General features: G+C 64.2%; 84 protein-coding genes (1 of these 84 running past the window's edge). 25 read left to right on the forward strand and 59 right to left on the reverse strand.

The window, feature by feature from the left end; genetic code table 11:
- The 3 genes from KF715_21265 to KF715_21275 all read left to right on the forward strand — a co-directional run.
- Positions 1-524: DUF695 domain-containing protein (locus tag KF715_21265; GenBank protein MBX3739231.1), on the forward strand; the 524-nt coding region annotated here is incomplete at its 5' end.
- A gap of 23 nt (positions 525-547) precedes the next feature.
- Positions 548-1036 (forward strand): DUF2314 domain-containing protein, encoded by a 489-nt coding sequence (locus tag KF715_21270; GenBank protein MBX3739232.1) that lies wholly within the window; start codon positions 548-550, stop codon positions 1034-1036.
- A gap of 70 nt (positions 1037-1106) precedes the next feature.
- Entirely contained in the window at positions 1107-1424 is a 318-nt protein-coding gene (locus KF715_21275) for a hypothetical protein (GenBank protein ID MBX3739233.1), read from the forward strand.
- A gap of 213 nt (positions 1425-1637) precedes the next feature.
- Here KF715_21275 and KF715_21280 read toward each other — a convergent pair whose 3' ends face one another.
- Positions 1638-1835, reverse strand: coding sequence for a hypothetical protein (locus KF715_21280; GenBank protein ID MBX3739234.1), 198 nt, complete (start codon positions 1833-1835; stop codon positions 1638-1640).
- Positions 1836-1884: 49 nt separating this feature from the next.
- On the opposite strand from KF715_21280, the gene KF715_21285 reads away from it, so the two are divergent.
- The 3 genes from KF715_21285 (at position 1885) to KF715_21295 (ending at position 5163) form a co-directional block, all read left to right on the forward strand.
- Complete coding sequence (locus KF715_21285; protein MBX3739235.1) at positions 1885-2325, forward strand: hypothetical protein; 441 nt, start codon at positions 1885-1887, stop codon at positions 2323-2325.
- A 576-nt stretch (positions 2326-2901) separates the two neighbouring features.
- Positions 2902-3630, forward strand: a complete 729-nt coding sequence (gene tnpB, locus KF715_21290; protein MBX3739236.1) for an IS66 family insertion sequence element accessory protein TnpB — start codon at positions 2902-2904, stop codon at positions 3628-3630.
- Between the two features lie 60 nt (positions 3631-3690).
- Positions 3691-5163: an IS66 family transposase gene (locus KF715_21295; protein MBX3739237.1), complete on the forward strand. Its 1473-nt coding sequence runs from the start codon at positions 3691-3693 to the stop codon at positions 5161-5163.
- A gap of 139 nt (positions 5164-5302) precedes the next feature.
- On the opposite strand, the gene gnpA is transcribed toward KF715_21295, so the two are convergent.
- From gnpA to KF715_21310, 3 genes are all read right to left on the reverse strand, one after another.
- A complete protein-coding gene (gene gnpA, locus KF715_21300) occupies positions 5303-7507 on the reverse strand; it encodes a 1,3-beta-galactosyl-N-acetylhexosamine phosphorylase (protein MBX3739238.1) in 2205 nt (734 codons plus the stop codon).
- A gap of 125 nt (positions 7508-7632) precedes the next feature.
- On the reverse strand, positions 7633-9726 hold the full coding sequence (locus tag KF715_21305; protein MBX3739239.1) for a beta-galactosidase: 2094 nt from the start codon (positions 9724-9726) through the stop codon (positions 7633-7635).
- Positions 9727-9802: 76 nt separating this feature from the next.
- A complete protein-coding gene (locus KF715_21310) occupies positions 9803-12574 on the reverse strand; it encodes a hypothetical protein (GenBank protein ID MBX3739240.1) in 2772 nt (923 codons plus the stop codon).
- Positions 12575-12779: 205 nt separating this feature from the next.
- On the opposite strand from KF715_21310, the gene KF715_21315 reads away from it, so the two are divergent.
- The 6 genes from KF715_21315 to KF715_21340 all read left to right on the forward strand — a co-directional run bounded on the left by KF715_21315 (position 12780) and on the right by KF715_21340 (position 25566).
- Positions 12780-15254 carry a glycoside hydrolase family 3 C-terminal domain-containing protein gene (locus KF715_21315; protein MBX3739241.1) on the forward strand — a complete coding sequence of 825 codons (2475 nt, stop codon included), beginning with the start codon at positions 12780-12782 and terminating at the stop codon, positions 15252-15254.
- The gene (locus KF715_21320) at positions 15251-17143 is read left to right on the forward strand and encodes a heparinase II/III family protein (protein MBX3739242.1); all 1893 of its coding nucleotides are present in this window, start codon (positions 15251-15253) and stop codon (positions 17141-17143) included. The genes KF715_21315 and KF715_21320 overlap by 4 nt, the downstream gene beginning before the upstream one ends.
- A gap of 99 nt (positions 17144-17242) precedes the next feature.
- Positions 17243-18790, forward strand: a complete 1548-nt coding sequence (locus KF715_21325) for an alpha-N-arabinofuranosidase (GenBank protein MBX3739243.1) — start codon at positions 17243-17245, stop codon at positions 18788-18790.
- A 4-nt stretch (positions 18791-18794) separates the two neighbouring features.
- Entirely contained in the window at positions 18795-21167 is a 2373-nt protein-coding gene (locus tag KF715_21330; GenBank protein MBX3739244.1) for a glycosyl hydrolase 115 family protein, read from the forward strand.
- An 818-nt stretch (positions 21168-21985) separates the two neighbouring features.
- Positions 21986-23254: a family 43 glycosylhydrolase gene (locus tag KF715_21335; protein MBX3739245.1), complete on the forward strand. Its 1269-nt coding sequence runs from the start codon at positions 21986-21988 to the stop codon at positions 23252-23254.
- 32 nt (positions 23255-23286) lie between these two features.
- A complete protein-coding gene (locus KF715_21340; protein ID MBX3739246.1) occupies positions 23287-25566 on the forward strand; it encodes a beta-galactosidase in 2280 nt (759 codons plus the stop codon).
- Positions 25567-25623: 57 nt separating this feature from the next.
- On the opposite strand, the gene KF715_21345 is transcribed toward KF715_21340, so the two are convergent.
- Complete coding sequence (locus KF715_21345; GenBank protein MBX3739247.1) at positions 25624-28365, reverse strand: Tat pathway signal sequence domain protein; 2742 nt, start codon at positions 28363-28365, stop codon at positions 25624-25626.
- A gap of 157 nt (positions 28366-28522) precedes the next feature.
- Here KF715_21345 and KF715_21350 point away from each other — a divergent pair, with 157 nt between their 5' ends.
- Complete coding sequence (locus KF715_21350) at positions 28523-29608, forward strand: LacI family DNA-binding transcriptional regulator (GenBank protein ID MBX3739248.1); 1086 nt, start codon at positions 28523-28525, stop codon at positions 29606-29608.
- On the opposite strand, the gene KF715_21355 is transcribed toward KF715_21350, so the two are convergent.
- Together KF715_21355 and KF715_21360 are read right to left on the reverse strand one after the other, a co-directional pair.
- Positions 29605-31227 carry a rhamnogalacturonan acetylesterase gene (locus KF715_21355; protein ID MBX3739249.1) on the reverse strand — a complete coding sequence of 541 codons (1623 nt, stop codon included), beginning with the start codon at positions 31225-31227 and terminating at the stop codon, positions 29605-29607. The genes KF715_21350 and KF715_21355 overlap by 4 nt on opposite strands.
- Positions 31224-33845, reverse strand: coding sequence for a DUF4982 domain-containing protein (locus tag KF715_21360; GenBank protein MBX3739250.1), 2622 nt, complete (start codon positions 33843-33845; stop codon positions 31224-31226). The genes KF715_21355 and KF715_21360 overlap by 4 nt, the downstream gene beginning before the upstream one ends.
- Positions 33846-33892: 47 nt before the next feature.
- Between KF715_21360 and KF715_21365 the strand changes: the two genes are divergently transcribed.
- Positions 33893-34585, forward strand: a complete 693-nt coding sequence (locus KF715_21365) for a hypothetical protein (protein ID MBX3739251.1) — start codon at positions 33893-33895, stop codon at positions 34583-34585.
- Here KF715_21365 and KF715_21370 read toward each other — a convergent pair.
- From KF715_21370 to KF715_21380, 3 genes are all read right to left on the reverse strand, one after another.
- Positions 34551-35525: a glycoside hydrolase family 43 protein gene (locus tag KF715_21370; GenBank protein ID MBX3739252.1), complete on the reverse strand. Its 975-nt coding sequence runs from the start codon at positions 35523-35525 to the stop codon at positions 34551-34553. The genes KF715_21365 and KF715_21370 overlap by 35 nt on opposite strands.
- 74 nt (positions 35526-35599) lie before the next feature.
- Complete coding sequence (locus tag KF715_21375; GenBank protein MBX3739253.1) at positions 35600-37657, reverse strand: tetratricopeptide repeat protein; 2058 nt, start codon at positions 37655-37657, stop codon at positions 35600-35602.
- Between the two features lie 121 nt (positions 37658-37778).
- Positions 37779-41600 carry a TonB-dependent receptor plug domain-containing protein gene (locus KF715_21380; GenBank protein ID MBX3739254.1) on the reverse strand — a complete coding sequence of 1274 codons (3822 nt, stop codon included), beginning with the start codon at positions 41598-41600 and terminating at the stop codon, positions 37779-37781.
- A gap of 273 nt (positions 41601-41873) precedes the next feature.
- On the opposite strand from KF715_21380, the gene KF715_21385 reads away from it, so the two are divergent.
- Positions 41874-42959, forward strand: a complete 1086-nt coding sequence (locus tag KF715_21385) for a Gfo/Idh/MocA family oxidoreductase (protein MBX3739255.1) — start codon at positions 41874-41876, stop codon at positions 42957-42959.
- Positions 42960-42978: 19 nt separating this feature from the next.
- Here the strand turns inward: KF715_21385 and KF715_21390 are convergent, their stop codons facing one another.
- The 5 genes from KF715_21390 to KF715_21410 all read right to left on the reverse strand — a co-directional run bounded on the left by KF715_21390 (position 42979) and on the right by KF715_21410 (position 47952).
- A complete protein-coding gene (locus KF715_21390) occupies positions 42979-43755 on the reverse strand; it encodes a 3-ketoacyl-ACP reductase (GenBank protein ID MBX3739256.1) in 777 nt (258 codons plus the stop codon).
- 87 nt (positions 43756-43842) lie between these two features.
- Entirely contained in the window at positions 43843-44991 is a 1149-nt protein-coding gene (locus KF715_21395) for a Gfo/Idh/MocA family oxidoreductase (protein MBX3739257.1), read from the reverse strand.
- Between the two features lie 108 nt (positions 44992-45099).
- On the reverse strand, positions 45100-45924 hold the full coding sequence (locus KF715_21400; GenBank protein MBX3739258.1) for a sugar phosphate isomerase/epimerase: 825 nt from the start codon (positions 45922-45924) through the stop codon (positions 45100-45102).
- 92 nt (positions 45925-46016) lie between these two features.
- Positions 46017-47396, reverse strand: coding sequence for a glycosyl hydrolase (locus KF715_21405; GenBank protein MBX3739259.1), 1380 nt, complete (start codon positions 47394-47396; stop codon positions 46017-46019).
- A gap of 22 nt (positions 47397-47418) precedes the next feature.
- The gene (locus tag KF715_21410; GenBank protein ID MBX3739260.1) at positions 47419-47952 is read right to left on the reverse strand and encodes a helix-turn-helix domain-containing protein; all 534 of its coding nucleotides are present in this window, start codon (positions 47950-47952) and stop codon (positions 47419-47421) included.
- Positions 47953-48098: 146 nt separating this feature from the next.
- On the opposite strand from KF715_21410, the gene asnB (KF715_21415) reads away from it, so the two are divergent.
- Both asnB (KF715_21415) and KF715_21420 read left to right on the forward strand, forming a co-directional pair.
- The gene (gene asnB / locus KF715_21415) at positions 48099-49994 is read left to right on the forward strand and encodes an asparagine synthase (glutamine-hydrolyzing) (GenBank protein ID MBX3739261.1); all 1896 of its coding nucleotides are present in this window, start codon (positions 48099-48101) and stop codon (positions 49992-49994) included.
- Positions 49991-51076 carry a glycosyltransferase family 4 protein gene (locus KF715_21420; protein ID MBX3739262.1) on the forward strand — a complete coding sequence of 362 codons (1086 nt, stop codon included), beginning with the start codon at positions 49991-49993 and terminating at the stop codon, positions 51074-51076. Before asnB (KF715_21415) ends, KF715_21420 begins: the two co-directional genes overlap by 4 nt.
- A gap of 580 nt (positions 51077-51656) precedes the next feature.
- Here the strand turns inward: KF715_21420 and KF715_21425 are convergent.
- The 6 genes from KF715_21425 to KF715_21450 all read right to left on the reverse strand — a co-directional run bounded on the left by KF715_21425 (position 51657) and on the right by KF715_21450 (position 62021).
- The gene (locus KF715_21425) at positions 51657-54119 is read right to left on the reverse strand and encodes a DUF4838 domain-containing protein (GenBank protein ID MBX3739263.1); all 2463 of its coding nucleotides are present in this window, start codon (positions 54117-54119) and stop codon (positions 51657-51659) included.
- Positions 54120-54175: 56 nt separating this feature from the next.
- Positions 54176-55624 (reverse strand): O-antigen ligase family protein, encoded by a 1449-nt coding sequence (locus tag KF715_21430; protein MBX3739264.1) that lies wholly within the window; start codon positions 55622-55624, stop codon positions 54176-54178.
- A 4-nt stretch (positions 55625-55628) separates the two neighbouring features.
- On the reverse strand, positions 55629-57533 hold the full coding sequence (locus KF715_21435) for a polysaccharide biosynthesis protein (GenBank protein MBX3739265.1): 1905 nt from the start codon (positions 57531-57533) through the stop codon (positions 55629-55631).
- Entirely contained in the window at positions 57520-58140 is a 621-nt protein-coding gene (locus KF715_21440; protein ID MBX3739266.1) for a sugar transferase, read from the reverse strand. The genes KF715_21435 and KF715_21440 overlap by 14 nt, the downstream gene beginning before the upstream one ends.
- Positions 58137-59246: a DegT/DnrJ/EryC1/StrS family aminotransferase gene (locus KF715_21445; GenBank protein ID MBX3739267.1), complete on the reverse strand. Its 1110-nt coding sequence runs from the start codon at positions 59244-59246 to the stop codon at positions 58137-58139. Before KF715_21445 ends, KF715_21440 begins: the two co-directional genes overlap by 4 nt.
- A gap of 123 nt (positions 59247-59369) precedes the next feature.
- Entirely contained in the window at positions 59370-62021 is a 2652-nt protein-coding gene (locus KF715_21450; GenBank protein MBX3739268.1) for an immunoglobulin domain-containing protein, read from the reverse strand.
- A 418-nt stretch (positions 62022-62439) separates the two neighbouring features.
- Between KF715_21450 and KF715_21455 the strand changes: the two genes are divergently transcribed.
- The gene (locus KF715_21455) at positions 62440-63135 is read left to right on the forward strand and encodes an exosortase-associated EpsI family protein (protein MBX3739269.1); all 696 of its coding nucleotides are present in this window, start codon (positions 62440-62442) and stop codon (positions 63133-63135) included.
- Here the strand turns inward: KF715_21455 and KF715_21460 are convergent, their stop codons facing one another.
- The 29 genes from KF715_21460 to KF715_21600 form a co-directional block, all read right to left on the reverse strand.
- On the reverse strand, positions 63136-63840 hold the full coding sequence (locus tag KF715_21460) for an HAD family hydrolase (GenBank protein MBX3739270.1): 705 nt from the start codon (positions 63838-63840) through the stop codon (positions 63136-63138). It lies immediately after the preceding gene.
- Positions 63806-64672: an ATP-grasp domain-containing protein gene (locus KF715_21465; protein MBX3739271.1), complete on the reverse strand. Its 867-nt coding sequence runs from the start codon at positions 64670-64672 to the stop codon at positions 63806-63808. Before KF715_21465 ends, KF715_21460 begins: the two co-directional genes overlap by 35 nt.
- 110 nt (positions 64673-64782) lie before the next feature.
- Entirely contained in the window at positions 64783-65430 is a 648-nt protein-coding gene (locus KF715_21470) for a CDP-alcohol phosphatidyltransferase family protein (GenBank protein MBX3739272.1), read from the reverse strand.
- 2 nt (positions 65431-65432) lie between these two features.
- On the reverse strand, positions 65433-66170 hold the full coding sequence (locus tag KF715_21475) for an NTP transferase domain-containing protein (GenBank protein MBX3739273.1): 738 nt from the start codon (positions 66168-66170) through the stop codon (positions 65433-65435).
- Complete coding sequence (locus KF715_21480; protein ID MBX3739274.1) at positions 66163-67143, reverse strand: iron-containing alcohol dehydrogenase; 981 nt, start codon at positions 67141-67143, stop codon at positions 66163-66165. Before KF715_21480 ends, KF715_21475 begins: the two co-directional genes overlap by 8 nt.
- Before the next feature lie 95 nt (positions 67144-67238).
- Entirely contained in the window at positions 67239-68708 is a 1470-nt protein-coding gene (locus KF715_21485; protein ID MBX3739275.1) for an FGGY-family carbohydrate kinase, read from the reverse strand.
- Positions 68709-68711: 3 nt separating this feature from the next.
- Positions 68712-69554 (reverse strand): class II fructose-bisphosphate aldolase, encoded by an 843-nt coding sequence (locus KF715_21490; protein MBX3739276.1) that lies wholly within the window; start codon positions 69552-69554, stop codon positions 68712-68714.
- A 24-nt stretch (positions 69555-69578) separates the two neighbouring features.
- On the reverse strand, positions 69579-69854 hold the full coding sequence (locus KF715_21495; GenBank protein MBX3739277.1) for a hypothetical protein: 276 nt from the start codon (positions 69852-69854) through the stop codon (positions 69579-69581).
- 15 nt (positions 69855-69869) lie between these two features.
- Complete coding sequence (locus KF715_21500) at positions 69870-70607, reverse strand: SDR family oxidoreductase (protein MBX3739278.1); 738 nt, start codon at positions 70605-70607, stop codon at positions 69870-69872.
- The gene (locus KF715_21505) at positions 70604-70828 is read right to left on the reverse strand and encodes an acyl carrier protein (protein MBX3739279.1); all 225 of its coding nucleotides are present in this window, start codon (positions 70826-70828) and stop codon (positions 70604-70606) included. The genes KF715_21500 and KF715_21505 overlap by 4 nt, the downstream gene beginning before the upstream one ends.
- Positions 70825-71919 (reverse strand): ketoacyl-ACP synthase III, encoded by a 1095-nt coding sequence (locus KF715_21510; GenBank protein MBX3739280.1) that lies wholly within the window; start codon positions 71917-71919, stop codon positions 70825-70827. The genes KF715_21505 and KF715_21510 overlap by 4 nt, the downstream gene beginning before the upstream one ends.
- Positions 71920-71926: 7 nt before the next feature.
- Positions 71927-72655 (reverse strand): SDR family oxidoreductase, encoded by a 729-nt coding sequence (locus KF715_21515; GenBank protein ID MBX3739281.1) that lies wholly within the window; start codon positions 72653-72655, stop codon positions 71927-71929.
- On the reverse strand, positions 72652-73908 hold the full coding sequence (locus KF715_21520) for an AMP-binding protein (protein ID MBX3739282.1): 1257 nt from the start codon (positions 73906-73908) through the stop codon (positions 72652-72654). Before KF715_21520 ends, KF715_21515 begins: the two co-directional genes overlap by 4 nt.
- On the reverse strand, positions 73905-74141 hold the full coding sequence (locus tag KF715_21525) for an acyl carrier protein (GenBank protein ID MBX3739283.1): 237 nt from the start codon (positions 74139-74141) through the stop codon (positions 73905-73907). Before KF715_21525 ends, KF715_21520 begins: the two co-directional genes overlap by 4 nt.
- 29 nt (positions 74142-74170) lie before the next feature.
- The gene (locus KF715_21530) at positions 74171-75115 is read right to left on the reverse strand and encodes a polysaccharide deacetylase family protein (protein MBX3739284.1); all 945 of its coding nucleotides are present in this window, start codon (positions 75113-75115) and stop codon (positions 74171-74173) included.
- Positions 75112-76176 carry a hypothetical protein gene (locus tag KF715_21535; protein MBX3739285.1) on the reverse strand — a complete coding sequence of 355 codons (1065 nt, stop codon included), beginning with the start codon at positions 76174-76176 and terminating at the stop codon, positions 75112-75114. Before KF715_21535 ends, KF715_21530 begins: the two co-directional genes overlap by 4 nt.
- Complete coding sequence (gene asnB / locus KF715_21540; protein MBX3739286.1) at positions 76173-78098, reverse strand: asparagine synthase (glutamine-hydrolyzing); 1926 nt, start codon at positions 78096-78098, stop codon at positions 76173-76175. Before asnB (KF715_21540) ends, KF715_21535 begins: the two co-directional genes overlap by 4 nt.
- Before the next feature lie 22 nt (positions 78099-78120).
- Positions 78121-79290, reverse strand: a complete 1170-nt coding sequence (locus KF715_21545) for a glycosyltransferase family 4 protein (protein ID MBX3739287.1) — start codon at positions 79288-79290, stop codon at positions 78121-78123.
- On the reverse strand, positions 79287-80405 hold the full coding sequence (locus KF715_21550; protein MBX3739288.1) for a glycosyltransferase: 1119 nt from the start codon (positions 80403-80405) through the stop codon (positions 79287-79289). Before KF715_21550 ends, KF715_21545 begins: the two co-directional genes overlap by 4 nt.
- 4 nt (positions 80406-80409) lie before the next feature.
- The gene (locus tag KF715_21555) at positions 80410-81474 is read right to left on the reverse strand and encodes a glycosyltransferase (GenBank protein MBX3739289.1); all 1065 of its coding nucleotides are present in this window, start codon (positions 81472-81474) and stop codon (positions 80410-80412) included.
- Positions 81475-81539: 65 nt separating this feature from the next.
- Positions 81540-82655, reverse strand: coding sequence for an acyltransferase (locus KF715_21560; GenBank protein ID MBX3739290.1), 1116 nt, complete (start codon positions 82653-82655; stop codon positions 81540-81542).
- Entirely contained in the window at positions 82652-84631 is a 1980-nt protein-coding gene (gene asnB / locus KF715_21565) for an asparagine synthase (glutamine-hydrolyzing) (protein ID MBX3739291.1), read from the reverse strand. Before asnB (KF715_21565) ends, KF715_21560 begins: the two co-directional genes overlap by 4 nt.
- Position 84632: 1 nt before the next feature.
- Complete coding sequence (locus KF715_21570) at positions 84633-85859, reverse strand: O-antigen ligase family protein (protein ID MBX3739292.1); 1227 nt, start codon at positions 85857-85859, stop codon at positions 84633-84635.
- 99 nt (positions 85860-85958) lie between these two features.
- Entirely contained in the window at positions 85959-87095 is a 1137-nt protein-coding gene (locus KF715_21575) for a glycosyltransferase family 4 protein (protein ID MBX3739293.1), read from the reverse strand.
- 201 nt (positions 87096-87296) lie between these two features.
- A complete protein-coding gene (locus KF715_21580; GenBank protein ID MBX3739294.1) occupies positions 87297-88526 on the reverse strand; it encodes a hypothetical protein in 1230 nt (409 codons plus the stop codon).
- A gap of 705 nt (positions 88527-89231) precedes the next feature.
- Positions 89232-90563 carry a nucleotide sugar dehydrogenase gene (locus tag KF715_21585; protein MBX3739295.1) on the reverse strand — a complete coding sequence of 444 codons (1332 nt, stop codon included), beginning with the start codon at positions 90561-90563 and terminating at the stop codon, positions 89232-89234.
- Positions 90564-90591: 28 nt separating this feature from the next.
- A complete protein-coding gene (locus tag KF715_21590) occupies positions 90592-92028 on the reverse strand; it encodes a glycerophosphodiester phosphodiesterase (GenBank protein ID MBX3739296.1) in 1437 nt (478 codons plus the stop codon).
- Between the two features lie 29 nt (positions 92029-92057).
- Complete coding sequence (locus tag KF715_21595) at positions 92058-93092, reverse strand: NAD-dependent epimerase/dehydratase family protein (protein MBX3739297.1); 1035 nt, start codon at positions 93090-93092, stop codon at positions 92058-92060.
- 94 nt (positions 93093-93186) lie between these two features.
- Positions 93187-93744, reverse strand: a complete 558-nt coding sequence (locus KF715_21600; protein MBX3739298.1) for a helix-turn-helix domain-containing protein — start codon at positions 93742-93744, stop codon at positions 93187-93189.
- Positions 93745-94561: 817 nt separating this feature from the next.
- Here KF715_21600 and KF715_21605 point away from each other — a divergent pair.
- Entirely contained in the window at positions 94562-96667 is a 2106-nt protein-coding gene (locus KF715_21605; protein MBX3739299.1) for a hypothetical protein, read from the forward strand.
- Positions 96668-96827: 160 nt separating this feature from the next.
- Here KF715_21605 and KF715_21610 read toward each other — a convergent pair whose 3' ends face one another.
- Both KF715_21610 and KF715_21615 read right to left on the reverse strand, forming a co-directional pair.
- Complete coding sequence (locus KF715_21610) at positions 96828-97385, reverse strand: zeta toxin family protein (GenBank protein MBX3739300.1); 558 nt, start codon at positions 97383-97385, stop codon at positions 96828-96830.
- Positions 97386-97389: 4 nt separating this feature from the next.
- Complete coding sequence (locus KF715_21615) at positions 97390-97791, reverse strand: hypothetical protein (GenBank protein ID MBX3739301.1); 402 nt, start codon at positions 97789-97791, stop codon at positions 97390-97392.
- A 445-nt stretch (positions 97792-98236) separates the two neighbouring features.
- On the opposite strand from KF715_21615, the gene KF715_21620 reads away from it, so the two are divergent.
- Both KF715_21620 and KF715_21625 read left to right on the forward strand, forming a co-directional pair.
- A complete protein-coding gene (locus KF715_21620) occupies positions 98237-98374 on the forward strand; it encodes a hypothetical protein (GenBank protein MBX3739302.1) in 138 nt (45 codons plus the stop codon).
- Between the two features lie 135 nt (positions 98375-98509).
- Positions 98510-99151 carry a response regulator transcription factor gene (locus KF715_21625; GenBank protein ID MBX3739303.1) on the forward strand — a complete coding sequence of 214 codons (642 nt, stop codon included), beginning with the start codon at positions 98510-98512 and terminating at the stop codon, positions 99149-99151.
- Between the two features lie 546 nt (positions 99152-99697).
- On the opposite strand, the gene KF715_21630 is transcribed toward KF715_21625, so the two are convergent.
- The 7 genes from KF715_21630 to KF715_21660 form a co-directional block, all read right to left on the reverse strand.
- A complete protein-coding gene (locus tag KF715_21630; protein ID MBX3739304.1) occupies positions 99698-100402 on the reverse strand; it encodes a response regulator transcription factor in 705 nt (234 codons plus the stop codon).
- 270 nt (positions 100403-100672) lie between these two features.
- The gene (locus tag KF715_21635) at positions 100673-101983 is read right to left on the reverse strand and encodes an MFS transporter (GenBank protein ID MBX3739305.1); all 1311 of its coding nucleotides are present in this window, start codon (positions 101981-101983) and stop codon (positions 100673-100675) included.
- Positions 101976-103427: an alkaline phosphatase D family protein gene (locus tag KF715_21640; protein ID MBX3739306.1), complete on the reverse strand. Its 1452-nt coding sequence runs from the start codon at positions 103425-103427 to the stop codon at positions 101976-101978. The genes KF715_21635 and KF715_21640 overlap by 8 nt, the downstream gene beginning before the upstream one ends.
- Before the next feature lie 2 nt (positions 103428-103429).
- Positions 103430-105076 carry an arylsulfatase gene (locus KF715_21645; protein MBX3739307.1) on the reverse strand — a complete coding sequence of 549 codons (1647 nt, stop codon included), beginning with the start codon at positions 105074-105076 and terminating at the stop codon, positions 103430-103432.
- Complete coding sequence (locus KF715_21650) at positions 105073-107196, reverse strand: alpha-glucuronidase (GenBank protein MBX3739308.1); 2124 nt, start codon at positions 107194-107196, stop codon at positions 105073-105075. The genes KF715_21645 and KF715_21650 overlap by 4 nt, the downstream gene beginning before the upstream one ends.
- Position 107197: 1 nt before the next feature.
- Positions 107198-108553, reverse strand: a complete 1356-nt coding sequence (locus tag KF715_21655; GenBank protein ID MBX3739309.1) for a Gfo/Idh/MocA family oxidoreductase — start codon at positions 108551-108553, stop codon at positions 107198-107200.
- 7 nt (positions 108554-108560) lie between these two features.
- Positions 108561-111482, reverse strand: coding sequence for a TonB-dependent receptor (locus tag KF715_21660; protein MBX3739310.1), 2922 nt, complete (start codon positions 111480-111482; stop codon positions 108561-108563).
- Between the two features lie 119 nt (positions 111483-111601).
- Between KF715_21660 and KF715_21665 the strand changes: the two genes are divergently transcribed.
- The 4 genes from KF715_21665 to KF715_21680 form a co-directional block, all read left to right on the forward strand.
- Positions 111602-112765: a substrate-binding domain-containing protein gene (locus KF715_21665; protein ID MBX3739311.1), complete on the forward strand. Its 1164-nt coding sequence runs from the start codon at positions 111602-111604 to the stop codon at positions 112763-112765.
- 166 nt (positions 112766-112931) lie between these two features.
- Entirely contained in the window at positions 112932-113525 is a 594-nt protein-coding gene (locus tag KF715_21670) for a hypothetical protein (protein ID MBX3739312.1), read from the forward strand.
- Positions 113522-115234, forward strand: coding sequence for a type II/IV secretion system protein (locus tag KF715_21675; protein MBX3739313.1), 1713 nt, complete (start codon positions 113522-113524; stop codon positions 115232-115234). Before KF715_21670 ends, KF715_21675 begins: the two co-directional genes overlap by 4 nt.
- 8 nt (positions 115235-115242) lie before the next feature.
- On the forward strand, positions 115243-115343 hold the beginning of the coding sequence (locus KF715_21680; protein MBX3739314.1) for a type II secretion system F family protein. The gene runs 1138 nt beyond the window's last position; the window shows 101 of its 1239 coding nt (coding positions 1-101); it begins with the start codon at positions 115243-115245; its stop codon lies beyond the right edge, outside the window.

Genomic DNA, 115343 nt, shown 5'->3' on the forward strand with positions numbered 1-115343 from the left:
TTGGGCAAAAGACCATGAGCGAAGTGCGCGTCATCTTTCCTGAAGAAAACTGGGTTCTCGTTGATTTCCGTCAGGACGACATGCCCGGCGTGGCGATGGTCAATCGTGGGCTGAAGAAGCTCGAACCGAAGAAGGTGTTTCAGTGGCACTTCTCGATCATGATCCAGCTGTCCGACATCGTTGAGAACGGCATGCCATCGCAGGCGGAACGCGATGTTGTAGATCCGTTCGGTGACATGCTGGATGAGCGCATCAAGGGCGAAGAGAAGAAGCCGAATGCACTGTTTCTTGCGCGGATCACTTGGAACTCCACTCGAGAGTTGATTTGGCGGGTCTATGATCCGGAGCCGGTCGATGCCTTTTTGAAGGAGATTATCGCCGCGAAGTCACATCCTCGAGAATTCGACTATCGCATCGACCCAGACCCTGAATGGAAGCTCGCTGAGTGGCATCTTACAGCCGGCAAAGAAGAGGCCCAACCAAGCGGCACAGACAACTCCGGGGCTTCGCCCCTTCGTGTCTGACCTTTAACGTTCGGCAAAGACCAATGAGCGAGTCAGCTTCCACCGCCGGAAAAGAAGAGCCGACCTTTATGGCGGTCTCGCGCAAGAACCCGGATATGCGGTCTGCGCACGCTAAGGCGGCAGCGACCATCCCTCGCTTCATCGAGCATACGCGCAGCGATGTTGCAGGCTTCCGCAGTGCGAAGCTTCGGTTTCGCGACCCCGATGAGTCGGAGCGGTTGGGAGAGGATCGGTTTCTCTTCCTGTGGCTCACGGGAGTCCGCTATCACGCCGAAGAGAAGATCTTTTCAGGCACGTTCTTTGAGGTCCCGAGTGAGTTTCAGAAGTGGCACAAAGTCGGAGATAGGCTGGGTTTCGATCCGGAAGATATTTTCGATTGGATGATGCTGACCGAAGACGGCCGATTGTTCGGAGGATATACCCTCCGGGTGAGCCGTGCTTTGTTGCCCGAAGATAAGCGCTCCGATTACGATAAGCATATCGGTGTCCGCGTTTATGAAGAAGAAGCCTAACCAGGTGCCCGAGCCAACGTCCGGGCTGGCGCCCGGCCGTGGCTCATCGTAGACGATCGGCAGAAGAAAGATGAGCTCACCATCTAAAAAATACGCGACGGTCCTGTCCATCATCGCCGCTGCATTGGTGATCGTCGGATTGGTTGGATTGCTTTTTCCCCTCCGCGACGGTCCTGCATTCTGGCTATTCACCTATCTCCCCTACGCTGCGTCGGCTGCGCTGCTGCTGACGATTCCGGTGTCTTTGATTTGGATGATCTTTGCCGCCACGAAGAAGAAGTGGGGTGTTGTGGGTCATCTAGCGGTCGCTACGATAGCGCCGCTTTTGGGATTCGCCGGTGCGATTGCCGCCACGTGGCGAATCGCAAGAGAGCTGTTTCCCGCATGACGGAAGAGCCGATCCAGCCACCACAGACAACGACCGGGAGCTCCGCTCCCGATCGTGTCTGAGTTCAATCGTTGGGCATAAGAATCATGAAGCGCATGAAGCGACCTGACCCAAATCCCGTGAAGGTTACTGAGCTAGGCGTGACGCCACCCATTCCTGAGAAAGAAAAGCCGCATCGGTTCTGGATTGGTGTGATCATTGGCGTTCTTGGTGTTATCGTTGGAGTCGCTGGATGGCTTTTTCCGCGCGCCCCATCCGCTCATAAAGATGGTAGTGATGTTTCAGCATCGCAGCCCCGAGCAGAAGCAAAGCCACACCCATGAGTGTAAGCGGAAGAAAAGAAGAGCCCAACAAGCCATCACAGCCAATGCGGGCGCTCCGTCCTTTTTCTATCATGTTTTCTGAGTTCATAGTTTGTCCTCTTCCGGCCCGCATGGCTGACTGGTGACGTTCGGCAAAGATGTCCTGGCGTAAGCAAGAACTAGCTCGTTTCTCGACTTCGCTGTCGTGGCTGCCCGAGGACAAAGCGCAGCGCACGTTTGCCCGCGCGAACGCGACAACGTCACGCGGGCGTTATGGGTTGAACGAAAGCGTTTGGGACATTCGTGAGCGCTGGGATGTTGAGAAGATCGGAGCCAGTGCGACCCGCGCGAAGCTTGCGAGCTACGCGCGCGACGAAGAGTTTTTTCTGTGCTTCGGTAGCCACGATGTTTGTCGAATCTCGCGCATCGCCTTTCTTGACCATTGGCAGGACATGTTTGCGCCGAGTCGTGATGATGTCGTCGTCATGCCGGATTCAGAAGAGTGGTGTCTCTTTTATTGCCACGAAGACGAGTTCGAAGCTGGTCGAAAAAAAGCGCCGAACCAGACGTCAGAGCCAACGCGCGAGACGGGGCCGTAATTCGTATGTGCCTCCTCCGCTCACCATCACCAGTTGCTCGAAAGAGTTCACCGCACGCTCGCCCGCGCGCGGCTCACCTCTAACGTTCGGCGAAGAACACACGATGACTAGACTTCTCAGAGTTGCCCTCGCAGCCGCAACCGTGGGCGCTTGGTGTGTGTTCCTGTATCTTGATGCGCTGTGGAGTGAGTGCCTTCAAAGGGCAGCGGAAGACGGAAGGAAAGTTTATGGAGAGATGTATGGTCCCCTGTCTTTCTTCCGTCCCATTTCCATGTGGGCGGCTGTCACGCTCTCGACTGTTACAGCTGTGTGGCTCGCTTTGAAGAAGGAGCTCAACGAAGCACCCGAGATAACGCGGGCGAAGTGAACATTGCTCGCAATGGCGGGCCTCCAGACCGGCTCGCCCTTCGCTCCGTGCTGCCGCGCTCCGTGCGCGAGCCTCGCCAAGAGCGATGACGGAACGCGTGTAGCCGACGCCCTTTGGGGCGGGATAATTCAGCGATGCGCGAGCTCGCGTGTAAGCGTCCGGTCGGCGTCCTCCTAGGCGTGGATGATTGAGCGCGGTAAAGTGGCGGGATGGGAACGATTGTGGCGGAGGTGATAGATGCGGGAGATCGCGATTCGCGCGGGCGGCGTCGGATGTCGGTGGCGCAGCGCGCCGACTACGTGCGGGCGTATCGCGAGAGCGGCTTGAACCAGATGGCGTTCGCGAAGCGCGAGGGGCTGCGCTACTCGACGTTTGCGCACTGGGTGCAGAAGGCCGCGAAGGGAGAGCTGCGCGTGTCGGCAATGTCGTCACCCCGCGAGGGCGCGATGCAGTTTGCGCAGGTGCAGTTGCCGGCACCAGCAGCGCCGGCGCCGCCAGCCTCGAAGTGCGCTTATCCGACGGCGTGGTCGTGCGCGGCGACGATGTGCAGAAGCTCGCCGTGCTGGTGCGGGCGTTGCGGAGCTGACGCGATGCTCGCCTTCCCTGCGGCGGTGCGGATCTACGTGGCGGTGCAGCCGGTGGACATGCGCAAGCAGTTTAACGGTCTGTGGAGCGCAGTCGCGGAGCAACTCGGCGAGGATCCGCGCAGTGGCGCGGTCTTCTGCTTCATCAACCAGTCGCGCACTCGACTGAAGATGCTCTATTGGGACGGCACCGGCGTGTGGGTGTTGGCGAAGCGACTGGAGAAAGGACGCTTCTCGTGGCCGACGCCGAGTGAAGCGCGCCAGAAACTCTCGCTGGCACCGGAGGCGCTGGCGTTGCTGGTCGGTGGTGTGGAGTTGAAGCAGGGTTCGCTCAAGGCGTGGTATGAGCGCTGAGCGAAAATAATATACCGCGCGCGGAACTTTTGGTGCGCGCTCTGCTCTTATCGCGCCGACGTGAGTGCGGCCGCGATCAACCCCGAAGAAATCCAGTTCCTGCGCGAGGAGAACGCGGTGTTGCGGGCGCAGATCGAGTGGTTGAAGAAGCAGCTCTTCGGTGCGGGCAAGAGCGAGAAGCTCGATCGGGCGCAGCTGCTGTTGAAGTTGGCCGAGCTGGAAAAGCTCACGGCCGCGGCGGAGGCGCCGACGCAGACGATCACCTATGAGCGCGCGAGTGCGCCGCGGGAAAAGCGCCCGCTCGCCGCGGAAACCTTCGCGAAGTTGCCGGTGAAGGAGACGATCGAGATCGTGCCGGAGCCGGTGCGCGCGGAGCCCGAGCGATACGAGCGCATTGGCGAGGAGCGGACCTTCGAGGTCGATGTGGTGCCGCCGCAGCTCTTCAAACGTGAGATCGTGCGGCCGAAGTTTAAGCGCCGCGACGACCGCGAGCAGCCCCCGGTGATCGCGCCCGCTCCCGCGCGTCCCGTGCAGGGCGGCTACGCGTCGGCGGGGCTGCTCGCCTGGATCGCGCTCAGCAAATACGTCGATCACGCACCGCTGTATCGCTTGGAGCAGATGTCGGCGCGCTGGGGCGCGTCGATCTCGCGACAGACGATGGCCGATTGGATCGCGATCACCGCGCAGTGGCTGGAGCCGATTTATCGGCGGATGCAAACCGAGTTGCTCGGCGGTGGTTACGTCCAGGCCGACGAGACCCCGGTGCGATGCAACGACCCGGATGAAAAACGCGGAGGGACAACTCAAGGTTGGCTGTGGGTGATCAGCCGCCCCGGCGGTGATGTCGTCTTCGATTGGCGGCTGTCGCGCCGACACGGCGAACTCACGTCCCTGCTCGGCGACTACCGCGGACTGCTTCAGTCCGATGCGTATGCTGCGTATCCGTCGTTTGCTCGCGAGCGCGAAGGCGTCGTGTGGCTGGGTTGCTGGGCGCACGCGCGGCGTTACTGGGTCGAGGCGTTGCCGGAATCGCCGAAGGCGGTGAACTTGATGCTACGCTTGATCGGCGAACTTTACCTGCGTGAACGCGAATGGGACGCTGCGAATGTCGGCACGGCGCGGGCCGCGCTGCGCCAGGAGCACTTTGCTCGACCCCTGCGTTGGCTGCGGCGACTCGCGATCGGCCTGCGCACGCGCCATCTGCCGCGCTCGCTCATCGGCAAGGCCTGCACGTATCTGCTCGATAACTGGGAACCGCTCACCGCGCATCTGCGCCACAGCGAGAGTCGCCTCGACAATAACCTCGTCGAAAACGCCATCCGCCCCTCGGCCATCGGAAAGAAGAACTGGCTCTTCATCGGCCATCCCGACGCCGGTCAGCGCTCCGCCATCATCTACTCGATCGTCGTCTCCTGTCAGCGCCACGGAAAGGATCCGCTCGCTTACCTCCGCGACGTGCTCACGCGCCTGCCGCAGATGACCAACCAAGACGATATCGCAGCTCTCACTCCCGCTCGTTGGTCTGCCTCGTAATGGTGGCTACTACGAGAACGACTCGTAGGCAGTAGTCATCATCCTCAACAGAGTCTCTGTCAGATTAGTGGCTACTACGAGTCGTCAATGAGGACGCCCGTCGGACGCATACGCTCGCGTCGCTGACCGCACCGTCCGATCACACGTCCACGATGGCGATGCCGTGGGCTGCGAGCTTCAGGGTGCGCGTGGCGCGCGCGTTGGCGAGGGCCACGGTCGTCGACTGCGGTTCACCGGCGTTGTTGATCACGACGAGCTTCTTCACCGCCGGGAAGTAGCTGGCCTCGGTCTTCACGTTGTCCGCGTGCCAGACGCTCCACGCGGCGTCCTGCGACGCGGCCCAGTAGAGCGCGCGGTGCAGCAGTCGCGTGTTCTCAAAGTTGAACTTGAACCCGCTCAGGTAAACCGCGCGGCCGCGCCCGAAGGCGTGCGTGGCGAGACGCGGCGTGCCGTCGCGCTCGGCGAGCACGGTCGTGTCGCCGTTGAAGACGTAGATGCCGTCCACGTCCTTGCCGAGGTCGAGCGGCGTGGTGATGTCCGCCGTGATGAAGTGCGCAGCGACTGGCGCGGCGGGCGGAGCGAACTTGAACTTGCCGTTGGCGACGCGGTCGCCGGTGTCGCGGTCGAGGCCGAAGACGCGCGCGAGCTTGAAGCACTGGCCGGGACGCGGGCGCGCCGACGGCTCGCCGATGCCGATGACGCCGCCGCCCTTTTGCGCGAACTCCGTGAGGATCGTCTCGACGCGCGGGTCGTCCCAATAATGCCCGCCGCTCCATGCCGAGCCGGCGCGGCCGCAGTTGATCACGGCTTTCACGCCGCGCGGCACGCCGTTTTTCACCAAGTCGTCGAAGCTGATGAACTGCGCGTCGAGCGCGAGGCCGGCGAGGGATTCGAGCACGTCGTAGAGCGCGACGCCCGGCGTGAAGTGCCCCGAGCAGGTCCACGCGCGCAGGTCGCCCCACGCGGTGAGCACGGCGACCTTGAACGGTGCGACCCACGGGCGGCCGCCGGCGTGGAAGGATTTCAGGAGGCGGAACTCGCGCGCGAGTCCCTCGATGTAGTCCTGAAAATCCGGGAACGGCTCGACGAGCGAGAGGTAGCCGCCGAGGCCGATGCGATCGATGGGCGCGCGCACGAGACCGCGGCGCGCATCGATCCAGAAATTCTTCGCGTCGAGCGTGGGGTTGCCGCCGGCCTTGAAGGTCGGTTCGCCCTTCAAGCCCGTGGGGAACAGATACGGGTGCAGACGGAGCTCGCGGGTCTTCGCGCCGGTGGAGTGCGCACAGAGGCGCACCTCGAACGCGTTGAACACGCACTTGATCAGGCCGTCGAAGCCGAACTCCTTGAAACGCGGGCTGCTCGGCTCCACGCCAACCCAGTGGTCGTCGTAGAACACGTAGGCGAGTTTCTCGTAGCGGTGCACGAGATCGATGCACTTGCGGCCAAACTCGATCACGAAGTCGTGCACGAAATCCATGTAGTCGCGGTAGCGGCGCGACGGGGCGTTGTGCGTCGAGTTGTAGAGGCCGCCGTTGACGAAATCCTCCGACGTGAGCCGGTAGCCGAATTTCTTCTCGAAGAGCGTGAGCGCGCGCGGGCTGACGGTCATGGCGTAGTCGCCCCAATCGGAATAGATGTCCCGGAGCTTCGCGTGATCCGCGCCCCAGAACCACGAGAAGTTGTAGAACATCGACGTGAAGCGCACGACCTTGGTGTCCGCGTGGTCGCGCAGCCATTTCTCGAGAAACTCGAGCAACACCTGCTGCGTCTCGGGCTGCATCGGATCGACGGCGGCGAGATGCTCGCGGTCACCCCAGTTGTTCGTGAGGTGATTATACATCGAGATCTCCTCCCAAGTGCGGAAGGCGAGGAAGTTCACCGTGTATTGGTGGCCGGGCATGGTGCCCTCGATGGTGACGGTGCCTTTCTTCGCGTTGAAAGACCACTTGGTCTTCGCGACTTCCTTGCCGGTCGTGCGGTCGAAGACCTGCCACCAGCGCTTCGGGCTGTCGCCGAAGTTCACCACGAACTGCTCGGTGTAGTAACCCGCCAGCAGCGTGATCGTCGTGCGCGCCTTCGCGGCGACGACGGGGAAGCTCATGAGGAAATTCTGCTGGAGCTTGTCGCGATGCACGCGCGCCCAGGGCTGCACCGAGCGCACGAGGCAGACGGTCGAGTAGATCGCGTAGCCGGATTGCACGATCTCGGGCGAGAGCTGCGTGCCGTCGGAGTCGCGGATGGTGTCGGCGCCCCATTTCTTGGCGAGGCGCAGCGTGAGCTGCTCGTAACCGGCTTCGCCGGGCAGCGTGAAATCACCGTGGGAGAGATCGGGAGGATTGGTCATCGAGGAGAGATTTCAGAAGGAGAAACCACGAATGAACACAAATGGACACCAATACGGCGAGCGCCAGTGAGGGCATTCGTGTCCATTCGTGTTCATTCGTGGTTAAGAAGGATCGAGTGCTCGGCTCAGAACCGCACCGCGCGCCACTCGTAGCGGCCGAGCTTCAGCGCGCCGGCGGCGAGCGCGGCGCCGCTGACGGCGTCGGTCGCGGCGGCGGGCAACTGCACTTCGCCGCCCGCGCCATCCATGTTCACGGCGATCCACAGCGTGTGCCCGTCCGTCGTGCGGCGCGGACACACAATCGTGCCAGGCGTGGCCGTGTAGCGCTGGCGGACGTCCGCGCGCGCCGCGGCGTGCGCGACGAGGCGCGCGAGCAGCGCCTGGCCGGCGTCGCCCTGCGGCTGCGCCGCGAGCACGATGATCGCGCCCTTGCCGAGGGGACGTTCCGTGGCGAACGCGAGACCCGGCTCCACGCGATCGGTGAGCAGCGTGCCGAGGATCTTCGTCTCCGGCGCGGCGGGACGAAGGGCGTTGCACCAACCGGCAAGTGACGCGGTTACGCCTTCGCTCTCGGCCTTGGCATCGATGCCGTTCACGGGAAACGAATACACGACCTCCACCCCCGCGAGCTTTTCGAGCGCGCCGAGCGCGGCGTCGGTCGGCACGGTGTGCTCGGCGGTGCGTCCGCCGGAGAGCGGGCCGCAAATCCACACGCCGCCGTCGCGGACGAACTTCTCCGCTTTGGCCAGCAACTCGGCGCTGAGGTGCGGCACCATCGGGGTGACGAGCAGTTTCAAGCCGTCGAGCGAGGCGCCCTCGAAGCGGATGTCGCGCGGCACGCCCGCATCGAGCAGCAGTGAGTGCCATTCGCCGATCGCCTTCTGATAATCGACCGTGTGCGCGCGACTCGAACCGAGCGGCTCGGTCTGCCACATGGCGCGAGCGAGATCGGACCACGTCACCGCGGCCTCGACCGGCAGCGGCTGGCTCGCCGCGATGAGCGGCTCGAGTTGCCGGCGCGCGGCCTCGACGCGCTCCACCTGCGCGTAGCCGAGCGTGGGCTTGCCCCAGGCGCTGAGCAGCGCGCTGTGCGGGAGTTCGCACCCGGTGCGTTGCTGGCGCCAGAGCCAGTAGCAGAACGCCTCCCCGCCGAGCGCGTAGTCGGCGACCGCCTCCGCCACGAGGAAGCCCGGCGGGTGCGCCGGCTCGTGGTTGCTCAGCCAGCCATTGTGCGTGGCGCTGGTTTCCATCACCCAGAACGCCCTGCCGGGTTTCGCCGCGCGAAAGAGATCGTAGTGCACGATGAGATTCCGCCAGTCCTTGCTCGACGGATAATCATCGAACGCCGCGAAATCCAACGGCGCGTGCAGGCTCTCGAGCCCGACACTGAACCAGCGCATCGTGTTGTGCGTAATCGGGGCGGCGGAATGTTTGCGGATTTCCGCGCATTGCTCGGCGACGAAATCCGCCGTGCGCTCACGATTGAACATCCGGTAAGCCGTGCTGAGCGAGGCGTTGTGGAGGAATGGCGTGCGCAGCGGCGCGGGCACCTGATCGAAGCGCTGATAACGCTGGCTCCAAATCTCCGTGCCCCACGCGGCGTTGAGCGCGTCGATGGTGCCGTAACGTTTTTCCAGCCAGCGCTGCCAGTTCGCGATGGCGGACGGGTTGAAATCCTCGCCGACGTGGCACTTCAGCTCGTTGTCGATTTGCCACGCGATGACGGCCGGGTGCCGCCCGAGCGCCGCCGCCTCGGCCGCAACGATGCGCAGACACGCCGCGCGGACCTCGGGGTTTTCATACGACATGTGCTGCCGCGCGCCGTGGATCATCACGCGGCCCTCGCCGTCGACGAACGCGCGCTCCGGGTGGCCGTGGCTCAGCCAGACCGGCGGCGTCGCCGTGGGAGTGCAGAGCACGACATCGATGCCCGCCGCGTGCAGTTGGTCGAACACGCGCTGGAAAAAACTGAAATCCACCTTGCCCTCGTCCGGCTCCATGCGCGCCCAGGCGAATTCGCCGACGCGCACGACGTTGATGCCGAGTTTCTTCATCTCGGCGATGTCGCGCGGCACTTCCGCCTCGGGCCACAACTCCGGATAATACGCGGCGCCGTGGTAGAGTTTCGTCCCCTGCCCGACTGCCGCGCGCAAACCCAGCGGCAGCAAACCAGTCACGACCGCGGCAATGGTAACAACGAGACGAAGGCGGATTTTCATGGGGAGGGGTGAGCGAATGAGCCAATAGCACCACCGACCGCCGGCAAAGCCAGTCGCATTCGGATAGTCCGGCGCCCTATTCTGCCGCGGCCAGGAAGAGCGCCCGAACCGCCTCCGCTGTGACCTCCACCGTCGGCGCGAACGCCTCACTCGCCGCATACGCCAGCAAGCTCGCGCGCCACTGTCGCGCCACTGGGTCGCTGGCCAAGTCTGCCGTCAAATCGACGCTGCTCACCAGCAAGCGGCCCGCGCCCACGCGCGCCTCGAATGCCAGCGCCAGCCGTCGACACGTATACCAATCGTCGATCACTTCGACTAGCGGCCGCAGTTCGCGCGGCAGCGCATCCACGATCAACGCGTCGGCCCGCCGCAACAGATGCCACCATTGCCAATCGCTGTGCGCCTCGGTCGGAAACTCCGCCAGCGCCGCGTGCCGCGGGTCGCACACCAATCCGAGCGTGTGCGGCGCCTGCCGCCGCGTGCACCACGTGTTCCAGAAGATCGGCGTGAAACCCAACTCGACGCGACCGCGCACATCGCCGCGCGCGCGACCGCGGCCGCCGGACAGCACGACGCGTCCGCCGCCGCGCAACATCTCTTCGGCGTGCGCGTCGAGCGTGCGCGTCACAAGCACGCCGGGCGGCACCGGCGCGGGTTCGGTGGCTGGATAGACCCACACGTTCCAGTCGTTCTCGATCGCCGTGCCAGCGAGACCGGCCACGAGCCGCAACCGCTGCGCGCGCAGCGCCTCGCCGAGCGGCGCGCGGATTTTTCCGAGCGCGAAAGGCGCGCCGAGCGGCACGGCGCACGACACAAATTCACCCTGCGCGATCACGCGGCCCGCCGCATCTTCCATGCGCCAGCGCGCGACGGCACTGGTCAGCGAGCTCGCGCCGAAGTGCGCGACTTCGAGATCGGCTTCGAGCGTATCGCCCGCGGTGAACACCCGGCATGGCAACCGCGCCAGCAGCACCGTCGGCGCGCAAAAGCGCCGGAACTCCACCGCACTCGCATAGCCCTTCGTCCGCCAGAACGGATCGAGCACGCCGACCGGCGCGTGCCCCTGACCCGTGAAATCCTGCAGGCCGAGCAACTGAAAACCCGCGAGCCCGGGCGTGCGCAGCTGCGCCTCGATCTCCTCCTTGTAGCACGCGAGCTGCAATCGCCCCGAAGCACGTGCAAACTCCGCTGCGCGCTCCGATAATCCGCGCTCGTGCAGACGCACCGCAAGGATTTCGAGACTGCCCGGCCGCAGTGGACCGTTGTAATCCGCCGCCGCCGGATCGGGAAACGCGCACCATTGCCCAATCTCGTGACTGATGACCGGCGCATCGCGGCGCTCCACGCTCGCGCGGTAATCCGCGGTCGTCGCGGGCGGCGTGGCGTTAAGGCGACTCGCGAGTCCGTCGCCCCACTGGTGCGCGCGCGGCTCGGGCAGCACGTGAAAATCGTTTTCCGCCAGCTCCGGCCAGCCCGCCGTCCCAGTGTAGAGCCGCCGCGAGTCGAGCGCGCGCATCGCCTCGACCCAGCGCGCGAGATACTCGCGATGCTGCGGCCCGCCCGGCTCGTTGCCCGCGGCGAACAGCACGAAGCACGGATGGTTGCCGTAGACCCGGAGAATGCGCTCGCCCTCCGCGAGCGTCCACGCATCGACGGACGCGCCGTCGCCGATGCCGCGCGGCGAGTTGGCGGCGAGCACGGCGACCGCATTCGGCCAGGTGCCAGCCTCGATTTGGAAATACATTCCGAGTTCATCGCCCGCCACAAACGCGGCCTCGGGCGGACACCACGAGTGGAACCGCACGTGATTCAGCCCGTGCTCACGGATCGCGCCGAGGATGCGGCGCCACTCAGCAACGTCAGTCGACGGATACCCTGTGAGTGGAAATTGCGCGCAGTCCAACGCCCCACGTAAGAAAAGCGGTCGACCGTTGAGCAACAGCTGGCGTCCTTCGCGCCGAATCTCGCGCAACCCGAAGCGCACCGCGCGCGCCTCGCCGTTCGGCAGCCGCGCCGTGAGCGTGTGCAGGGCAGGCGTGAACTCGCCCCAGAGCGGCGCGTCGGGGCCGAGCGCGAGCGTGGCCGCGAATCCGCCATCATCCGCCACGGGCGCGGTCGCGGCGGCGGCACCGCAGTCCAGCAGAACGGTCGCCGGTAACGGCGAAGCCGCCGCCACAGCCACTCGCCCGCTCACACGCACGCTGCGCGCGGCGACATCCGGATAAACCTGCAAGTCGTCGATCCATGCCGCGGCGCTCGCGCGCAGCTCGATGGTGCCGACGACGCCGTTCCAGTTGCCCTGCGTGTGGTCGCTGACGCTGTGCGCGTTTTCACCCACGTCGACGATCATCCGGTTGTCGATCCGCAGCGTGAGCCGGTGACGGCCGGCAGCGGCGAAGACCCCGACCTCGTAGTCGTGCGGCGTGGCGAGGCTGTCGCGCGTGCCGAGCTCGCGTTCGCCGAGCCAGGCGCGCGTCTGCCAGTGTGGGCGCTCCAGCGAGAGCATGATGCGCTGCCCGACCCACTCGACCGGGATGTCGATTTCGCGCTGATACCACGCCGTGCCGACGTAGACGCGCTCCGGCGTCAGCCAGAACGGCAGGCGCACCGGCGCGGGCGGGCGGAATGCCGCATACTCCGATGCCGTGAAATAGCTGCGGTCGAAAATCGTGCCCGTCCACGGCGAGTCGGGCTCGGCCGCATCGCCGTATCCTTGCGCCGCAAGCGCACCCGGCAGCTGGACGACCGTGTCGCTCGCGAGAGGACCGGCAAACCAGCGCGCGCCCACGCCGGTGTCGGCGCGATCAAGCGCGAGTTGCCAGTCACCGTGCAGCGGGAGCGAGGACATGTGAGGGAGCCGGTCGCACCATGCCCCGCCCCGCTGGCGCGCGAAAGGCGAAACCGCCGGGAGTTTTGCAGGACTGTCCGGCACGCGTCGCGTCGCCCTGCGCCGGCGAGCCGGTTGAATTTGTCTTGCCCGCCCCCCTCATGAGAGGGATTCCGCCGCCGTTGCCATCGCGGTCGCTCCGCTCTTCGCTTGCCCTGCTTTCCCCATGATTTCCCGCTGCTGGTTCCACCTCGCCGCACTCGCGCTGGCCGTCGGCGCTTTCGCCGCGCCGACTCCCGATCAATTCATCGATCCGCGCCCGTCGGCGGCGATCTATCACGACGGCTGGATCGACCTGAACAAAAACGGCGTGAAAGACCCCTACGAGGACGGCGCCGCGCCGCTCGAGACGCGCGTCGCCGATCTGCTCGCGCGCATGACGCTCGAGGAGAAAACCGCACAGATGGTCACGCTCTACGGTTACCCGCGCGTATTGAAGGACGAGTTGCCGACGCCAGCCTGGGCGCAGGAACTGTGGAAGGATGGCATCGGCAACATCGACGAGCAGTCGAACGGCAACCTCGGTTGGAAAAGCGATCTCGCGAATCCGAAATACGATCTCCCCTGGGGCAACCACACGCGGCAGCTGAATGAGATTCAACGCTGGTTCATCGAGCAAACCCGCCTCGGCGTGCCGGTCGACTTCACCAACGAGGGCATCCGCGGCCTGCTGCACGCCAAGGCGACGAGCTTTCCCTCGCAACTCGGCGTCGCCGCGGCGTTCAACCCGGAACTCGTGCGCGAGATCGGCCGCATCACCGGCCGCGAGGCGCACGCGCTCGGCTACAGCAACATCTACTCGCCCATCCTCGACCTCGCACGCGACCCACGCTGGGGCCGCACGACCGAGACCTACGGCGAGGAGCCGTTCCTGGTCTCGACGCTCGGCGTCGAACAGGTCCGCGGCATCCAGGAGGCGTGTGTCGCGTCGACCCTGAAGCACTTCGCCGTCTACTCCATCCCGAAGGGCGGACGCGACGGCCATGTGCGCACCGATCCGGCCGCGACCTGGCGCGACGTGCAGGAGATTTATCTGGAGCCGTTCCGCCGCGCCGTGCGCGAGGGCGGCGCGATGGGCGTGATGGCTTCCTACAACGACTACGAAGGCGTGCCGGTCGAGGCATCGAAAAAATTCCTTACCGACATCCTGCGCACCGAGTGGGGCTTCAAGGGCTACGTCGTCTCCGACAGCGACGCCGTAGAGTTCATCCACACCAAACACCGCACCGCCGCCACCTACGGCGACGCCGTGCGGCAGGCCGTCGAGGCCGGCCTGAACGTGCGCACGACCTTCACGCCGCCGCAGGTGTTCGTGACGCCGCTGCGCGAGCAGATTCGCGCCGGCAAACTCGCGATGTCCGTCGTCGACGAGCGCGTGCGCGAAATCCTGCGCGTGAAGTTCCGCCTCGGGCTCTTCGACGCGCCGTATCGCGACCCGGCCGTCGCACAGCAGACCGTGCGCGCGCCCGCCCACCTCGCCGCCGCCCACCTCGCCGCCCGCCAATCGATCGTATTGCTCAAAAACGACGGCGCCGCGCTGCCGCTCGACGCGAAGAAATTGAAAAAGGTCCTCGTCGCCGGGCCGCTCGCCGACGATCCGCACGGCTGGTGGTCGCGCTACGCGCCGCAGCAACTCGACTTCGTCACGCCGCTCGCCGGCCTGCGCGCCAAGCTCGGCGCGAGCGTCGAGGTGCGTTACGTGAAGGGCGTCGCGACCAAGGACGCGGCGTTTCCCGAGAGCGATCTGTTCAAGGAACCCGCCCCGGCCGACGTGCGCGCCGGCATCGCGGAGGCGGTCGCCGCGGCCGCAGACGTCGACGTGATCGTCGCGGTGCTCGGCGAGACCGACGACATCAGTCGCGAATCGGCGAGCCGTGTCAGCCTCGACTTGCCAGGTTACCAAGAGGAGCTCCTCCGCGCGCTCCACGCCACCGGCAAGCCCGTCGTGCTCGTCCTCAGCAACGGCCGTCCGCTCAGCGTCAACTGGGCCGCGAAGCACGTGCCCGCGATCGTCGAGCTATGGTTCCCCGGCGAGGAAGCCGGTGCCGCGCTCGCCGATGTCTTGCTCGGCGACGTGAACCCGAGCGGCCATCTGCCGATCACCTTCCCGCGCAGCGCGGGCCAGGTGCCGTTCAACTTCCCCGCCCGACCCGGCGCGCAGGCCCGCGACGACGGCCAAGTCGCCGGCGCGCTGTTTCCCTTCGGCCACGGCCTGAGCTACACGACGTTCCGCTACGCCAATCTCCGCGTGACACCGGAGCGACTCGGCACCGACGACACCGTGACCGTCACGTGCGACGTCACCAACTCCGGTGCGCGCGCCGGTGACGAGATCGTGCAGCTTTATCTGCGCGACGACTACAGCTCGGTCACGACGTGGGACAAGGCGCTGCGCGGCTTCGCCCGCGTGTCGCTCGCGCCCGGCGAAACGAAGCCCGTGCGCTTCACGCTCGAGCGCCGGCACCTGCAGTTGCTCAACGCGCGCTACGAATGGGTCGTCGAGCCCGGCCGCTTCACCGTCATGGTCGGTTCGTCGTCGGAAGACGTCCGCCTGCGCGGCCAGTTCACCGTTACGGCTCCCGACGGTTCCGCGCCGGAGGAAGTGCCGCTGAAGGATCCCGCGTTGCCCCTGCAACCATGAGCCTCGCGCGCCGCCTGCTGCTGAGTCTCGCGTGCCTCGCCGGCTTCGTGCCCGCGCCGGCGGCCAGCACCGCAACAAACGACACGGCTGCGCCTGCGCCCTTGCCCGCGCACCCGCGCCTGCTCGCGCGCGAGGACGCCTGGCAAACGCTCAGGGCGCGTATCGCCGTCGAACCGGCGCTCGCGGACTTCAACGACGCGCTCATCGCGGAGGCGCGCGCCCGCGCCGCGTTGCCCACCGTGCAGCGCGTGATGATCGGACGCCGGCTGCTGCACGTCTCGCGCGAGCTGTTGCACCGCGTGCTGCTCTTCAGCTACGCCGCACGCGTGACCGGAGAAGACGCCTTCGTGCGCCGCGCCGAAAGCGAGATGCTGGCGGCGGCGCGCTTCCCTGACTGGAACCCGGAGCATTTCCTCGACGTGGGCGAAGCCACCGCCGCACTCGCCCTCGGCTACGATTGGTTGCACGCGCGTCTGGCGCCTGCGGCGCGCGATGAGATCCGCCGCGCGATCGTCGAGAAAGGGCTGCGGCCCGGACTCGATCCGCGGGACCGCCGCAATTCGTGGCAGCGGGCCGAGAACAACTGGAACCAGGTTTGCTTCGGCGGCCTCACGCTCGGCGCGCTCGCTGTCGCCGACGAGGCGCCGGACGAGGCACGACGCCTACTCGATCTCGCTCGCGCCGGCATCGTGCACGGCCTCAAGCCTTATGGGCCTGACGGCGTTTATCCCGAGGGGCCGTCCTACTGGGCTTACGGCACGAGTTATCAGGTGTTGATGCTCGCCGCGCTCGAATCCGCGCTCGGCACCGACTGGGGATTGAACGCGAGTCCGGGTTTTCTGGCCAGCGCAGCCGACTACCTGCAGCTCACGGGACCCAGCGGACATTCCTTCAACTTCTCCGACGGCGGCGAACGGCTGGACTTCGAGCCCGCGGTGTTCTGGTTCGCGCGCCGCACCGGCGACACAGGCCTGCTACACTTCGAAATGCAACGGTTGGCCGGTAAGCAGGGCCTCGCCGCCGCCGCGCGCGGCAATCGTTTTGCTCCCCTCGCCGCGCTCTGGTGGCCGGCGCTTCCCATCGCCGCACCGCACCTGCCGCTCGACTGGTCCGGGGACGGTCCGAATCCGGTGGTCGTTTTCCGCGAATCGTGGACCGCGCCGGGAGCCGCCTACCTCGCGGCCAAGGGCGGCTCCGCCGCGCTCAACCACGCACACATGGATGCGGGCTCATTCATCTACGAGGTCGACAGCGTGCGCTGGGCCATCGACCTCGGCATGCAGGATTACGAGTCGCTCGAGTCGAAGAAGATCGACCTCTGGAACCGCGCGCAAAACTCGCCGCGCTGGAGCGTCTACCGCCTCGCCAACGTCAGCCACAACACGCTCACGCTCGGCGGCGCACCGCATCGGGTCGCCGGCCGCGCGACCATCGAGCGCTTCGTCTCGGACGGCGCGCGTCGGGTCGCTGTGCTCGATCTCAGCCCGGTCTTCGCCGGGCAGGCGCAACGTGCGCGGCGCGGTTTCGCGCTGCAAGCCGACCGCGGTTTCATCGTGCGCGACGAAATCTCCGGACTCGCTCCCGCCAAGTCCGTCCGCTGGCAAATCGTCACCCGCGCCCAAGTCGAATTGCGCGGCGACACGGCGGTGCTGCGGCAAAACGGCCGCGCGCTCACGCTGCGCCTGCTCGACGCACCGGCTGGCGCGAAATTCGCCGCCGAACCCGCCCAGCCACCCGCCGACGGTTTCAATGCCCGCAATCCCGGCGTGACGCTCGTCCACCTCACATTCACGCCGCTCGGCTCGCCCGACGCTTCGGTCACCGTGCAGTTTTCGCCGGGCCCGCCCGCCGGGAATTCGCCGGCTGTCCGTCCGCTCGCGGACTGGTGAGCGCACGGGCCCTCTGCTGCGCCCGCGGCGCGCCCAGCGTCGAACGGTCAAGCTCCGGCGCGGTTGTGCCCGCTGTGTTTTCGGCCGACGCTGCCGCCCATGACACCCCGACCCCTGTTTGCGTGCGCGGCGCTCGCATTGGCGACCGCGTTTACCTCGGCGCGCGCGTCCGAAGCCACGCTTGTCCTTCGCGGCGATGAGCCTGGCCCGGCAATCAACCGGAACATCTACGGCCATTTCGCTGAGCATCTCGGCCACTGCATCTACGAAGGCATCTGGGTCGGACCCGATTCGCCGATCCCGAACACTAAAGGTTACCGCAACGACGTCCTCGCCGCGCTGCGCGAGCTGAAGGTCCCGGTGCTGCGCTGGCCGGGCGGCTGTTTCGCCGACGAGTATCACTGGAAGGACGGCATCGGCCCGCGCGAGTCGCGCCCGTCGATGTATAACTCGCATTGGGGCGGCGTGGTGGAGAACAACCATTTCGGCACGCACGAGTTTCTCGACCTTTGCGAGATGCTCGGCATCGAGCCCTACGTCTGCCTCAACGTCGGCAGCGGCACCGTGCAGGAGGCGATGGAGTGGGTCGAATACATGACCTCGCCCGCCAGTTCGCCCATGGCCAATCTCCGCCGCGCGCACGGCCGCGCGGAACCGTGGAAGGTGAAGTATCTCGCCATCGGCAACGAGAGCTGGGGCTGCGGCGGCAGCATGACGCCGGAGTTCTACGCCGACAATTTCCGCCGCTATAACACCTTCGTCAAAAACTACACCGACACGCGTCTCTACCGCGTCGCCTGCGGCCCCGATGGTTCCAATTACAACTGGACCGAAGTGCTCATGCAGAAAGCGGCGAAGAACATGAACGGCCTCGCCCTGCATCATTACACGCTGCCGACGGGCGACTGGAAAAAAAAGGGCTCCGCCACGGATTTCCCCGAAGCCGAATGGTTCTCCACCCTCCGCAACACGCTGCGCATGGACGAATTTGTCACGAAGCACACTGCGATCATGGACAAATACGACCCCGAGAAGAAAGTCGCGCTCGTCGTCGACGAATGGGGCACGTGGTATGACAAGACACCCGGCAGCAAGGACGGCTTCCTCGTCCAGCAAAACTCTCTGCGCGACGCGCTCGTCGCCGCGCTGAACTTCCACATCTTCCACCGTCACGCCGACCGCGTGACGATGGCCAACATCGCGCAAATGGTGAACGTGCTCCAAGCCGTCATCCTCACCGACGGCGCGAAGATGATCCTCACGCCGACCTACCACGCGTTCGAGATGTTCAAGGTCCACCAGGACGCCACCTCGCTGCGCGTCGACCTCGTGTCGCCCGATTACGTTTTCGGCGCGGAAAAGATCCCCGCCGTCAGTGCCTCCGCCTCGCGCGACGCCGCCGGCAAGGTCCATCTCTCGCTCGTGAACTGCGATCCGCAGAGCGCCGTCACCGTCACCTGCGCTCTTGCGGGCGTCGCGGCGAAGAGCGTCACCGGCCGCATCCTCACCGCCGACGCGATGGATGCGCATAACACGTTCGACGCGCCCGCCGTCGTGAAACCCGCCCCCTTCACCGGCGCGAAACTCGAAGGCGGCAAGCTCGTCGTCGCGCTGCCCGCGAAATCCGTCGTCGTGCTCGAACTCTGAGTCGATGCGCCGAATCCGCCACGCCGTCGCCCTCCTGTGCGCGCTCGGCTGGACCGCGCTCAGTTCGGCGGCGGATTTTCCACTCGTTGAACACGGGCGCGCGGCGTCGCTCGTGGTTTCCCCGACCGACGCCAAGGTCGTCCAACTCGCGGCCGGCGACCTGGTCCGCGACGTCGCGACGATCACCGGCATCGAGCCGACGATCGAGTCCAGCGCGACTGGTGCCGGGCCGCGCGTGTTCGTCGGCACGCTCGGTCAATCGCCCGCCATCGACACGCTCGTGGCGACCGGTGCGCTCGACGTCGGCTCGTTGCGCGGCGCGTGGGAATCGTTCCTCATCGCTACGCTCGCACCGCCGACCGTGCCCGCACCGACGCTCGTGATCGTCGGCAGCGACCGCCGTGGCACCGCCTTCGGCGTCTACGAGCTTTCCCAGCAAATCGGCGTCTCGCCCTGGCATTGGTGGGCGGACGCAACGCCGGAAAAGAAGGGCGACCTTTCCATCGCCGAAGGCACGCGACGCTTCGGTCCACCGTCGGTGCGTTATCGCGGCATTTTTCTCAACGACGAGGATTGGGGCATGCAGCCGTGGGCGGCGAAGACCTTCGAGCCGGGGAACGGTGGCATCGGCCCGAAGACCTACGCCCGCGTGTTCGAGCTCCTGCTCCGCCTGAAGGCCAACACGCTCTGGCCCGCGATGCACGCGTGCACCCGGCCGTTCAACGCCGACCCGCGCAACGCCGCGCTCGCCGACGACTACGCCATCGTCATGGGCTCCTCGCACGCCGAGCCGATGCTGCGGAACAATGTCGGCGAGTGGCCGCACGAACGCGCCGCCGACTACAACTACGTGACCAACCGCGACGGCGTGCGCGCTTATTGGGAGGAGCGCGTCCGCGCCAACGGTCGTTTCGAAAACCTCTGGACGCTCGGCATGCGCGGCATCCACGACAGCGCGATCCAAGGCGCGAAGACCGATGCCGAGCGCATCGCCGTGTTCGAGCAAGTCTTCGCCGATCAGCGCACGATGCTGGCACAGCACGTCACATCCGACTCCGCGCACGCACCGCAGATTTTCTGCGCCTACAAGGAAGTCCTCGACCTCTACCGCCGCGGCCTGCGCGTGCCCGATGACGTCACGATCGTCTGGCCCGACGACAATTTCGGCTACGTGCGCAGCTTCGCGTCGCCCGAGGAGCGCCAGCGCGCCGGCGGCTTCGGCGTCTACTACCACCTCTCCTACCTCGGCCGCCCGCTCTCGTATCTCTGGCTCTGCACTACGCCGCCGGCGCTCGTCTGGGAGGAGATGACCAAATCCTACGCGCACGGCGCCGACCGCGTCTGGATCGTCAACGTCGGCGACCTGAAACCGGCCGAGATCGGCACCGAGTTCTTCCTGCGACTCGCGTGGGACGTGAAGCAGTGGGGCACCGATGCGCAGCCCCGATTCCTCCGCGAATTCGCCGCGCGCGAGTTCGGCGCTGAGCAAGCCGACCGGATCGCCGCGATCCTCGACCGCTACTACACGCTGAATTTCGCCCGCAAACCCGAGCACCTGCAATGGTGGCTGCCCGGGCAAAGCCCGCGACCGAGCGACTGGACGCAGAGCGACTTGAATGAGCGCCGCTCCAGATTCGACGACTTGCGAACCGACGTCGACGATCTGGCCGGCAAACTGCCCGCGGCCAAGCAGGACGCTTTTTTCGAGTTGATCGGCTACCCGGTGAAAGGCGCCGCGCTGGCCAACCGCCGCTACATCCTCGGTGAGCAAGGTCGGCCCGACGCGGCCTTCGAGGCGGATGCCAAGCTCACGCGCCTGACGCGGCGCTACAACGAGGATATCGCCGGTGGCAAGTGGCGCGGCTTCATGCGCCTCGAACCGGCCGACACCGAGTGGAAATCCATGCGCATCGCGCGCTGGCAGCCGTTGAGTGCGCCCAAAGCCGCGGTTGACGAAGACGCAGAGCAGATCTCGCTTCCCGTGTTTCTCGCCGCCGAGGTGCAGGATCGCTCAGGCATCATCTTCGGGCTCGGTCGCTCGGGCGGGGCATTGGCTGTCACGGCCGGCCGTCATTTCACCTACGACCTCGATGCTCCCGCCGGCGCCTTCGACCTCACATTCGAGTTCCTCCCGACACATCCGCTCCGCGGGGACACGCTGCGCCTCGCGTTCTCGGTCGACGATGCGCCTCCGCAAACCCTCGCGCTGCCCGTGCGCGACGGCGGCGCGGAATGGGCGCAGGGCGTGCTCAACGGCTACCGCCCGCTCTCCACGCGCGTTCAACTCCCGAAACCGGGCCCGCACGTCCTGACGGTCCGAGGCATTGACGATGGCATCGTGCTCGACCGCATCGTTCTTTCTCCCGCTCGGCCATGAAACGCTTTCTGCTTCTCGCGCTCAATCTACTGGCACTGGTGCCCTCGCTTTTCGCCCGCGCGGAAAAAGAAGCCACGCCCCACCCGCTCTTCCGCGATCCGGTTTTCGACGGCGCCGCCGATCCCGTCGTCGTCTGGAATCCGCACGCCCGCGCGTGGTGGATGTTCTACACCAATCGCCGCGCCAACGTCCCCGGCCTCTCCGGCGTCGCGTGGGTGCACGGCACGCGCATCGGCATCGCCGAGTCGCGCGACGGCGGCACGACCTGGAACTACATCGGCATCGCCGACATCGACCTGCCCACCGAAGTCGCCGGCCCACCCGAAACCGCCACCCTCTGGGCCCCCGAAATCGTCACCGCCGCCCAAGCGAATTGTAACCTAATAGGTTACAAAGCACCCTCGCTGCACAGTGAGGCCGCCGGAGATTGTAACCTATTAGGTTACAAATCACCGAGGCCGGCGCGACCGGAACACCGGACGGGGGACCTGCACCACCTGTTTCTCACCGTGGTGCCGGGGGTGTTCGAGGACTGGAAGCACCCGCGCCGTATCGTCCATCTCACGAGCCCCGACCTGCGGCACTGGACCTATCGCTCCACACTCGCGCTCAGCTCCGACCGCGTGATCGACGCCGGCGTGCACCGCCTGCCCGACGGCACGTGGCGGCTCTGGTATAACAACGAACACGATCGCAAATCCATCTACTACGCCGACAGCCCCGACCTCGCGATATGGACCGACCGCGGCAAGTGCGCCGGCGTCGGCGAGCGGCCGGGCGAAGGGCCGTTCGTTTTCACATGGCGCGGGCGACATTGGATGCTCGTCGATCTGTGGCGCGGGCTGGGCGTGTATCGCTCGGAAGATTTCGAACATTGGACGGCGCAGCCCGACAACCTGCTCGCGCAACCCGGCCGCGGCGTCGATGACGGTGTGAACGGCGGACACCCCTGCGTCGTCGTGAACGGCGACCGTGCATTCCTGTTCTATTTCACGCATCCGGGACGCGCCGGCACGATCAAGCCCGAGGACAAGGACTCGCTCGAGCTGCGCCGCAGTTCGATTCAGGTCGTCGAACTGCGCGAGAAGGACGGCGTGCTCTCCTGCGATCGTGACGCCCCGACGTTCGTCGACCTGGGCGAACCCGCGTCCGCGACCTGGCCGAATCCGCTCATCGCCCAGCGCGCCGACCCGCACATCTTCCGCCACACCGACGGCTGGTATTACTTCATGGGCACGGTGCCCGAATACGACCGGCTGGAACTGCGCCGCGCGCGCACGATCGAGGCGCTCGCCACCGCCGAGCCGAAGACGATCTGGTGCCAGCACGCGACCGGTCCGATGGGCGCGCACATCTGGGCGCCCGAACTCCATTTCATCGACGGCCGGTGGTTCATCTACTTCGCCGCCGGCGCGGCGGAGAGAGTCTGGGACATCCGCATCTACGCCCTCGAAAACTCCTCCGCCGATCCGCTCGACGGCGAATGGATCGAGCGCGGCCAGATCGACACCGGTTGGGAATCCTTCGCGCTCGACGCGACGACGTTCGCGCACCGCGGTCGCCAGTATCTCGTCTGGGCGCAGAAGGACCCCGCGATCAAGGGCAACACCAACCTCTACCTCGCACCGATGGCATCGCCGACGAAGCTCGCCGGTCCCGCGGTGCTGCTCTCGCGACCCGAGTTTCCCTGGGAACAAGTCCGCTATTGGGTCAATGAAGGTCCCGCCGTCCTCGTGCGGCACGGCCGCGTATTCATCACCTACTCCGCAGCCGGCACGGGCGCGGAATATTGCCTCGGCCTGCTCAGCGCCGACGAGAATGCCGACCTGCTCGACCCGAAATCCTGGAGCAAGTCGCCGACACCCGTCTTCACGACGAGCGAAGCGAATCGCATCTACGGTCCCGGACACAACTCCTTCACCACCGCGCCCGACGGCGGCGATCTGATCGTCTTCCACGCGCGCAGTTACCGCGGCATCGTGGGCGATCCGCTCAAGGATCCGAACCGCCACACGCGCGTCCAGCGAATCGACTGGCGCCCAAACGGCATGCCCGACTTCGGGTCGCCCGCGCCCGAAACACACTGAGCCCTTCGCCTGTTCGCCAATCTCATCCGCCGGTGAAAATCCGCCTCATCACGCTCTCGCTGCTTCTCGCCGGAGTCGCCTCCGCCACGCCGCTCACGCTCACGGTCGCTGCGCCCGCGATGCTGGCGGCGCCCGAGTTCCATATGGGCGCCGCCACCGCGCCGAACGGCGATACGCTCACACTCGACCGCCGCAGCCTGCTGCTCAACGGACGCCGCTGGACGCCGGTGATGGGCGAGTTTCACTTCAGCCGCTATCCGGCCGCCGAGTGGCGCGCGGAGTTGGCGAAGATGAAAGCCGGCGGCGTGGACATCGTCGCGACCTACGTTTTCTGGATTCACCACGAGGAAGTCGAAGGCACCTGGAACTGGTCCGGCGACCGCAACCTCCGTGCGTTCATCGCCGCCGCCGCCGCCGAGCACCTGAGAGTCATCGTCCGCCTCGGCCCGTGGTGCCACGGCGAAGTCCGCAACGGCGGCCTGCCTGACTGGATTGTCGCTCGGGGCGGCTTCCGCTCCGATGCGCCCGCCTATCTCGCCGCCGCGCGAGCGCTCTACGCGCAAACCGCCGCGCAATGCCGCGACCTCCTCTGGAAGGACGGCGGGCCGGTCATCGGCGTGCAGCTGGAAAACGAATACGGCGGCCCCGCACAGCACCTCCTGACGTTGAAACAGATCGCGCGCGCGGTCGGCTTCGACGTCCCGCTCTACACGCGCACCGGTTGGCCGCAGCTCGCGACGCCGATGCCGTTTGGCGAAATCGTCCCGCTCTACGGCGTCTACGCGGAGGGTTTCTGGGACCGCGAAACGGCCGCGATGCCCGGCCGCTATTGGTCCGGCTTTCATTTTTCCGCGCTGCGCACCGACGCGAACATCGCCAACGAAGCGCTCGGCCGGCGCGACGTGCAGGACGCCCCCGACGTGGCGCTCTATCCGTATCTCACCTGCGAGATCGGCGGCGGCATGATGAGCAGCTATCACCGCCGCATCCTCGTCGACCCGCGCGACATCACCGCGCTGACCTTGGTGAAGCTCGGTTCGGGCTCCGTTTCGCCGGGTTACTACATGTATCACGGCGGCACCAATCCCGTCGGTCGCACGCCACTCATGGAAGCGCAGGACACGGCCATCACCAACTGGAACGACATGCCGGTGAAAAACTACGACTTCCAGGCTCCGCTCGGCCAATACGGCCAAGTCCGACCGCACTACGCCGAGCTCCGCCGCCTGCATTCGTTCCTCCACGACTTCGGCACGCGCCTCGCCCCGCTCGACACGTCGCTGCCCGACGCGCGCCCAACCGGGAAGGATGACCTCGCCACGCTGCGCTGGTCCGTTCGCGCCGACGACGCGCGCGGCTTTCTCTTCGTCAACAATCACGAGCGCGGTCGCACCTTGCCGCCGAAGCCCGGCGTGCAGTTCACGATCAACTTCCCCGCGACCGGCGCGCTTACGCTACCCACCGCGCCCGTCACGATTCCCGCGTCCGCCCACTTCATCTGGCCCTTGAATCTCGACCTCGACGGCGCCGGCACACTCGCCTGGGCCACCGCCCAGCCGCTCGCCGTCGTCCGTAACGGCGCGGAGGAAACCTGGTATTTCGCCGCCACGCCGGGCGTGCCGACCGAGTTCGTGTTCCGCGGCACGCGCGTCGTCGCCCACCGCGGCCGCATCGAGCTTCCCGGCGACGGCTCCACGCGCGTGCTCGATCTCACGCCCGGACGCGAAGCCGCGATGATTCTCAACTCCACCGTGCGTCTCGTGGTGATGGACGAAGCCGACTCGCTCGCCTTCGAACGCGATCCACGCGACGGGTCCGTGCGCTTCGCCCCGCCACCGCGCGAAACGGCGACGCCGCTGGACACAGAGCTCGTGCATGCCGCCGGTGCGGCCCGAGCGGTTCCGCTCGGCCGCGCGCCCAAGCCGGTCGCCGCCATGCCGACCGACGCCGATTTCGCCGCCGCCGCAGTCTGGCGCATCAAATTGCCGACTGGTCTGCGGACCGAGACGCGTCCGCGGTTGCGGCTCCACTACACCGGCGACGTGGCGCGCGTGTTTGTCGACGGCGAATTCGTGAACGACGACTACTATAACGGCGCGCCCCTCGAAATCGGGCTGTGGCGTCATCCCGCGGCGCTGCGCGGCGGCGAGGTCACCGTGGCGATTCTTCCGCTCGCCCGCGAAAGTGTCAGCGGTCCCGCGCCCAAAATCTACTTTTCGTCGTCGGCCGCTCTCCCCGATTTCGGCGACCGCGATGCGGTGGCCGAGTTGCTCGCGGCCGAGCTAATCACGACCGGCGGCGAGCAGAAATAGCTGAGAGGCGGTCGCCGCTCGGATGGCGGCGACAGCGCCCACGCCAGCCACCCTTGCTCAGTCGCGCGGCAGCTGATCGCCGACCAGCGCGAGGCACTGCATCGCGGCCAAACCCCATTGCGCCGTGTCGTTGGTCGACACGCCGAACGCCTCGTCAACTGGCCGCAGAACCGCAGGGCCCTCGATGTGTTTCGTCTCGTTGCGTGGACGGTTGCGACTCGGGCGTCCACCCGGACCAGGCGGATGGAGAAACTCATTCCAGGCGCGCGCGGCGAGCGCCGTGTCGCCCGTCTGCCGCGCCGCGAAAGCGGTGAGGCGCGAGTGACCTTGCTCGAGATTCGTGCCCGTGAGCGGTGCGCCGAAACGCGCTGCCTGCTCCGCCTTCGGCGCATTATAGAGTCGGCAGTAGTCGAGCCACGCGGTCTTGAATTCCGGCACCTCGGGCAGCAACTGCACGAGTTCGGCGCAGACCTCGACGAGGCCGAACACCGCCGAGAGATGCGACACCACCGGTTTATCGAAGGTCGAGTGCGCGAACGCGCCGGTCGCCAACTCGAGCCGCGCGCCGCCGGTGAAAAAGCCGAGCGGCTGCGAGGCGATCGTCCGCATGCTCGCGAGGAGCCGGTCGCGCATTTTCGGATCCGCCGTGCGTTCCCATTCCGTGAGCCACGCGCCCGCCAGCGAGCCCCAGTCGGTGCCGAAGCCGGCGTAGACTTCGCGCGCGTTCGGATCGGGCGCGGTCACGCGATCCTTCGCGACCTTGCGGTTCGCCTGGGTCGTCGCGAGCGCGCGCGCCGCCTCGATCTGTTCGCGCATGAGATCGCCGACGCGCTCGTCACCGGTCAGGTAGTAATAGAATCGCCGGTTCAGCGCCGTGCTGATGCGCAGCTGCTTCGCGCTGCAGCCCCAGTGCAGAACGTTGTGCCGCGAGCCGAGCGGCGCAAAGCGTCCGAGGTGGTGCACGTCGACTTCGCCGGTATGACGAGTCATCGCCTCGGCAAAACGGAACACGTCGGCGCGTCCGGTGCGGAGAAAGTAGAACCACAACCAGAGATCGGTAGAGAGCTCCGAGTTGTCCCAGGCAAAACCGCCGACATCGTAACGCCACTCGTGACGGTCCGCGTCGTAGGTGTGCATGACGTCGCCGTAGTTCCAGAAACCATACCAACGGCGACTCTCGCGTTCCTGTTGGTAGAAGCCGAAGAGCCAGCTCAACCGGTCCTCAATGGCCATCTTGCCCGGAGCGCTGCGATCGACCGGCGCCCAGAGATCGCCGAACACCGCGCAGCGGTGCAGGTGCTCCGGCGTCGTCACGAGCACGGGCGGCGTGCGCACGACCTCGGCAAATTCGACCAGACGCTCGCGCGTCGGCGTCGCGGCGACCGGGAAAAGGAACAGCTCGCTCGTCCGCGCCACGCCTTCGGGTTTGTCGAAGCCCGGCTCGTAGTCCTCGTAGGTGATGTCGAGACCCTCGAGCTGTTTCTCGTAGGTGTCCTGACCCATCCCATCATGATAGCCGCGCAAGTCCATCGCCGCGGCATCCGGCGCCCAGAGCCACGCGGTCAACTCGGCCGTCTCGCCCGTCGCCCCTCGCACGTCGAGTTGAGCCGGGTAACTTTGCCAGAAATTGCGAATGCCCATCGCGAGCCCACCCGACGGCGTGCCGATGTAGGCGAGTCCACCCGCGCGCTGACCACGTGACGGCGTAAGCCAGGTGCGTCCTTCTTTCGTGCGTTTGCGAATCTCGAACCCGTCACAGCTCGACTGAAAGAGCGTCCAATCCGCGTAGGCGGGCACATATTTCAGCAGCTGCGGCACGGGCGCACGCCACTCGGCCAACGGCGGCGTGGCCGCACCGGCGAGTTGCGCTTCACGGATCTCCTTGCCCGGATCGCGGCGCAGGCCGGTGATGCCCCGCACGGCCTCGGCGAACAAACCCGCTTCCTGCCCGGAAAAACGCACATGCCGGTCGTGCAGCTCGCCGCGCATCGGCACCTCGAACCGCACACCGAGTCCGCGAATGAAATCCCGGTTCTCGTCGCCGTCGTGCACGATCGTGTGCAGCACGCGGATCGCCTCGCCGCCCGCATGGAAGTAGAAGCGCACCACAAAAGGCAGCCAAGCGCGGCCCGCGCGCGCGTGTTTTCCCTCCACTTTCACGACCGCGCGAATCGGGCCGGACTGCTCGAGCGTGACGCGCTCGATGGCGCCGCTGAATTCCTCGATCACGGGCGCACCGCTGCGATCCTCACGCAGGCAAACGAGCCGCCCGGCGCGCGCGACCTCCGCGCCGCCGCGCACAAGCGACGCGACGAGACGGTCGCCGGACCTGTTGAGGCGGCAAGTCACCACACCGGTGTCCACCGTGATGCTCGCCGCGTCTTCGGCGACATGCAGCGGCGTGGCGGGCGCGGCCGGCTGGCCGGCGGAAATCTCGATTTCGTGCGGCACGACGCCCGCGGGCAGCGCGTGCGCAGTCCATTTCAGCGAGCCATCGGGCCACGTGGCGAGCGGCCAGCTTTGGGTGGGGAAATTGGCACCGTCGGTGCCGCGCAGCGCGAAGCTCGTGCCAGCGGCCTGCGTGCCGCGCGGCCACGCTACGCCCCACGTCGCACCGGGGAAATACCTCGGCGGCGCCACATCGAGCCAGCGCACGGGAGCGATTCCCGGTTTCAGAGGGGCTGACGTCCGTGCGGCGGCCGATGGCGGCGAGTCGGCCTGGAGTTGCGAGACGAGGTTGAGCGCGGCGGCACCGAGCACGGTGCTGCGCACGAATTCCCTGCGAGTGAAGTGTGCCATGGGGTTGGGGATGGTCCGCGTGGGGACGGCGCGGGAAGAGGGAGACGGCGGAACTATGGACAAGGTCACGTCATTTGCCGGAGCTTAAAATTCGGACCGTCCGAGGAATTTCGTTGAATCGGCCGGTCGGTGTGGCTCCCTGAAACGAGCCTATCCCATGGCCACCCCGACCCTGCGCACCCTGGCCCGCGAACTGGGCCTCTCCCGCACCACGGTATCCGACGCGCTGCGCGGCTCGCCGCGCGTGAAACCCGAGACCGTCGAGCGCGTCCGCGCCGCCGCCAAAGCCGCGGGTTACGACCGCAATCCACTCGCCGGCGCGGTCATGTCGTTCCTGCGCCGTTCCTGCGGGCAGCAATTCCGCGGCGTGCTGGCCGTCATCGAAATCGTCGCCGACAACCAGTCGGAGAATGCCCAGCGCTACAATGACGCGGTGTTCCGCGGCGTATCCGACAAGGCGGCGCAACTCGGCTTCAAGGTCGATCGTTTCCAGATCGGCGCGGCGGGACTCAAGCTCAGCCGGCTCGACTCCATTCTTCAGACCCGCGGCATCAACGGCCTGATCGTGCTGCCCGCCGCCGGATTTCCCGACCTCACCGGACTCAGCTGGTCGCGCTACACGGCGGTCTACGTCGACTACTTCGTCGACAGCCCGCCGATGCACTGCGTGTGCTCGGACCACTATCGCTCGATGATCGGCCTGCTGCGCGACCTGCATGCGCGCGGCTTCCGTCGGCCCGGGATGTTCATCGAGACCTCGCTCGACGAGCGCCTGCACTTTCGCTGGGAAGGCGCGTTCCTCGCCCTCCAGCACTACCTGCCGGAAATCTCCAAAGTGCCGATCCTCCGCGCGGAGGGCGTGAATTTCGACGTGTTCCGTCCGTGGTTCGAGCAATACAAGCCCGACGTCGTGCTCGGCCATTTTCCGGACGCGCTGGCCTGGATGAAGCGCTGCGGCGCAAAGGTCCCGCGCACCCACAGCTTCGTCTGCCTGAACTCGCTGCGCACCGACGGCAGCTGCGCCGCGATGGATTTCCAGGCGCCCCAACTCGGCGCCCGCGCGACGGAGCTCGTCACCGGTCACCTGATGCACAGCGAATTCGGCATCCCGTCGCAGCCGTCGCTCACGACCATCCCCGCCCGCCTCATCGAAGGCCCGACGCTGCGCCCGCGCGAGGCGTCGGCCGAGCAAGACGCTCCTCCGCGTCGCCGCCGCGCGGCAACGAGAGCAACCGTCAGTTAATTTTCCGACCGAAAGGCCGCGAGGCTGGCGTCGCTCGCAACGAAACCTGCCAGCGCGTGCGCGACGATTGAGGCGTTCAGTTCGGCGCCGGCGCGGCTGGTGTGGGTGTGCTCGTCCGCGAAGAGGGCGTCGACGGCCGCTTGACCGAGCTCGTCGTAGCGGGTGGCGACGAGTTCGTTGAGATCGATGCAGCGGACGCCTTCATGCCGGGCGACTTCGCGCGCCCACGCGGCATAGCTGTCGTTGCTCCGGACAATCTTGCCGTCCTTCCACGTCTTGCGGGGCACAAGGGTGCAGATGATCGGCGTGGCACCCGCCGCCTTCGCGTCGCGGATGTAGCGGCGCAAATAGGAGCCGTAGGTGCCGACGGTTTCCCGCGTGTGCGTAAATTGGTTGTCGATCGTCTCCGTCTCCTCGCCGACACCCTTGATCGTGCCGCGCGCCCGCGTGGTGTCGTTGAGCGGCCCGTTGTCGTTATGGCCGAATTGCATCAACACCACGTCGCCGCGCTTCAGTAAGGTCAGCGCGCGTTCCCAGTGGCCTTGCGTCAAAAATGTGCGGCTGCTCAGGCCGCCGATGGCCCGATTGACGACGTTGATCTTGCTCGGATCGAAATGCGTCGCGAGCGGCTCGCCCCACCCCCATTGCCCGCCAGCACCGTCGCCGCGACCGTTGCGCACGGTGGAATCGCCGATGAGGAGCAGCGTGGGGAGCTTCGGATCGCGAGGCTCCGGGAGGTTCAGCCAGCCGATCGGGTCCGGCTGGATCGCGGCACCGGCGGGCGCGAGCCAGCGCGCGAAGTTCGCTTCCTTTGCCTTCAAGCCGAGGAGTCCTGCGACGACTTGCTGTGCGACGGCATCGGCACCGGTGACGTTCGTGTGGGTGTGATCGGCGGGGAAGAAGGTTTTCACTTTCTCCTCTCCGAGTTTTTGAAACGCGTCGGCAACGAGCCGGCTCACGTCGACGAACCACACGCCCTCCGCCTGGGCCAGTTCGCGCGTCCAATCGCGATGCGGCGCGCCGCGTTCGATTTTGCCGTCCGGCCACTGGCAGCGGATGGTGCGCGAGAGGAGAATCGGCGTGGCGCCCTTCGCGCGGACATCGCGGATCATCTCGCGCAGGTAGCTGCCGAAGGTGCGCACGGTTTCCGGTTTTCCCGTCAGGACGTTCACGATGTCTTGCGTCTCCTCGCCGAGTCCGGGCAACGAGCCGCGCGAACGCATCTTCTCGCGGGGCGTCGCGGCATCTTCGTTCACCGGACTGCTGTCGTTGTGCCCGAACTGAATCAGCACCCAATCGCCCGGCTTCACGTCGGCGAGCAGCTTCGCCCACCACCCTTGCGTGATGAAAGTCCGCGAGCTGCGGCCGCCGAGCGCGCGATTGGAGACGTTCACCTTGGAGAGATCGAGGTATTTGGCGAACTCGACCGCCCAACCCTGCTGCGGCGCCTTCGCGCGCGCGGCAGTCGAATCGCCAGCGACGAAGATCGTCGGCAACGCGGGGTCGATCTTGCCGGGATTTTCGGGCGGGGCGTCGGGCAGGCCGGCCGGAGGTGGCGTCTGCGCCGAGGCGAGAACAAGGGAACTCATGGCGAGGAGGGCGAGCGCGGGGAGTTTCATTGGGCGGTGACTTCGATTTGTCCGGTGGTGAGACCTGCGGAAGTGGCGAGAATCCTGATGCCGCCACCCGCTCCGGCGCGAGGACGGACAACAATGAGCGCAAGACCGTTGAAGACCGCGCGCTCCGGGCTTTGGAACGACACATGGCTGGTCGCGTCGCCGTTGTCGGTCGCCACCAAATCGGCGGGCCCTTCCACGGAAACTTTCAGCAACGACTTCGCGCGCGGCACGACATCGCCGCGCGCGTCGACGATTTCAGCAGTGACGAAAACCAAGTCCTGTCCATCGGCGCGCAGCGCAGTGCGGTCCGCCTTCAGGCGCACGGCTGCGGCTGGACCGGTGGTGCGCACGACGGCGTCGGCCCACGGCTGACCGTGCTTGTAGGTCACGACCTTCAATTCGCCGGGCTGATACTTCACGTCGTCCCAGCGGAAGCGGTATTCGAAGGCGCCGCGTTTCCTGCGACCGAGCGACTGGCCGTTGAGGAAAAGCTCGGCTTCGTCGCCCGAGCTGTAGACGTGCACCGGCGTCACCTGCCCGATGCGTTCCGGCCAGTTCCAGTGCGGGAGAATGTGCGCCATGCGGAGGTCCGGGCGCCAGCGGGATTGGTAGAGGTAGAAGCGGTCCTTCGGAAACCCGGCGAGGTCCACGATGCCGAAGTAACTGCTGCGCGACGGCACGCGAATGCGGCCAAGGTCGGCGAGCTCCTTCGCGGCTTTCTCGCGCGCAGCCTGATCGGCGAAGTTGAGGAGGTTCGTGGCGTCGGCGTTGAAAGGCGTCGGCTCGCCGAGATAGTCGAAACCGGTCCAAACGAACTCGCCGAGCACACTCGGATTCGCATCGAGCCCTTTCCATTCCGCATCCGGCGGGAAGGCCCACCGCGGCGCGGCGAGATCGTAGCTGCTCACCTGAAAGTCCGAACGTCCCTCCGCCTTGTCGTCCGACACCGGGAAGAAATACTCGCCGCGCGAGCTGATCGTCGACGCGGTTTCAGAGCCCATGAGCACGATGTGCGGGTAGTGCGCGCGGACCTTCGCGTAGTCTTCCGGCTTGTAGTTGTAGCCGACGACGTCGAGGACGTCAGCAAAACCCATGTAGGGCGCGTTCACGTTGTGCAGGCCCATCACGACGGAACGCGTGCGGTCCTCCTCGCGCACGATCGCGGCGAGGTGCGCGGCCAGCTTCCAACCGTCGGCTTCGAAGATCTCGCGCACTTCGTTGCCGATGCTCCATTGCACGATGCAGGGGTGGTTGCGGTCGCGGCGCACCATGGCGCGCAGATCCTTCTCGTGCCAGTCGTCGAAGACACGGCTGTAGTCGTCGCGCTTCTTGCCCAATCGCCAGGCATCGAACGCCTCGACCATGACGACGAAGCCCATGCGATCGCACAATTCGAGGAGCTCGGGTGCCGGCGGATTGTGGCTCGTGCGGAGCGCATTGCAGCCCACGGCCTGAAGAATCTCCAATTGCCGCTCCAAAGCGCGCACGTTGATCGCCGTGCCGAGCGCGCCGAGATCGTGGTGATTGCACACGCCGTTGAGGACGACGCGCTCGCCGTTGAGCAAAAAACCCTTCGTGGACGAGACGACGAGCGAGCGAATGCCGAAGGGCGTGCGCACTTCGTCGATCACGCGGCCGTCGCGCACTATCCGCGTCTCGGCGACGTAGCGGTTCCGCTCGTGTAAGCTCCAGAGCCGCGGTGCGGGCACCACGAGCGAGTGCGCGGCGTTGGCTTGGCGGCCGGCCGGGATGCGCGCCGCTTGCCCGCCGCTCTCAGCCACCGGTGCGCCGATGGCGCGACCCTCGGCGTCCGCCGCAAAAATCCGCACGCTGGCTTCCACCTCGGCCGGCTCGGCCGAGAGATTGTCGAGCGTGATTGCGACGTGAACCAGCGCGGACTGCGCGCTCACTTGCGGCGTGGTCACCGCGACGCCCCAATGCGCAACCGAGACGTCGGCAGTCTTTGTCAGCCAGACATTGCGGTAGATCCCCGCACCGGGATACCAACGCGAGGATTCGCGCGGATTATCGAGTCGCACTGCGAGCGTGTTCTCCGCGCCGGGCTTGAGGAAGCGCGTGAGGTCGACGCGCCACGAGGTGTAGCCGTAGGGCCAGCCGCCGACGAACTCGCCGTTGCACCAGACGAGCGCGTAGGACATCGCGCCGTCGAACTCGAGGTGGATGCGTCGGCCGGCGTCGCTCGCGGGCAGCATGAATTTTTTCCGATACCAACCGACGCCGGCGTAGGGCAGCTTGCCCGTGTCGCCGGAAAGCTCCTGCTGGAACGGCCCCTCGATCGCCCAGTCGTGCGGCAATGTCACGGCACGCCACGCGTCGTCCTTGAATTCGGGGCGCGAATATTGAATCGGGCGTCCGCCCGGCATCCCTTCGCTCCGCGCACGCGGTGCCGGCAGGTAGTTGAGCAGCTCGTCGCCCGTCGGCAGCACCCACGCGCGCACGCGTTCGTAGTCCAATGCGCCGCCCGTGTCGGGCTGATCGCCGCGCGTGAATTTCCATCCGTCGTTGAGGGGCAGGCGCTCGCGCGGCGAATCGGTGACGGCGGCGAACACGCCAGTCGACAATGTGGCCGCAAGGAGAAGACAGCGGGAGAGATTCATGGGAAAAACCGTTCGCGTCGGCGGCGAAGCACGCTTTCGCTGGAGGGGTGAGAATTCGCTGGCTGATTTCGTTGCTCTCGCTGTCCGTCACCCTCGCATCCGGCACCGAGCGCGTGGTGCATGCGGATGACTTCACGCACGGTCTGTCGCGCTGGAGCGTCGAGCAGATGCCCGGCGGACGCGTGTTCAGCGAAGCGGGGCGACTCGTGATCGAGGACACCGCCGGTTGCACGGTGTGGTTTCGCGAAAAACTCCGCGCACCGGTGACAATCCGCTATCGTGCGACGGTCAGTGCGCGCAGCCGCGTGTCGGATTTGAACTGCTTCTGGATGGCCAGCGATCCGGCGCATCCGGGGCCGCTGTGGGAAAACGCCGCGCGGCGCACCGGGAAGTTCGAAGACTACGATCGCCTCGCCACTTACTATGTCGGCTGCGGGGGCAACGAGAACACGACCACGCGGTTCCGGCGCTACGACGGCCAAGGCGCAAAACCGTTGTTGCCCGAACATGACCGACGCGACCGTGGCTCGCTGCTGGAAGCGGACCGCACCTATTTGATCGAGATCAGCGTCACGGCCGACGGCCGCGTGCGCTGGAGCCGCGACGGAGTGGTCGTGTTCGAGTTCAATGATCCGCAGCCGCTGCGCGAAGGCTGGTTTGGGCTGCGGACGGTGCATAGCCGGATCGAGATCGCGGATTTCGCGGTTACGGCGCCAACTTCAGCTGTTGCAACGCCGTGACGATCTCGCGCGGCACCGCAATCACGGTGCCGTGGCGCGGACGCTGAGGAGTGCCTTCGTCGGGCAGGCGCAGCTGGCGCGTCGCGTCTTCCCAGTGCGCAAGGTCGCGGGAGCGCAGAACACCGTAGTGTTTTTCGATGTAAGCGTCGAAATAGAGCAGGTATTCGTCACCGACGCAGACCACCGACGGCCCCTCGACCCAGAGTTTCGCCGGCGAGAACGGCGGCGAAACATGCGTGAACGGACCGCGCGGATTCGCACCGATGGCGTGCAGGAGATTCTTCGCCGGCTGCGGGTAGCGTGTCTCGTCCTTGAAGAACAGATGCCAGTCCCGTCCGACTTTGAGCAGCGTGGCGTCGATGGCACTGAAGCCGAAATCGAACAAGACACGAGCGGGCGTGAAGGTCGCGAAATCCTTCGTCGCGGTATAGTAAATGCGATGGTTGAGTCCGTTTTCCGAGCTCTCGGCTCCGGCGGAAAAACATCCCGGTATCGTGGTCGCCCAGAGGATGAGAAACTCCGCCGCGTCCGGATCCCAGACGATCTCGGGCGCCCAGCAATTCCGCGCCGCCGACTCGCGCGCCATCACGGAAATCTCCCGCGGCGTGCTCCAATGGACGAAATCCCGGGTCGACGCGTAGCCGATGCCGTGTTCCCACCAGCCCGACGTCCACACGACGTGAAAAACGCCGTCCGGGCCGCGTGCGACCGAGGGGTCGCGGATGAGTTTCTCCTTCGCGCCGATCGTCGGCCGCAGCACGCTCGCGCCGCCCACGAGTTTCTCCCACCGGAAACCATCGTCGCTCCAGGCGAGATGCAGGCCATCGGCGCCGTTCTGTGTGAAGTAGGCGAAAAGCAGCGCTTCCGAGTCGGCACTGCGCGCCGCGACCCACGCGGAAAACGCGAGGCAGCAAACCAGGGCGAGACGGCGCGGGATCATCGGCAACAGCGATGCAAGGGAGCAGGTGGGCTTGCGGCGCGACAATCGCCGCGACGGCGGACAGTTCAATGCGGTCAAGGTGAAGCAAGCATCGCGCGCGCGATGCCGAGATTGGCGCGCACGGCGGTGTCGTTCGGCCGGGCTTGCAGGATGAGTTCGTATTCGGCGACCGCCTCGGGGAAGCGGCGCAGCGCGAGGTAGCAATTGGCGAGATTGTTGCGCGCCTGATAATGCTCCGGCTCGGCGGCGAGCGCGGCGCGGAAGGAGTCGATGGCTTCGGCGAATCGGCCTTGCCGCGCGACGAGATTACCCAACGCGACTGCGGCCGCGGCATAGGCGGGCCGCATGCGCAAGGCGCTGCGCAGCTCACGCTCGGCAGTCGCGGCATCGCCGGCGCGTTCGCGCAGACGCGCCAAATAGAAATGCGCTTCGGGCAACTCGGGAGGTTCGGCGAGCGCTTGCTCGAGCAGCGGCGCCGCTTCGCCGACACGTCCGAGCGGGAGCAACAGCCCGGCGAGGCTCACGCGGATGTCGTTCGCCGGCTGCAATGCGAGCGCAGCGCGCAGTTGCATGACCGCCTCCTCCGCCCTGCCCTGCCGCTCGAGCGCTTGCGCGAGGTTCACATGCGCGTCGACGTAGCCGGGGTCGGCCTGCAATGCGGCCTGAAAACGATCCTGCGCCTCGGACCAATGTCCGGCGAGCAGCGCCATCTTGCCGAGCTCGAAGTGCGCGAACGCGTGATTGGGCTGCAAGAGCAGCGTCCGCTGGAATTGCTCCCGCGCTTCGTCGAGCCGGCCCGCTTGGGCCAGCGCGACGCCGAGGTTATGGTGCGCACGCGGATTGTTCGGCCGCTTTTGGACCGTGTCGCCCCAAAGCGCGATGGCCGAAGCGTAATCGCTGTTGCGCTGGAAAGTAGCGACCCCGAGCGCGACGACGATCGCCGCCGCCGCGAGCGTTCCCACGAGCGGCGGCGCGGCCAGACGGTGCACACCCCAACGAATGGCCGCCGCTCCGGCCACGATGACGGCGGCGAGCGGCAAATACAGACGATGCTCGACGATCATCTGGTCGACGCCCGGCAGAAGGCTGCTCGGCGCGAGCAGAGCGAAAAACCAGAGTCCCAGGAATCCCCAGCCCGGCCAGCGCCACAGTGCGATCGCCGCCAGCACGACCAAAGGCAGCACGAGCAGCGCGAACGGAAGCACCTCAGTCACATTGCCCACTCGATACGCCTCGTATTCGAAAACCAAAGGTGTCGGCCAGACGGCGAGCTGGAGATACGTCGCGATGGCTCTGAACTGGGTCAACCAGCGCGCGGTCCACGCCGCCGGATCGCTCAACACGAAGGTGCCGCCGCGATCGCCACCGGTCATGGCCAGGCAACCGGCGACCACCAGCCACGAGGACGCAAGCGCGAGGTAGTAACCGCGGCGCGTCCGCCAAGCGGTGGCCAAGTCCCCCGCGAAAAACGCGCGATCGAAAAACAACACCAGCACGGGCACGACGACCATCACCTCCTTCGTGCCGGCACCGAGTAGGCAGCAGACGACGGAGAGTGCAGACCAAGTGCGAGCGCCGAAGCGCGCCGGTGCCACATCGGCGGCCGCAGGCGCGGCGGCGCGCGCAAAACAATACAGAGTCAGCAGGCAAAACAGCCCCATGAGCGATTCGGCCCGCTGCACGATGTAGGTCACCGACTCGGTTTGGAGCGGGTGCAGCATCCACGCGAACGCGACGGCGACGGCCAAACCGCTGCTGCGCCGTCCGGCGATCGGGACTCGGCGCACGACGCCGAAAAGCGCCAGCGCTCCCGCCCAATGCATGAGGAGATTCGTCAGGTGATAGCCGCGCACGTCGAGTCCGCCGAGAGCGTGATTGAGGGCGAACGTGAAGTTGAGCACTGGCCGGCCGCTCACGGTTTCCCCGCCTTGGTGCGGCGGAGTCAGCCAGGCGAACGAGCCCAGATCGCGCAGGCTGCGATTTTCCAGAATCGAAGCGTGGTCGTCGAAAACGAAGGGGGCGCGCCATGTGTTCGCCCACGCGAGCGCCGCCGCCGCGAGGAGCAGGACGGCGACGAGCAGAGGACGTTCGTGCCACTCGGGGCGCGAAGCCGGGGCGTCGGATTTTTTCATGGGCGCGCGAACGGGCCGTGTTGGCGCGACAGTTTTCGTGGGGCGGCGCGAGGGAACAACATGAAAAGCCCTCCGGGGACACCGGAGGGCTGAAGGGCGCGAAGTTGTTCGCTCGTTTCGATCAGAAGTCGAACGTCGTCGTCAGCGTGAACTGGCGCGGGTCGATGATGCGGAACGAATACGGCGAGCCGTCGTAGTTGACCGCGACGGGGCGGAGGCCGCCGTTCTCGAAGACGTTGGAGACGTTGAGCTGGACCTTGGCGCGGACCTTGTTGCTCCAAGTCGTGAAGCGGTAGCTGATCCAGAGATCGGTGTAATAGTGCTCCTTGTCGTAGTAGGGCTTGGTCACGTCGGCGTAGTCGAGGACGGGCACGCCGTTGTAGAGATTCACGCCGCTGGACTTGCCGGCGTAGCCGATGACGGCCTTGTCTTCCCAGCGCAGGCTGCCGCCGACGCTGACACCCTTGAGCTTGCCGGTGCTGAAGGTGTAGTTGCTGAGCATCGACCAGCGGTATTTGCGCTGCCCCTGGACCGACTGGCCTTGGAGGTCGCGGTCGAGCGTGAGTTGCGGGACGACGACGCCGTTCCAGTTGGCTTCGGGATTGGCGAACGCGTTGGCCTGTTCGGGGAACAGGGCGCTGTTGTAGCCGAAGGAGCTCCAGAAGTTCGTCAGGTTCACCTGGCGGCCCGTGCCGTCGCTCTTGGTCTGATAGGTCGCCATGCTCTGGTATTGCGGGAGCAGGTAGTCGCTCGCCTTGGCGGCCTTCCACACGGCCATGCGCTCGGCGGCCCAGGGATCGAATTCCTTGAGCACGCTGGAGTATTTCGTGTCCTGCTTGCCGAAGGTGAACTTCAGGGTCCAGTTGCGGGTCGGGTTGTAGCTGATTTCCGCTTCCAAGCCCTTGGCTTGGGCATTGCGCGTGGCGCCGGTGGTGTAAGGCAGCGTGCTGTAGTAGTCGTAAGGCAGCTTCCAGATCTTCGCGGCGGCGGCCTGGACCTCGGCTTCTTCCGCCGTGCTCAGGTTGGCGCCGAAGTTCGTGGAATCGACCGGATTGTAGCGCGTGTCGCCCGGGTGCGTGGCCTGGAGGTTGATCAGCGAGATGGTGCGCGCCCAGTTGCGGAACAGGGTTTGGTCGATGTTGTTCGAGAGACGGCCGAAGACGACCGGGGCGGAGATGTTCTCGTTGAGATTCGAGGCGTCGAACCAAGTGACGCGGGCGAAGAGCTTGTTGTCGAAGAGCGAGAACTGGACGCCGATGTCCTTGCCTTCGCCGACGGGCTTTGCGAGCTGCTTGCCGTAGAAGTCGCCGAGGGCGGAGGACGGCGGGTTGAAGTTGTCGGACTTGTTGAAGCTCACGCCGAAGTCGCGAACGAACTGCCAGAGCAGCGAGCCGTTATCGGCGCGGCGATCAATGTTGGCCCAGCCTTGGAACGGGCGCAGAACGCCGCCGATCGTCTTGGTGCGGCCCGTGAGTTCGGCGTAGGGGCCCCAGCGGTTGAAGAGGAAGTCGCGTTGGAACACGCCGTTGACCCACTTCTGCGGGGCGGTGATGGCGTCGGCGACGATGTTGCCGTTGGAGTCCTTGACGGCGGGCAGACCGGTGTTGGTGACGCGCGCCTTGTATTTGTCCTCGCGGAAACCGAAGGTCGCGATGAGGCGGTTGCCCCAGAGGTAGCTGGTCATGCCGCCGCTCTTGGAGTCGACGATGCGCTGATTGCGGCCGGTGCCGGCATCGAAGTCGTCGAAGGCGGTGGTGACGCCGATCGGGATGAACTGGCTTTGATCGTAGTCGTAGGCGCGGATGGTGCCGCTGTAGTCGAGGTAATCCCAGTAGCCGGCCGAGCGAGTGACGACGCCGTTCGGGTCGGTGGGCGAGGCGAGGTAATACGTGCGGCGGAGCGAGGTGGTCTGGCGGTTCCAGCCGGAGGGGGTGCCGTCGGCGAGGTTGTTCGGATTGCGCAGATAGCGATAGGCACCCGTGGCGCTGGTGCTCGACATGTATTCGAGGCGCTGGCGGATGGTCGTGGCGAGGTATTCGTCGCGCGACCACAGGCCGAGGATCTGGTGTTTGCCGAGCCATTTGGTCCAGCCGCTGTTGCGGGTGAAGTCAGGCGTCCACGCGAGCATCGCGCGATAGTGGTCGTCGAGTTCGGCGTTGTAGTAGGCGTCGGGGTCCTGGTCTTCGACGTAGGGCTTGCCGAAGTAGGGATTCGCGGAGCCGTCGGGCAGGGTCTTGTTGGTGTCGACGAAGAGCGTGGCGACGTTGAGCTGAGCGACGGTGTAGTTGGTGCGCTGGCTCCAATCCTGGCGGAACCAGCCGGCGTTGACGTAGAGGTTCCAGGGGAGTTCCTGCTCGAGCTCGACGTTGTAGTTCTTGTTCTTCGCAACGCCGAAGTTCATCGAGTTGATGTTCACGCTGGTCCAATCGTAGATCGATTTGTCGGTGACGCTCGGGTAGCGATAGCTCGAAGCGAGGATGCCGTTGCCGGCGGCGGTCCACCCGGCGGACGAGGTGTAGGTGCGCGTGTAGATGTCAGATTGCGCGGGGTTGGCCCAGATCGTGGCTTCGGCGGGGCCGACGCTCGGGTTGCCCGCGGGATTGCCGGCGACGCCGTAGTTCGGCAGGTAGCGGTAATTGTAGGTGGGCTGGAACCAGTTCACGAGCTGGCCGCCGGCGATCTGCATGATGCTGCGGGCCTGGTTGACCTCGCCGATGCCGGGAACGAACAGGATGTTGGCGGACGTGGTGCCGGCTTTCCAATTGGCGGGGATGCCCCAGTTGGTGTTACCGAAAATGCTGAGACCATTGTAGAACGTGAAGTTCGTGTCGGTGCCGTTGAAGTTCGTGGCGGAGGTGCCGCGTTTGGTCGGGTCGTAGCCCGGTTGCGCGCGCACGAAGTCGCGGAGTGCCTGGGCGTAGGTGGTGTTCGCCGAATTGTTCACCATCATCGAGAGCACCTGACCGGTCTTCAGGCTGTAGATCTTGTGTGACGGAGCGTCGTAGTAGGGCTGGCCGGCGAGATTCCACTGCGTGACGTAGTCGCGCGGCGTGAGGCTGTTCGGGCGATGGTTGTCGTTGTCGTAGCTCTCGAAGTTCGCCCGGATGGTCGTCTTGCTGAACGGCTTGAACGTGAACGCGGCGTAGTAGCGCTCGGTCTTGTCGTAGGACGGCTTGCGCTGGAAGCGGCGGTCGTCGTAGAGCGCGGCGCCGTAGATGGCCAGCTTGTCGTGGATGAGGCCCTGATTGAAATTCAACGAACTGCGGAACGAACCGTATTGATCCGTGCGGAACGAGAGGCTCGTCGTGTCGCGGTTGAGCAGCGCCGAGGCCGTGCTTTGGTTCGCGATGCCGGCGGGACTGCCGAGACCGAAGAGCATCGAGTTCGGGCCGCGGCTGATTTCGATCGACTGCGTATTGTAGGAATCGAACGGCACCGACGAGATCGCGGGATAGTAGTTGATCGCCGCGCTCGGGGAACCGAGGCCGCGGACGCGATTCGCGCCGGCGTTGGTGTAGGACGCGACGGCGTTGCCTTGCGTGCCGCCGGCGATGGTGTCGAGCACACCGTCGTTGCGGAAGCTCTGCGTGCCTGGCGTGTAGGTAAGCGAGCCCTCCGTGTTTACCTCGTAGCGGAAGATGTCATTGATGTCCGTCGAAGCGGTATCGTCCATCTGCTGCTTCGTGATGACTGAGATCGACGCACCGAGGTCGGCGAGATTCGTGTTGAGGCGGCTGCCGGCCAGCGTGTTCGCGGCGAAGTAGCCCTTGTCGTTGTTGGTCGTCACGGTGAACGGCGACAGCACGACGGGCTCTTCCTCCTTGCGCGCGTTTTCCTTCACCGTCTCCACCGGGACGGGTTTGCGGTTTTCGGGCTGCCGATCGGCAGCCGCAGGCGCCGCTTGCTGCGCCATGCCCGACGGAGCGAGCAGGACGGCAATCACCGGCGCGAGGTAACGAACTCCGTGAAGGAGCCTCGAGGGTAGGTTCAGCATAAGGGTGCGGGGTCGATTCGCTGGGGAAGCGAAGTGCTTGTATCGGATCGCGCGTGAGGAGGGGTGCGCGAGGTGCGGAGCTTTCCTGCACCCGCCGCATATGAACGACAAATCAGGCGCACCTCAGACAGTTCGAAATCTCCGGACTCGCGCGCGAAATCCGCGCGGCGAAGATCACGTCGCAGTTGCCGCCGCGCGCCGACGCGCTTCTGCTAACACGTCATGCCCCACCGCCCCGCCCCATCCGATTTGCTCCCCGGAGAAAAACCGCGCCCGGTAGTCGCGGGTGACGATTTCGTGTTCGCCGCCGCGCATCTCGATCACGGCCACATCTTCGGCCAATGCGAGGGACTCGTGGCCGCCGGCGGACAACTGAAGTGGATCCACGACCCGGACGCGCAGCGCGCCGCGGCGCTGCAGGCGAAGCACCCCGGAGCCAGAATCGCGCGCGCGTTCGACGAGATTCTCGACGACGGTGCCGTTCGCCTGGTCGCAGCCGCTGCGGTGCCGAGTGAGCGCGGCCCGCTCGGGTGCCGCGTGATGCGCGCCGGCAAGGACTACTTTACCGACAAGACGCCCTTCACCACGCTCGCGCAACTGGCCGACGCGCGGCGGACCGCCGCCGAGACCGGCCGCAAGTATGCGGTCTATTTCAGCGAGCGGCTCCACAACGAAGCTGCGATGCACGCCACCGACCTCATCGCGCGCGGCGCGATCGGCAAAGTGCTCCAGGTGATCGGCCTCGGACCGCATCGACTCGGCAAGGCGGGTCGCCCCGCGTGGTTTTTCGAGAAAGCCAAATACGGCGGCATCCTCTGCGACATCGGCTCGCACCAGTTCGAGCAGTTCCTCACGTGGTCCGGTGCGCGTTCCGCCGAGGTGACGCACGCGGCCGTCGCCAATCACGCGCATCCCGCAACGCCGGAGCTCGAGGACTACGGCGAGGCGTCGCTCGTCGGCGACAATGGCGCGACGAACTTCGTGCGCGTCGACTGGTTCACGCCCGACGGCCTCGGCACTTGGGGCGACGGACGCAATTTCGTCCTCGGCACGCGCGGCTACCTCGAGCTGCGCAAATACATCGATGTCGCGCGCGATGCGGTGGGCAACCAAGTCTATCTCGTCGACGAACGCGGCGAACACCATCTGTCCGTCGACGGCCAAGTCGGCTACCGCTTCTTCGGCGAACTCATCCTCGATTGCCTGAATCGCACCGAACGCGCCATGACGCAGGAACACGCCTTCGCCGCCGCCGAGCTTTGCCTCCGCGCGCAAGCCGCCGCGCGTCGGCTGCCGACTGTGCGCTGAACGGCGCGGATCGCGCGACTCAGAGACGCGGGATCGTGAGGCCGCCGTCGACGAGGATCACCTGGCCGGTGGAATACGGAAAATCGCCGCGCGCGAGCGCGGCCACGGCGCGGCCGACGTCATCGGGGAAACCCCAGCGCGGCTGCACGAACGCGCCGCCGGCAATGAGCTTGTCGTATTTCTCAGTCACCGCCGCGGTCATGTCGGTTTTGATTACACCGGGACGAATCTCGAAGGATGGAATGCCGTCGGCGCCGAGCCGGGCGGCGAAGAGCTCGTTGAGCATCGCGAGACCGGCTTTCGCGATGCAGTATTCGCCGCGGTTGACGCTGGCCATCGTCGCTGAGACGGAACTGACGGTGACAATCGCAGCGCTGAAGGAAGCGTCGGCTTTCTTCTCGGCGACCATGTCGCGCGCGATCGCCTGCGTGAGGAAGAACACGCCGCGAAGGTTCGTGTTCATCACGTAGTCGTAGCTCTCCTCGGTGGTTTCGAGAAGATCGGCGCGGATTTTCGGCGCGACGCCTGCGTTATTGACGAGGAGGTTCAGCGCACGGCCGCCGGTGAACTCGCGGCAGACGGCGAGGATCGCCGCGCGGCCCTCGGCGGAACCGACGTCGCCGCGCGCGTAGGCGACGCGGATGCCGTGCTTCGCGAGCGCGGCGAGCGGTTCGGCGACCTGATCCTCGGGGCGCATGCCGTTGACGATGAGGTCCCACTTTTCGGCGGCGAGTTTCTCGGCAATGCCGAAGCCGATGCCGCGCGAGCCACCCGTTACTAGAGCTACTTTGTTCATCGGAAGATCCTGTTTTAACGCAATGGCGCAAAGACGCTAAGGATCGCTTGGTCTTCGCGCCTTGGCGTCTTCGCGTTTAATTTGAAATCACTTGAGCGGCGTGACGTCCACCCAAGCGCGCTTGGCCCAGGATTCGAGGGCGAGTTCGGCGAGTTGGACGCCCTTGGCGCCTTCGGCGAGCGACCACGGGAACGGGCTGCCGGTAACGACGTGCTTCAGGAAGAGTTCCCACTGAATCTTGAAGGCGTTGTCGTAGATGCCTTGGTCGGGGACGCGCACCCAGCCATCGCGATACTTGATCGGCGAGTCGATGTCGGGATTCCAGACGCAGCGCGGCGTGGCGGCCATCGACTGGGCTTTGCAATCGCGGAGTCCGGCAACGGCGGTGCCGTGCGTGCCGTCGACGTGGAGCGTGAGGAGATCGTCACGGTCCACGCGAGTCGTCCACGAGGAGTTGAAGTGACAGATGACGCCGTTGGTGAGCTCAAAGGTGGCGTAGGCGGCGTCGTCCGCGGTGCACTTGTAGGGTTTGCCGGCCTCGTCCCAGCGCTGCGGGATGTGCGTCGCGCCGAGACAGGTGAGGCTCTTGATGTCGCCGAAGAGATTTTGGATCACATACTGCCAGTGGCAGACCATGTCCACGATGATGCCGCCGTCGTCTTCCTTGCGGTAATTCCACGACGGGCGCTGGAGTTTTTCGAACTCGCCGGTGAAGACCCAGTAGCCGAACTCGCCGCGCACGGAGAGGATTTTGCCGAAGAAGCCCTGATCCATGAGCCACTTCAATTTCACGAGGCCGGGCAGCCAGAGCTTGTCCTGCACGACGCCGTTCTTGAGGCCGGCGGCGGTGACTTCGCTGGAGAGCGCGAGCGCTTCGGCGGACGTGGTCGCGGTGGGCTTCTCGCAGTAGATGTGTTTCTTCGCGGCGATGGCTTTGCGCACGCCATTCGGGCGCTGGCCGGTGAGAGTGGCGTCGAAGTAGATTTGGTTAGCGGGATTCGCGAGCTCGGCGTCGAGGTTGGTGGAGATTCGTTTCACACCGGTGCGGGCGGCGAGCGCCTGGAGCTTTTCCGCGCTGCGACCGACGAGCACTGGATCGGGCATGATGGCTTCGGAGTCGGAGAGCTTCACGCCGCCCTGATCGATGATCGCCTTGATCGAGCGGATGAGATGCTGATTCGTGCCCATGCGTCCCGTGACGCCGTTCATGATGATGCCGAGGGTGTGAGTTTTCATAAAAGCGGTAAGCAGTAAGCGATAAGCTTTAAGCTGGGTTTGCGGTGAGTGGGTTTGAGAGAGCTGGGCTTACAGCTTTGAGCTTACTGCTTAAGCTGCGCGAAGCGCTCAGACGTGGTCGCGGTAGGCTTGGACGATTTTCTGGAGGTAGTCGTCCTGGTCAGTCGCCCAGAGGCGCGTGGAGAAGACTTCGACTTCGTTGAAGCCGCGATAGCCGGTTGCCTCGACCCACGCGCGGATTTGGCGGAGCGGAATGCAACCTTCGCCCATGAGGCCGCGATCATTGAGCATATCGACAGTCGGCGTGCGCCAATCGCAGACGTGATAGGCGAAGAGCGCGCCGAGTTTTCCGCAGCGGGCGATTTCCTGCTCGAGCGCTGGATCCCACCAGAGGTGGTAAACGTCCGCCGCGACGCCGACGAACGGCGAGCGGAGTTGCTCCACCATGTCGTTGGCTTGCGCGAGCGTGTTCACGGCGGAGCGGTCGCCGGCATACATCGGGTGCAGCGGCTCGATGGCGAGCTTCACGCCGGCGGCTTGGCAATCGGGGAGCAGCGCGGCGATACCGTCGGCGATCTGCTTGCGCGACTCGACAAGCGACTGGCCGGGCACGGCGCCGCAGACGAGCACGATGAGCGGCGCGCCGAGCGCGTGCGCCTCGGCGATGGCGCGGCGGTTGTCGTCGAGCGCCTTAGCGCGGCCCTCAGCGGTGAGCGCTGGGAAAAAGCCACCGCGGCAGAGCGACACGATGCTGAGATCGTGATCACGGAGCATTTTCCCCGTGGCGGCGATGTCGCGCCCGGCGAGCGCGTCGCGCCAGACGGTGATGCCCTTCACGCCGGCGGCGGAGAATTTCGCCGCAGCGGTCTCGATCGGCCACGGCTTCGTGGTGATCGTGTGGATGCAGAGGCGGGAGAGATCGGCAGTAGCCATAAGCGATAAGCGGTAAGCTTTAAGCGGGGTGTGGGCGGATTCAGCGGCTCTGAGCTTTCAGCTTTGCGCTTAGAGCTCACCGCTGAGCGGCCTCAGCCGCGCAGGCAGCCGAAGAAGGTGTAGTAGGGCTTGTTCTCGATCACGCGTTGCAGGTAGAGCGCGGCTTCGCGGAGGTGGTAATCGCCCCATTGGCAGGCTTCGCCGCACGGCACTTTCTGGCCGGGCGGGATGTAGTCCCAACCGTTCGGGCGGTGATAGACAGTGTGGACGAGCAGGCCTTGGTGGTCGGGCGCGGTGGCTAGATACGCGTCGCTGAGGAGCGTGCGCATCGTCGTGAGACCGGCTTGCCAGTAGGTTTTGCCTTCGGCGGTTTCGCCGAGATAACGGCCGAGGCGGAGCAGGCCTTGCGCGCCGATCGCGGCGGCGGACGAGTCCACCGGCTCGAAATCGTTGAAAGGCTCGGCCGGGCGCGAGCGCCAGTCGCCGAGGCGGTGCAGGTGCGGCGCGCCGCCGTCCCAATACGGGATGCCGTCGGTGGCGGTGTTGGCGATGAACCAGTCGCAGGTCGCGCGCGCGCCCTTGAGGAGCACGGACTCCCACTTGGCGCGGCCACCGAGTGGCGCGAGTTCGGCATCGCTGACGGTTTTGAGAAACTCGAGTTCCTCGGCGAAGCCCACCATCGCCCACGAGAGACCGCGCGTCCAGGTCGTGAAACCGGAGAAACCCTGCTGCGAATTCGGACAGCGGAAACGTCCGTCGTTGCGGTTGAAGACCGCCTCGTGCGTCGTGCGGCCGCGCTCGGCGGGCACATCGTAGCTGTCGCGGCCTTCGCCGTAGTAGATCGAGTATTTCGCCGTGGCGTCGATGTGCTGGAGGCCGCGATCGAGGAGCGAATGCGCGGCGTCATTTTCGCCCATGAGGCGGTGGCCGAGGCGATGCGCGACCATGAGGATGCGGACCGAGCGGATCGTATCCACGAAGAGGGAGTGCGGGCCGTTGAACGAGTAGATGTAGCCGCCGCCGCCGAAGAGCGTGGACCAGCGCGCGGCTTGGACGGCGCCGGAGGTTTTCAGCGCGAGCTCGCAGAAGTCGATGTGCGTCGCGGGGAGCTTGCCCTCGCGCTGGAGGCGCAGCCAGTTGCCGTAGGTCGAGAGATTGTTGAAGCCGTGGTCGTGCACGCCGAAGTGCGAGACGTGCGAGGCCATGCGGTCGACGGTGAGCTGCTGCGCGGTGTCGGCGAAGCGTCGCTCGCCGGTCGCATCGAACTGGAGGAACGCGGAGCCGTAGTTGAACCCTTCGGTCCACTCGGTCCAGCCGCGCGCGGTGTATTGTCCGGCCACGGTGAAAACGGGCGAGCCCTTCGCCGGATCGTAGCTGTGGAAGATGGAATCAATCTTCGAACCAGAGAGCTGCCAGAAGCGCGTCAGAGCGGACGTGAGCGCGGCGGGTTGGAGGACGGGGTCGATTTGCATCGGGAGGAAAGGCGGAGAGGGCTCAGTAGCGTTTGTCTTTGCGCAGGTGCAGAATCACGAACTGCGAATCCGCGAGCGCCTCGTAGGTGTGTTGCTGGATGGCGTCGAACTGGATGCTCTCGCCGGCCTCGAGCACGCACGTCTCGTGCGGCAGCATCAGGCGCAGCTTGCCCTCGGTGACCCAGCAAACCTCGGTGTCGTCGTGGTGGATCTCCGGCCGCGAGACCTTCGCGCCTTTCGGCGCCGTGCCGAGCAGGCCGACGACATTCGCGTATTTGATCTGCCGGAATTTGAACTCGCCCGAGCGGTAATTTTTCTCGGCCGTGCGGTGTGCCAGTTGCGACTCCGCCATGGCGAGCAAGTCCGTCGCGCTGAGGCCAAAGGCGCGCGCCAGGCGGAAAAGCGTCTCCAACTCGGCCGACTGCTGATTGCGCTCGAGCTTCGAGATCACCGCCACCGAGACGCCGGAGGCATCCGAGAGTTGGACCAGCGTCAACTCGCGCTGCTCGCGGAGCGTGCGCAGGACGGAAAAGTCGAATTTTGGCGCTTCCGGCATGATTTCGCCGGCGATAAATGATAGCCTCTTTTTTTCTGTCAACGAAAACCACTAAAACCGGATTGCAACACCTGCCCAGCCCCACCGGACCGCGCCGGCGCAGGATTGGCTTGTCCCCTCCCCGCGCTGTGGTGTGCTCGGCGCGAATGTGCGGTATTGCCGGAGTCCTCAGCCCTGAACTGGACGCCGGGCGGCGCGAGGACGCTGTCCGCCGCATGGTCGCGCGCCAGCGCCCGCGGGGTCCTGACGACGACGGCCTCATCTCCGACGGCCCGGCGACGATCGGCATGTGCCGACTAGCGATCTTCGATCCCGCGCACGGCCACCAACCGATGGTCAGCGCGGGCGGACGCTTCAGTCTCGTTTTCAACGGCGCGATCTACAACTTCCGGGAGTTGCGCGAACGGCTCGCCACCGGCGGGGCGCAGTTCCACACCGAGTGCGACACCGAGGTGCTGCTCGCCGCCTACGAACGCTACGGCGACGACTGCGTGCATCATCTCCGCGGCATGTTCGCCTTCGCGGTCTGGGATCGGCTGCATCAGCGGCTGTTCGCGGCGCGCGATTCGCTGGGCATCAAGCCGCTCTATTATGCGCGCCGCGCCGACGACACCTTCATCTTCGGTTCGGAGCTGAACGCCCTGCTCGCCAGCGAGCTGTTGGAACGCGAGATCGATCCGGTCGCGGTGGGCGATTTCCTGGCATGGTTCGCCGTGCCGGCACCGCGCACGATTTATCGCGGCATCGCCAACCTCCCGCCGGGGCACTCCCTGATCGTCGAACGCGAGGGACGCTGCCGCATCAACAAGTGGTGGCGCCTGCCCGCCGCGCAACACGCCGCGCCGAAAGGCACGTATCTCCAGTTTGTCGGCGAGTTGCGCGAACGGCTCGACGATACGATCCGTGCGCATCGCTTGGCTGATGTGCCAGTGGGCGCATTCCTGTCGGGCGGCTTGGATTCGACCGCGGTAGTCGCACTCATGTCGAAAACAGGCGGCGGCCGCCTGAAGACCTTCTCCCTCGTCTTCAACGAAGCGGACTACTCCGAGGCCGAGCAAGCGCGCCTCGCGGCCCGCGAGATTGGCACGGACCACCACGAAGAGGTGCTGACCGGCGATCGCATCGCTGCCGACATGCCGCGCATCCTCGATCTGTTCGATCAACCGACCGGCGACGGTATCAACACCTACTACGTGAGCCGCGCCGCGAAGGCAGGCGGCGTGAAGGTCGCGCTGTCGGGCTTGGGTGGCGACGAGCTGTTCGGCGGCTATCCGTCGTTCACCGACATGCCGCGCCTCGCCCGGTGGCTGCCCGTCTGGCGACAACTGCCGGAAAGGATACGCCTGCGCCTCGTGGCTCCGCTGCGCCGCCGCGGCACCTGGTCGCGGAAGCTCGCGGACTTTCTCGAGAACGCGCGCGACCTGCACGAGCTGTGCGCGCTACGCCGTCGCGTGCTCTCGGAATCAGTGCGCCTGGAACTCCTTTCGCCGGAGGCACGCCGCCTCGCCGTGCGGCAGGGCGCAAGCCACCCGATGCTCGACGACTTTGTGTTCGATCTGCTCGGTGCCGACTCGACGCAAATCGTCAGCGCGTGGGAGATGCGCACCTACATGACCGACGTGCTGCTGCGCGACAGCGACGTCTTCTCGATGGCCAACTCGCTCGAATTGCGCGTGCCGTTCGTCGACCGCGCGTTCGTCGAGTGGTGGTGGAACCAGCCGCGCGCGTATCGTTTCGACCCGCGGCGGCCGAAGTCCGCCCTCGCGGACGCCGTGGCCGACTGCGTGCCGGAAGCCATTCGCGCACGGCGCAAGCGCGGCTTCACCCTGCCCTACCCGGTCTGGATGCGGGCGCAGCTCCGACCGTTCCTCGCCGAGACTTTTTCCGCGTCGTCGCTCGAACGCTGTCCATGGTTGGACACCGCGACCGCCCAGCGGGAATGGGTGCGCTTCGACACGGGGCGCGACGACGCCAATTGGGGCCGGGTGTGGACGCTCGCGATCCTGATCGCGTTCGCCAACCGCCGGGAGGTGCGCGCATGAAGACCCTGTTGATCTGTCCGGATCTGTTCAACGCGGAGGGCGGCATCGCGCGCATCATGCGCCAATACCTGCGCGCGCTCTGCGACCTCGCCGGCCCGGGCGACACAGTGGAATGCGTGGCGATGATGGACTCGGGCGACACCTCGGCCCGCGTGGCGACGCTGCTCGGCGGGCGCAAGGCCCGCGTCGAGAACTGCGAGCGCAGTCGTTTCGGTTTTCTCTTCGTGGTGCTGATTCGCGCATTCACCTGTCAGCGGATCGTCTGCGGGCATTTGCACCAGCTGCTGATCGCGCGCATGGCGAAAATCTTCAACCCGCGGCTCGACTACATCCTGATCGCGCACGGCATCGAAGTGTGGCGGCCCTACACATTGCTCGAGCGCGCCGCGCTGCGCGGGGCCAAACGAATTCTCTGCGTGAGCGAACACACCCGCCGCCAGATGTTGCGGTTCGATCCGTCGCTCGCGCCCGAGAAACTCCTCGTGTTGCCGAATACGTTCGACCCCGGCTTCAAGCCAGCACCCCATGCCCGGGCAACGGGTGCAGCCGATACCGACGCGCGTCCGCGCCTCCTGGTCGTCTCGCGTCTCTCGACGATCGATCCCTACAAGGGCGTGGATCTCATGATCGAAGCGATGCCCGCCATTCTCCGACAATTTCCCCGCGCGCAGTTGCGCATCGTCGGCGGCGGCGACGCCCGTCCGCGCCTCGAGGCGCTCGCCCACGGCCGCGTCGCGGCGGAAGCGGTCGCATTCCTCGGCCCGATCGACGACGCCGCACTGCGCGCCGAATACGAAGCGTGCGACCTGTTCGCGCTACCGAGCCGCAAGGAGGGTTTCGGCTTGGTCTACCTCGAGGCGATGAGCTACGGCAAACCATGCCTCGCCGCGCGCGCCGGCGGCGCACCGGAAGTAGTCGACGATGATGTCGGCGCCGTCGTGGAATACGGCAACACCGAGCAGATCGCGCTCGCCGTAGCCGATCTGGTTTACCATCCGCGCAGTGCCGATGCGATCGCCGCACGCGTGACCTATTTCGCCTACCCGCAATTCGTCCAGCGTCTGACCCGGGCGCTAACGTGACGGAGCGCTTCGCCCTGGAACCGCGGAGAACTTCTTCAGCGAAAATCAGAAAGGACGTCTGCCCTCAGAAGAGACGCGCGAGCTAGGCGCCCGCGAAACCGACCAGAGGGAAAGCCCCGTGAGCGGTCGAAAGCCCCGCCACACGAGCAAGTTTTTCGCCTCATCTTTCCCTTGCCCAACCTGACCGTTACAGCGAAGCACCGCGCCCGCGGGATCGCCAGCGCTATATGCGCGGTGGTCTCGATCCTAGCGCTTCCCGCTCGGGCTGTCGGTCACCACGACTGCAGCCAAAATCAGGACGATTACCATGGCACTGCTAACGATGAGACTCGGCGTGAGCACGCCAACACAGTTTACATTCTCGCGATTTCGTCAAAGGCGCACCCTGTGCAATTTCTGTGAAAAACTAATGCAGGAATATCCTATCCTGCTCCGAAATATACGGAACACGGGCTCCACGCCCCAAGATTCACTCGTCAACCGTCTTCGGCCACACCGCAACAGCGAAGGCTGCGACAAGGAGACAGGAGACGATCATGCTTACGGGCATGCCCGTAGTTCGACGCAACCGCACCGAACTTTAGTGGAAAAGCGAAGAATCGACTTCCCGCAGCGATAACTGGTCCAATTCCAGCCAGTCGCCGGGCGCTTGATTGTAGACACCGGGAGACATTCCCACCCAAGCGGTTTTGGCAGGCGCGCGCACGATGATCTCTAGCGTCACCCCATCGTTCCACTCTCCGACGGGCAGACGATCGACGTGGATTTGGCCGACGCGTTCGCCCTTCGCATCCAGACATGAAAGCGAGAGCATCACCATCGAACCGGAACTCACCCGGCCTTTCATGCGCACCGTCGTCCGATAGACGAGACCCGGCGTCGCCGATACCCACTGCGAAAGGCTTTCATTCATGCAGCCCACGTAGCGCACGCGCTTGCTGCCGTCGGCGTTCGCCAAGAGGGAAAGTTCACGCGTTTCCGCGGGCTCAGTTCGTCCCTGCCAGGCCGGCCGCCCCCAGTCAGTGAAGGCAAAGGGATGAGAGGGCGCGATCGCCACGTTGCGCAGCTGAGAGTCGACGAGCCTCTCGCGGCCCGGTGCGGTCAACTCCGCTTCGGTAGGAGCCGCACCCTCGAACAATGAAGCCGTGAAACGGGGTTCGACTTGCGCGAGTGCGCCTTGCGCCGCCAAGGCCGCGGCGATCTTGGGGCGCGGATCGTTGCGCAGGTAAACTTCCAGATCGGACTGGATCGCAAGCGGCGCGCGCGCTTTGAGGGATTTGAGTTGAGCGATGATCGACTCGCGCGCAGCGGTGTAATCGGCGAACGCGGCTCGCAGCGCTTCGCCCGAAGCCACGCCCGAAAACACGAGCCGATTGACCTCTTCGCGCACTTCATCGTGCTCGCAAAACGCATCGGAAACGGCGAATGCATCGGACACGAAGCGCACCCGATCGCGCACAATGGCCGATCCGGCATCCGTCGCCGCTTCGCTTAGCAGGGCGCGCAGCCGCTGGCGCACTTTCGAGGAGAACAGACGGCGTTGGTCTTCGTCCTTGAGGTATTTTACCCAGCGCAGCGGACGCGGCTGATTTCTCCATTGCTCATCGCAGAGCTCGTGGAAAGCACGCATCGGAACGGCCGCCTCTTTCCAAAAGCGCGCGTAGTATTCGTCCAAAAGAGTCTGCGGGTTCAGCTGCGGATTCCACAAGAGCTGCGCTGCCAGCCACGGCTTGGGCCCATCGAGCGCCCAATTCGGCGTCATCTCGGCGTAGTAGGCTCGGGCACCTTGTTGCCACGCGTAAGGAATTGGCTCGGCGATCGCCCAGAGCGCAGGCCGCGGGACAAAAAAGGGCGCCCCGTAAAGATAGTCGTAGAGTGCGATGAAGTTGGGGCCGGCATGCCCCCAGCGAGCGATCAACGCGCGATCTTCGCGCGCAAACTCCGGATCGATCCACATGGTGCGATCGGCGGTGAGATAGGGCACGACGTTGGATGCGACACGGAGCGACGGAGTATTCTCGGTCCAGTAGTAGGCGTAAGTGGTGACGAAGCGGTCGGGGTGTTCGCGCGCCACGCCGGCGGCAACGCCGTTCAGGAAACGATAAAACAGTTCCGAGTAGTTGGGCCGGCCGCGAAAATACTGCACGGGAGACACCGCGTGCAGCGTCGCCGTCGACTGGTCGAAACGGTTCGCGTCGTTCAGCCCGAACTGCACGGCGGGAAGATCGGGCGAGGCAGCGAAACGGCGATTGATCTCCTGAGCGACAAAGTCCGCAAACCCCGGGGCCAGGAGATTGGGTTGCCACAAGCCGACCGAACGCGCCGACCATTTGACGCGAGCCCCGTTGATTACCGACGCGAAGTCCGGGTGAGCGGCGAGGACCTGCTCGGTCGTGAACTCAGCAGCGGTGTGCCCCGAGGAGAGCCAACTCATCAGCCGATTCGCTCGCGTCCAAGACGATCCGCCCGGACCGTTACCAGTGCCGCCCAAGAGCCGCGAACTGTAGCCGGGAATGTCGATAACCTCCCGCGGCGCTAGCGCCAGCGCGCGTTGACGCCGAACTTCCACGCCTGACTCACCAGGCATGAACCAGCGCGCCCCTACCGCATCCTCGAGAAAAGCGCTCGCAGCCGCTCCGATATCGCCGCGATGAAAGCTGCGCACGACCACGCAGTCTGCATCGATCGAGAAACCGACCGTGCGCTCAATCTGCGAGCCAGCGAGCGGCCTCAAGGAGGCCGCGAGATGGGTCCGACCCACATGGATGACTCGTCTCGCCGATGCCATCAGATCGGACTCCTCGACGATGGGAAAATGGCGCGCGGATGTTTCGGCGCTCAAAGCGAGCGTCTCGGCAATAAGCTTCGCCGCCTCGCGTTCCTCGGCGATGCTGCGCTTCGGAACGACGATTACACAGCCCGAACCGAAGCGATCAAACGCGACGAACGCCTTAGCTCTCGCCCCCGATTCTGCCGTCCGCCAGACAGCCACCGCCCCCAGGATAAGCAGGGCAACTACGACGACGTGGAGAAAGCGAGGCACCGTTCTTCATGAAGCGGGCGAACGCCTCCGCTGTCCAGCACGTCGTCCCTGCCCACCTATTTCCCAGCGGTTCCTCGTTCTGGAGTTTCCAACTCGAGCCACCGCAAGGCGACGACAAGCAGGACGGCCCATGTCACCAAAACCGCGGGATTCTTGAATGGGAAATCGATCAAGGCATGCAGCATCGTCTGTCCGCAGCCCAAGAAAATCATCAAGGCTATCGGGTGACGCCAACCGGCTTGACGGAAAAAACGAGCGAGACACCAAACCAAAATGCCGCCGATGAGCAGGATTCCAGGTAGGCCGAGCTCAATGGGAATCTCCAACCAGTCGATGTGCGCAGCATCCCACCAGACGCCCCGCGGCACATCGGGGTGCGAGGCAAGATACATCGGGAAAATGTAGCGGAAACTGCCTGCACCGGTGCCCAGCACCCAGTGGTCGGTATACATGTCCCACGCCGCATTTCGCACGGCAGCCCGGCTTGTCACACTGGCCTCATTGGGCTCCGTCAGGCGGCGGAAGTTTTTCTCGATAGGAGCGAAATCCACATAACGCAAAATCCCGAAAAGCGCGCCGGCAAAGATGATTGCCAAGGCCACTCCAACGGCCCGAGGGATGGTGGAAGGCACCGGATTAGCGGATCGCAAAACGAAATACGCCCCAACAGCGCTCGCGACAAACACCGCGAAGGTGATCGCCGCCCCTCGGGAGAACGAAAAAAGGACGGCGAGGAACAGCACGACCGTGAGCAGAATCCAGAGCGGCGCCGGAGACGACCTTGCCATGCGCTTCCGCGATTCAAAATGATGCCACAGCGCCAGCCCCAAGCTCACCGAGGCGAGCAAGCCGAGATACGCTCCGGCGTGATTCCGGTAAATAAAACTCGAGAAATGGGCCCCCGGCACATCCCAAACCCAAAGGAGTTTCGTCTCGCCGACCATACGATGGATGAAGCCCACGCCAGCCAAGAGCACAGCGTTGGCTCCGAGTATGGTCAGCAACAGCTGAAGCGAACGCCGGCGTGTCAGCCCGATCCAGGCGGCGCAGGCCGAAAGCCATACGGTGGCGTAGATGATGAAAGCCCGCCAGACATCGAAAATCTCATACGGCGCGGCCGCACTGGAAGGCAGCCATCGAACATGAGGAACGCCTTCCATCCACCAGACGCGTGTATTCACGCGATATACCCAAGCCGGATTGAGCGCTTGGACCAAAATGAGCGCCAGCAGGCCTGCCCCCATCCAGAAGGGAACGAAACGCACCAAGCGCGGCCATGCGAGAAGCCGGAACGCCCCCGATACCACAAGGTCGCCCGAATAGTCGCGCGGCCAGAGCGACAGAACAAAAGCGGTCAGCGCGAGTGCGGCGGCGATCGCCTGGCTCCACCAACGGGTCGACCCGAAGGCCCAAGGCAGGAAAAGCAAGTCCACCACGAGAGCGACCAACAGCGCCCGCTCAAGGGGGTGCAAGCTGGGTCGTTGCTTGTGTGCCGCGACGTTCACGCGCTCACGCAGAATCCAGATGCGGATGATACTCGGGCACCAGTTCCTTGATCACCAGTTTGACCTGATTTGCCTCGAGGGTGGTAACCTTGCGCTCCAGCGATTCGAGACAACGCCCATGCCATTCTCCCGAAACCGGCGTCTGCACACCAAGCCGCGTGATGCGCGGGTGCGGAGTGGGCAGCAGCGCCTCCGAGCGATGCTGGAGTTCTTCGAAAAGTTTTTCCCCCGGCCGCAGTCCGATGAACTCGAGTTCGATGTCCTCCCCTACTTTCAGCCCGCTGAGCTCGATAAGTTGCTTGGCGAGGTCCACGATTTTGACCGGCTTGCCCATATCGAGAACGAAGATTTCTCCGCCCGAGCCGAGGTGTGCCGTTTGCAACACCAACCCGACCGCCTCGGGGATCGTCATGAAATACCGGGTGACGTCGGGGTGCGTGACCGTGATCGGGCCACCGGCCTCGATCTGACGCTTGAAAATCGGAATCACGCTCCCGGACGAGCCGAGGACGTTGCCGAAGCGAACCGCGATGAACTTCGTCCGGTTGCCAGGCCGATTTTGGACATGCTGGAGGCACATCTCCGCCAGCCGCTTCGTGGCCCCCATGACACTGGTCGGATTGATGGCCTTGTCCGTGGAGATGAAAACCATCGTTTCCACGCCCGCAGAGGAAGCCAGTTCCGCCAGTAGCCGCGTTCCCGTCGTGTTGTTTTTCACCGCCTCGCTCGGCTGCCGCTCCATCATGAACACGTGCTTGTGCGCCGCAGCATGAAACACGATCTGCGGACGAAAGCGTTCGAAGATGAACTGCATGCGCGGGGTATCGAGGATATCCGCGACCAAGGGCATGATCGTGTTGCGGTGCCCACGCTCGTTGAGCTCGCTCTCGATCGTGAAAAGGGCGCCCTCCGCCTGCTCGACCATGAGCAAGCGTTCCGGATGATAGGTAAGCAGCTGACGGCAAAGCTCGCTGCCGATGCTGCCCCCCGCTCCGGTGACCAGCACTACTTTGCCGGCCACAATTTTGGCGACCTCCTCCGATCGCAGATCGACCGATTCACGGCCAAGCAGGTCCTCCACCTGCACCGGCCGGATTTTTGTCACCTGGATCCGTCCGCTCGCGAGTTCCGACATGGAGGGAATGATCTCAACATGCAGGCCTTCGGTTCGGAGCAGCTTGTAAAGCTCCTGCAGACGCTTGCCGGGCACCGAAGGCATCGCGATTACGCACGCGTCGACGGCATTTTCCTTTCGCAGCCGACCGATTTCCTCCGGAGCGCCTAAAACGGGAATGCCGTGGATTTGGTGGCCATGCTTGCGCCAGTCATCGTCGAGAAAGAAAGCCGGCTTCAGTCCCAAGGACGGTCGCGCTTGCGCCTCCTGTGCGAATTGTGCGCCGGCGTCGCCTGCACCCAAAACGACGACATGGCGGACTTTTTTCTTTTCCTCGCCTTTCCCGCTCGAGCGGTAGCGCTCGCGGTAAATTCTGAAGCTGAGGCGCATGAAACTGAGCGCACCGACACTGAGCACAAAATCGATCAGGACAACCCCACGAGGCGAAGGCGCACCGGGAGTGATGCCCTGTCGCAGCAGATACGAGACGAGGTTCGCGCTGGCCATCGCCGCAGCGATGCGCAGCAAGTCCGGCACACTAAAATACGTCAGCAGGCTCCCGAACTGGCGGAAGAGAACCAGAAACAGCAGCTTGACCGGGATGTTCACGATCAGGGACAGCAGGCGTTCGTCCTGAAACGTGGCCGGCACCAGAAAGTCGAACCGAAGTTCGTAGGCGAAGAAGCGACACGCGCCCAGCAGGAACCCGTAGAGCGCCAGCAGAGCGATGGCCCGCAGCGTGGGCTGCGTGAAACTGCTCCACGAACCTGCGCCGCGCTGGCTAGTGCTTTTCATCGCGGTGCAAAGTGCGATCCGGGTTGAATTCCCGCATCGTGGCCTCTCCCTGCGCCGATATGCCGCGCCGGGCGATGACCTGCCAGAAAGTGAGGAAGAGAATTTTCAAATCGAGCCCCGTAGTCTGGTTGTCGACATACCAGACATCCAGCGCGAACTTCTCGTCCCACGACAACGCGTTTCGTCCATTGATCTGTGCCCATCCCGTCAACCCCGGAACCACCTCGTGACGTCGACGCTGCACCTCCGAATAGCGCGACAGATACTGAACGAGCAGCGGACGCGGTCCAACCAGACTCATCTCGCCTTTCAACACGTTCCAAAGCTCCGGGAGTTCGTCCAGCGAGGTCGCGCGCAGGAGTCGTCCGAACCGCGTGAGACGCTCGCCATCGGAAAGCAGGTTTCCGTCTCGGCCACACGCGTCCGTCATGGTGCGGAATTTCACCAGTTCGAAAATACGCTCGTCTTTTCCCGGTCGTTTTTGGCGGAACAGCACCGGCGCGCCCAAGTTCACACGCACCACGACTGCCAGAAGCAGCAACAGCGGAACCCAAAGCGGTGCGGACAGCAGCACCAGCAACAGATCGAGACACCGTTTCGCCGTCATCGTCGGTCGCTTCCGCCGAAACACTTGCGCACCGCTGCCGCCACCCGTTCGAGATCCGCCGTGGTCAAGTTGGAGCCGGAGGGAAGACACAAACCGTCGCGGAAAAGCCGCTCCGAAACCTCGCCGCCGTAGCAGCGCGCATCCTTGAAGATCGGTTGGAGGTGCATCGGCTTCCAGACAGGCCTTGCTTCGATATTCTCCTGCGCGAGCGCGAGCCGCACTTTCTCGCGATCGATGCCGGCAAGCGCCGGGTCAATTGTGATGCAGGTGAGCCAGCGCGTGCACCGGCCGAAATCCGCCTCCGGCATGAAGACGACTCCCGGCAGATCGGCGAACGCCTGCTGATAGAACGCGCAGTTCGCGCGGCGTGCGTTCACGCGTTCCTCAAGCACGCGCAACTGGCCGCGACCGATCGCCGCGAGGACGTTGCTCATGCGGTAATTGAAGCCCACTTCCGAATGCTCGTAGTGCGGTGCAGGGTCCCGCGCCTGCGTCGCCCAATAACGTGCCTTCGCAATCAGCGCCTCATCGTTCGAGACCAGCATGCCACCGCCGGACGTCGTGATGATTTTGTTGCCGTTGAACGAGTGAACGCCGCAGACGCCGAAGGAACCCGGAGCCTTGCCCTTGTAAGTCGCACCCAATGCCTCCGCCGCGTCTTCGATCAAGGGAACGCCGTGTTGCGCGCAAATTTTCGCGATCGGATCGATGTCCGCGCTCTGGCCGTAGAGATGGACGAGCACGACGGCTTTCGGTATCCGCCCTCGTTTCAAACCGTCTTCCACCGCCTCCGCCAACCGCACCGGATCCATGTTCCAAGTGCGCTCGTCGGAATCGACGAACACCGGCGTCGCACGCTCATAGAGCACGGGGTTGACACTGGCAGAGAACGTCAGGGACGAACAAATCACCTCGTCGCCCGGCTCAAGGGCCAACCAACGCATCGCCAAGTGCAGCGCCGCCGTGCCGGAGGAAAGGCCCGCCGCGTGCGTCGTGCCGGCCCGCCCCGCGAACTCCTTTTCGAACGCGTCGACGTGCGGCCCGAGCGGAGCGATCCAATTAGACGCGAACGCCTCCTGAACGAGTCCGAACTCGTCGGGACCCATGTGCGGCGAAGAAAGGTAGATGCGTGGCGCGCTCAAACCATATCAACCACGCAAGCGGCGCGGCACACGTCAACAAGGCTTTCCACCCGCCGCTGTCTCCCCGCACCGTGCCGCTACCGCGGTTCAAAGCGAACGACCGAAGAGTCTCCGCAACCCAAGTAAGAGAGCGACCGCCAAGCCAAACGTCCCCGACGCGCCCCCTCCTCCTCCGCCGCCCCCGCTCCCTCCGCCTGTAGCTGCGGGGACGCTGTTCGCGGGCGCCACGGGAGCCACTGGCGCTGCCGCACTCACGCCCACTAGCGTGACCGGCACCGTCACGACGTCGCCGCCAGTGGAAATCCGGCGGAGCACACCGTTGCCGGCGTCCGCAACCAAAAGCTCTCCACTCGCCAATCGGGCCACTCCTCCGGGGCTGCTGAACAGTGCGCTCAATCCCGAGCCGTCCCGCAAACCAGATACTGTCGGCACGCCGGCCAACGTCACCGTGGTGCCATCCGCAAGCACCTTTCGGATCGTCGAGTTCCCGGCATCGGCCACATAAATCTCGCCCGCCGAGCCGACCGACAGCCCGCTCGGACGATTAAACAATGCAGTCGCCCCGCGCCCATCGAGCGCACCGCTGACGCCGGCCAGGCCGGCGAGCGTCGACACGGTCCCATTGACCGAAATACGCCGGATGGTGTGATTGCCCGTGTCGGCCACAAAAATTTCTCCGTTGTTGCTGACCGCGATGCCAGCCGGCGCATTGAACCTCGCGCTCCCGCGCGGGCCATCATTGTCGCCGCGCACGCCGCCCGCCCCTGCCCACGTCGTGACCGCCCCGTCGGGCGCGATTCTGCGCACGGTGTGGTTGCCCGCGTCAGCCAGCCAAAGGTTACCGGTCGCGTCGACCGCCAGAGCAGCCGGAGTTGAGAACGTCGCGGCCACACCGGTGCCGTCGGCCCAACCACGGTCGGCCACGGAGCCCGCGAACGTGCGGACGATACGGTCAGTGGCGATCGCACGCACCAGGGCATTTCCCGAGTCCGCGACCAAAATCGTCCCATCCGTGAGGAGACCGACGCCGCGAGGTTGATTGAATCGTGCGTTCGCCGCCGATCCGTCCGAACTTCCTGCCTGCTGCGAGGAACCGGCAAGCATCGTGGCCACATTGTCGGCCCCGATCTGAAAGACCGTGTGATTTGTCGCGTCGACGACCAAGGTGCGTCCCGCGCCATCGAGCGCGAGAGCCGAGGTCTCGGCAAAAACCCCGGGGCCGACCATGACCTGAATCGTCCCCGATGCCGTGGTTCCCCGCGGTGAGGTCACCTCCACAGAGTAGCTTCCAGCGTCATTGGCTGACGCCGAGCGAATGACGTAGAATTCCGCTGTGGCCCCGGGAATGGGAACGCCGTTGCGTCGCCACTGGAAAGTCATCGGCCCCTGTCCGGTCGCACGGCAGGAAAGCGTCGCCGTGCCGTTGGTGGGCACGAATTGAGTCGAGGACAAAAGGCGGACCTCCGGCGCCGCCCCGGCATTCACGGTGACGTCGGAGAACCAAACATCCACGCCGCGGGCCCCGAAAGTCACGTAGGTTCCACGATTGATTGTCTCGTTAAGTTCGAGTGAAACGCTCGCGTCTTCCCGCCAGAAAACGATCTTGGAAGCTTGGCGACTTAGACGCACCCGAACGGTGGCCCCGGTGGCGATCGGCTTCCCGGTATCGACGCTGCCCACCAGTGACGGAATGCCACCATTATAACTCATGGCCTGAAGCCGTCCCTGTTTCGTCAGTTGGAAATGCAGGCCGTAGATCGCATTTACCGGGAGTAGCTCGTCGCCGATCGCCTGATCCGAGGTGGTGAGCCAGATTCCCGCCCAGCGATCGTCGGATACCGCGGCTCCCATGGTCACACTAAGCGCCAGCTCGAAGGGTGCCGCGCCGTCGCCGGCATTGAGTGGCGAGCACCAGCCCTGCAAGCAGCCGGAATATCGATCGCTGGCATGATCGTCGTAGCCCCAGCGGTTGGGCGCGGAATAGACGCCGCGACGGTCGGAATTGGCAGGCAGCTGTCCGTGATACCAGGTTTGGTTGGCGAACGGATCGGTCGAACGCGCAGCCGGCGTCCGGTCGATGCCTTCCAGATAGAGCGAGTTATTGCTATAAAAGCCGGAGATCCCGAGTCGCAGCAAGCGATCACGCTCCTGCTGTCGATCGACGGTGTAGATGATCACCTTAATGCCACGCGCGGTGATTTGTTGGAGCAGCGCCTCGTCCGTCGCCGCGTTCAGCGCGGCAAAATTGTAGGGGAAACTCTCGAACCGCCCCACCGACGCGACGACATCGAAATTCAGGCAGGTTCGGTAGCCGGCGGCCCGCGCCGCCTCGAGCTCCGACTCGTTGAAAGAGTTCACCAGCGCCATGTCCCTGCGAACTCCAAATCGCTGCAACGCCTGCACAATCGGTGTCCCCGTGCCCGGGCCCTTCGCCTCGACGACCACGGGCGTCTTGTTCGCAAACTCGGCCAAAACATCGTCCAAAGTCGGGGCGGAGAATAGCCGGCCCGGGAACACGGGGATCAGTTTGCTGCCGTCGATTCGCACCTGGCGCCACGCGGCCAGATTCGGGACCGCACTGGTGGGACCAGCCTGCGTCGTGGTGCGATTTAGCGTGTCGTCGTGCATGATCGCCAGCGTCTGGTCGCCGAGGAGAAAGCAATCGACCTCCACACAATACGCCCCATCCGCAACGGCCGCGCGATAGGCCTCCATGGTGTGTTCGGGATAGACGTTCATGTCCCCCCGGTGCGCGATGTAGAATGGAGCCGGCAGCGTGTCCAAGGTTAAGCTCCGAGGCGCACCCTCCGCCTGCATCGCGCTCCAACCGATCAGGAGCAAAATGCCGAATGCCCAACACCAGCGCACAGGAATGGACACGCAGCACGTGCCACGCTTTTCGCGGCCAGCTCGGCGGGAGTAAAGAGTCATGGGAGGGGCTACCAACGCGCGTCGCCGGACCGAGGTCGACGCGCGCCGACAATTGAGCGCCCGCGATAAGTGCCGTCAACCTCCCGTAAGGTGCAACTTGGCTCCCGATGCATCGACCGGCCCAGGAGTGAGGAGGTTACCGGCGACCGGGAGCACCGCCCCAGACCCGTCATTTTCACCGGAGAATCGGCTGGAAGAATCCGGCGAAACACGCAGACACAGCGTGGTGTTCCGTCCCCTCCCTGCCATCGTTGCAGCCGCCGGCCTGTTGCTGATCAGTGCCATCGGACTTCAATTTTTCAGTGCCGCCCCGCCGGCGGCGACTCTCCACGTTCCGCTGGAAAAATTGGTCCCCCGCGACCTACCTGGCTGGTCCGTTCGCGACGTGCCCCTTGCCGACACCGCCGAGGGACGCAATGCGGTGGAGGGAATCCTGCATTACGATGATTTCATCAGTCGATCCTATCGCCGCGGGGCAACCGAAGTCACACTCTACATCGCCTACTGGGCCCCTGAACGCGTGCCCCCGCGCTTGGTCGGACGCCACACGCCGGATCGCTGCTGGATAACCAACGGCTGGACGTGTGACTCGCGTCAACGCTCCGTCATCCTGACCGGCAGCGATGGCGCTCCTCTTCAGCCCGCCGAAGCAGGAACCTACTCCTTCAACAGTCAGACGACCCTTCATGTTGCCTTCTGGCATCTTGTCGGCGGCAAGGCTTATGCCTACGGCCCAGAGCAGTCCGACATGGTGGCGTTGGCCCCGCTGACCGATCTCAAGACCTTCGGCCTGAATCAGCGCCAAGAGCAGTTCTTCATTCGCATCGCCAGCAACGAAAAACTGGAGGCCTTCTGGACCGATCCGGCGTTCCGCACCTTGCTTCGCTCGATCGAGTCGCTGGGCATCGCCCGAGCGAACTGATCAGAGCTCCAGCCAGGCGCGCAAATCGGCCATCGAGGCGACTTCCGCCTCGGCGGCTTCGGCCGCGCTCCCGACGTAAGCGGCATGCTCCCCTCCCGCGCGCCGGAAGCGCACTGTCCGCCAGCCGAGAGCCCGCGGCGCGATGAAGTCCTTCCGCGGATTGTCGGCGATGTAGACGTATCCCGCCGGCGAGCCGGGCAGCTGCCGCATCACTTCCCGGAACGGACGCTCAGACGGCTTCCAGGCCTCGCGCCCCCATTGATCCGAAAATACTTGCACATCGATCCAGCGCGAAACACCGAGCGCCGACGCCTTCCGTTTTTGGACCTCAAGAATACCGTCACTCAAAAGCGCCAGACGATAGCGCCCACGCGCCGCCGCGAGGATGGCCGCGCTTTCCGCCGGAAGGTCGATCGCGGGTCGATGGCCCCGGTAGACTGCGACCAGACGGCCAACCAATCCGTCTTCCCGCACTCCGAGTGCCGCGAGCGCTTCATCAAAAATCTGTCCCCGCCCACCAGCTGCGAACAGCGCCTCCGCCTGCGCGATAAACCCCTTCACTCCGCGTTCTGCGACCAACCACTCGTCGACGGTGCGAAAGCCGCTGAAGACATATTCACGCTCGGGATAAAGCGTGTCATCCAAATCGAAGACGAGCGTGTGCAGTCGTTCACTCTCCCTCATGCAGAAACACGGCAGCGTCATACCGCAGCATCGTGACACCCGCCCGCCATTCGCGGGAGTAGCTCGGCGCGCGGCCCAGGGATTCCTCCAGCAACCACTTGGTGAAGCGCGCCCCGGCTTGATGCGCGAGCGGGAAGCCTCCGCCGAAACGGGCGTTGATCTCGAAGACCGCGAAGCTCCCGTCGTCGCGGACGATCGCCTGAAAACAAAGCGGGCCCCGCGCGCCGGTCAGCGCGCCCGCCAATTGCTCGGCTGCGTCCATCAGACACCGCAGGGCTACGGTCCGCCCTTTCGAAACCTCACCCGAGCGGACTTCGAGCCGCTCATGCGGCACGGCGCATTGGAGTTGCCCGGCAGGAGAGAAGAACACGTTCACCGTGTATTCGCGCCCCACCGCGCATTCTTGGGCGATGAATGCCGGCAGCACGGCGGGAACCGACGCGAGCTCGCCGGCATGCTGCAGCCGCCGAATGCCGACGGAGGCGCTACCGGCAATGGGCTTCAGGAGCACCGGCCAACCTAGAGACTCGGGCCGGGCGCGCCACGAGTCGAACGGCATCGTTTCCGGAACAGGCACCCCGGCCGATTTCAACACGCGCGCGGTAGATTCCTTGTCGTTCGCAAGCGCGACTACGTCCGGACTCGAAACCACCACGCGCGTGCCGACCGCCGCAAAACGCTCCGTGCTCCGAGCGAGAACCGCCAGTTCGGGATCGATCGTCGGCACGAGCAGGCTGACGCGCTCTTCGGCGCAAATGGCCAACAAGCGATCGATGTAGTCCGGCGAAATGCAGCGCGGCACCGTGAACGCAGCGTCGGCCTCCTGGCACGCCGGGCTGAGGCGGGGATCCATGTCCGCAGCCAGCACGCGGAGCGCGATGCCCAACTCCGCCGCATCGCGACGAAAGCAACCGATGAGTTGATTTCGCCGGCCGGCGGAGGTCACGAGAATGGCACGTGTGCTCATCGATTGGAAACCGTCCCACGATAGGTCAAGTGTGCCATCCGATCGATGATCAACCCGATTGAAGCCAGGGCGGCAAAAAGCAGAGGTTGCCCGGTCAAAGGCCCGAGTAGGATCATGAAGTTTTGCACGTCGAGGGGCTCGAAAACCTCGCGCACACGATGGCGGTGGATCGCATCGTAAAGTGCCGAACTCTTCGCCACCCGCCAGATCTGTAATCCGTAGTGGCCAACGTAAATAAGCCCGAGCCAAAGCTGGTGCGCCTCCGGACTGCTCCACCAAATCGCAGCAAGGCACATCACCTTCTTCGCCTTGTCGAGGGTCACGTCCAGCTTCGCTCCAAAGGGCGAGGTGATTCCGCGCTTCCGTGCAAGCTTGCCGTCCACCCCGTCCAACACGTAACCGAGTTGCCAGATCACGGCGCCGATGACCCAATTCGCAGTTCCGCCCAGCGTATAAAAATAGACTGCGATTGAGTTGATGAGAAAAGAAATACAAGTAATCGAATTTGGTGACAGCCAGGACAACGGGCTCACCCATTCGGTCACGATGGCCGAGGCGGGCTCTAGCACGAAGATGTCGGTCCACGCCATGTAGCGTTTGACGTAAGGCTTTGCCAATTGGCGCCGGTAGAAGCTCAGGACCATGATCAGAGTTTTAATTGATTAAATAGTGCTTCGGCTTCCTTCAGCTCTTCAACCGTGTCGATCTCATACCACTCCAGTCCGCTGACGTCGACACACTCCCACGGACGGGCGATCAGTGTGAAATCGATAAAATCCTCAAAAAGCCGACGAGACGTGTTTGGTCGCGCGAGAAAATTAGCGAGCATTCCGCGCCACGCGCCGTCGTCGGATTCCGTGTTGAAACGGTAGAGATCGAGTGAACACCCGGCCGCCTCCGCCGCCGTGAGTGTCTTCGCAATCTGCACCGCGAGCCCATCACCGCGCAGCGCGATTTTTTCGGATTCTTCGCTGTAACACGATCGATCCAAGGCAAACGCGAACGGTGCGCTGTGCGTCACCATCCGACGAATGACTTCGGCGTCGTAAACCACGTCGGAATTCAACACGAGTAGCTGACCACGTGCCTCGGCGAGCGCCAAGGCACACGATGCCAAGCTGTTCGTGCGCGCAAATTCGCTGTTCGTGATCACATTGAATGGCAGGCCAGCGAACTCGGCGTTTTCCAGATAGCGGCGCAACGCCTCGACCTGATAGCCGCCAACGATATGAATCCGGCGCGGACGATGCGGACTCAACTGTTGGAGTAGACGACTCAGGAAGGTTCCCCCTTGGAAGGGAGCCATGCACTTGGGCCGATCATGGGTGATCGCAGCCATGCGCGATCCCAGGCCGGCAGCGAGAATTAGGATCTCATCAATCATGGGAAAGAGAACGAAGCAGACGCTCGACCGAGGAAGGTCCGACGAACGCAGGGTCCGCCGCCAGATCGCCAGTCACCTGCGCACTCAACGAAAATACGTCCTCCTGAGCGATTTCAATGCGTCGACTGGGCGCAGCCAAGCCGTGCACCGAAGGCAGAGTGACCCGCGCGAACTCCGTCGCGTCGGGACGCATGGTCGGGTTGAGCATTTTGGCCACTTTCCCGGCAGCGCTCGGCGAGGTTTCGATGAGCAAATCGAACCAGCCAGGGAACAAAGCCCAAATTCCTTCAACGTGTGTCGTATCCGTGGCCGGACCCAAAACGTATTGCACGCGATGCGGCAGGCAGGTCGACGAAGTCGCGAGACACCGTCCGGCGTGAAATGCCGCACGCATCGCCGCGCCATAGCTAACCAGCTCCCTGCCTCCGTCCCGCCACCACGACCAGAATTCTCCCATGCCCTCTCGTGCGTGAGCGAGGGTTTCGACCGCACATCGCTTGCTCGCCGTGGTCTCGGCAAAATGAGCAAACACGTCGAAAGCGAAATGCGCACGTGACGCAGTCGGAAGCGAAGTCCACAGCGTTGGATCGTGGACCACGTCGTCTGGTTCGACCGACGGCCCGCGCAAACCCATCTTTTGCGCGCCAACCGTGATGATTGCGCCCCGGCTACTCTCTGAACCGCTGCTCGCGATGCTCGGCGCCATCACCATGCGGGCTCTCGCATCCGCCGTGACTCGACCACCGGCCGCGAGCAGCGCGCCCAGCTCGGAGGCAGTGTGGAACGCGCGCCCCCAGTGCGCGACGACCTTGGCCGCATCGAGCGCGCGACCACCTCCCACTCCCACAACTACCTCGGCCTTCCGCGCTGCGTCCCCCAGCCCGGCGAAGTCTTCCACGTGCGGCTCGCGCACGAGCCGCAGTCGTGAGTGCGACGGCACGCGCGGAAAAATCCGCTGGACGTGCGCCTCCATGCTCCGCGTGTAAACTAGGAATGTCCGCGAGGGATCAGCGTCCACGATAGCCGCCCATGCCGCTTGGTCATGGATGTGGTGCAGTCGGGGACCGCTCATAGATTCTCCAACATGCCGTCTTCCGACTTCAGCTCTTCGCGAGGAAGAGTTCGGAGTTTTGCGAATTGCGGCTTCAATGTTTGGTAGAGCTCTCGAAAAATTTCATACTTTCGCTCGTAGAGCGCAGCAGACCCGGAGTCGGGAAGCACGATTTCGCGGCTGCGCACGGTTGTGTGAAACAGTTCAGTCAACGGGCGCCGTTTCACCAACTCGCTCTGGAAGCCGAGCAGGAAGGAGCCCATAACCGTGCTTTCAAATTCAGCAACCACTTCCAGGGGCTGCCCGTAGACATCGGCTTTTATTTGGCTCGCCGCCCCCAGCCGGCTGAGACCGCCGCTCAAGCGGATGCGTCGAGGACGAGTTCCATGCACCGCGACGATTTCTTCAATCAGACTGCGCCCCATGAGAGCTGCGCCTTCGAGCGTGGCCCGCGCAAAATGGCGTCTCCCGTGACTTCGCTCCAATCCGAAAAATACCCCGCGCGCATCGGAGTCCCAGAGCGGTGCTCGTTCGCCGAGTAAATAGGGCAAAAAAATCAGGGGGCACTGATCCGGCGGCAGGTCCCGCACATCGGCATCGATGTGTTCGTAGACGTGCTCGTGAGGAGGGTAAAACGTTGTCTTCAGCCATTCGATCAACCCGCCGCCGAGATTGGTGCTGCCGCCGACGTAGGTCAGACCCGGGACCGGCGCCGACTGCGTGAAGATTGCTCCCGTCGGATGCTGACTCGTCGCAGTGGACACCATTCGAATCGACGTGACCGTGCCAGACACGTCGCACAAATCTCCGACTTCCACCGCACCGCTTCCGATGACGGAGACGACGGCGTCATAGGAGGACACAAAGACCTTGGTTCCCCGGCCAACCCGGAACAACGACGCCACATCTTCATGAAGTTCAGCAACGGCCGAACCAACTGCGAGCACCCCCGGCAGTCGACGTAGCTCGTCTGCGCCACATCCAACATACTGACTGCATCGCGGGTCGTAGCCAAATTTCTCGGCGTTGAGCGGATCTGTGGCCGCCACACCTGTCATCCGGTAAATCAAAAAATCGTTCGGGCTCAGAAACCAAGCAGTTCGCTGGTGAATCTCGGGCTCCGTGTGGGCCAGCCAACGCATCCGCTGAATCATGACTGGTGTGCCGCTCGCCTCAAAGTGGCGATGGCGGCGGTCATTCACCATGATAATTGGACGGAGCAATTCGCCACGCTCACCCACGCAAACCAAACAGGAAGATGAGGCGGAGACCGTGATCGCTCTTATTTTCTCTGTCGCCACACCAGCCGCTTCCGCCTCTTGGAACAGACGGATAACAAGACGCCACCATTCCTCGCCATCCTGCTCCACCGCCTCACCGAAAATCACGGAATGCAGCGGATGGCTCCGCTTGTAGCGAATGTGTGCGTCGGAATCGACGACACACAGGCGGATGCTCTTTAGACCAAGATTGACTACGGCAAACATGATTCAGTCGGGAAGAATTGAGCGATATTTCCGGCGAAGCCCGCGGAAGAATGCACCGGAACGAACACGCAGCAGTCCACAAGCTTCCAAAGGCGACCCGGCCTGCGCCGCCGATTTCAGCACGTCCATCCACGCGACCTTCAGGTCCGTGCTGATATTGAGCTTGCAATGTCCGCCACACACCAACCGTCGAACGATCTTAAGATCCATTCCGGAGCCGCCATGCAACACGAGAGGCGTGCGGGGCAGCGCATGTGCAACCTGCCGCATAAGCTCTAAATCGAAGTGCTCATTACCGCGGTAGTGGCCGTGCATATTACCAAAGCCCACAGCCAGCGTGTCCGGCTGCACTGCGTGGTAATAGCTCACCACGTCCTCTAAAGCTGGAATCATTTGCTTGTGGTCGCTTCCCATCCCGTCCTCAACACCCGCGACGTGGCCGATTTCGCATTCGACCAGAACATCCCCGCGCAATCGGTGAGCAATTCGGACCGCGCTGCGAGATTCCCTGATATTTTCCTGCAACGGAAGTCCGCTACCGTCAAACATCACCGAGTCAAATCCAGCCCGGACACAGCGCCTAAACAGGGCATGGTCCGCGCAATGATCCAGATGAAGCCAGAGCCGATTTCGAGCGACCAAGCGTTTCCACGCGACCACCTCTGTGGGTTCATGCAGCGAGAAAAAACGGGCCGAGAATTGCGCGATGACCGGCGTGCCCCGGTTGCTGAACTCTCGTGCCAGCGCACTCAGTGATTCAAAATCAAACACATTGACCGCAAGTAAAGCGGCCCCACGGGCGCGTGAGGATGAAAGAGCAGTGGCTAGAGAACTCGAGTGGCGCATGAGATACTTAGGTGAATCAGGACATCAGTCGAAAGAGCCCAGCCATGCTTCGAACATCAGAATGGCCCACAGTCGATGCTGGTGATTGCGTGTGCCGCTAAGGTGCTCACGCCACAGCGCCTGCACCGGCGCCGGATCGAAATATCCGGTTCGCCCTAATCGAGCCGGACTGGGGAGATTCGCTCCCCACGGCGCAACTGACCGCGGAGACCAACGTGCATGTGAATCGTCACCGGCACCCGATTCATGAGCGGCAGCTGCAATAGCGAAACGGCTCCCCAGTCTTTCATTGGTCTTCACGCTCGCCCGGTTGGATCAATGCAATGTGCAGCCACCGTCCACAACGAGTTCGGTTCCGGTGATCCAGCGGGACGCCGGTGAAAGGAGGAACGCTGCCGCCTTCGCGGCGTCCATCGGTAGCCCTTTGCCCAGCGGATAGCGCGCGCTGTATGCGGCCGCTTGGGCGACGGTCTGCAGACGGTCCGCAGATTCAGCCATCGGCGTCTCCAACATGCCCGGCGAGATCACGTTGACCCGGATGGGAACCGCAGCCAGTTCCACGGCCATGCAGCGAACCGCCGCCGACAAAGCAGCCTTGCTGGCGGAATACGCTGTGTATCCAGTGGATCCGCGCAGTCCGGCCACGGACCCCAACAGAACCACCGAGGCGCCCGGATTGAGGCGACGGCCTCTGACCAACTCACGAAGCAGGGCCAGCGGTCCTTCCGTGTTCACCGTGAATATCCGACGGAGCAAGGTGGCATCGGTCATTACCAGCGGCCGGACCGCCGTGATGCCTGCAGAAAACACGACGCCATCCAATCGCGGCATCTGCTGCACGACGGCGGCAAAAGCCGCTGCGTTTTCGAGATCAAAGGCGACGCGAGCCCCCGAGGGCAGATGTTCAGCCTCCTCGACCTTCCGGCTGCACAGGACCAGCCCGGCGCCGAGTTGGCCGCAGAGCGTCGCGCAGGCTCGGCCGACGGCGCCGGTCGCCCCGACGACCGCGATGGTCTTGCCCTGTAGACCGAAAATTCCCTCGACGACGCTCATTGCGTCCCGAGATTAAAGATGTCCCGCACGGTCTCGCAGCCCCCGAGTTGCTGCCCCGAAATCTGTCGGCCGAAGCAGGCATCGAAGGTCGCGAGAGTCGTCAACGCGGCCAAGGAGTCCCAGATCGGCAGATGCCGAAAGTTCGTGTCCGGCGAGAGTGTGCCTGGTTCGAGACCGATCAGATTGGCTTCGAGTTCCTGGATGAATTTGTCAATGGTCATGGCGGAAAGGCATTCGAGGATTGGTCATACTGATGGAGCGAACAGTGAGTTAGTGGGCCGAGGGAGAGCACGCAGCTAGCCCACGAAAGCCCAACGCCGAAGCCGGAGCAGAGGACCTTCAAGGACCGCCCGCTCACCTGCGAGCCGAGCGCGTCGCAAATCGCCGCCGGCACAGACGCCGAGCTCTGGTTGCCAAACCGCTCGGCTGTTCGCCATGGCACTTTCTCTAGCGGGGCCTTGATGCGCTTGGCCAAGTTCGAAAGTATGAAGCGATTAGCTTGGTGAAAGACGAACGCGTCAATGCTCTCCACGGCATGTCCGCTGAACTCCAAAAGCTCACGCACAGCCAGAGGTTCCTCCCGCAAGGTGAAATTGAATACCTCGATCCCGTTCATGAACAGGTCGTCCGGTGCGCGCACGTTTCCATCCGCATCCGTCGCCTCCACCGCCGTGGCAGCCGAACTCGGCAGACGGTGCCCACCAGCCGGAATACAGATCGCCGAGTGCCCCTTGCCGTCGGAATGCAGCGAAAACCACGACGAATCCTCCGAACCGGTGCGCTCGATCAATGTCGCTGTGCCAGCATCTCCGAACAGAGGCACGACCGCACGATCCCGGGGGTTGATCGTCTGTGTCACCGTGTCGCCGGCCAGCAACAGAACCCTCCGGCAACCACCAGCCTGCACCATGCCGTAGGCAAGGTAGAGACCGTAGACCCACCCCGAGCACCCTTGGTTGATATCGAAGGCCGCCGCCGACTTGGTCAGGCCAAGCCGTCCGTGGAGAAGATTGGCGTTGCACGGTTGCCAGTGGTCCGGCGTCTGGGTCACGCAGACAACAGCGTCCAGCGAGTCGGCAGCAACACCAGCACCGGCAAGCAAGCACCGCGCGGCGGATTCACAAAGATCGAGAGTGGTGACCCCTGGGGGAGCGACGTGGCGCGAATGGATGCCCACCAAGTTCCGCAGCCGTTCCAGTTGGATCGGCTCCAACGCCAGGGCTTGAGCGTCCTGTTCCAGAGTCCGTGACAGCGGTCCGGTGCAGGTGGAAATGCCGCTGATGCGCGCTTGGGTGAATTTCGCCTGAGGCATGACTGGTTCAGATGGTGCCGGAGTCCACGAAGATGTTCTGACCGGTGATGGACGTCGCCCCGTCACCAAGCAGGAACGCCACCGTGTCCGCAACCGAGTCAAGTTTGGTCGCCTGCTTGAGCGCCGTGCGGTTGTAGATCCGCTGCCGTTGCTCCTCGTTCAGCTTGTCGCTCATGGCTGTCTCCATGAATCCCGCGACGAGGCAATTGGAGCGAATGCCGCGCTCGCCCCACTCCCGGGCCGTGTTTTTCGAGAAGGCTTCCAGCGCGCCCTTCGTCGACGCATACATCGCCAACCCCTTGTAGCCGGTATGCGCGCTGATGGATGAGATGTGGATAACGGATCCCTGCACCCGATGGAGGAGCATGTGGCGAATCGCATACTTGGTGACCATCATGGGCGCGAACACATTCACCTCATACATCGCCCGCAGCCGGTTCGCATCGAGGTTGGTGACAAGGTCGTCGTAAGCCATCGCCGCGTTGTTCACGTAGCCGTGCAACACCGTGCCGAAGGGCACGAATCGGCCAAAGAGATCCTGCTTGACCCGGTCGACACAGCCCAGGTCGAACTCATGGAAATGAACCCGGTCTGGGTATCGCCCCTGAAGGACGGCATATTCAGGAGAATGCCGACGGCTGACCCCGTAGACGCTCCAGCCGGCCTCGGCCAGTGACGAGGATATCGCCAGGCCCAACCCCTGCGAGACACCAGTGACGAGGATGTTCTTGCTCATGTGCGCGAAAGTTTGCCGGTGCGGGTCGTTGCGAGTTGGGAGACGAAGCGAATGATCCGGGGGATTTTGAAGGGTTGCAATCGTTCCGCCGCGTAGGCGCGGATCTCGGTTTCCGTCACTAGGCCGACGAATGCGTCGAGTAGCACGATCTCTGCACAAAGGATATGCCCCATGACTGAGTTCTTCCGGCCAAGAACGCGCACCTGCCCAACACCGGGATGTGCAGCGAGGACAGCCTCCACCTCGTGGGGGTTAACTTTGCTCCCGCCGACATTCACCCAATCCCGTTCGCGTGCGACGATCCGAAAGCGCAAGGGCTGCTCCGAAACGATCTCGACCATGTCTCCCGTCGCATACCAGTCGCCAGCCAAGGGGCAACCGGCGAATTCGCCAAGCAATGCACGGTGCACGTTCAGCTGACCTTCGCGCACCGCGATGCGGCCCTCCAATCCCGGAGCGATCGCAAAAACATCTCCATCGGCCACCAGCAGTGTCCCCGCCTCCGTCGAAGCGTAGACATTGTGCACGCGCGCATTGGGGAACAGGGCGGAAACCTTGGCCACCAGCGGTCCGTCAGCACGCTCTCCTCCGAGCGTCACTGACCGAACGCCCGGCAGCGAGCGATCCACGGGCAAGAGCAAGCGGTAGAAGCTGGGAGTCGCCGATATGTGTGTGACCCGGTGGCACGACAGCGCGTCGAGCACGCCAGCCCGGTCCAGACCCTGAACGTCAACCACCGTGCAACCGTTGGCGAGTGCTTGCAGGTAGACCTGGATCCCGGCTACGTGCGTCGGATTATACGCGAACGCCCAGATTGCCTCGGCGTGCCTCGTCGAGACTTTAACGGCCCGAGCCAGATTGGCCACGCTCTGCCAGACGAGCTTGGGCAGTCCCGTGGAACCGGAAGTGAACAGACCCAATCGCGCTCGGGATCCGCCCGCCGCTAGCTGCGCGAGTGAGGCTATGGTCAGCGTCCCGCCCGCGATCATCGTTGTTGGCTGGTTCAACTGGACCGTCGAATAGCCAAGGGCTTCGATTTCACGTGCACCGAAATCATGATCGAAAAGTGTGAGGTCAGCATCCCGCGCCACGGCCAGCGTCACCTCCACCAAAGCCTCGTTCGTGGACGCGGGCTGAAAGCAGGGACGCAGCGTCGCCGTCCGGGCGTTCAACCGGGCGAGTAGCTCGGCATACTTGGTGCGAAGCCCGCTGCGGGCATCAATTAGCCAATCTCGGTCTGTGGCCTCGTTCATCCCTTGCGACTGCCAGTGAGCCTGTCGTGGATCTCGCCCACCGTGTTCACAAGACCGTCCGCAAACACGTCGACGCCAAACTCCTCTTCGATACGCACCGTCAATTCGGCGAGATCCAGCGACTCGAATCCGAGATCCTCGCGCAACCGGTCCGTCGATTCGAGTGCTGGCAATAGCGGCAGGGCTTTGTTGGCCCTAACTTGATTCACGATAACGAGGAGCTTGTCGTTCATAGAAATGTCGGAAGCGGCCATACAACGGATCAGGGGCGCGCTGGGGGGACGCAATACTCCACCTGGGTCGGATTCAGCAAACGTCCCTCGGCAACGAGAATGGCGGCCTCGGAGAGGATCGCATCAAAGACCGGCAGCAGGCCGGGATCCGTAAGAAAATTATGAGGATGGCTCCACAGGTGGACCACTCCGCCCCGTGCAGCTGCATCGTGCAACAAGGCCTTCCAGCGGCGCACGGTGCGGGCGCGACTGATCAACCGCCGGCTGCGGTTGTGCCAGAAGTTCAACAAATACCCCGACGGAATCGGACGGGATTCAGACAACCCGCCGGGAGCCTCCTTTTGCGCTCTCGCCCCCATGCCAAGCTCAAGCAGGAGACTGCCCATCCTCCGGGCCATGCCTCGCAGGTCCGGCCGCCAGAGTTCACGATAACCAACCACTCCATGGCCCGCCAAACGGGCCACATGACCGATTTGGTTGCGCGGAAAGATGATGGTGCGGGGAGACCACCCTTGGCTCGCCGCTAGTTCGCGCACCAAGCTGAGTTCCAAGTCGAAGACGTCAGCTGGGACCACCTTCTCCGCTAGCGGCACATGGGTAAATCCGTGGGTGGCAAGTTCGTGCCTTCCGTCGGACTGCACGCGACGCAGCGCGCTCGGCACGAGCCAGCCATCGAGTTTATCGCTGCGCACGGCCCGGTGGAACGCCTGCAACCATGGTCGTCCGTCAAACTCCACGTTCGGCAACCGGCTCAAAAATCGCGGCAGCATTTCAGTCGACAACGTGAACATACCCACAAACGCGAACGTGGCGTGGATATCGTGCCGCGCCAGCGTCGTAACCAGCTTCCTATAAATTTCATCAAGTGCAGCCGTCGTCAGACGGGCTTCCAGGGCCGGCGTCAGGTGATCGGCCATACCCCACTTACCCTCGCAATCAAACGACACTACGAATTTTCCCGGGGTATTGCTCATGAGGGTATGGCTTCGAAGCCGTAATCGCCCGCCGAGGGCATGAAGGAGTGCTTGATCCCGCGGAGTCCACGCTCGCGATGGTGCATGAGCGTGATGGGACGCCGCGACCAGACGCTGAGATCACTGCGTTCCAACCACTGGTTGCTGCGAGACTCGCCGCCCATGACCAGGAGCAGGTGGGCACCCGCGCGGCGCGCCGCAGCCCGGACAAGGCTCAGCAAGACGGCAAGGGCCTGCTCATCTTGGACGCGCCAGTCAACGACTCGGGCGACGGCGAGGCCATGACGCCGCCCCAAGGACACCATCGCGAAACCAGCAATCGCTCCCTCTTGCCGGAGCTCAAGCACGCGGTGGGCCGGACCGCAGGGATGGAAGAATCGCCAGAACATGACCTCCGGGTTCCACCATTGGGCAAAGGCTGCGTCGTCTGGCCACGCCTGATTGGCGTAGGCAGCGTGATCGGCAACTTCGCCAGCTTCGCGCGGCTGCCACAGTCGCCACGCAAATCCCTTCGTTTGGCCCCGTTTTGTTTCATCGTCGGAGAACCACCCAACCGAAGTCGAAGAGTTGGGCCTGATCCGCTTCCATGCAAGTTGCACACCCGCTGCGACGGGCCGCAGCCAAGATGCCCTCCAACAGGTATCAAGGTCGGCGTATCCCAGCCGTCGCATGCCGCCCGCCCAGGCTTCATGTGTGCCTGGCACCAGGACGTGCTTTTCCCCAAAGATGGCTTGTGCCGAGAGCAGTCCACCAGCTCCGCTCTTGCGGTGCTCCGCCAGCACCATCGTGTTTTGCGGCGCAGCCACGGCGATCTCGGTCCCGAGCCAGCGCCAAGGCATGCGCTGCACATGAATGCACCCGACCACCCGCCCGCCAGCATCGACGGCCAAGTGGAAATCGCGAGTCCGGCCGCGACTCAACGGTGCCTCGTCGTAAAGCCAGCGGAGATAATTCGGTGACGCTTGGTAGGCCTGCGGACCAAAACTTGCCCGGGCGAACACGAGGTAATCCAGTTCCCGCTTCGCTTCGCCTGCAACAATCCGGATGTCGTGGCAACTCATCGATTTGCGTCCAGCCAAGATTGGAACATCAGCACTGACCAGAGTTGGTGCTGGTTGGATCGCCTGCCGCTCTGGTGCTCCGTCCATGCTTCTTGAATCGGCCCAGAGGCGAAAAATCCGTCACGTTTCAGTCGGTCCGCCGCGAGCAGTTCCGCTGCCCATTCCCGCAGCGGTCCCCGCAGCCAATCCCGGATGGGCACGCCGAATCCGGCCTTCGGCCGTTCGAAGAGCTCCCTCGGCACATGGCGGGCCAGCACGTTGCGCAAAAGCCGCTTCCCCACCCCACCCTGCATGTGGGTCGCTGCCGGAACCCGCCACGCGAAACGCACAAGTTCGTTGGCGAGAAACGGCACCCGCACCTCCAGGCTCGCCGACATCGCCGCCCGATCCACCTTGCAGAGCATGTCATCAGGCAGGCAGGTCGTCAGATCGTGAAACATCATCCGTTGCACGAACGGCATCTCGCCGGGCAGGAGATGAAATTCTGACGTCGCCGGGGGAAGTCCGGCACCGAGCACAATCATCCCCGGATCGGGCCACATCGTGGCTAGCTGGACATAGAGCTCCTCAGGTGAACGGGCCCAGGCGGCCCGAGCGAGCTTGTGCAGCTTGTCCCCGGCCCCGCGCACCCTCAGTCGGGACGGAAGCACGGGCGCCATGAAGTCGGCGAACTTCGTCCACGTGGCCGGCCGCCCGGCCATGATCGCCTGGGCCAATCCTGCGCGTAGCACCAGCGGGAGCCTCGCCAACCGCGGCCACACCCGTGCGCTCCACAGGTAGCGGTTGTAGCCGCAGAACAGCTCATCGCCCGCATCGCCGGACAGGGCCACGGTCACATGGCGGCGCGTGAAGCGCGATACGAGGGTCGTCGGGACCTGCGACGAGTCGGCAAAGGGCTCATCGTAGATCCCGGGCAGTTCCGTCACCAGCGCCAGCGTCTCCTCGGCGGTAACCTGATGCTCGTGATGTTCGGTTCCGAGATGCCGGGCAACCTGCTTGGCATACGGGGCCTCATCGAACGGCGAATCGCCAAAACCGATGGTGAAGGTCTTCACGGGTCTTCCGCTCTGCGCCTGCATCAACGCGACGATGAGTGACGAATCGATCCCTCCCGACAGCAAGGCGCCCAAGGGCACATCGGCCACCATCCGCTCACCGACCGAGCGCCGCAGCAGATCTTCAAGCTCATCCACGAGCAAGGGGTCATCCGCTGACCGTGTCTCCACATCACGGGTCTCCAGCAGGTTCGACGCCGACCAGTAGGGCGTGGGCTCCGACAGCCCTCCGCCGAGACGGTAGACCAGAAACTGACCCGGCTGGAGCTTGCGGCAACCTTGGTAGATGGCGAGCGGCCCGGGCACGTAGCCGTGCCTCACATAGTGCGCCAACGCCACCCGGTCGATCCGGCGATCGAATTCAGGATGCTGGCGGAGTGCCTTCAGCTCCGAGCTAAAAAGGATCCCGCGGGCGGTCGCGGCGTAATACAGCGGCTTTTCCCCGATGCGATCACGAGCGAGGGTCAGGGTGCTTTCTTGCGCATCCCACACCGCGAACGCAAACATCCCGTCGAGCCGCCGCAGCGTTTCGACCTCGCCCCATTCGCCCAGCGCATGGAGGAGCACCTCGGTGTCAGACTTGCCCACGAACCGCGCGCCCCGCTGTTCGAGCTGCGCCCGGAGGATGCGGAAGTTGTAGATCTCGCCATTGAAGACGATCGTCCGTCGGCCATCCGGCGAACGCATGGGTTGTGCCCCCGAGGGAGTCAGGTCGAGAATCGAAAGCCGCCGGTGCCCGAGGTGGACGCAGTTGTCCGCACTCTGCCAGCCCCCGGCTTCGTCGGGTCCACGCAATCGCAGCGCATCGCGCATGCGGTGCAGGATCTCCCGATGCTCAGGCGCTGACCGCTGGGGCTCCTGAACCATGAATCCCGCAATGCCGCACATATCAGAGGCCCTCCCTGGATGCACCCACGCCCATGGCACCCAACATGGCGGCATTGACCTTTCGGACGTCGAATTCCTCGACCGCAATCGCCCGCGACCGCGCCCCCATCGCACGGACCCGGCTTGGATCACGGGCAAGACGGAGCATCGCCTCGGCCAGAGCCTCCGCGTCCCGCACCGGCACAAGCAGGCCATTCTCCCCCTCCAGCACACGGTGCGCGTCCGCTTTCATGCCCGCCCGCAACCGCACGGTCTCCCGGCACCCAATGGTGTCCGTGGTGATGATCGCCCGACCGACCGCCATGGCCTCGAGCACCGAACGGGGCATGCCTTCATGATAGGAGGGGAGGACATAAACGGTGGCAGCTTCAAGCTCCGGACGCACGTCGGAGCAGTGTCCAGCATAGGTGAGGATGCCCTCGGCTTGCCAAGCGTGCACTTCAGCCAAGGAGATCCCGGTGGGATTCGGATCAGCGCCGCCCACGATCCTGCATTCGGCTTCGGGACAGACCGCGCGCACTTGGCGGGCGGCCGTGGCGAACTCGGCCAAACCCTTGTCGCGCAGGAGGCGCCCCAGATAGAGAAACCGCATGGGCGCCGCCGGCACCGCTCGTTCGGCGAAATGGACGAGGTCCACCCCGGAACCACGGACCACCGTCAACTTGGCTTTTTCCGCGATCCGCTCCGCGATGAACAGGGCGGCGATGTCGGGATTCTGCACCACGACACGATGCGCCCGCCGGAGCGAAACGCGGTAGAGCATCAGGGCCACAGTGCGTAGGGTCCGTCCCTTCAAGCCGGTTGAATGGAACGCCGTGCCCAGCCCGGTGATCAGGGCGACGATCCGCGCCACGCCTTCGCTGCCCGCGGCCAGAGAGCCGTAGATGACCGGCTTGATCGTGTAGCCCAGAACCACGTCTGGCTTCTCCGTTGCGATCAGGCGGCGCAGCCGTCGGTAGGTCCGGAAATCCGCCCATGGATTGAGCCCGGTCCGTGCCAACTCGACGCCCACGAAACGAGCTCCCAAGTCCTCCACTTGCCGCGGCACTTCCTTGCTCTCCGCGGGCGCCGCGGCCACGACCTTGCAGCCAGCCGCAACCAGATCGCGGATGAGCGGACCGCGGAAATTCACGAGCGAACGGTCGAAGCTGGCGAGCAGGAGGACCTTCATCGTCTGGTCTTCCTTTCGAAATTCTCAAGCATGCTCAACGTTTCCGCGGTCATCCGTTCCATCGTGAACAATTCGCGGCAGCGGTCCCGTCCGCGTTTTCCCATCGCCACGGCTTCCGGCCAGTCCGCCCAGATCTCCTCAAGTGCGGCCAGCGTGCCCGTCACATCCGCCACGTTCACTAGCCGCAGGTGCTCCCGGTCGCGCGCGAAGTGCGGCACGTCGCCGACCCGGGTGCAGACGGCCGGCAAGCCGAGGCTCATCGCCTCAAGTAACGCGTTGGGCATCCCTTCGACCCGGCTGAGCATCAGATACACGTGTCCGGCACATAGGAAATCCAATGGTTGCTCGATCAGGCCTTCGAGCTGCACGACATCGGCGACTCCAGCTTCGTCAATCATTGCCTGCAAGGTCGCTCCCTCGAAAGGAGCGCCACCGACGTGAAGCATCCACGGCCAGCCCCGTGCCTGGATAGAGCGGGCCAACGGGATCAACACATCGTAGCCTTTGATCTGAATGAGCACATTGCCGAGCAGATGGATACGCAGTGATTGCGGGCGAGCGGCCGGAAGCTCGATTGTCGGTCGCGCGAGGGTCTGCTGGTCCAGCGCGTTGTAGATGACCGCACCGCGCGCCCAGGCGCCGGGCGCGACTGCTTCCAGCTGGTCGAGATTCAACCGGCTGTTGCTGACAAAAAGATCGGTGCAGGCACGCAGCAGCCGCCAATACCATCGATAGCGCGCCAGGCGCGGACCGTCGGCGCTGCGCAACGCCACGAGCGTGCGCGGCCGGCAACCCACTGTCCCGAGCAGGAGGCGCACGACGTCGGCGCGGTAACCCCATGTCCAAAGAAGCGCGTCCGGCTGCGCGCGCAGCAACCGTCGGAGTCGCCAGACCTCCGACCACAAGAACCGTTTCCGCTGCGCAGGTTCGCACCACTCCACGCCGGCTGTCCGCGCCTCGGCGATGAGGGGGGCCATCCGCGGATGAGGCTCGATGCCCCGCAACGTCACGATCGTGCAGCCGTGCCCGGCCCGCGCGAGCATCGTAGCGGTCAGCAGGAGTTGTTTCTCGGCCCCGCCACCGCCGAGCGAATTGATGACGAAGATCGCCTTCACGAATTCAAGGGACGCACGCCTCCATGACCCGTCGATATTCGCCCGCGACCTTCTCGATCGCCGTGCGCCGAGCGAGCTCCGCCCGCGCATCCCGCCACGTTGCCGCGGGCAGCTGCCCGGCGCGATCCAGCGCCGATTCCAAGGCGACGACAAAGTCGGCTTCGCCCTCGGAAATCCAACACGCACCGAGCCCAAGGACGCCGAGCAATTCACCGACGCCCGCACCACCGGCCGCAACGACGCGGGCGCCCCGCTGCAAAGCTTCGAGCAATGCATTCGGCTGACCCTCGTAATGCGAACCGAGCACGAAGTAGTCGGCCTCCGCGAGCAACTTCGTTGGTTGCGCGATGAAACCGACAAGATTTACCGAACTCCTCAACCCGAGCGCATCGATCCGCGCCTCGAGCGAGGCACGCTGCGATCCTTCGCCGGCGATCGTCAGCGTCACCGAGCGACCTTGCGAGCGCAACCGGGCGACCGCATCAATCAGCCGTGCATAACCTTTCTCCGGCGACAGCCGCCCGATCGCGACCAGACGCAGCGCGGCCGCGGGACCGCCGCTCGAGCCAGAGACGACGTTCATCGCTGGCTTCGCGGCCGGATTCCAGATCACCTGGTGCACGGGCGGCCAAGCTCCGAGCAACCGCAGATTCCCCAAGGCCTGCTCACTTTGGGCGATCATGCCATCCACCGCCCCGACGAAGGCGGCATACTTCCAGTGAGAGACTGCCGGAATGTTCCGCACTGGACAGCTGCCTTCCCGGTAAACGAGCGGCGCCCGGACCAGCCCGAGCCGCCGCAGTGCGCCAAGCGAAGTGCCGAGTTCAAAACCAAAGAGCAGGGTCGGCACGCGCGGCGAGCGATTGAGCTGTCGCAGCAGCCAGAACAGCGCGTGGCGCACCCGGCGAACGCCGGCTTCTGCCACTTGCACACGTGGATCAAGTTCCGTCAGAAACACTCCGTCGCGTCGCACCAACAGCAGTTCCACGCGACGTCCCTCGCGCGCCCACTGGTTCGCCAACTCAAAGCAGACCCGTTCAGACCCGCCACCGGCCAGCGTGGTAATCACCAGTCGGAGCTCCGGCGTATCTATCCAAAGGGAAGACCGGGAGGGCACGGAATCTGAGCTCGAACTCATCCCGAGCCGGACGGCGCTCCCCGCGTCGGAAACCGACGCACGATCCACGCATTGGTCCGGGTGAGCATCGGTTTCTCAACCCAACGATAATACCACAGCCCCCCTGCCAGCGAAATCAACACGACCAACCACAAGGCCGGCTGGACGTGCGTGGGCACGCCGATGAACCGGACCGCGAGGGCCATCAGCATAAACTGAATCGAATTGTGCACGAGGTAAATGGAGTAGGACGCATCCCCAAGGTGCATCAAACTCCGCGGCACCTTGAGCGGCACCTGGCGACCGACGATGAGCGTTCCCCATGTAACGAGGAAGAAACCTACACCCCAATAGTAACAGCGAAAGGCCTCGCCGCCGGCGCGCAGAGCATCGTAAGCGGACCACCCAAATCCCAGCAACCCCGCGCCCGCCCCCAAAGCCAGCCAGCCCGTGATCGGACGGACAGTCATCCGGAATCCAAGCGCAGCAACGCACCCCAACAGGAACTGGGCGTTGTAGGGACTGAAAACGAAGCGCGGCAGCGGATCAGTGACCAGGGTTGCCTTCGCATTCAGCGCCAGAATGAGCGCTATCCAAGTTCCCCCGAGCAACATCGCGAGCGTCCGCCCGCTCAGCAACGCGATCAGGAAGACCAGATAGAAAAGCATCTCGTGTGACAGGCTCCATGCCACGTCCAAGATGCGCACGTCCGTCGGCAGCAGCAGATAGGAATTGAGAATCACATCCGCATTCAACTTACCGCCGTTTCGCACGCCAAATCCGACGAACAGGTGAGCCGTCTTGATCAGCATTGCGACGAAGAGCGGAGGATAGATGCGGCACCACCGTTTGAACAGATAGCGGGACGCACAGCTGGGATGCCCGATCTCGTCGAGATGAACGTGACAGATGATAAATCCGCTCAGCACGAAGAAGAAGTCGACACCCAGCCGCCCGACCCGCGCGGCTCCGCCCATGAAGTCGGCGTGCCAGAACCAGGCGGCGCCAACCCCGGCGTGGAAAAGCAGGACCGCGAGCGCGGCAAGTCCACGGTAAGCCTGCAGCACATCCAGCCTCTCGCGGTGCTGCGGCCCCCGGGCCGTGACGGGCCGTGATTCTTCCGTCGCGATCATTGGGGCGGCATCGCGTGCCTCGAGTGTTCCAGCCACGCCTGGAACATGAGCACGTCCCACAGCGCGTAGTGCCAGCGGCGCGTGCCCGTGAGGTGCTCGTGCCACATCTGGCGGACCGGCTGAGGATCCAGAAATCCCTCATCGCGCAGGCGCCGCTCGTCGAGCAGCGCCTCGCCCCAGTCCCGGAGCGGGCCGCGCAGCCAGGATTCGATCGGCACGCCAAAGCCCATCTTGGGCCGCTCCAGCAAGGCCGGCGGCACGTGGCGGTAGAGCAACTGGCGCAGCAGCCACTTGCCCCGCCCTTGCCGCACCTTGAAGCGGTCTGGAAGGCCGAGCGCGAATTCGACGACGCGGTGGTCGAGCAGCGGGACGCGGGTCTCGAGACTGACCGCCATCGCCGCCCGATCGACCTTGGTCAGGATACAGTCCGGCAGATACGACGCGAGATCGAGCTGGGTCATTCGGGCGATCAACGACGGATCATCCCCGATCGCGACGGCCGCACGCTGGATCGGAAGCAGATCGGCTTCAGACCCGTCCCTCACCAACGCCGCCATGCCGGCATCTCGCAGCACGAAACGCAGGTAGAGATCCGCCGCGCTCGGAAACGCGAGAAGGTCGGCGACCTTGTGCAGGCGGTCTCCGGTTCGCCCCTTCCAGCCGGCGCCCGCCACCGCCGGCATCACGCCGCCCAGCAAGGCTTCCCAAGTCGCCGGACGAACCGCCCGCAATCCGCCGCCGGCCGCCCGGCCAAGCCAGCGTGGCATCCAGCGCGTCTTGCGCCAAAGCGCCATGGTATCGAAATATCGCCGGTAGCCGGCAAACAACTCGTCTCCGGCATCGCCCGAGAGGCTCACCGTCACATGCTGGCGCGCCAGCGCCGAGACCAAAAATGTCGGAATCTGCGAGGAGTCCGCAAACGGCTCGTCGTAGATGGAGGGCAAGCGCGGGATGACATCCAGGGCATCCTGCGGGCGGACGTAGAGCTCCGTATGATCGGTGCCCAGATGTTGAGCCACCGCCTTGGCGTGCTCCGCCTCGTTGTATTCGGATTCGGCAAAACCGATGGTGAAGGTGCGCACGCGTCCTGCATTCGCCCGCTGCATCAAGGCGACGATTGTCGACGAGTCGATTCCACCGGAGAGGAAGGCCCCCAGCGGCACGTCCGCGACCATCTGCTCGCGAATCGCGCGGCCGAGCACGCGATCAAGTTCAGCCAGCGCCTCGGCATCATCGCCCGCAAACGGCCGCTGCCGCGCCGCGGCGGCTCGCGCCGCCATATCCCAATAAAGTTCCGGCGCGGGCATCACGCCGGCTTGTGCGTCGGCGAGCGACAATTCCAGCAGTCCGCCGGGCGGCAGCTTGGCAATGCCGCGATAAATCGTGAGTGGAGCGGGCACGAAGCTGTGCCGGAAAAAAGCACGAAGCGCGCCGCGATCCACTTCGCCGCACCACGCCGGATGCGCCCGCAGCGCCTTCAACTCTGAACCGAACAGGAACGTCCGTCCCATCCACCCGTAGTAGAGCGGTTTTTCGCCCAACCGATCGCGCACCAGGTAGAGCTTGCGCTCCTCGCGATCGAACAGCGCCACCGCGAACATGCCGACGCAGCGTGCAATCGCCTGCCGCACGCCCCAGCGCGCCGCCGCCTCGAGCAGCACCTCCGTGTCCGATCCTCCGCGAAAGTGCACCCCACCCGTTTCAAGATCCTGTCGGATCTCGGGAAAGTTGTAGATCTCGCCGTTGAAGCTGATGACGAACCGTTCCGACGCCGACACCATCGGCTGCGTGCCCGTCGGCGTCAGATCGATGATCGCCAGGCGGCGATGCCCGAGTGCGACTTCACACGACGCGTCCGACCATTGGCCGGCACCGTCCGGCCCACGATGATGCAGAGTCAGCAACATCCGGCCGAGGATTTCGTCCGCGCCTCCCGCGCTATCGTCAAAACCAAGGAATCCAGCGATGCCACACATGTTAATGCCTCCTGGCGGCGAAATACGCGGGCTCCCCCGCCACGCAGATCAACGCGAGAGCGAAAAGGAACACGCTCGATTCGGGCAGATTGTGACTGAAGAACGCGGTCACGAAGAGCACCAAGTAAAGAGGGAAAAAGGCGCGACACCACCGAAAGCAATACACGCCCAGCGCGCCCATGATCACCATGCCGAACAGGGCACCGGGCACCCCCTCATCCACCAATAGACCAACATACAAATTGTGCGGCCCTTGGCCGGACAGCGTCCGTGGGGCATTCGAGTAGGTCGCCCCATAGCCTATCCAAGGACTCTCCATGCCCATAGCGAAGCCCTCCATTAGGAGGCGGCCACGTCCCGAGTCGTCGATGGCCCCTGCATCTCGTCCCAGCAAAAGGCGCGCGCGAGTGTTCAGCTCTTCGTTACCGGATTGGAGTTGGTCCACCACGCTCGAAAGTGAGGCAAAAGTGATCACCAGAGCGACTCCCGCGAAGAGCAGTGCCCGCAAGCGCAGGCCGCCACGCATAAAGGCCAACACACCGACCAGCAGCGCGAGAAAGCCGCCGCGGCTCAAGGTTATGAAGCTCCCGAAAATCGTGACGCAGATGAATAGAACGCGCAGCGTGTTGCTGTGGACGAGCGGCACCGCCGCGAACAACAGAACGCCCAACGCGAACGAGGCGCCATTGCTGTTGATGAAATAACCGGCCGCACGTCCGGAGGTCACCGGAAAAAAGCCCGGCACGAAATAGTCGACGGTGATCGATCCGATCGCAACCGCGCTACAGGCCACCAGGGCCAGGGCAAGCCGGCGGCGCGCGCGTAACGCAACCCGCAGGCCGACATAGGAAACCCCAAAAAACACGAGGGCAAAAGCCGTGTTGCGGCTCGCAGCATCCTCGAAATCCACATAACGCTTGAGCATCGCCGCATCGAGGAACCGGCCACCCAGCCCACACGCGATCCCCAACGCCATCGGGGGAAGATCGATGGAGAACGGCACCGCCCCGGCAACCACGATACTACCGAGAGCGAGGATGATCACCATCGGACGGACCGTGATCAACTGCTCTTCCAGAAAGTAGAACGAAATCAGGTTCGTCATCACCGTCACCATCAGCACGATGAACGCCAGCAGAGCGAACGCCTCGCGAAAGTTGAGCGGCCGGTGCGGAAAGGCAACGGGCGGTTGGGGCGGCGGAGCGGAAGCAGGATTATTTCGAGCCATGTCAATTGAGTAAGTCTGCGCGGAAGTCAGGCGGCCATAGGCGGAGACGCCGGGAAAGGACAGATAATTGGCACGAAACGCGACAAAGGATGTGGTCGCTCAGATCGGGAGCTTTGGTGCTGCCCTCTCTGACTTTAATGCGGCCGCGACGGCCTGCTCCCACTGCGCCATCACTCGTGCCACCGAGTAGGTCTCCGCCACGCGGCTCGCCTGCCCCCCCAGTCGTTCGCGCAGGTCCGCACTGCCCATCAACCGCTCCAGCGCCTCGGCGAGCACGGGGACGTTGCCCGGGGGGAAGAGCAGGCCGTTTTGCCCATCGCGAATGATCTCCGCGATGCCACCGCGGCATTGAGCCGCAACGACCGGCAGACCTGCGGCCATTGCCTCCACGAGCGCGTTCGGGAAGCCTTCATAGCGCGACGGCAACACGAAGATCTTTGCTCCGGCGTATTCGACCCCGATCTCAGGACGCAAACCTGGCAGGTCGACTCGATCACGGAGCCCCAGTTCAGCCGCTTGTTTCTCAAGTCGCGCACGCTCGCCACCTTCGCCGATGATGCGCAACCGCCAATCGGGGAATCGTTCAGCCACGCACGCCAACGCGGGCAGCAGGTAATCAAATCCCTTTTGCCGCGCCAGACGGCCCACCGCGAGAATCGTCTGCGACGGCGTCCGCGCTGGGGTCGAAGCAGGCGGCACCGGATTGGGAATCACACGGAGGCGAAGCGTTCCCCACGGCATGAAATAGGCCCGCATCTCCTCGCTCTGCACCACCACGCTCGCCGCACACCGGTAAACAAGCCATCGGGCAAATTGCCACGGCCACGCGGGCCGATGCATCAGCGGATCCACTCGTTCGGAAACGATCAACGGCCAGCCGCTTCCGCGGACCGCCAGCGAACACAGCACGTTCATCTCAGTGCAAAAGCTAATCACCAAATCGGGCTGGAACGCACGCAACGCCGCGCGCAAACGGAAGACCCGTTGCCCATGAGCGCGGAGCCGGCGAGCCAGCCCGTGCGGCGTGCCTTCCATGCCGAGCGACAGGTGCCGCACTCGCTCCGGCAGCGAATAAAAGGACTTAGTTCCCGCTGGCTCCAACGTGAAAATAGCGACCACATGCCCGCCCGCATCAAAATGCCGGGCGATCAAACTCATCACCCGTTCAGCCCCACCGGCCTGCATCGTTGGGATCACCAACGCCAGGCGCAGCCTTCTGTTCTCGAAGGTCTCCATCACCTTGAGGCTTCCTGCGGCTGCGTCTCTACTATCGGAACCGGGGCGCCGTTTCCTCTTCTGCTCCGCAACCAGCGGAGATTCCGAATCAAGTCCCTCGTCATCGCGACACCGATAAGATCGCACGGCAGTGGGAGGCCAGGCGGCTGCGCACATGCTCAGTGACTCCATCCCAGATATGGGAGAGGATCGAGGCAACCGTCACGACGCGGTCCGTCTCCGGAGCAAGCCGCTAACCACCAAGGAAAGGTAAAAAAACGACAGCACATACATGAGTGAATTCGCGAGGGGAATTCCCTGTAGGCCGAGCCAGCTTCTGAACAACAGGTTGAGCGCAATGTTCACCACCAGGCTGATCAACGAGCCCCACATCAGGAAGCGGTTGCCTTGGAGTGCATGAATCAATCGCACAAGGAATATGCCGCCGGCATAGAATGGCAGTTGGATCGCATAGAATCGCTGTAGCGAAGCGACCATCGCCACCGCCTCCGGCGTAAATTGCCCTCGATGGAAAAGCAGGCCCGCCAACCAGTCGGAACCCAACACTAGGAGCAGCGTCGCTCCTCCGCCCGCGCCGAAAATCAACCAGCGATAGGTGCGCAAGGTCCGGAGGACGGCGACCCAGTCGGACTTCGCCACCATCCCCGAGAAATACGGCAGCACGGCTGTGCCTAACGCAGTCGCGCAGATGCTGTTTACCACCCCAATCAACCGGTTGGCATAGCCCAGCGAAGCGATGCTGCCGTTGGGCAGGGCCGCGGCCATGAAACTTTCCACCACGGTTGTGCCACTGATCATAAAGGCCCCGGCAATCATGGGCAGATACTGGAGTAGCACCTCACGGAGTTCGGGCGACCACCCGGCCCATTCTGGCCGAATCACATAGCCAGCGCGCTTCAACCGCCAAGCCAGCACGGCTGCCTGCAGCGCGAAACCCGCTGTGTAACCGACCGCAAGACTGTAGATGCCAAATGTTCCAGCCCCCAGCAGCAAAAACACCAGTGCCACCACTGTGGCGATTGCCGGCAAGAACGCCGCCAGCGCAAATTTCTCTCCGGCGTTCAGCACCGCGCTCCAGACACTAATGACACTCTGCAAGACGATGATGGGGCTGAGCCAGTAGAACAACCGCAACGTCAGGGCCAGCTTGGCCGGACCGAAGGCGGGCGCCAGCAATGGCAGCAGTGTCGGCGCAAGTCCGGTAAACGCCAGTCCCGTGATGAACAACAAGCCGATCGTCGAAAACAAAGTGCCGGCGAGCAGGCGATTGGCGGCGGGCAGTCCCTGCCGCTCTCTCACCGCCACGAATGTCGGAATGAAGGCGGCATTGATGGTTCCAGCTAGCACATTTACGATGAAATTGGGCAGGACAAAGGCCATCAGGTAGGCGTCGACCTCGTCGCTGGTGCCAAAGCGGGCGGCAATCACCATCTCGCGTAGCAGACCGACGCCCCTGACAAGTAGAGTCAGTCCTGCAATCAGCAGCGAAGCTCGAAAAATTCGCCGATTCGTTGATAAGCCCTTAAGCATCGTCTGTCCGAAAAAGGAAGTCAGTCCGTTGGGGCAACGAATTCATCACAGTCAAGGCCGCGCAACAGGTTTTCAATTTTCGCAGCTCGAATCCGGCGCAGTGCTGAAATCGAATCCCTCCCCGCTTGGTGATCCTGAAGGTATAACGCCCGCTGGTAGATGGTGATGAGAGCGTCGAAATTCATCCCTGTGTCGGCCAGCGGCGTGGACCACGACGAACCCACCCAACGGCAGCATCATAAGCCACAGTCCAGCGAACGTCGGCTGCTCCTGCCGCGTGCACAGCTTGCGCAGTCCAATCCCGGCATGAAGCCAAAACGTGCATAGCGCACGACGACGTGTTTCAGAAACTCAACGGCGGGACGCGTCCCCAGTGCCAACTAAGGTCGATTGCCTCGAGAGGCGATTCCACAGCACCTCGCAAGTCCTTAAATGATCGCACCCCGCATCAGCGACCCGGTATCTGGTTTGCATCGGTAGATGGCGGCACCCGTGCGCCAGATATCGCGCCTGATGCCGCTGATCCACGGTGAACCAGACCACGCTTTCGCGCATTTTGGGAAAGCTGTTCGCCATCTGAAAATCGCCGAGACGCTTCATTCGTAATCAAAGTTGCCAGCCGTGTGCCGCAGCCTCGGGACCGCTGAGAAAACCCTTCACATCCACCAACACAGGCGGCCGCGCGGGATTCAGTTCGAGCAGCGCCGGCACCGAGAACCGCTGCTGGAGCGCCCGGTGCTTCACAGCCAGGATCACCGCCTCGTAGCCGGTCCCGACCTCGGGGGAGAGATCAATACCATACTCGTGCTTCACTTCGGCCGGATCGGCCTCCGGGTCGTAGCAGGATACCGCAACGCCGTAGGCCCGCAGTTCCTGATAGATGTCAATCACCCGGGTGTTGCGGATATCGGGCACATCCTCCTTGAAGGTCCAGCCGAGGATAAGCACCTTCGCGCCCTTCACAGGCCGGTCCGCGGCGATAAGCAGCTTGACGGTTTTCTCGGCCACGAACTTGCCCATGCCGTCGTTGATGCGGCGACCGGCCAGGATGACCTGCGGATGATAGCCCAGACTCTCGGCCTTGTGCGTCAGGTAGTAGGGATCGACGCCGATGCAGTGCCCGCCCACGAGACCGGGCCGGAACGGCAGAAAATTCCACTTCGTCCCCGCCGCTTCTAGGACGTCGAGCGTGCGAATTCCCATCTTCTCAAAGATCAGCGCGAGCTCGTTCATCAGGGCGATATTAAGGTCGCGTTGCGTGTTCTCGATCACCTTGGCGGCCTCCGCGGTCTTGATATTCGCCGCGACGAAGATGCCGGCGGTGATGACCGCGCCGTAGACCTGGCGCAGCAGCTCCGCCGTGGGCGCGTCGTCGCCCGAGACTACTTTTTTGATCCGCTCGACCGTGTGATCCTTGTCACCGGGGTTGATGCGTTCCGGCGAGTAACCGACGTGGAAGTCGCGCCGCCATTTCAGCCCGCTCTCCCGCTCGATGATCGGCACACAATCGTCTTCCGTGCAGCCGGGGTAAACGGTCGACTCATACACGACCGTGGTGCCGGGAGTCAGGTTGCGCCCGATCGTTGTGGAGGATTTCACCAACGGGGTGAGATCGGGGCGCTTGTGCTCGTCGATCGGCGTCGGCACGGTGACGATGATCAGCCCGCAGGACTTCAGCACGGCGGGATCAGAAGTGATGCCGAGTTTCGCCGTGCCGGCGGCGGCTTGCGCGGCGAGCAACTTGTCGCTCGCGACCTCACGCGTGGCATCGTGGCCTGCCCGCAGTTCAGCGACACGTCGTTCGTTGATGTCGAAACCAACCACGCGAAACTTTTTCGCGAAGGCGACTGCCAGGGGCAGGCCCACATAGCCGAGCCCGATCATGGCGATCGCGCTGCGACCGGATTCAAAATCAGCAAAGGATGGACGATGGCTCATAAGAAAAGCGGATCAATGCGTCCGAACCTCAGAAGGACGTAACCGACATGCGGCTGACTTCCGCCGTCAGACTTTTGGCGGCGATCGTAAGATAGTAGCCGGGCGAAGTGTCGAGCGCCGCGCTCACCACCACGCGCTGGGTGAAGTTCCAGAACTCGACCTTTCCACCCTGATAACTGACGCCGAATTCGTTCGGCGTATCCGGCGACAAGGGCGTCCCCTTCGCGGCGGCAAGTAGACGGGACTTGCCCGCCACGAAGTTCTCAATCCGCATGCGCCCGTCGGCCGTCACCACGAGGCGCAGGCCATTGAGCGGCACCCTCGGACTTTCCTCGTTCTCGAAGGGCTCATCGGTGTCGCAAAGAATCAGACTCCACCAATGATTCGAGTCGCTGACATCCTTGAGTGCGAGGGTCCATCGAATCATCATTTCACGGTAGGGGTGGCCATCGTTCAGCGGGGAAGCCCATCCGTGCAACACGGCGGCATAATAGCCTTTCTTGACCGTAATCGCCCATTTGTCGGGCGGGACGAACGCTCCTCGTGACTGGCCGGACATCGGCAGCATGCCATGCGGCATCGTCTGCGCGATAAAAGGATCATGCGTCAAGCGTCCGGCCCCGCCAGCGAGATAGCGGGGTTCGTCGGTATATACTCCGATGGCGCCGCGCTGCAGCGCCTGAGTGAGCTCAAAGCGGCGGTCCACGGTATAGAAGATGAACTTAGCTCCCGCCAGCCGCGCGCGCACCACATAGTCGTCCGAAATTCCCTTGAAGAAGGCGCAGAAGGCGTAGCCCTTCTGTCCGAGCGAGAACGGGTCCGGAGCGGATTTCTCGCCGTAAACCGACAGGCTCGCCGGGAAGCCCGCTTGGAGCGCCGGTTCTAGTTCCTCCGGATCGAATGAATTCACGAGGACATAGTCCGGTTTGATGCCCTGCGATTTCAGGGTCGCCACGATCGCCGCTCCCGCGCCGCGATTCTTGGCTTCGACAAGCACGATCGCCTTGTTGCCAAATTCGCGCAGCACGTCAGTCAGGAGCGGCGGCCCCAGTTCCTGCGGGTCATGTGCAACGTCCGCCGGAATCTTGAAGCGGAGCGAGCGCCAGCTCTGTTCGGTCTGATCCGCGGTGCGACCGGACGATTGGGTCGTCCGCTCAAGCGTGTCGTCGTGCATCACGCCGAGCGCTCCGTCCTTCAACAGAAAGCAATCGACTTCCACGAAGGGGCTGCCACCCTCGACTGTCCGCCGGTAGCCGTAGAGGGAATGCTCGACGAACATTCCGGACGAGCCGCGATGCGAAAGCAGATAGGGAGTCTTGAGGCTCGACCATCCGAGGCCGATCGCTCCGATTTGGTCTGCCCGAGCCATGGCAGCCAAACCGAGCGCGAGCGCGAAAACCCCGGCCCCGCGCGTGCCGAAGACGATTCGCGAACGGAAGCGGTAACTCCACTGGATATTCTTCATTGCATAAAAATTCATGGCCCCCTCCCGGCTCAGAGCCTTACCTCGCGCAACCAAATCCGATTGTCGAGATACCAATCCACCGTGCGTTGGAAACCCTCCTCGGGCAAAATACGCGGGCTCCAGCCAAGGAGGCGCCCGGCCTTGGTGATATCAGCCCACGTCTCTTTGATATCGGCGACGTGAAACGGTTTGCCGGCAATGACGGCTTTCTTGCCCAGCGCTTTTTCCATGAAGGCAATTACCGTCTGTAGGCTGATCGGATTGCGGCCGCCACCGAGATTGACGATCTCATAGCCGAGAGGCTTCGCCGCGAGGATCGTGCCCCGCGCGATATCGTCGACGTAAGTGAAGTCGCGCGACTGGGTGCCGTCACCGAACAATTCAAGCGGCTGCTCTTCGTCGATCCACTTGATGAAGCGGAAAACGCTCATGTCCGGGCGCCCCGCCGGGCCGAAAACCGTGAAGTAGCGCACCACGGTCGTGTCGAGGCCGTAGAGCTTATGGTAGCTGTAAGCCAGCAACTCGGCACCCTTCTTCGTCGCCGCGTAGGGCGAGAGCGGCGTGTTCACCGGCAATTCCTCGGTGAACGGCATCGCGCAACCGGCGTAGAGCGACGAGGTCGAAGCCAGCACCTGCTTCTTCACGCCGTATTTCCGTTGACACTCCAGGACGTTCAATGTCCCCAGCGTGTTCGTGCTGAGATATACGTAGGGATTCTCCATCGAATACCGCACGCCCGCGCGCGCGGCCAGGTTGAACACCGCGTCAAACTTGAACTCCGAAAACAGTGCGTCCAGTGCCGGCAGGTCTTCGATATCGACCGGACGAAAATGAAAGCACCCCGCCGACCGCGCGGAACCTTGAAACTGCGATTTCGCCGCGTCCGCCCGCGACCACCAGTCCGGCTGCGCGAGCAGACTGGCCAGCCGGTAGTCCTTTAGGCGCACGTCGTAGTAGTCGTTGAGATTGTCGACGCCGACGACAGTATGCCCCTCAGCGAGGAGAAATTCGCATACTTTCGAGGCGATAAAGCCGGCGGCACCGGTGACGAGGTAAGTGGACATGAAATCAGAGCTTCGCCCCGTCGCTTCCGATGGAAAGAAAGCGCGAGGGATAGGTGAATGATGTGAGCGCGGCCATGAGGGCCGATGGCTCCAGCTAGGAGCCCAGTTTCAAAAACGTGCGAGCGACAGGGAGCAAGGCACGCGCCTTGGAATTCCAATCGGAAAGGGATTTGAGGCGCTTTCTCAATTCTACAGCCTCGCCATTCGCTTCAGGCACAAGCTTAGAGAGCGCCGCGAGCTTGGAGCTGCCGGCCGAGAGCTGCTTTCCCAAACGATTCTCGAGAAAGCGCGCGACCAGCTTTCGCAGTTCCAAGTCGGGCGTGAACAACTCGGCGCGATTCACCGGCGTAGAGACTTCCTTCAGCGCCCCCACTTCGCGCAACACCCGCAACCCCTGGCTGATCGAGCCCTTGCTGATGTCCAAACGCGCCTCAATTTCGGCAAAGCTCAGGGGCTGCGGCGAGGCGAAGACGATGCCGTAGATCGCCGCGACGGATTTGGGCACCCCAAGCACGTCGGCGGCACTCACGAAGAAGTCCACCACCTGCGCGTCGAACGCGACGATTTCCTCGGGACGGCCAGCCGTCAGCACCAGTCCAGTTCCGGACGCGGTGGCGTATCCTGCGGGTGCGTCAGACGCGGGGCGAGCCATGTGTCCAAGGACCTCATCAGGGATTTCTCCGATGTTCAATTCAAAATGAATTAAACTCCATCCCTCCCCTTTAGCTGATCGCGCGTTGGCAAACGCAGGCCATTCCCCGCGCTCCCGAGGCAGATGTGCGACAACTGGAACATGAGCCGTTGCGTATCGCTCAGCTCGGTGGGCGAGTCCCATCCTAAGCGTTGCCCTCGTCGGCAAAACAGCACGCCACCCAGCCCATCCCGATCAGGTTGAGTGGAGTCAAGCGGCCTTCGGGAAGAAGGTCATCCCGCAGGCCCCGCTATCCCTCCGTCCCGTTGGATTCATCGGCCGGTAGAGATGACCCATTGTGAAACTTGAGCCGTCGCCTGGGTTTCGCCGTCGCTCACGACTCGCCTGCACACCCCGCGACGCCGGACCGGGGCGCGATCACCCTCCGGGCGACGACCACTCCGGCAGAGGCGCCTAAGGGCACGAGCCGGGTCCCCCCCTCACGACCCTGTAAACGCGATTTCTGCGATTTTTTCACCGAATCGCACGAACTCCCATAATCCCGGTTAGATGCGCATCGTTTCTCACACCAACCCATCCCACGACCACGCCCCGTTTGTCCATCCCGCGTCAGCACACAAGCGCGGGACGATCTCGCCCTCCCCCGAGGAAGATCGAGGCGGGTTCATTCAGAACCCTTCGATCTCCTGCCGACCACGAACTCCCGATGATCCCGAAAATGCCCACGTAGCTCGCACGCAAAAACGACCGCCAACGCTCGCGAGATCGTCCTGAACCGCCACCGGACAATCGCCTTACCGATCCATACTAGCGCTCCGTGGCCCGTCACGAAAGTTCATCCGAGCCCAGCCATCCGCCGCGACCAACGCCGCGCACGGTGCGTGAGGCACATGATCTCCTGACTCCACATCTCAGCGACCACGATCGCAATCTGTTGGCCTTGTTTGTTGATCGCGATCTATCTGCCCCCTTCGATTATCGGTTCTTTGAGGCACTAGTTCAGCGACTGTCAGAAATCCGCACTGCATGCTTCGCCGAAGACCCCGACCACGGTTCTCTCCAAATGGCCTTCAATCGGCTGCAGCTGCTTCTGGTTCGTCTGGGTCGCGACGCGATCCGGGCCGAATGCCGCGCCAGCCACCCACGTCTGCTCGGGCGGATTGCATTCCTCTGCCGGGTCCTGCCGCAGTTGTCACATATCAACCCCGTCTATGCTACTGGACGGATCCATTCCAGTTGCCTCGACCCTGCGACTGCGAAGCGTTATATTCCTCTATCGACGATTGAGCATTTGATCGGGAAGGACATCCTTGAGGAGTTATTCCCCAAGGAGTCCGAAGCGGACTACTCGCTGGAGATCGATCCGGATAACGCCGAAATCGCCTTTGGCAAAGAGTTACAGTGCATTATTTCCGCATCGGGATTGACTCACCAGCAATTCGTTGAGCGATTTGCTGTGCTCGGCGTCAGCAAGTCATGGATTACGCAAGCATGCAGTGGACTGCGTTTGCCCAGTGGGCGATATCTTCCCGTCGTTGCAACAATCGCGTCCGAACACCAATGTCCGCAATTGTTACGATATTTCGTTCTCGCCCGCAAAATGCGCCGAAAAAAGAAACCTCTGACGGCAAGCCGAGACTGCACGCCGAAGATCGAATACCTCGAACTCGTCGAACCGGAATGGGACCGGCTCGAGAAGACGACCGATGCGGAGTATCTTCGGGCAAACGGCTACGCGTTGGCTCCGGGGACGAAAAAAATCCACCGCAATCAGGTTGCGTCGCTGATACTTGCGGCAGTTGCCCCACGCGATGGCCCGCCGGGCGAAAAGGGTCTTGGCCTCGATACCTTGTCCCTTTCGATTACCGTGCTCGCGCGCCCCGACGTCCTAGACATGGCGCTTGCGAATGCCGCGGCCCGACGGAATGCAAGCAGCGGTGTGCTCGCAAATGCGGACAAGCTGCTGGCGGGCACCGTTGCCATGTTGACCCGTCCGCACGAGGGCGCCTTGTGGCTGTGCGCGGCAGAAGTGGCGAAACTGAACCCCGACGCGGCCTCGGGCTTGATCACGCAGTGGCCGAAAAACAGCGGACCCGACGGCCAAAAATGCAGCACCCCAACCGAGAGAATCCGCGCGCAGTGTTTTGAAGTATTCGCTCACGCATCTGCAATCGCCAGCAGGGCGGGTAAAGCGCCCGTTAGCGGATCGCATCTGGAAACTCTCTCATCCCTCTACACCAAGTTCAACTCGGGGATGTCGGTGATTTTTGCGATTGCGAACCACGCCTGTCCTCACCGTCCCCCGGCGACCCCTGAAAAGATCGTGGACGCCATGGTCTGCAATTTTCTCGCGGGGGCGATGCAGTCTCCGGCGCGCCTTGGAGATGCTCTCTCCCTGCAGTTCCACCATGTGGGACGCCGACCGGATGGAACTTTCGCCGAATATCAGCAGCCAACCCAGAAAACCGGACGCTTCGGAACCGGCAAAGCGGGAATGCTCCTGCTCTACCTCGGGCTCTCGCGCTTTCTCTTTCCGTATCATGATTGGCGAACCCGCCAGAAACCGGAAGGCCCCTATTTTATTCGACCGGACGGCCGCCCCTATGACCAAACATCCTTCCGGTATGCACTTGATAAGTTTTTCGCGCGAAAAGCGAATAACGTATTTCCGGTGGGGTTCCATCCCCATGATCCCCGCTATATCGTGATGTCCGATGCCTGCCAGGCTTACGGGCGACGCACAGGCGAGATCATCGGCGGTGAGGCGCTGCGCAATTGCGGGCCTTACACCAGCGGCTCTTATTGCGTGTTAAAGGTGGAGGACTGCCAACTGGAATTCCAGGGAACACCCAGTATTCAAAGCCTGATCAAGCAAGCGCTCACCGACTCGAAGCAAATCCTGCTTTCGCAATTGCGCCGCTAGTCCCCACCGGGCGGCGGCGCAGTCGGCCAAGCGAGAAGAGCAAGCTGACCAGCGTGGAGCCAAACCGCAACTACCGGTCCATAGTTCCGAGGCGCACACTTTCCGCTGTCGACGCGCAGCCATGCGGCCGAGGAAGCGCTGCAATGCTATCCGGTTGGTCTCACCTCAACGCGCGTGCGAGCCAGTCCGGGGTCGGCTTCGGACGCTCGACTACTTTGCCGTTTTCGGCGCGCAGGACCAATCGATAAGGGTGCTCCTGCGACGAGTTGTCGAAGACGCGCACGCTTGGAACGAACGCGAGAGCCGCCAACAGATTCTTGAGCGACTGATCGTAGCGCCTGGCCAGTCGCTCGGTCGGCACATCGTGGCCACCCTGCATCACGCGGACTGCCACGCGCACCTCCGAGAGATCGGCACCCGATATCCCGATGAAGTGAAGTTCCACCCGGTAACCGACCGCGATCGCTTTTCGTAGGAAATCGAGCTTCGCTCCAACCGGATCTGAAAACACGGTCTCGGTGATGAACGACTCGCCCGCGGCGAGCATCTCTGCGCGCACCTTGTCGGCATAGGTCGCCGCTTCTTCGACAGCAACGTGCAGGCGCGCCACCAATTCGTCAGCGTTGATGAACGGAAGCCCTGAGCTGCTCAGGAACGTCCGGTAGTAGGTCGACTTGCCGGCACCGTTCGGTCCGGCCAACATGACGAGGCGGCGCACTGGATCAGGAGGTGGCTGCAGTAACAGCCTTCGCTCGCTGTGCGACAAACCGCCGGTTCACAAATTTGCCGGCGCGAATGGTGCCGTCCGGCTGACGTTCAACAATGAGTCCGGGATACTTCGGGTCCGTGCCGTAGGTTGGCGTGCCGTGGCGCTGGATCTCGGCCAACGCCAACTTCCGGCCGTCCTTCGTGTCGATACGGGCAATGAGTGAGTCAAGATCCTGCACCTGCCCCATCTGTTTGATCGTCCGGATTCGGTCGTGCGAGAAGACGGACTCGGCTACTCGCCCCAACTTCGCCCAGAACTCGACTTGGGCGGTAGGAGAACGTTCCATGAGTGTCGCTGACGAGCGTGCATCGTGGACCAACTGGGCATCAAGGCGAAGAGGAGTGGTAGCGGGCATACGGGAGATATCGTAGCAAATTGCTACAATTTCAAGCCATGCGTTGGCTATTCACGGCAAGTCGCTGGTGGTTAGCACGGGAAGTGACTTCTGCTGGACCATCGGGATGGATGGACGGTCAGGGCGTGGTCACGCCGAGCGCGCGATAGAGAGCCACGATAAAGGGCCTCTCGGAAGATGCGTGGAGAAAATCGATAGGCTGTCTAGAGTCGGCCTGAACTCGAAATCCAGATCGGAGGTGTGGTGGAGCCGGGGGTGGAGTTCCACGGGAGAGCGCGGCGGCTCGCGGCTGCACATCACGTGAACGGCGCCCCACGGACGGCAGCGCGCCTTCGGCGCGTTCCGTCCGGTTGTTTTTCGGCGAAGCGGGCCGGAGCCATGTCGGCGTCCGGTTGATCGCTTCCCTGCCCTCTGGCGCAGGAAACTCCCGAAAGTAACCGTCCGTATGTCCCTCGAAGACGAGGCCGAACCCGGCTCGTCCCGCGACATTCGCATCCGTGCTGTCCGCGAAGCGCTCAAACTACTCGGAGACATCATCCGCGTTGTTGACGTCTTGGCGGCGCTCCTGGTGCGTCTGTTGTGAGGATCCGAGTCGAGGTTGGGCATCGTGCCGCGTTTGCGCGTAAGAAGCGCGAACGCGGCACATTCGCGGAACACGGCGGCTGACCAGCGGGGATTTCCGGCAAACGGCACGCGTCATCTCCGATTCCACAACTCAATGTCCTTCACGTTTGTGATGGTCTCACGGGCGACGCTCTGGCGTCAGCTCCTCCGCGACAAGATCGAGTCCGATCTGTCCGCCCGCTGCCTCGCCGATTGCGGGCATTTCGACGAACTCAGAGTCGATCTCGAATCAGTCGACCTCGCCATTTTCGACGCCGATGACGGCATCGGTCCGGCGATCGCTCTTGGCCACGCCCTTACTCCCGCCCGCTCCATCCGCCATTGCTGTTTTCTGACGTCCACGCGCGGGTCGTTTCTCGCCTACCATCTTTTCCAAGATGAAAAATTGCGCGGAATCGTGCATACCGCCGACACGGTCGCGGAAGTCCTGCGTGCGATCGGTGATATAGCAAACGGCGCCCACCGTCTATCCTCTCGCATCGATCAGAGGGAGCGGCGGTATTTCGGAGCGCTGCTCTCGCCGCGCGAAACGGAACTCGCGGAGGCTTTTGCATATGGAGCGTCGAATGAAGTTCTCGCGGCCCGCTTCGGCTTGTCACCGGAAACCGTGCGCACCCATCGGCGGAACCTGTTCCGAAAATTGGACGCCCACAACCAGACCGATCTCATCCGCTTCGCTTTGGGTTCCGGACTGGTCGCGACCCGTGAATTCGTGGACGGGGGACGGCACCCATGAGCGATCCGCAGCGTTCGCTCGAGATACGACGGGCGGCCCAAGCGCGGACGTTTGTGCCGCGACTCGCATTTCCCACGAAAGGCTGAAACCGGCGGAGCCTTTCGGCTCCGCCGGCTCAGGAACCTTCGCGCGGACCCTACACAGGCAACGCACGTTACCGCTTTGCCAAGGCACCGCGCGAAATATTGAGCCGCGCAACCAGGCAGTTGCGCGAGCGATGCGGAAACTGGGAGAGAAGATTCAAACCGACTACCATCTGCCGCGGTTCTTGTGGGCAGGTGCTCTGACCAAAAGCGGAGAATTTACGTCAAACAGCGTAGTCACCTTACCGCGACGATGCGCGACCCGCCGCCAACGACATCCGCCGACGCTCACTTCCACTTTGGCGGCTGCGGTCACGTCTTGAACTCCTCGACTCGACAACGAGGACGGACACGAAAGCGGTCAGAGACGCTCGCGCAAATGTTCGACGCCGCCCGGCCGTCGATCCCCGCGGAACGGACGATCGCCCCCCTCCTGCCCGCCGCATGTCTTGCTATGAAGGCTCTAGCCGGACCCCATCCGCCGCAGGCCGGTAGTCGCGCTTTCACCGTTCCGGTGCTGCCGCCGATCGATTCGATCGATCGACATGATCTCGGCGCGGCGCATCAAATTGCCCACCTCATCGAGCGAAACCAACCCGACTCGTGCGGCAAACGCGATGAGTTCGGTCTGCGACTTGATTTCGAGTTTGGCGAACACGTTACGCCGATGCGTTCGCAGCGTCGCCGCACTCATCGCGAGAGACTTCGCGGCGTTCTTGATCCCGGGTTGCAGCACCATCACACGCATCACCTCCACTTCGCGTTCGGACAACACGCGGGCGAAATAGAAACGTTCCCGTGCGTCCACCTGCGCGCTGACGTAGAAATTGCCCCGCAGGACGGCCGCCAAACCCGCACGGAACTCCTCCACCGTATCGCGTTTGTGCAGGAGGCCGTGAAATCCGTAACGCAACAGAACGTGCAAGTGATACCCGCCCGAGACGTCGGTAATGAAGATCACGCGACGCATGCAATGCGAGCGGATCAGCTTCTCCGCCTCTCGCGCGGAGAGCGGGCAGGTGTCGCAATCTACGATCAGCAGATCACTCGCATGACCGGCCGCGACGACGTCCGAGACCGAGACGAACTCGCCAAGGCATCTCGCCGCACCGAACTCTCCCAGAGCGGTTCTCAGCAACGCACGCGCGAGCGTTTGCCGCGATAGCAATATGAAGGAGTATGGGGTCTGATCGCCGATACCGGGAAGAGATCGCTCTCAACGACTGCGCGACAAGTGCCGCTTCTCGCCAAAGTCAGGTAGCGCCGATACCTCAATCGCAGGGCTTGCAGAACCGGGGCCGAGCGGCGCGAGGAAAACCTTGCAGCCGGTCTGCTCGCCGCGGCGACAACGCATGGCCTCCGATCACACCGGCTTCCACGATGCGTGTTCGCTGCCGCCTGCCGATCGTCGATCGGTATCTGGCTGGCCGACCAACGCCTACTCGTCAGGCGAGCGGGCAAATTCCAGCGGCTCCAGCCGTGGGACCACCCAGTGAAAAATCAGCCACGCGACGACGTAGGTCGAACCGGCGACGAAAAAGAGCATCGTGAAGGTGCCCCACGTCGCGAGCGCCCAACCCGTCACGAGGGTCATCAGCGCCGCGCCGATCTGGCCGGCGGTGCCGCCCAGTCCGACGACCGTGCCCACCGCATTGCGCGGAAACAAATCCGACACGGTCGTAAAGAGATTCGCCGTGAGACCTTGATGCGCGGCATGCGCCACTCCGACGAGCAAGATGACCAGCCACAGGTTATCCGAGACGCCGACCAGCATGACTGGAATCGTCGCCGCACAGCAGACGAACATCGCGAGCTTGCGCGCGAAAGTGACCGACCGCCCCCGCTTGATCAGGTGCGAGGACATCCACCCACCGCCCACGCTCCCGATATCCGCGATGACGTAGATGACAATGAGCGGCAGTCCAAATTGCTTCAGCTTCAGCCCGAAGTGCTGCGCGAGATACAGGGGAAACATCGCGCCATACCAATGCCACATCGCATCGGTCATGAATTTGAAATTCATGTAGGCCCACGTCTCGCGCCGGCCCAGGAGGCGGCGCCAGGACATCTTCGGCGGCGGCGGCGGAATCGGGTCGCTTTCAATGTGCGCCAGTTCCGTCGCGGAGACACGCGCGCTTTCGCGCGGGTGCGCGTAATATTTCCACCAGAAAACGAGCCAAACGAAACCGGTCGACGCCGTGAGCAGAAACGTCGCGCGCCAGCCGAACTCGTGGAAGAGCCATGGCACGAGCAGCGGCACGGTGATCGCTCCGACGTTGGACCCTGCCTTGTAGATGCCGGTCGCCAGTGCCCGCTCGGAGCGGGGGAACCACTCCGCCACGACCTTGATCGCCGCCGGCATGTGGCTCGGCTCGCTAAGGCCGAGCAGGAAGCGCGCGAATTTGAATCCGCCGAGCGAGCCCATCGCGCCATGCAACGCTGCCGCCACGCTCCAAATGCACACGGAAACCGCGAGGCCGAGGCGCGTGCCGACGAGATCGAGCACCCGCCCCGCCAGCAAAAACCCGATGCCGTAAGCCACCTGAAACCAGAACACCACGTCGGTGTATTGCTGCGGCGTCCACCCGAAGATCTTGATCAGCTCCGGCCCGACGACGCCGAAAACCTGCCGATCCATGTAGTTGTTCGCCGTGACGAAGAACAGCAGCGCGCAGACCACCCAGCGGAAACGCGAGCGCGGATCCGTTGCCGCCGCCGCGTGCAGCGCCTGACGGGTCGCGTCACTCACGCGGAGCGCCCTCCAACGGCCAGCGATACTCGTAGACGACCGCGCCATGCGTGTCGTGATGCTGCAACGTCAACGACGGCGTTCCATCCGCCGCCAATGCGATTTCGCCGCTGAAAAATCCGCCGTCGATGCGGAGGAAACGGTGCATCGGCGAACGCCGCACCTTGTTCACGAATCCCTCCGCCATTCCGAAACAGAACGGTCCGCAACCGAACTCGTTCAGTCCGCTCTTGGGATCGACCGAGTGATACTGCCAGTGGCGGTCGCCCGCGACGACGAACACGTTCTTCTGCGCCGCAAGGAAGCTCCGGATTTCCGCGCCCTCGGCCTCGAATGCCTCGTCGGACAGCGAGTCGCCCTTGTCGCCTTTCTTGTAGTCGACGTTCGGGCCGACGATCGCGTCGCCGCTGATCACCACCTTGAAGGTCGCATCCGACTGCGTGAGCGTCGTCATCAGCCAGCGCTTCTGTTCCGGACCGAGCAATGTGCGTTGTCCTCCCTTCTTGTGGCGAAACTCGCGCCCCTCGATCAGCCAGACCTCGAGGTGACGCCCCCACCGCACGCGCCGATAAGGCGGGTCGCGCGGCATCGGCAGCTGCTCGTATTCGATGTCGAGTCCGGTCTTGAAGTTCAGATCGCCGTAGGTTTCGCCGGGCGCAGTGTCGTTCTTCAGGATGTCGTGATCGTCCTTGATGAAGTAGGACGAGGTGCCGCGATAGAACTCGCGCACGAAGGGCCAGGCGCTCGTGCGGTTCCACTTGAAGCGAGCCAGGGCCGCGTTCACCGCGAACGGGTAATACTTGTCCAAGTAAACGTAGTCCCCCGTGTGGACGAAGAAATCCGGCCGCCACGCCGTGATCGCCGCATAGGCATCGAAACCGTTCTGCTCGTTGTCGCGCCGCCAGTCGTCGTGGCAGGTGGTGATCACGAAGCGAATCGGGCGCGCGTCGCTTGGCTCGGGCGGGGTCATGAACTTCCCCTCCACGCTCGCGCCGCCCTGCCCGCTCGCATCGCGGCTTTCGACCGCAAGCTCGTAGTGCGTCCCCGCGTGCAGATTCTTCAGGGGAACTTGCGCGGTGAAATCGGCGGCGGCGGCGACCGGGGTCCAATCCGTGCTCTGCGCGAGAGCGCGTTTCCCCTCGGGCCACCATTGCACGCGCACGCTGCCGGCTGCGCCGGGCACCGCGTATTGCATCTCGGCCAGTGTTTTGCCGGGCGGGATTTGTCCGCCCGCCACGGCGTCATGGATGCCCTTGTGCTTGGCCACCTCGACGAACGGCGTGCCGTCGCGCCGCGCGTCGGCTGCCTCTGTCAACCGGGTCCAGACCACCGCCTGCGACTGCGTGACTTCGCCGATCTTGATGCCGTTCGCCTGATAAACGGCGGCCGCGTGCAGCGTGCCGACGACCGCCGCCCCCACAAAGAAAAGAATTCCACGGTGCATGATCAGTCCTCCATTGCTTTTTTAGCCGGTAATTTGTCCACGCCGATCCGGCGCGCCCAGGCTTCCCATCGGGCTGCCAGATCGCGCACCAACTCCGGCCGCTGAGTCGCGAGGTCGTGTGTCTCGGCGCGATCACGCGCGAGATCGTAAAGTTCCCACGGGCCGTCCTTGCCGAAGGCCACGAGCTTCCAATCGCCGCGGCGCACGGCGCGGTCCTCGTTGTATTCCCAGAACAGCGCTTCGTGTCCCGCGCGGTGCCCGCCGACGAGCAGCGGCGCGAGCGACTTGCCTTCCATGGGTGGAATGGGCGAGCCGTTGAATTCGGCGGGATACTTCGCGCCGGCGAGTTCCAGCGCGGTCGGCATCAGATCCATGATGTGCGCGACCTCCGCCGTGATGGCGCCGGGCTTCGTTTTCAGGCCGGCTGGCCAGCTTACGATGAACGGCGTGGCGTTGCCGCCTTCGTATGTGGTGTCCTTGTAGCCGTAGAACGGCGTGTTGCTCGCGTCGGCCCACGGCGTGTCGTAGGTGTGAAACGAATCCATCGGGCCGGGACCGGAAGTCGGTTTGTCCTTCGGCGTCGCGCCGTAGTGATGCGTGCCGGAACAGGCGCCGTTGTCCGAAAGGAAAACGATCAAGGTGTTCTCCGCCTTGCCGAGCTCGCGGAGTTTGGCGCGCAACCGGCCGACGTTTTGGTCGAGCCGGTCGACCATCGCGGCGTAGACGGACATCTTGAGGTCCCATTTGTCGTGATCGCCCACCTGCTCCCACGGCAGGATTTGTCCGTTGCCGTCCCAGAACCGATTCATCCACTCGCCCGTTTCCCGCACGACGGCGCTCCGCGTGTTACCGCGCGGAGCGAGGTTCATGCCCGGCGTCAGCAACCCCATCTCCTTCTGTCGCTGGTAACGATTGGCCCGCACCTGATCCCAGCCGATGAGATATTTGCCGCGATATTTCGCGATGTCCTCCGGCCACGCTTGGATCGGATAATGCGGCGCCGTGAACGCCACGTAGAGGAAGAACGGCTGGTCGTCGCGCTGGTTGCCCAGGTATTCGAGCGCGCGGTCCATGAAGGCATCGGACGAGTAGTATTTCGGATCCTCGGGCGTCCAGGGCTTGAACACTTTGTCGTCGATCGCCCACGTGCGCTCGCCCTTGTCCTTGGCGGGAACGGGCTCGCCTGGGCGCTGGTGGCCGGGGTTGAAGTGATTGACCTGTCCGTCGACGAGACCGAAGAAGTGCTCGAAGCCGCGCGTCACCGGGATGTCTTTGCCGTGCCACTTCCCCACCATCCACGTGTGGTAGCCGGCCGTGCGGAGCACTTCCGCGATCGTGGTGCAGTCGCGCAATTTACCCGGCCGCCGCCCGAGCCCGGTCTGGTGCGGATACAGCCCGGTCAGCAACGAGGCGCGCGACGGGAAGCACTTCGGCGTCGTGTAGAACTGCGAAAAGCGCAGCCCGTCCGCCGCTAGCGCATCGAGATTCGGAGTCGCGATCTCGGAGCCGTAGCAACCGAGATCCGAGTAGCCCATGTCGTCCGCCACGATGAAGACGATGTTGGGACGCTCGGTCGCCATTGCCGCGAGCACCGTGGCGGAAAAAAGGGCGACGCCGAGACGCCCTCGCGGAGAAATCGGAATGTTCATGGCTGTTCGGTGGAAATTGCAGGCAAAGCGCGCGCCTGCGCGTCGGGAATGCCAGACAGTTCGGCAAAGTAGCCGTTGATCGACCGCACCCACGCTTCCGCGTAACGCACCTGCGCGACGAGCCGTGCCCGCACCTCCGCGTAGCGCGCGTCGTCGATGCGTCCGCGCAGACTATCCCAGGCCCGCACGAAGCCGCGTGCACGTTCCAAGCCGGCGAAATGACGATCGTAGATTTCCTGAATCAGCGTCTGACCGTTCCGCAGGCGATGCGTGTAGGGCACGTGATGGAAAAACAGCAGCAAGTCCTCGGGCGTCTCCGCCACGGATTCATAGCGCGATCGCCACGGCTCGAAATACTGCCCCGCGTAGCCGGTGCCGGTCGCGACGGTCCGGTCGGTGCCGACGCCTTGCCGATCGCCAACGTGGTAATCCACGCGATTCTTCGGGTCGGGATGGAAATGATCGCCGCGCCGGGTGAGATGGCCAAGGCCGAGCGGCGCCGTGTAGTCCTCGAATGCGCGCCACGACGCCAGCAGCATCTCCGCCACGACCCGTTGCACCTGCTCGTCGCGTCCGAAAGTGAGTGCACTCCACTCCGCGGCGATGCGCTCCGGCGGCGGCGCGGGATTCCACGCCAAACGTCCGAAAGCGAACGTGTTCGCCTGCGCCAGCGGATGTCCCGTCCAGTTGCGGCTGTCGCCCGTATTCATCACGCCGACGACTCCGTTTTCCGTGCCGGGATTCAGGCGATCTGCAATCAAGCGCGCGACACTCGAACCGGCGCCCCGCGCGTGCGTGTCGAAATCGAGCACTTCGCTCCACATCGGCGCTAGGAAGCACAGGTGTTTGTCCTGCCCTGTGTATTCCTGCGTGATCTGGAGCTCGAGCAGCTGATTCGTGTGCGGCATCGCACCGAGCAGCGACGACACCGGCTCCCGCACTTGAAAGTCGAGCGGTCCGTTCTTGATCTGCACGAAGGCGTTCTTCGCGAATTGGCCGTCGAGCGGCGCGAAGGTCGCGTAGGCCTGCGTGACGCGATCGCCGGTTGAGCGGTCGTAGACGAAGGCGCGCCAGTGCAACTCGCCGCCGTGCGGCGCCAGCGCCGCGGCAATCATGTTCGCGCCGTCGGCGTGGGTGCGTCCGTATTTCATCGGGCCCGGTTCGCCTTCGGAATCGGCCTTCACGAGGAAGCCGCCGAAATCCGGAATCCGCGCGTAAATCTCGTCTGCCTTCTTTCGCCACCACGCTCGGACGGCCGGATCCATCGGGTCCGCGGTCGGCAGGCGGTCAATGAGCACCGGACTGAAGAAGTTCACCGACACGAACAGCCGCACGCCGAACGGCCGCAGCACGCCGGCCATGGCGGCAAGTTTGGGCAGATACTCCGGCGTGAGCAGGCGCCAGCCCTCCAGTCCGCGTTTCGCCGTGTTCACGTTATTGATCATCACGCCGTTAATCCCCATCGCCGCGAGGAGGCGCGCCCAGTCGTGCAAGCGGGGATCGATGCGCTCCGGCAATTCGTCCCACTTGAAGAAACTCTCGCCCGCGTAACCGCGCTCGATCGACTCATCACGAAATCCGGCCGTGCGCACCGGATTGTCCCAGTGATTGGCGTAGCGACGCGCGATCTTCGGTGCATCCGCCAAATCGAGCGAGCTGAGCGCGTGGCCGAGTTGCAACTCCCGCGCCAGCGCGAAGGCTCCGTAAAGGACGCCGCGGTCGCCGCCGCCCGCAACCACCAACACGGGCGCGCCGTTCCACTCACCCGCTCTGAGCACGAAACCTTCGGGGCCCAGTTCTCCCAGTCGCTGCGCGTCGACCAGCGCAGCAATCGCCGGATGATCGCCGTGCAGACCGATCACCACGCGACCGCGCCCCGGCGTCCGGTCGCCGACGACGCCCTGCCAAGCGCGAGCGAGTTCCGCCCGCGCGGATTGGCAAATCGCGCGTTCCGGGGCGACAATGGCTCCGGCATACTGCGCGTATTCGGTGCGACGCGCCGCGTCGGCTTCGGGGCGATAGCGCAGCCACAGTTCATAGCCGTCCTCGTCTGCCGGCGCCGCCGCGAGTCGGCCGAGCCCGGCTGTCGCGCAGAGAAGGAGAAGCAGGAAGCGATGCATGTCAGATGAGCTCGCTCAAGCAGGTGGCGTCCAAGCGGAGCGGGACGAGTGAATCGATCGAAACCGGCATGCGCGAGGCCAGCGATTCGTTGGCCGCGATGCCAACCAGAATGGAGGCGGCGCCCTGCTCGTGGCCGGCGACGCGACCCCATTCGTCCTTCGCCGCACTGTCGCCGAACAGATGCTGCGTCAGCAAGGGATCTCCGCCCCAGTGGCCGCCGGTGGAAGGCCGCGTCGGCACGTCGTAGGGTTTGCCGTCGTGCGGATACACGCGAATCGAGCTGCCCTCGGCCGACGGCTTGTCGGCACGATCCTCGCGGTTTTCCAGATGGCCCTCGTCGTTCTCCGGCGTCGCGCCGTTGGATTTCTCGAACTGATGATACTCCAGGCGGCCGCGTGTGCCGTTGAAGACGACGCGCATCCCTTCGCGCGGGCTGAAGGCATTCAGCGAATAGGTCAGCACGAGGCCGTTGCGATAATCGACCAAAACGCTCACGTCGTCCTCGATATCGATGCCGGGTCGGAACACATTGCGGTCGCGGACGTAGCCCGTCTCGCGCTCAGCGTCGAGATAGAGCGCCTTGAAATGCGGATTCGCCGCGAGATCGATGGCAAAGGGATCGGTCTGCGCGCGCGACTCGCCCGTATAGCGCGGATAACCGGTCAACGCCGTCTGCCCGCGCGCCTTGGCGTTCGCCTCGCCGTAGAATTTCAGGCCGCCGGTCGCGTAGACGCGACGCGGGATGGAATCGGTCCACCAGTTCACCAGGTCGAAATGGTGCGTCGCCTTGTGCACGAGCAGGCCGCCCGAGCACTGCTTTTCGCTGTGCCAGCGACGGAAGTAATCCGCGCCGTGCCGCAGATCGAGCTGCCACTCCAGGTTCACGCTCTTGACGTCACCGATGAGGTGGCTCGCGAGGAGTTCCTTGATCTTCGTGTTGGTGGGCGCCCAACGGTAGTTGAAGGCGACCGTCACGCGCCGCTCCGGGTGGACGCGCGCGGCCGCGAGAATCGCGCGGCATTTGCTCGCGTCGGTCGTCATCGGTTTCTCGGTGATGACGTCGCAATTCATGGCCAGGCTGCGCCCGATGTAGGAGTGGTGCTCGGAATCGACGGTCGCCACCACGACGGTGTCGGCCGCGGTGGCGCGAATCATTTCCTCGAACTGTGCGGCGGAGAACTCCGGCACCGCCGCGTGTCCGTGCTTCTCGCGCAGCCAGCGATTCTGCGCCGCCATGCGCACGGCACTGACATCGCAGAAGCCGACGATTCGGGCCGAACGGCCCGGCTGCGCCAGTTCCTCGATGAAACGTGTGGCACGGTGGCCGACTCCGACGAATGCGACGCGAGCGCTCATGCCGGAATCAGAGTTCCCAGGTGACACCGAGTGAGTAGAAACGGCCCGTCAGGCCGTAGAACTCCTGACGCGACGACGTGCCGTGATACTGCCGCTCCGGCGTGTTCTCGAGATTGTTGGCCTGGAATTGGACCGTCCAGTGATTCAGGAATTTGTATCCGACCTGCAGATCCAGCCGGTGATCGCTGTCCCAATAGGTGTCGGTGCCCGGCCCGACGAGCGTGGTGAGGTAGCCGGAGCGCAAGGTGTAGGCGAGCCGCGCCGTGAGACCGTATTTCTGGTAGAATAGCGCCGCGTTGCCGAGCCACTTGGACTGGTTGAACAGCGGGAAGCTTTCGCCGGGGCGGGACGGAATATCGACGCTCGAGTCGGTGATCGTGTAGTTCGTGTAGATGCCCAGCCCGTCGAACGGACTCGGCAGGAAACGCAGCTGCTGCGTGTAGCTGACCTCGATGCCGCGCAGCGTGGCTTTGCCGGCATTGAGCGAAGTCGAGTAGATGAAACGCTGCGGTCCCGCGCCGGCATCGAACTGCAGCGCGGAAACGCTCGGGTAGATCGGACCGTCGATCGATTTTGAAAACGCCCCGACCGACGCCACGCCGATCGACGAGAAGTAATACTCCGCGGACACGTCGAAATTCGTCGACTCGACGGGATGCAGCGTAGGATTGCCGCCGCTGATCGTGAGATTGACGGGGTCGACCGTGAAGTTCGGCAGCTGCGCGGCCGCGCTGGGACGCGCGATCGTGTTCGTCCAGGCCGCTCGCAGGATGAATTTTTTGTTCAGCTCATAGCGCAGATGCACGCCCGGCAGCCAATTGTCGTAGCTGCTCGCGTGGTAATACGGCTGGTAGCGCGCGGGATTGGTGTTCGCCACCGTGGTGTTCTGCTGGCGCGCGCGCACGTCGAAGTCGGTGCGCTCCAAACGCGCGCCGGCGATGACGCCGAGTTTTCCCCAGTTCCAATCCGCCCGCAGGTAACCGGCGTGGATGTCCTCGTGCGACTTGTAGTCGTTGGCGAGCGTCGCGTTGAGCGAGCTGCTGATGTTCGGCACGAACAAGCCGGCGGTGGAATCGACGTAGACGCCGGTGTCGCGGTTGAGCTGCGCGCGATTCGCGTTGAAGAACTCGACCCAGTTCTGCAGCGGAACGAATGGCCCGAAATCGTAGCGCCCTCCGAGGAAGTCGGGAGAAATCGCAACCGCGCCGCCGAGACGCGCATCGCTCAGATCGAGCGTGCCGCTGCGCATCGCGCCGTAGTTCGCCACGTCGTTGCTGTCGTATTTCGTGTTCCAGCGGCTCTTCCAGCCGGCTTGGAATTTCACCGGCGTGTGCCCGAGCTCGAAAGTGCGGTTCGCATCCAGCCGGCCGGCGTATTCCTCGTTCTTTGAAAACTCGTTGCGGTGCCGGGAGGAGTTGATGCCCAAACCCGCGGGATCGAAGAACGACGTGCCGCTGAACTGTGTCCAGCGCCAGAAATTGCGATCGGTGTAGTCGAAGGCGACGTTGTTCGCGTTCGATTTGCTCACCCACTGTCCCAGATCGGTCTCGAAATCCTCCGTCGAGCGGCTGAACGATGCGGAGCTTTCCACGCCCCAATCGGCCGCCTGCCATGTGCCGCCGCCGGTGACGCCGCTGGAATGATTCAGAAAATTCTGCGGCTGCTCCTGCCGGCGCGAGGTGGCGCGCGTGGAGGCGAACTGCGTGAACGTGCCGTCCTCCGAGAGCGTCACCGGGCGCGTGACGTCCAAGTTGCCACCCGTGGCGGTCAGACCCGGCATGTAGCGCGAACCGTAGCGCTCATCGTCTTCGGAGAATTTATTCCAAAAGCCGCGCACAAACACGCGCCCGACGCGGCCGATCTTCTTTTCCAACGCCGCACTGACCGCTTCGCGTTCGCGCACGTCGTAAATGTAGGTCTGGAGCAGCGTCGTCGGGACGTATCCGGTCATCGTCGCGCCGTTCACCGTCGCCGTCATCTTAAACCAGTCGTTCGTCTCGTTGCTTTGCTCGAGCTCCGTCTTGCGCTCCTTGCTGTAACTCACGCTCACGCCCCAATCCTGGTTGGCGCCGAGCACGTCGGAATAGCTGAAGGTGCCGCGATAGCCGGACTTGTCCGCGAGATCGTTGTGCGTGCCCGCGAGGCTCGCGGTCGCCACCCGTCGCCCGTAGTCGAACGCGCTCCGTCCCTTGAGCAGCACCGCGCCGCCGATGCTGTCGCCGTCGAGATCGGGCGTGATGGCCTTGACGACCTCCATGCTGCCGACCTGCGAGGAGGACAAAACGTCCAGTTGCACCGAGCGCATGTCGCCGCCGAGCGCATCGCTGTGCGCGCCGTTGGCCGAGAGCACGGACATGCCGTCCAAGCTGACGGAATTCCACTGCGGGCTCGCGCCGCGAATGGTCACGTAGAGCGGCTCGCCACGCAGGCTGACCGTCGAGACGCCCGAGATGCGCTGTAGCGACTCGGCGACATTCTTGTCCGGAAAGTTGCCGATCGCGTCCGCCGCGACGATGTTCTTGATGTTGCCCGCGGTCTTTTGCTGGTTGAGGGCGCGTGCCTGGCCCTCGCGCACGCCGCCGACTTTGAATTCAGCCAACTGCACGATCTCGGAACCGAGCCGGGCGTTCAAAATCGCCTCCTGCCCCGCAACCACCGCGACCGTGCCCGTCTGCGCATCGTAGCCGAGATAGGCGAAGGTCAGGGAGCAGGACCCCGCCGGCAGACCGCTGATCCGATAAGTGCCGTCCGGCAACGTGCTCGTCGTCGCGCTCGTGCCGGCGACGGAAATTTCCACGCCCGGCAGGGCACTGGCGTTATTCGCATCGGTCACGCGACCGACGATGGAACCGGAAGACTGGGCGAAGGCGGCAACGGCGCCAGCCAGAGCCAGCACGGCCGTGGCGACAAACAAGCGGGGTAGTTTCATAGCGGGGACGGGGTGGAGAGGATGAACCGTCCGGACTTTAGAGAAATCCTGAAATGATAACTACGTCATTTCGCGCCATTCTATTGCCATTTTGCGACTTTCGCTCCTGCTTCGCCGGAGTGACCAGTCCGCGTCTCCGCCGTCTCGGCGCGTTTCTCCGCCTCGAAGCCTATCACACCCACGGGATTCTCCGGGGGCTGGCTCAGTTCGCCCGCGAGCACGCCGGCATCGAGGTGCTGAAGCTGCCGCAGCCCGCCTCCTATTCCCCGACCGCGATCCGCGCCTTGCGTCTCGATGCCATCGTCGCGCGCGTGACGTCCGCGCGCGACGAAGCCGCGCTCGCCCGCTGCGGCGTGCCGGTGGTGAATGTGTCGGGACAGTTCGCCACCCGCACGATCGCCTGGGTGAACACCGATGATGCCCGCATCGGCGAAATGGCCGCCGCGCATCTCGGGAGCCGCGGCTTGCGGAACTTCGCCTACTGCGGCAATCGCACGCATCTCGCCTCGCAGCGGCGGCGCGCGAGCTTCCGCACCGCGACTCAACAGTGGGCAGGCACGTTCCATGACCGCACCCTGGCCCGCAGCCATGAGGCGCTCCCCTTCCCCGGCACCGTGCGCCGCGAGCTCGCGCACTGGATTCGCACCCTGCCCAAGCCGGTCGGAATTCTCGGCTTCAACGACCGCGTCGTGCTGGAGTTGGCGCAAGCCTGCCAACTCGCCGGCGTGACCATACCACACGACGTCGCGCTGATCGGAGTCGGCAACGATCTCACGCGCCTGGAATTTGCCCCGACGGAGATTACCAGCATCGAGGTTCCCACACTACAGCTCGGCTATCGCGCCGCGCAGACGGCCATGGCACTGCTCGCCGGACGCCGCCCGCCCGCGGAAATCCTGCTGCCGCCGCCGAAAATCGTCACCCGGAGGTCGACGGACCACTTCGCCGTCGATGACGAACAGGTCTCCGTCGCGCTCGACTACATCCGCGAGCAGCGCAGCAACACCATTTACGTAACGGACGTGGCCCGCGCGGCCGGACTCTCGCGTCGCGTGCTGGAGCGGCGGTTCCGCGCCGCGCTCGGCTTGTCGGTTTATGAGCATGTGCAGCGCATGCACCTCGAACGCGCCCAGGAACTCATGGCGGATGCAGCGCTGTCGCTCGCCGAGATCGCCTACGCCAGCGGCTACGAAAGCCAGCGTCACCTGAACCTCGCGTTCCGCCGGTTGTTGGACACGACGCCGGGGGCGTTTCGGAAAACCGTTCTGCAACGACCGGCGTAAGCCGGCCCGCCGCGTCAGTTCGCCCCGCACCGCCATGCGGCGGGAGACCCTCCCTCGGCGTGTCATCATTTCCCCGACACGCCGGCCCGCCGCCGTGCCTGGGCGCGCGGTTATTTCTACCCAACCTGTCACCGCCGGGCGCCCGCCGGCGTCTCTTGCTGCTGTCATGCCCTTAAGCGCCCCTCTCGCCCTCTCCGCCCGCACGATCGGCCGTCTCGCGTTCGCCGCCTTCCTGGGTTTTCTCGCCCGTCCCGCGGCTGGCCAGAATACCCCCGACACGCCGCCTGTCGCACCCGCCGCCGCAAATGAAGAAGCCCCTCCGCCCCGTCGCGACCGGAGCGAGCGCGGCGAGGCTCGCCGAGCCAATTTCAATCCCGCCGAAATGCAGGCGCGTCTCCTCACCGGCCTCCGCACCCAGATGGAAGTCGCCGATGACGCCGAGTGGCAGATCATCTCCGAGCGCGTCACGCGCATCCTCGACCTGCGCCGCGCCGAAGCCGCCCTCAATCTCGCCGGCTTGGGCCGCCTGGGCGGTGCCATGGCCAACCGCCTCGGCATCCAATCTTCCGCGGAAATGGACGCCCTGCGCAGCGCCGTGACCGACAAGGCCACCGACGCCGAGCTCAAGTCCCGCCTCGAAAAGCTCCGCGAGGTCCGCAAGCAGAACGAGACGAACCTCAACCAGGCCCGCGAGGAACTCCGCGCCGTCCTGACCGTCCGCCAGGAAGCCATCGCGGTTCTCGCCGGCCTCCTGACATGACGCCCCCTTCCTCCACTCCGGCAGCTCGGACGCATCCCGAGCTGCTCACGCGCATGCTCGCGGCCAATCAGCTCGCCGCAAGCGACGCCGACGCCTTCGTCGCCGTGTCGACCGCCGAGCCCGACGCCGTCACCGAGGAGCGCGTGCTGCGCTGGCTGGCCCAGGAATACGGCCTCTCGTTCGCCACCCTCGAGGCCATCGAGCCCGATCAGGAGCTCCTCGCGCTCTTCCCCGCGCGCCTCCTGCTGCGCGACGAACTGCTGCCGCTCCGCCGCGCCGACGGTCGCATCGAGGTCGCCACCGCCCGGCTCTTCGCCAGCAGCGGCCTCGATGGCCTGCGCGCCCTCGCCGACCAGCGCCTCCAACCCGTGCTCGCCACCACCGAGGCGATCCAGCGCGAACTCAAGAAACACCTCGGCGTCGGCGCCGACACGATCGACACCCTCGACGAAGCCGGAGGCCTGCAAGTGCTCGACGAGGACACGCGCGGCCAGACCACCGACCTCGACGAGGCCGCCGAGGACGCCTCGATCATCCGTTTCGTCAACCAAGTCCTCAAGGACGCCATCGATCTCCGCGCCTCCGACATCCACCTCGAGCCATTCGAGGACGAGCTGCGCATCCGCTACCGCATCGACGGCGTGCTCCAGGAAATCCCCGTGCCCGCGCAGGTGAAGCGCTTCCAGTCCGCCATCGGCGCGCGCGTGAAGATTCTCAGCCACCTCAACATCGCCGAGAAGCGCCTCCCGCAGGACGGCCGCATCAAGGTCCGCATCGAGGGCGCCGAGGTCGACATCCGCGTCTCCGTCATCCCGATGCTGCACGGCGAGGCCGTCGTCATGCGTCTGTTGCGTCAGGACAAATCCCTCCTCGGCGCGAGCGAACTCGGCATGGCCCCGCGCGAACTCGCCTGCCTCCACCGCGTGCTGCACCTCCCGCATGGCATCGTCCTCGTCACCGGCCCGACCGGCTCCGGCAAGACCTCCACACTCTACACCGCGCTGCACGAGATCAACGACACCGAGCGCAAGATCATCACCATCGAGGACCCGATCGAATACCAGCTCAAGGGCGTGAACCAGATCCAGGTCTCCGAAAAAGCCGGCCTCACCTTCGCCCGCGGCCTGCGCTCCATCCTGCGCCACGACCCCGACGTCATCCTCATCGGCGAAATCCGCGACCAGGAAACCGCGCAGATCGCCGTGCAGGCCTCGCTGACCGGCCACCTCGTCTTCTCGACGCTGCACACCAACGACGCCGCCGGCGCTGTCACGCGCCTCGTCGACATGGGCATCGAACCTTACCTCGTTTCCTCCTCGCTCGAAGCCGTGCTCGCGCAACGTCTCGTCCGCCTGCTCTGCCCGCATTGCAAGGCCGTCGACACCAGTCCGGAAACCCAACGCGGCAAAGCCGTGCTTGGCGTCCCCGCCGATGCCACCGTCTACCGCGCCGTCGGTTGCCGCGAATGCCGCTCGACCGGTTACCACGGCCGCCGCGCCATCTTCGAATGGATGGACGTCGATGCCGACATCCGCCGCCTCGTGCTCGAACATGCCTCGACCGACACCATCCGCACCGCCGCCGCGCGCGGCGGCATGACCACGCTGGCCCAGGATGGCGGCCGCCTCGTCGCCGCCGGCGTCACCACGATCGAGGAAGTCCTCAGCGTCACAACGGCACAAGAGCTCGCACCGGCGCGCCCCGCCTGATCCGCGCCATGCCGCAATTCGCCTACAAAGCCCTGCAACCCGACGGCTCGCTCACTGAAGGCGCGCTCGAGGCGACCAACCGCCAGGAAGCGCTCCGCCAGGTCGAGCG

It is taken from the genome of Candidatus Didemnitutus sp. (assembly GCA_019634575.1).
Taxonomy (GTDB): Bacteria; Verrucomicrobiota; Verrucomicrobiia; order Opitutales; family Opitutaceae; genus Didemnitutus.

Coding starts and splice junctions, on each gene's coding strand:
- KF715_21530 (MBX3739284.1), bottom strand. CDS start 75,115: ATGAGCAATACCCCGGGAAAATTCGTAGTGTCGTTTGATTGCGAGGGT.
- KF715_21520 (MBX3739282.1), bottom strand. CDS start 73,908: ATGAACGAGGCCACAGACCGAGATTGGCTAATTGATGCCCGCAGCGGG.
- KF715_21590 (MBX3739296.1), bottom strand. CDS start 92,028: ATGAAGAATATCCAGTGGAGTTACCGCTTCCGTTCGCGAATCGTCTTC.
- KF715_21385 (MBX3739255.1), top strand. CDS start 41,874: ATGCCCCACCGCCCCGCCCCATCCGATTTGCTCCCCGGAGAAAAACCG.
- KF715_21675 (MBX3739313.1), top strand. CDS start 113,522: ATGACGCCCCCTTCCTCCACTCCGGCAGCTCGGACGCATCCCGAGCTG.
- KF715_21660 (MBX3739310.1), bottom strand. CDS start 111,482: ATGAAACTACCCCGCTTGTTTGTCGCCACGGCCGTGCTGGCTCTGGCT.
- KF715_21645 (MBX3739307.1), bottom strand. CDS start 105,076: ATGAACATTCCGATTTCTCCGCGAGGGCGTCTCGGCGTCGCCCTTTTT.
- KF715_21465 (MBX3739271.1), bottom strand. CDS start 64,672: ATGGATCCCCGCCTCAGCCCGGCGTGCCAGGAGGCCGACGCTGCGTTC.
- KF715_21535 (MBX3739285.1), bottom strand. CDS start 76,176: ATGAGTTGCCACGACATCCGGATTGTTGCAGGCGAAGCGAAGCGGGAA.
- KF715_21500 (MBX3739278.1), bottom strand. CDS start 70,607: ATGAGCGTCGTCGAGGGAATTTTCGGTCTACAGGGCAAGACCATCGCG.
- KF715_21335 (MBX3739245.1), top strand. CDS start 21,986: ATGCTCGTCGATCTGTGGCGCGGGCTGGGCGTGTATCGCTCGGAAGAT.
- KF715_21615 (MBX3739301.1), bottom strand. CDS start 97,791: ATGCCCGCTACCACTCCTCTTCGCCTTGATGCCCAGTTGGTCCACGAT.
- KF715_21670 (MBX3739312.1), top strand. CDS start 112,932: ATGCCCTTAAGCGCCCCTCTCGCCCTCTCCGCCCGCACGATCGGCCGT.
- KF715_21390 (MBX3739256.1), bottom strand. CDS start 43,755: ATGAACAAAGTAGCTCTAGTAACGGGTGGCTCGCGCGGCATCGGCTTC.
- KF715_21440 (MBX3739266.1), bottom strand. CDS start 58,140: ATGACGGCGAAACGGTGTCTCGATCTGTTGCTGGTGCTGCTGTCCGCA.
- KF715_21405 (MBX3739259.1), bottom strand. CDS start 47,396: ATGCAAATCGACCCCGTCCTCCAACCCGCCGCGCTCACGTCCGCTCTG.
- KF715_21330 (MBX3739244.1), top strand. CDS start 18,795: ATGCGCCGAATCCGCCACGCCGTCGCCCTCCTGTGCGCGCTCGGCTGG.
- KF715_21595 (MBX3739297.1), bottom strand. CDS start 93,092: ATGTCCACTTACCTCGTCACCGGTGCCGCCGGCTTTATCGCCTCGAAA.
- KF715_21320 (MBX3739242.1), top strand. CDS start 15,251: ATGAGCCTCGCGCGCCGCCTGCTGCTGAGTCTCGCGTGCCTCGCCGGC.
- KF715_21360 (MBX3739250.1), bottom strand. CDS start 33,845: ATGAATCTCTCCCGCTGTCTTCTCCTTGCGGCCACATTGTCGACTGGC.
- KF715_21270 (MBX3739232.1), top strand. CDS start 548: ATGAGCGAGTCAGCTTCCACCGCCGGAAAAGAAGAGCCGACCTTTATG.
- KF715_21450 (MBX3739268.1), bottom strand. CDS start 62,021: ATGAACGTCTATCCCGAACACACCATGGAGGCCTATCGCGCGGCCGTT.
- tnpB (MBX3739236.1), top strand. CDS start 2,902: ATGGGAACGATTGTGGCGGAGGTGATAGATGCGGGAGATCGCGATTCG.
- KF715_21600 (MBX3739298.1), bottom strand. CDS start 93,744: ATGGCTCGCCCCGCGTCTGACGCACCCGCAGGATACGCCACCGCGTCC.
- KF715_21620 (MBX3739302.1), top strand. CDS start 98,237: ATGTCCCTCGAAGACGAGGCCGAACCCGGCTCGTCCCGCGACATTCGC.
- KF715_21560 (MBX3739290.1), bottom strand. CDS start 82,655: ATGATCGCGACGGAAGAATCACGGCCCGTCACGGCCCGGGGGCCGCAG.
- KF715_21490 (MBX3739276.1), bottom strand. CDS start 69,554: ATGCGCCACTCGAGTTCTCTAGCCACTGCTCTTTCATCCTCACGCGCC.
- KF715_21570 (MBX3739292.1), bottom strand. CDS start 85,859: ATGGCTCGAAATAATCCTGCTTCCGCTCCGCCGCCCCAACCGCCCGTT.
- asnB (MBX3739261.1), top strand. CDS start 48,099: ATGTGCGGTATTGCCGGAGTCCTCAGCCCTGAACTGGACGCCGGGCGG.
- KF715_21350 (MBX3739248.1), top strand. CDS start 28,523: ATGGCCACCCCGACCCTGCGCACCCTGGCCCGCGAACTGGGCCTCTCC.
- KF715_21325 (MBX3739243.1), top strand. CDS start 17,243: ATGACACCCCGACCCCTGTTTGCGTGCGCGGCGCTCGCATTGGCGACC.
- KF715_21275 (MBX3739233.1), top strand. CDS start 1,107: ATGAGCTCACCATCTAAAAAATACGCGACGGTCCTGTCCATCATCGCC.
- asnB (MBX3739291.1), bottom strand. CDS start 84,631: ATGTGTGGCATCGCTGGATTCCTTGGTTTTGACGATAGCGCGGGAGGC.
- KF715_21435 (MBX3739265.1), bottom strand. CDS start 57,533: ATGAAAAGCACTAGCCAGCGCGGCGCAGGTTCGTGGAGCAGTTTCACG.
- asnB (MBX3739286.1), bottom strand. CDS start 78,098: ATGGTTCAGGAGCCCCAGCGGTCAGCGCCTGAGCATCGGGAGATCCTG.
- KF715_21655 (MBX3739309.1), bottom strand. CDS start 108,553: ATGAGCGCTCGCGTCGCATTCGTCGGAGTCGGCCACCGTGCCACACGT.
- gnpA (MBX3739238.1), bottom strand. CDS start 7,507: ATGACCAATCCTCCCGATCTCTCCCACGGTGATTTCACGCTGCCCGGC.
- KF715_21485 (MBX3739275.1), bottom strand. CDS start 68,708: ATGTTTGCCGTAGTCAATCTTGGTCTAAAGAGCATCCGCCTGTGTGTC.
- KF715_21640 (MBX3739306.1), bottom strand. CDS start 103,427: ATGCACCGTGGAATTCTTTTCTTTGTGGGGGCGGCGGTCGTCGGCACG.
- KF715_21575 (MBX3739293.1), bottom strand. CDS start 87,095: ATGGAGACCTTCGAGAACAGAAGGCTGCGCCTGGCGTTGGTGATCCCA.
- KF715_21345 (MBX3739247.1), bottom strand. CDS start 28,365: ATGGCACACTTCACTCGCAGGGAATTCGTGCGCAGCACCGTGCTCGGT.
- KF715_21585 (MBX3739295.1), bottom strand. CDS start 90,563: ATGAGCCATCGTCCATCCTTTGCTGATTTTGAATCCGGTCGCAGCGCG.
- KF715_21400 (MBX3739258.1), bottom strand. CDS start 45,924: ATGGCTACTGCCGATCTCTCCCGCCTCTGCATCCACACGATCACCACG.
- KF715_21410 (MBX3739260.1), bottom strand. CDS start 47,952: ATGCCGGAAGCGCCAAAATTCGACTTTTCCGTCCTGCGCACGCTCCGC.
- KF715_21510 (MBX3739280.1), bottom strand. CDS start 71,919: ATGCCTCAGGCGAAATTCACCCAAGCGCGCATCAGCGGCATTTCCACC.
- KF715_21375 (MBX3739253.1), bottom strand. CDS start 37,657: ATGAAAAAATCCGACGCCCCGGCTTCGCGCCCCGAGTGGCACGAACGT.
- KF715_21650 (MBX3739308.1), bottom strand. CDS start 107,196: ATGCATCGCTTCCTGCTTCTCCTTCTCTGCGCGACAGCCGGGCTCGGC.
- KF715_21285 (MBX3739235.1), top strand. CDS start 1,885: ATGTCCTGGCGTAAGCAAGAACTAGCTCGTTTCTCGACTTCGCTGTCG.
- KF715_21370 (MBX3739252.1), bottom strand. CDS start 35,525: ATGATCCCGCGCCGTCTCGCCCTGGTTTGCTGCCTCGCGTTTTCCGCG.
- KF715_21475 (MBX3739273.1), bottom strand. CDS start 66,170: ATGATTGATGAGATCCTAATTCTCGCTGCCGGCCTGGGATCGCGCATG.
- KF715_21470 (MBX3739272.1), bottom strand. CDS start 65,430: ATGGTCCTGAGCTTCTACCGGCGCCAATTGGCAAAGCCTTACGTCAAA.
- KF715_21625 (MBX3739303.1), top strand. CDS start 98,510: ATGTCCTTCACGTTTGTGATGGTCTCACGGGCGACGCTCTGGCGTCAG.
- KF715_21545 (MBX3739287.1), bottom strand. CDS start 79,290: ATGAAGGTCCTCCTGCTCGCCAGCTTCGACCGTTCGCTCGTGAATTTC.
- KF715_21445 (MBX3739267.1), bottom strand. CDS start 59,246: ATGGGTCCCGACGAGTTCGGACTCGTTCAGGAGGCGTTCGCGTCTAAT.
- KF715_21355 (MBX3739249.1), bottom strand. CDS start 31,227: ATGAAACTCCCCGCGCTCGCCCTCCTCGCCATGAGTTCCCTTGTTCTC.
- KF715_21395 (MBX3739257.1), bottom strand. CDS start 44,991: ATGAAAACTCACACCCTCGGCATCATCATGAACGGCGTCACGGGACGC.
- KF715_21280 (MBX3739234.1), bottom strand. CDS start 1,835: ATGAACTCAGAAAACATGATAGAAAAAGGACGGAGCGCCCGCATTGGC.
- KF715_21480 (MBX3739274.1), bottom strand. CDS start 67,143: ATGGAGGCGCACGTCCAGCGGATTTTTCCGCGCGTGCCGTCGCACTCA.
- KF715_21310 (MBX3739240.1), bottom strand. CDS start 12,574: ATGTCCTCGCTCCCGCTGCACGGTGACTGGCAACTCGCGCTTGATCGC.
- KF715_21505 (MBX3739279.1), bottom strand. CDS start 70,828: ATGACCATTGACAAATTCATCCAGGAACTCGAAGCCAATCTGATCGGT.
- KF715_21305 (MBX3739239.1), bottom strand. CDS start 9,726: ATGAAAATCCGCCTTCGTCTCGTTGTTACCATTGCCGCGGTCGTGACT.
- KF715_21420 (MBX3739262.1), top strand. CDS start 49,991: ATGAAGACCCTGTTGATCTGTCCGGATCTGTTCAACGCGGAGGGCGGC.
- KF715_21580 (MBX3739294.1), bottom strand. CDS start 88,526: ATGGTGATTGCCGCCCGCTTTGGCACCAGCGACGAGGTCGACGCCTAC.
- KF715_21460 (MBX3739270.1), bottom strand. CDS start 63,840: ATGACGCTGCCGTGTTTCTGCATGAGGGAGAGTGAACGACTGCACACG.
- KF715_21315 (MBX3739241.1), top strand. CDS start 12,780: ATGATTTCCCGCTGCTGGTTCCACCTCGCCGCACTCGCGCTGGCCGTC.
- KF715_21525 (MBX3739283.1), bottom strand. CDS start 74,141: ATGAACGACAAGCTCCTCGTTATCGTGAATCAAGTTAGGGCCAACAAA.
- KF715_21515 (MBX3739281.1), bottom strand. CDS start 72,655: ATGAGCAAGAACATCCTCGTCACTGGTGTCTCGCAGGGGTTGGGCCTG.